Source organism: Nocardia sp. NPDC055165 (assembly GCF_053606985.1).
This window is the reverse complement of the sequence record NZ_JBSGSS010000009.1, coordinates 57,672-171,566: the sequence shown is the minus strand read 5'-3', so window position 1 is coordinate 171,566 and position 113,895 is coordinate 57,672. Positions and strand designations below refer to the sequence as shown.

General features: G+C 68.1%; 110 protein-coding genes (2 of these 110 running past the window's edge). 72 read left to right on the top strand and 38 right to left on the bottom strand.

Translation table 11 applies throughout. The features are described from left to right. The 3 genes from ACWFRF_RS20140 to ACWFRF_RS20130 all read right to left on the bottom strand — a co-directional run. On the bottom strand, positions 1–1,158 hold the 5' portion of the coding sequence (locus ACWFRF_RS20140) for a hypothetical protein (protein ID WP_452451520.1). 114 nt of this gene lie to the left of the window's left edge; only the first 1,158 of its 1,272 coding nucleotides appear in the window; its start codon is at positions 1,156–1,158; its stop codon lies beyond the left edge, outside the window. Continuing rightward, positions 1,155–2,222: a polyprenyl synthetase family protein gene (locus tag ACWFRF_RS20135; RefSeq protein WP_452451519.1), complete on the bottom strand. Its 1,068-nt coding sequence runs from the start codon at positions 2,220–2,222 to the stop codon at positions 1,155–1,157. Before ACWFRF_RS20135 ends, ACWFRF_RS20140 begins: the two co-directional genes overlap by 4 nt. A 697-nt stretch (positions 2,223–2,919) precedes the next feature. Next, entirely contained in the window at positions 2,920–6,450 is a 3,531-nt protein-coding gene (locus ACWFRF_RS20130) for a CHAT domain-containing protein (protein ID WP_452451517.1), read from the bottom strand. A gap of 71 nt (positions 6,451–6,521) precedes the next feature. Here ACWFRF_RS20130 and ACWFRF_RS20125 point away from each other — a divergent pair, with 71 nt between their 5' ends. Beyond that, the gene (locus ACWFRF_RS20125; RefSeq protein ID WP_379313845.1) at positions 6,522–6,872 is read left to right on the top strand and encodes a hypothetical protein; all 351 of its coding nucleotides are present in this window, start codon (positions 6,522–6,524) and stop codon (positions 6,870–6,872) included. Beyond that, positions 6,869–7,744 (top strand): hypothetical protein, encoded by an 876-nt coding sequence (locus ACWFRF_RS20120; protein WP_452451515.1) that lies wholly within the window; start codon positions 6,869–6,871, stop codon positions 7,742–7,744. The genes ACWFRF_RS20125 and ACWFRF_RS20120 overlap by 4 nt, the downstream gene beginning before the upstream one ends. A gap of 38 nt (positions 7,745–7,782) precedes the next feature. Here the strand turns inward: ACWFRF_RS20120 and ACWFRF_RS20115 are convergent, their stop codons facing one another. Next, the gene (locus ACWFRF_RS20115; protein WP_452451513.1) at positions 7,783–8,217 is read right to left on the bottom strand and encodes an STAS domain-containing protein; all 435 of its coding nucleotides are present in this window, start codon (positions 8,215–8,217) and stop codon (positions 7,783–7,785) included. A 349-nt stretch (positions 8,218–8,566) separates the two neighbouring features. Between ACWFRF_RS20115 and ACWFRF_RS20110 the strand changes: the two genes are divergently transcribed. After that, complete coding sequence (locus ACWFRF_RS20110) at positions 8,567–9,511, top strand: AraC family transcriptional regulator (protein WP_379313848.1); 945 nt, start codon at positions 8,567–8,569, stop codon at positions 9,509–9,511. 72 nt (positions 9,512–9,583) lie between these two features. Here the strand turns inward: ACWFRF_RS20110 and ACWFRF_RS20105 are convergent, their stop codons facing one another. Further along, positions 9,584–9,964 carry an ATP-binding protein gene (locus tag ACWFRF_RS20105; protein WP_387445176.1) on the bottom strand — a complete coding sequence of 127 codons (381 nt, stop codon included), beginning with the start codon at positions 9,962–9,964 and terminating at the stop codon, positions 9,584–9,586. A gap of 320 nt (positions 9,965–10,284) precedes the next feature. On the opposite strand from ACWFRF_RS20105, the gene ACWFRF_RS20100 reads away from it, so the two are divergent. After that, the gene (locus tag ACWFRF_RS20100; protein ID WP_379313850.1) at positions 10,285–10,641 is read left to right on the top strand and encodes an STAS domain-containing protein; all 357 of its coding nucleotides are present in this window, start codon (positions 10,285–10,287) and stop codon (positions 10,639–10,641) included. On the opposite strand, the gene ACWFRF_RS20095 is transcribed toward ACWFRF_RS20100, so the two are convergent. The 4 genes from ACWFRF_RS20095 to ACWFRF_RS20080 form a co-directional block, all read right to left on the bottom strand. Next, entirely contained in the window at positions 10,638–11,099 is a 462-nt protein-coding gene (locus ACWFRF_RS20095; RefSeq protein ID WP_449962803.1) for a response regulator, read from the bottom strand. The two genes, ACWFRF_RS20100 and ACWFRF_RS20095, sit on opposite strands and share 4 nt — an antisense overlap. Continuing rightward, positions 11,096–12,718: a sensor histidine kinase gene (locus tag ACWFRF_RS20090; RefSeq protein ID WP_387444385.1), complete on the bottom strand. Its 1,623-nt coding sequence runs from the start codon at positions 12,716–12,718 to the stop codon at positions 11,096–11,098. Before ACWFRF_RS20090 ends, ACWFRF_RS20095 begins: the two co-directional genes overlap by 4 nt. Beyond that, positions 12,715–13,944: a PP2C family protein-serine/threonine phosphatase gene (locus ACWFRF_RS20085; RefSeq protein WP_452451510.1), complete on the bottom strand. Its 1,230-nt coding sequence runs from the start codon at positions 13,942–13,944 to the stop codon at positions 12,715–12,717. Before ACWFRF_RS20085 ends, ACWFRF_RS20090 begins: the two co-directional genes overlap by 4 nt. A gap of 453 nt (positions 13,945–14,397) precedes the next feature. Beyond that, positions 14,398–14,736 carry a hypothetical protein gene (locus tag ACWFRF_RS20080; RefSeq protein WP_378995999.1) on the bottom strand — a complete coding sequence of 113 codons (339 nt, stop codon included), beginning with the start codon at positions 14,734–14,736 and terminating at the stop codon, positions 14,398–14,400. Between the two features lie 1,150 nt (positions 14,737–15,886). On the opposite strand from ACWFRF_RS20080, the gene ACWFRF_RS20075 reads away from it, so the two are divergent. From ACWFRF_RS20075 to ACWFRF_RS20055, 5 genes are all read left to right on the top strand, one after another. Then, positions 15,887–16,378, top strand: coding sequence for a beta-class carbonic anhydrase (locus ACWFRF_RS20075; RefSeq protein ID WP_452451508.1), 492 nt, complete (start codon positions 15,887–15,889; stop codon positions 16,376–16,378). 67 nt (positions 16,379–16,445) lie between these two features. Further along, positions 16,446–17,219 carry an SDR family NAD(P)-dependent oxidoreductase gene (locus ACWFRF_RS20070; protein WP_452451506.1) on the top strand — a complete coding sequence of 258 codons (774 nt, stop codon included), beginning with the start codon at positions 16,446–16,448 and terminating at the stop codon, positions 17,217–17,219. Positions 17,220–17,391: 172 nt separating this feature from the next. Then, on the top strand, positions 17,392–17,898 hold the full coding sequence (locus ACWFRF_RS20065) for a pyridoxamine 5'-phosphate oxidase family protein (protein WP_379314496.1): 507 nt from the start codon (positions 17,392–17,394) through the stop codon (positions 17,896–17,898). A 119-nt stretch (positions 17,899–18,017) separates the two neighbouring features. Next, positions 18,018–19,628, top strand: coding sequence for a GMC family oxidoreductase (locus ACWFRF_RS20060; RefSeq protein WP_452451504.1), 1,611 nt, complete (start codon positions 18,018–18,020; stop codon positions 19,626–19,628). A gap of 139 nt (positions 19,629–19,767) precedes the next feature. Further along, on the top strand, positions 19,768–20,469 hold the full coding sequence (locus ACWFRF_RS20055; RefSeq protein WP_452451503.1) for a Crp/Fnr family transcriptional regulator: 702 nt from the start codon (positions 19,768–19,770) through the stop codon (positions 20,467–20,469). Here ACWFRF_RS20055 and ACWFRF_RS20050 read toward each other — a convergent pair. Beyond that, the gene (locus ACWFRF_RS20050; protein WP_452451501.1) at positions 20,457–20,996 is read right to left on the bottom strand and encodes a hypothetical protein; all 540 of its coding nucleotides are present in this window, start codon (positions 20,994–20,996) and stop codon (positions 20,457–20,459) included. The two genes, ACWFRF_RS20055 and ACWFRF_RS20050, sit on opposite strands and share 13 nt — an antisense overlap. On the opposite strand from ACWFRF_RS20050, the gene ACWFRF_RS20045 reads away from it, so the two are divergent. From ACWFRF_RS20045 to ACWFRF_RS20035, 3 genes are all read left to right on the top strand, one after another. Continuing rightward, positions 20,989–21,315 (top strand): hypothetical protein, encoded by a 327-nt coding sequence (locus ACWFRF_RS20045; RefSeq protein ID WP_378996014.1) that lies wholly within the window; start codon positions 20,989–20,991, stop codon positions 21,313–21,315. The two genes, ACWFRF_RS20050 and ACWFRF_RS20045, sit on opposite strands and share 8 nt — an antisense overlap. A 333-nt stretch (positions 21,316–21,648) precedes the next feature. Further along, complete coding sequence (locus ACWFRF_RS20040) at positions 21,649–21,777, top strand: hypothetical protein (protein ID WP_379314492.1); 129 nt, start codon at positions 21,649–21,651, stop codon at positions 21,775–21,777. Positions 21,778–21,811: 34 nt separating this feature from the next. Then, complete coding sequence (locus tag ACWFRF_RS20035; protein WP_378996018.1) at positions 21,812–22,318, top strand: MarR family winged helix-turn-helix transcriptional regulator; 507 nt, start codon at positions 21,812–21,814, stop codon at positions 22,316–22,318. 412 nt (positions 22,319–22,730) lie between these two features. Here the strand turns inward: ACWFRF_RS20035 and ACWFRF_RS20030 are convergent, their stop codons facing one another. Further along, positions 22,731–23,345, bottom strand: coding sequence for a hypothetical protein (locus tag ACWFRF_RS20030; protein WP_452451498.1), 615 nt, complete (start codon positions 23,343–23,345; stop codon positions 22,731–22,733). Between the two features lie 51 nt (positions 23,346–23,396). Here ACWFRF_RS20030 and ACWFRF_RS20025 point away from each other — a divergent pair, with 51 nt between their 5' ends. Beyond that, positions 23,397–23,861 (top strand): SRPBCC family protein, encoded by a 465-nt coding sequence (locus ACWFRF_RS20025; protein ID WP_378996022.1) that lies wholly within the window; start codon positions 23,397–23,399, stop codon positions 23,859–23,861. Between the two features lie 49 nt (positions 23,862–23,910). Here ACWFRF_RS20025 and ACWFRF_RS20020 read toward each other — a convergent pair whose 3' ends face one another. Next, complete coding sequence (locus ACWFRF_RS20020) at positions 23,911–24,741, bottom strand: SAM-dependent methyltransferase (protein WP_378996024.1); 831 nt, start codon at positions 24,739–24,741, stop codon at positions 23,911–23,913. A gap of 183 nt (positions 24,742–24,924) precedes the next feature. Between ACWFRF_RS20020 and ACWFRF_RS20015 the strand changes: the two genes are divergently transcribed. Genes ACWFRF_RS20015 through ACWFRF_RS20005 form a run of 3 tightly spaced genes read left to right on the top strand, consistent with a single transcriptional unit; the run spans position 24,925 to position 29,173 of the window. Continuing rightward, complete coding sequence (locus ACWFRF_RS20015) at positions 24,925–26,343, top strand: MFS transporter (protein WP_452451496.1); 1,419 nt, start codon at positions 24,925–24,927, stop codon at positions 26,341–26,343. 44 nt (positions 26,344–26,387) lie between these two features. After that, entirely contained in the window at positions 26,388–27,980 is a 1,593-nt protein-coding gene (locus tag ACWFRF_RS20010) for a protein kinase domain-containing protein (protein ID WP_452451494.1), read from the top strand. Then, the gene (locus ACWFRF_RS20005; protein WP_452451492.1) at positions 27,977–29,173 is read left to right on the top strand and encodes a DUF7373 family lipoprotein; all 1,197 of its coding nucleotides are present in this window, start codon (positions 27,977–27,979) and stop codon (positions 29,171–29,173) included. Before ACWFRF_RS20010 ends, ACWFRF_RS20005 begins: the two co-directional genes overlap by 4 nt. 17 nt (positions 29,174–29,190) lie before the next feature. Here ACWFRF_RS20005 and ACWFRF_RS20000 read toward each other — a convergent pair whose 3' ends face one another. Continuing rightward, entirely contained in the window at positions 29,191–29,682 is a 492-nt protein-coding gene (locus tag ACWFRF_RS20000; protein ID WP_378631375.1) for a glutathione peroxidase, read from the bottom strand. A gap of 181 nt (positions 29,683–29,863) precedes the next feature. On the opposite strand from ACWFRF_RS20000, the gene ACWFRF_RS19995 reads away from it, so the two are divergent. Continuing rightward, the gene (locus ACWFRF_RS19995; RefSeq protein ID WP_452451491.1) at positions 29,864–31,345 is read left to right on the top strand and encodes an FAD-dependent oxidoreductase; all 1,482 of its coding nucleotides are present in this window, start codon (positions 29,864–29,866) and stop codon (positions 31,343–31,345) included. 144 nt (positions 31,346–31,489) lie between these two features. Next, positions 31,490–33,079: a GMC family oxidoreductase gene (locus ACWFRF_RS19990; protein WP_452451489.1), complete on the top strand. Its 1,590-nt coding sequence runs from the start codon at positions 31,490–31,492 to the stop codon at positions 33,077–33,079. Between the two features lie 45 nt (positions 33,080–33,124). Here ACWFRF_RS19990 and ACWFRF_RS19985 read toward each other — a convergent pair whose 3' ends face one another. After that, complete coding sequence (locus ACWFRF_RS19985) at positions 33,125–33,469, bottom strand: DoxX family protein (RefSeq protein ID WP_378996034.1); 345 nt, start codon at positions 33,467–33,469, stop codon at positions 33,125–33,127. A gap of 117 nt (positions 33,470–33,586) precedes the next feature. Between ACWFRF_RS19985 and ACWFRF_RS19980 the strand changes: the two genes are divergently transcribed. Continuing rightward, positions 33,587–34,465 (top strand): sigma-70 family RNA polymerase sigma factor, encoded by an 879-nt coding sequence (locus tag ACWFRF_RS19980; RefSeq protein WP_379318386.1) that lies wholly within the window; start codon positions 33,587–33,589, stop codon positions 34,463–34,465. Positions 34,466–34,538: 73 nt separating this feature from the next. Here the strand turns inward: ACWFRF_RS19980 and ACWFRF_RS19975 are convergent, their stop codons facing one another. Further along, on the bottom strand, positions 34,539–35,015 hold the full coding sequence (locus ACWFRF_RS19975; protein ID WP_378631370.1) for an HAD-IIIC family phosphatase: 477 nt from the start codon (positions 35,013–35,015) through the stop codon (positions 34,539–34,541). A gap of 183 nt (positions 35,016–35,198) precedes the next feature. On the opposite strand from ACWFRF_RS19975, the gene ACWFRF_RS19970 reads away from it, so the two are divergent. Next, the gene (locus tag ACWFRF_RS19970; protein WP_378631369.1) at positions 35,199–36,425 is read left to right on the top strand and encodes a PucR family transcriptional regulator; all 1,227 of its coding nucleotides are present in this window, start codon (positions 35,199–35,201) and stop codon (positions 36,423–36,425) included. Between the two features lie 68 nt (positions 36,426–36,493). Here the strand turns inward: ACWFRF_RS19970 and ACWFRF_RS19965 are convergent, their stop codons facing one another. From ACWFRF_RS19965 to ACWFRF_RS19955, 3 genes are all read right to left on the bottom strand, one after another. After that, positions 36,494–37,675: an esterase/lipase family protein gene (locus ACWFRF_RS19965; protein ID WP_379314825.1), complete on the bottom strand. Its 1,182-nt coding sequence runs from the start codon at positions 37,673–37,675 to the stop codon at positions 36,494–36,496. A 184-nt stretch (positions 37,676–37,859) separates the two neighbouring features. Then, entirely contained in the window at positions 37,860–39,224 is a 1,365-nt protein-coding gene (locus tag ACWFRF_RS19960; protein ID WP_452451486.1) for a lipase family protein, read from the bottom strand. Positions 39,225–39,474: 250 nt separating this feature from the next. Next, a complete protein-coding gene (locus ACWFRF_RS19955) occupies positions 39,475–40,704 on the bottom strand; it encodes a lipase family protein (RefSeq protein WP_452451485.1) in 1,230 nt (409 codons plus the stop codon). A 274-nt stretch (positions 40,705–40,978) separates the two neighbouring features. Between ACWFRF_RS19955 and ACWFRF_RS19950 the strand changes: the two genes are divergently transcribed. The 4 genes from ACWFRF_RS19950 to ACWFRF_RS19935 all read left to right on the top strand — a co-directional run bounded on the left by ACWFRF_RS19950 (position 40,979) and on the right by ACWFRF_RS19935 (position 43,071). Further along, positions 40,979–41,230: a hypothetical protein gene (locus ACWFRF_RS19950; RefSeq protein WP_378631365.1), complete on the top strand. Its 252-nt coding sequence runs from the start codon at positions 40,979–40,981 to the stop codon at positions 41,228–41,230. Between the two features lie 80 nt (positions 41,231–41,310). Further along, entirely contained in the window at positions 41,311–41,796 is a 486-nt protein-coding gene (locus tag ACWFRF_RS19945; RefSeq protein WP_452451483.1) for a DUF2599 domain-containing protein, read from the top strand. Positions 41,797–41,808: 12 nt separating this feature from the next. Next, positions 41,809–42,462 (top strand): SDR family oxidoreductase, encoded by a 654-nt coding sequence (locus ACWFRF_RS19940; RefSeq protein ID WP_452451481.1) that lies wholly within the window; start codon positions 41,809–41,811, stop codon positions 42,460–42,462. A gap of 354 nt (positions 42,463–42,816) precedes the next feature. Then, complete coding sequence (locus tag ACWFRF_RS19935; RefSeq protein WP_378659728.1) at positions 42,817–43,071, top strand: hypothetical protein; 255 nt, start codon at positions 42,817–42,819, stop codon at positions 43,069–43,071. A gap of 103 nt (positions 43,072–43,174) precedes the next feature. Here ACWFRF_RS19935 and ACWFRF_RS19930 read toward each other — a convergent pair whose 3' ends face one another. Together ACWFRF_RS19930 and ACWFRF_RS19925 are read right to left on the bottom strand one after the other, a co-directional pair. Then, positions 43,175–44,059, bottom strand: coding sequence for a helix-turn-helix domain-containing protein (locus ACWFRF_RS19930; protein WP_452451479.1), 885 nt, complete (start codon positions 44,057–44,059; stop codon positions 43,175–43,177). A gap of 18 nt (positions 44,060–44,077) precedes the next feature. Next, on the bottom strand, positions 44,078–44,311 hold the full coding sequence (locus ACWFRF_RS19925) for a DUF397 domain-containing protein (protein ID WP_056817490.1): 234 nt from the start codon (positions 44,309–44,311) through the stop codon (positions 44,078–44,080). A gap of 352 nt (positions 44,312–44,663) precedes the next feature. Here ACWFRF_RS19925 and ACWFRF_RS19920 point away from each other — a divergent pair, with 352 nt between their 5' ends. From ACWFRF_RS19920 to ACWFRF_RS19895, 6 genes are all read left to right on the top strand, one after another. Beyond that, on the top strand, positions 44,664–44,852 hold the full coding sequence (locus ACWFRF_RS19920) for a hypothetical protein (protein WP_452451476.1): 189 nt from the start codon (positions 44,664–44,666) through the stop codon (positions 44,850–44,852). Between the two features lie 87 nt (positions 44,853–44,939). After that, entirely contained in the window at positions 44,940–45,374 is a 435-nt protein-coding gene (locus tag ACWFRF_RS19915) for a CBS domain-containing protein (RefSeq protein ID WP_378992030.1), read from the top strand. 86 nt (positions 45,375–45,460) lie between these two features. Then, positions 45,461–46,738, top strand: a complete 1,278-nt coding sequence (locus tag ACWFRF_RS19910) for an aminotransferase class V-fold PLP-dependent enzyme (protein ID WP_452451474.1) — start codon at positions 45,461–45,463, stop codon at positions 46,736–46,738. Positions 46,739–46,777: 39 nt separating this feature from the next. Beyond that, positions 46,778–48,031, top strand: a complete 1,254-nt coding sequence (locus tag ACWFRF_RS19905) for a heavy-metal-associated domain-containing protein (RefSeq protein WP_452451472.1) — start codon at positions 46,778–46,780, stop codon at positions 48,029–48,031. Then, positions 48,028–49,437 (top strand): decarboxylase, encoded by a 1,410-nt coding sequence (locus ACWFRF_RS19900; RefSeq protein ID WP_452451470.1) that lies wholly within the window; start codon positions 48,028–48,030, stop codon positions 49,435–49,437. Before ACWFRF_RS19905 ends, ACWFRF_RS19900 begins: the two co-directional genes overlap by 4 nt. After that, entirely contained in the window at positions 49,437–50,750 is a 1,314-nt protein-coding gene (locus ACWFRF_RS19895; RefSeq protein ID WP_452451468.1) for a pyridoxal-phosphate dependent enzyme, read from the top strand. Before ACWFRF_RS19900 ends, ACWFRF_RS19895 begins: the two co-directional genes overlap by 1 nt. Here ACWFRF_RS19895 and ACWFRF_RS19890 read toward each other — a convergent pair whose 3' ends face one another. Next, positions 50,751–52,142 carry a condensation domain-containing protein gene (locus tag ACWFRF_RS19890; RefSeq protein WP_452451466.1) on the bottom strand — a complete coding sequence of 464 codons (1,392 nt, stop codon included), beginning with the start codon at positions 52,140–52,142 and terminating at the stop codon, positions 50,751–50,753. 346 nt (positions 52,143–52,488) lie between these two features. Between ACWFRF_RS19890 and ACWFRF_RS19885 the strand changes: the two genes are divergently transcribed. From ACWFRF_RS19885 to ligD, 3 genes are all read left to right on the top strand, one after another. Further along, positions 52,489–52,872, top strand: a complete 384-nt coding sequence (locus tag ACWFRF_RS19885; RefSeq protein WP_378992022.1) for a cold shock domain-containing protein — start codon at positions 52,489–52,491, stop codon at positions 52,870–52,872. A 183-nt stretch (positions 52,873–53,055) separates the two neighbouring features. After that, positions 53,056–54,135, top strand: coding sequence for an ATP-dependent DNA ligase (locus tag ACWFRF_RS19880; protein WP_378992021.1), 1,080 nt, complete (start codon positions 53,056–53,058; stop codon positions 54,133–54,135). Beyond that, positions 54,132–55,130, top strand: coding sequence for a non-homologous end-joining DNA ligase (gene ligD, locus ACWFRF_RS19875; RefSeq protein ID WP_387444329.1), 999 nt, complete (start codon positions 54,132–54,134; stop codon positions 55,128–55,130). Before ACWFRF_RS19880 ends, ligD begins: the two co-directional genes overlap by 4 nt. Positions 55,131–55,134: 4 nt before the next feature. Here the strand turns inward: ligD and ACWFRF_RS19870 are convergent, their stop codons facing one another. After that, entirely contained in the window at positions 55,135–55,848 is a 714-nt protein-coding gene (locus tag ACWFRF_RS19870; RefSeq protein WP_449962885.1) for a hypothetical protein, read from the bottom strand. A 257-nt stretch (positions 55,849–56,105) separates the two neighbouring features. Here ACWFRF_RS19870 and ACWFRF_RS19865 point away from each other — a divergent pair, with 257 nt between their 5' ends. Then, positions 56,106–56,459 (top strand): hypothetical protein, encoded by a 354-nt coding sequence (locus ACWFRF_RS19865; RefSeq protein WP_387444326.1) that lies wholly within the window; start codon positions 56,106–56,108, stop codon positions 56,457–56,459. Here ACWFRF_RS19865 and ACWFRF_RS19860 read toward each other — a convergent pair. Further along, on the bottom strand, positions 56,456–57,121 hold the full coding sequence (locus ACWFRF_RS19860) for a TetR/AcrR family transcriptional regulator (RefSeq protein WP_452451791.1): 666 nt from the start codon (positions 57,119–57,121) through the stop codon (positions 56,456–56,458). The genes ACWFRF_RS19865 and ACWFRF_RS19860 overlap by 4 nt on opposite strands. Before the next feature lie 139 nt (positions 57,122–57,260). On the opposite strand from ACWFRF_RS19860, the gene ACWFRF_RS19855 reads away from it, so the two are divergent. Together ACWFRF_RS19855 and ACWFRF_RS19850 are read left to right on the top strand one after the other, a co-directional pair. Next, positions 57,261–58,691 (top strand): SDR family NAD(P)-dependent oxidoreductase, encoded by a 1,431-nt coding sequence (locus ACWFRF_RS19855; protein ID WP_378992014.1) that lies wholly within the window; start codon positions 57,261–57,263, stop codon positions 58,689–58,691. A 69-nt stretch (positions 58,692–58,760) separates the two neighbouring features. Further along, complete coding sequence (locus ACWFRF_RS19850; RefSeq protein WP_378992013.1) at positions 58,761–59,135, top strand: DUF2784 domain-containing protein; 375 nt, start codon at positions 58,761–58,763, stop codon at positions 59,133–59,135. Here the strand turns inward: ACWFRF_RS19850 and ACWFRF_RS19845 are convergent. Beyond that, positions 59,116–59,862 carry a thioesterase II family protein gene (locus ACWFRF_RS19845; RefSeq protein WP_452451789.1) on the bottom strand — a complete coding sequence of 249 codons (747 nt, stop codon included), beginning with the start codon at positions 59,860–59,862 and terminating at the stop codon, positions 59,116–59,118. The genes ACWFRF_RS19850 and ACWFRF_RS19845 overlap by 20 nt on opposite strands. A gap of 48 nt (positions 59,863–59,910) precedes the next feature. Here ACWFRF_RS19845 and ACWFRF_RS19840 point away from each other — a divergent pair, with 48 nt between their 5' ends. Further along, positions 59,911–61,287, top strand: coding sequence for a CoA transferase (locus ACWFRF_RS19840; protein WP_452451463.1), 1,377 nt, complete (start codon positions 59,911–59,913; stop codon positions 61,285–61,287). A 9-nt stretch (positions 61,288–61,296) separates the two neighbouring features. On the opposite strand, the gene ACWFRF_RS19835 is transcribed toward ACWFRF_RS19840, so the two are convergent. Continuing rightward, positions 61,297–61,866, bottom strand: a complete 570-nt coding sequence (locus ACWFRF_RS19835; RefSeq protein WP_378631336.1) for a TetR family transcriptional regulator — start codon at positions 61,864–61,866, stop codon at positions 61,297–61,299. Between the two features lie 106 nt (positions 61,867–61,972). Here ACWFRF_RS19835 and ACWFRF_RS19830 point away from each other — a divergent pair, with 106 nt between their 5' ends. Genes ACWFRF_RS19830 through ACWFRF_RS19820 form a run of 3 tightly spaced genes read left to right on the top strand, consistent with a single transcriptional unit; the run spans position 61,973 to position 65,160 of the window. Beyond that, the gene (locus ACWFRF_RS19830; protein WP_387444316.1) at positions 61,973–63,187 is read left to right on the top strand and encodes an FAD-dependent monooxygenase; all 1,215 of its coding nucleotides are present in this window, start codon (positions 61,973–61,975) and stop codon (positions 63,185–63,187) included. Positions 63,188–63,241: 54 nt separating this feature from the next. Beyond that, positions 63,242–64,282: a nucleoside hydrolase gene (locus ACWFRF_RS19825; RefSeq protein ID WP_378992008.1), complete on the top strand. Its 1,041-nt coding sequence runs from the start codon at positions 63,242–63,244 to the stop codon at positions 64,280–64,282. Beyond that, on the top strand, positions 64,279–65,160 hold the full coding sequence (locus ACWFRF_RS19820; protein WP_452451460.1) for an amidohydrolase family protein: 882 nt from the start codon (positions 64,279–64,281) through the stop codon (positions 65,158–65,160). The genes ACWFRF_RS19825 and ACWFRF_RS19820 overlap by 4 nt, the downstream gene beginning before the upstream one ends. On the opposite strand, the gene ACWFRF_RS19815 is transcribed toward ACWFRF_RS19820, so the two are convergent. The 4 genes from ACWFRF_RS19815 to ACWFRF_RS19800 form a co-directional block, all read right to left on the bottom strand. Then, the gene (locus tag ACWFRF_RS19815; RefSeq protein ID WP_452451458.1) at positions 65,161–66,210 is read right to left on the bottom strand and encodes an alpha/beta hydrolase; all 1,050 of its coding nucleotides are present in this window, start codon (positions 66,208–66,210) and stop codon (positions 65,161–65,163) included. It lies immediately after the preceding gene. Positions 66,211–66,338: 128 nt separating this feature from the next. Then, positions 66,339–66,638 carry an NAD(P)-dependent oxidoreductase gene (locus tag ACWFRF_RS19810; RefSeq protein WP_452451456.1) on the bottom strand — a complete coding sequence of 100 codons (300 nt, stop codon included), beginning with the start codon at positions 66,636–66,638 and terminating at the stop codon, positions 66,339–66,341. Positions 66,639–66,759: 121 nt separating this feature from the next. Beyond that, complete coding sequence (locus ACWFRF_RS19805) at positions 66,760–67,392, bottom strand: response regulator (RefSeq protein WP_378992002.1); 633 nt, start codon at positions 67,390–67,392, stop codon at positions 66,760–66,762. Next, positions 67,389–68,549 carry a sensor histidine kinase gene (locus ACWFRF_RS19800; protein WP_452451454.1) on the bottom strand — a complete coding sequence of 387 codons (1,161 nt, stop codon included), beginning with the start codon at positions 68,547–68,549 and terminating at the stop codon, positions 67,389–67,391. The genes ACWFRF_RS19805 and ACWFRF_RS19800 overlap by 4 nt, the downstream gene beginning before the upstream one ends. A gap of 249 nt (positions 68,550–68,798) precedes the next feature. On the opposite strand from ACWFRF_RS19800, the gene ACWFRF_RS19795 reads away from it, so the two are divergent. Beyond that, positions 68,799–70,301, top strand: coding sequence for a multicopper oxidase family protein (locus ACWFRF_RS19795; protein ID WP_452451452.1), 1,503 nt, complete (start codon positions 68,799–68,801; stop codon positions 70,299–70,301). Between the two features lie 13 nt (positions 70,302–70,314). Then, a complete protein-coding gene (locus ACWFRF_RS19790) occupies positions 70,315–71,667 on the top strand; it encodes a TIGR01777 family oxidoreductase (RefSeq protein WP_379312658.1) in 1,353 nt (450 codons plus the stop codon). Between the two features lie 194 nt (positions 71,668–71,861). Here ACWFRF_RS19790 and ACWFRF_RS19785 read toward each other — a convergent pair whose 3' ends face one another. After that, positions 71,862–72,698, bottom strand: coding sequence for a MerR family transcriptional regulator (locus ACWFRF_RS19785; RefSeq protein WP_452451449.1), 837 nt, complete (start codon positions 72,696–72,698; stop codon positions 71,862–71,864). A 172-nt stretch (positions 72,699–72,870) separates the two neighbouring features. Between ACWFRF_RS19785 and ACWFRF_RS19780 the strand changes: the two genes are divergently transcribed. From ACWFRF_RS19780 to ACWFRF_RS19750, 7 genes are all read left to right on the top strand, one after another. After that, positions 72,871–73,464, top strand: coding sequence for a lipocalin family protein (locus ACWFRF_RS19780; RefSeq protein ID WP_387444293.1), 594 nt, complete (start codon positions 72,871–72,873; stop codon positions 73,462–73,464). Then, a complete protein-coding gene (locus ACWFRF_RS19775) occupies positions 73,461–74,771 on the top strand; it encodes a cryptochrome/photolyase family protein (RefSeq protein ID WP_452451448.1) in 1,311 nt (436 codons plus the stop codon). The genes ACWFRF_RS19780 and ACWFRF_RS19775 overlap by 4 nt, the downstream gene beginning before the upstream one ends. 61 nt (positions 74,772–74,832) lie before the next feature. Beyond that, positions 74,833–75,750 (top strand): alpha/beta fold hydrolase, encoded by a 918-nt coding sequence (locus ACWFRF_RS19770; RefSeq protein ID WP_452451446.1) that lies wholly within the window; start codon positions 74,833–74,835, stop codon positions 75,748–75,750. 120 nt (positions 75,751–75,870) lie between these two features. Then, positions 75,871–76,518 carry a fasciclin domain-containing protein gene (locus ACWFRF_RS19765; RefSeq protein WP_452451444.1) on the top strand — a complete coding sequence of 216 codons (648 nt, stop codon included), beginning with the start codon at positions 75,871–75,873 and terminating at the stop codon, positions 76,516–76,518. A gap of 113 nt (positions 76,519–76,631) precedes the next feature. Next, positions 76,632–77,279: an ECF RNA polymerase sigma factor SigK gene (sigK, locus tag ACWFRF_RS19760; protein ID WP_378991991.1), complete on the top strand. Its 648-nt coding sequence runs from the start codon at positions 76,632–76,634 to the stop codon at positions 77,277–77,279. Then, positions 77,276–78,007, top strand: a complete 732-nt coding sequence (locus tag ACWFRF_RS19755) for an anti-sigma factor (RefSeq protein WP_378991990.1) — start codon at positions 77,276–77,278, stop codon at positions 78,005–78,007. The genes sigK and ACWFRF_RS19755 overlap by 4 nt, the downstream gene beginning before the upstream one ends. Before the next feature lie 48 nt (positions 78,008–78,055). Next, the gene (locus tag ACWFRF_RS19750; protein ID WP_452451441.1) at positions 78,056–79,597 is read left to right on the top strand and encodes a molybdopterin-dependent oxidoreductase; all 1,542 of its coding nucleotides are present in this window, start codon (positions 78,056–78,058) and stop codon (positions 79,595–79,597) included. A 9-nt stretch (positions 79,598–79,606) separates the two neighbouring features. Here the strand turns inward: ACWFRF_RS19750 and ACWFRF_RS19745 are convergent, their stop codons facing one another. Then, positions 79,607–80,080, bottom strand: coding sequence for an SRPBCC domain-containing protein (locus ACWFRF_RS19745; protein ID WP_452451440.1), 474 nt, complete (start codon positions 80,078–80,080; stop codon positions 79,607–79,609). Beyond that, positions 80,077–80,442, bottom strand: coding sequence for an ArsR/SmtB family transcription factor (locus tag ACWFRF_RS19740; RefSeq protein WP_452451438.1), 366 nt, complete (start codon positions 80,440–80,442; stop codon positions 80,077–80,079). The genes ACWFRF_RS19745 and ACWFRF_RS19740 overlap by 4 nt, the downstream gene beginning before the upstream one ends. A 109-nt stretch (positions 80,443–80,551) precedes the next feature. Here ACWFRF_RS19740 and ACWFRF_RS19735 point away from each other — a divergent pair, with 109 nt between their 5' ends. After that, positions 80,552–81,679 (top strand): magnesium and cobalt transport protein CorA, encoded by a 1,128-nt coding sequence (locus ACWFRF_RS19735; RefSeq protein WP_378991984.1) that lies wholly within the window; start codon positions 80,552–80,554, stop codon positions 81,677–81,679. 13 nt (positions 81,680–81,692) lie between these two features. On the opposite strand, the gene ACWFRF_RS19730 is transcribed toward ACWFRF_RS19735, so the two are convergent. From ACWFRF_RS19730 to ACWFRF_RS19715, 4 genes are all read right to left on the bottom strand, one after another. Further along, positions 81,693–81,989, bottom strand: a complete 297-nt coding sequence (locus ACWFRF_RS19730; protein WP_452451436.1) for a hypothetical protein — start codon at positions 81,987–81,989, stop codon at positions 81,693–81,695. A 226-nt stretch (positions 81,990–82,215) separates the two neighbouring features. After that, a complete protein-coding gene (meaB, locus tag ACWFRF_RS19725; RefSeq protein WP_452451434.1) occupies positions 82,216–83,313 on the bottom strand; it encodes a methylmalonyl Co-A mutase-associated GTPase MeaB in 1,098 nt (365 codons plus the stop codon). Beyond that, positions 83,310–85,574, bottom strand: a complete 2,265-nt coding sequence (gene scpA, locus ACWFRF_RS19720; protein ID WP_387444273.1) for a methylmalonyl-CoA mutase — start codon at positions 85,572–85,574, stop codon at positions 83,310–83,312. Before scpA ends, meaB begins: the two co-directional genes overlap by 4 nt. Beyond that, on the bottom strand, positions 85,574–87,445 hold the full coding sequence (locus ACWFRF_RS19715) for a methylmalonyl-CoA mutase family protein (RefSeq protein WP_387444270.1): 1,872 nt from the start codon (positions 87,443–87,445) through the stop codon (positions 85,574–85,576). The genes scpA and ACWFRF_RS19715 overlap by 1 nt, the downstream gene beginning before the upstream one ends. A gap of 173 nt (positions 87,446–87,618) precedes the next feature. Between ACWFRF_RS19715 and ACWFRF_RS19710 the strand changes: the two genes are divergently transcribed. The 7 genes from ACWFRF_RS19710 to ACWFRF_RS19680 all read left to right on the top strand — a co-directional run bounded on the left by ACWFRF_RS19710 (position 87,619) and on the right by ACWFRF_RS19680 (position 95,401). Beyond that, a complete protein-coding gene (locus tag ACWFRF_RS19710; RefSeq protein ID WP_387444268.1) occupies positions 87,619–88,293 on the top strand; it encodes a TVP38/TMEM64 family protein in 675 nt (224 codons plus the stop codon). A 53-nt stretch (positions 88,294–88,346) separates the two neighbouring features. Continuing rightward, complete coding sequence (locus tag ACWFRF_RS19705; protein ID WP_452451432.1) at positions 88,347–89,285, top strand: hypothetical protein; 939 nt, start codon at positions 88,347–88,349, stop codon at positions 89,283–89,285. Between the two features lie 255 nt (positions 89,286–89,540). Continuing rightward, positions 89,541–90,959 (top strand): condensation domain-containing protein, encoded by a 1,419-nt coding sequence (locus ACWFRF_RS19700; RefSeq protein WP_378991977.1) that lies wholly within the window; start codon positions 89,541–89,543, stop codon positions 90,957–90,959. A gap of 2 nt (positions 90,960–90,961) precedes the next feature. After that, a complete protein-coding gene (locus ACWFRF_RS19695) occupies positions 90,962–92,218 on the top strand; it encodes a glycosyltransferase (RefSeq protein ID WP_452451431.1) in 1,257 nt (418 codons plus the stop codon). Beyond that, positions 92,215–93,168, top strand: a complete 954-nt coding sequence (locus tag ACWFRF_RS19690; RefSeq protein WP_452451429.1) for an ATP-binding cassette domain-containing protein — start codon at positions 92,215–92,217, stop codon at positions 93,166–93,168. The genes ACWFRF_RS19695 and ACWFRF_RS19690 overlap by 4 nt, the downstream gene beginning before the upstream one ends. A 29-nt stretch (positions 93,169–93,197) precedes the next feature. Further along, on the top strand, positions 93,198–94,013 hold the full coding sequence (locus ACWFRF_RS19685) for an ABC transporter permease (RefSeq protein ID WP_452451428.1): 816 nt from the start codon (positions 93,198–93,200) through the stop codon (positions 94,011–94,013). 11 nt (positions 94,014–94,024) lie between these two features. Beyond that, entirely contained in the window at positions 94,025–95,401 is a 1,377-nt protein-coding gene (locus ACWFRF_RS19680; protein WP_452451426.1) for a hypothetical protein, read from the top strand. 4 nt (positions 95,402–95,405) lie between these two features. On the opposite strand, the gene ACWFRF_RS19675 is transcribed toward ACWFRF_RS19680, so the two are convergent. Beyond that, a complete protein-coding gene (locus tag ACWFRF_RS19675; RefSeq protein ID WP_378991972.1) occupies positions 95,406–95,804 on the bottom strand; it encodes a DUF779 domain-containing protein in 399 nt (132 codons plus the stop codon). A 158-nt stretch (positions 95,805–95,962) separates the two neighbouring features. Between ACWFRF_RS19675 and ACWFRF_RS19670 the strand changes: the two genes are divergently transcribed. The 7 genes from ACWFRF_RS19670 to ACWFRF_RS19640 all read left to right on the top strand — a co-directional run bounded on the left by ACWFRF_RS19670 (position 95,963) and on the right by ACWFRF_RS19640 (position 103,487). Next, positions 95,963–96,958: an MsnO8 family LLM class oxidoreductase gene (locus tag ACWFRF_RS19670; RefSeq protein ID WP_452451424.1), complete on the top strand. Its 996-nt coding sequence runs from the start codon at positions 95,963–95,965 to the stop codon at positions 96,956–96,958. Between the two features lie 382 nt (positions 96,959–97,340). After that, positions 97,341–98,390: a 3-oxoacyl-ACP synthase III family protein gene (locus ACWFRF_RS19665; protein WP_378631287.1), complete on the top strand. Its 1,050-nt coding sequence runs from the start codon at positions 97,341–97,343 to the stop codon at positions 98,388–98,390. Positions 98,391–98,398: 8 nt separating this feature from the next. Next, complete coding sequence (locus ACWFRF_RS19660) at positions 98,399–99,298, top strand: hypothetical protein (RefSeq protein WP_452451423.1); 900 nt, start codon at positions 98,399–98,401, stop codon at positions 99,296–99,298. Beyond that, positions 99,295–100,953 carry a fatty acid CoA ligase family protein gene (locus ACWFRF_RS19655; protein ID WP_452451422.1) on the top strand — a complete coding sequence of 553 codons (1,659 nt, stop codon included), beginning with the start codon at positions 99,295–99,297 and terminating at the stop codon, positions 100,951–100,953. Before ACWFRF_RS19660 ends, ACWFRF_RS19655 begins: the two co-directional genes overlap by 4 nt. Continuing rightward, positions 100,950–101,993, top strand: coding sequence for an NAD-dependent epimerase/dehydratase family protein (locus tag ACWFRF_RS19650; RefSeq protein ID WP_452451421.1), 1,044 nt, complete (start codon positions 100,950–100,952; stop codon positions 101,991–101,993). Before ACWFRF_RS19655 ends, ACWFRF_RS19650 begins: the two co-directional genes overlap by 4 nt. A 77-nt stretch (positions 101,994–102,070) precedes the next feature. Further along, positions 102,071–103,273 carry a peptide synthetase gene (locus ACWFRF_RS19645; RefSeq protein ID WP_452451419.1) on the top strand — a complete coding sequence of 401 codons (1,203 nt, stop codon included), beginning with the start codon at positions 102,071–102,073 and terminating at the stop codon, positions 103,271–103,273. A 52-nt stretch (positions 103,274–103,325) separates the two neighbouring features. After that, positions 103,326–103,487 carry a hypothetical protein gene (locus ACWFRF_RS19640; RefSeq protein ID WP_452451418.1) on the top strand — a complete coding sequence of 54 codons (162 nt, stop codon included), beginning with the start codon at positions 103,326–103,328 and terminating at the stop codon, positions 103,485–103,487. A 437-nt stretch (positions 103,488–103,924) separates the two neighbouring features. Here ACWFRF_RS19640 and ACWFRF_RS19635 read toward each other — a convergent pair whose 3' ends face one another. Beyond that, on the bottom strand, positions 103,925–105,379 hold the full coding sequence (locus ACWFRF_RS19635) for a PLP-dependent cysteine synthase family protein (protein WP_452451416.1): 1,455 nt from the start codon (positions 105,377–105,379) through the stop codon (positions 103,925–103,927). A gap of 277 nt (positions 105,380–105,656) precedes the next feature. On the opposite strand from ACWFRF_RS19635, the gene ACWFRF_RS19630 reads away from it, so the two are divergent. From ACWFRF_RS19630 to ACWFRF_RS19595, 8 genes are all read left to right on the top strand, one after another. Next, on the top strand, positions 105,657–106,397 hold the full coding sequence (locus tag ACWFRF_RS19630) for an IclR family transcriptional regulator (RefSeq protein ID WP_378991964.1): 741 nt from the start codon (positions 105,657–105,659) through the stop codon (positions 106,395–106,397). A 323-nt stretch (positions 106,398–106,720) separates the two neighbouring features. Next, positions 106,721–107,803 (top strand): ABC transporter substrate-binding protein, encoded by a 1,083-nt coding sequence (locus tag ACWFRF_RS19625; RefSeq protein WP_452451414.1) that lies wholly within the window; start codon positions 106,721–106,723, stop codon positions 107,801–107,803. Then, the gene (locus ACWFRF_RS19620; RefSeq protein WP_452451412.1) at positions 107,800–108,663 is read left to right on the top strand and encodes an ABC transporter ATP-binding protein; all 864 of its coding nucleotides are present in this window, start codon (positions 107,800–107,802) and stop codon (positions 108,661–108,663) included. Before ACWFRF_RS19625 ends, ACWFRF_RS19620 begins: the two co-directional genes overlap by 4 nt. Further along, positions 108,656–109,552, top strand: a complete 897-nt coding sequence (locus tag ACWFRF_RS19615; RefSeq protein WP_378991959.1) for an ABC transporter permease — start codon at positions 108,656–108,658, stop codon at positions 109,550–109,552. The genes ACWFRF_RS19620 and ACWFRF_RS19615 overlap by 8 nt, the downstream gene beginning before the upstream one ends. Before the next feature lie 13 nt (positions 109,553–109,565). After that, a complete protein-coding gene (locus tag ACWFRF_RS19610) occupies positions 109,566–110,906 on the top strand; it encodes an LLM class flavin-dependent oxidoreductase (protein ID WP_378991958.1) in 1,341 nt (446 codons plus the stop codon). Positions 110,907–111,014: 108 nt separating this feature from the next. Then, positions 111,015–111,950 carry a TauD/TfdA dioxygenase family protein gene (locus ACWFRF_RS19605; RefSeq protein ID WP_378991957.1) on the top strand — a complete coding sequence of 312 codons (936 nt, stop codon included), beginning with the start codon at positions 111,015–111,017 and terminating at the stop codon, positions 111,948–111,950. 92 nt (positions 111,951–112,042) lie between these two features. After that, on the top strand, positions 112,043–113,635 hold the full coding sequence (locus ACWFRF_RS19600; RefSeq protein ID WP_452451409.1) for an FAD-binding protein: 1,593 nt from the start codon (positions 112,043–112,045) through the stop codon (positions 113,633–113,635). After that, a protein-coding gene (locus ACWFRF_RS19595; RefSeq protein ID WP_379315814.1) for a 4Fe-4S dicluster domain-containing protein crosses the window boundary here: on the top strand, positions 113,632–113,895 show its 5' portion. 75 nt of this gene lie beyond the right edge of the window; 264 of the gene's 339 nt are visible here — the first part of the coding sequence; its start codon is at positions 113,632–113,634; its stop codon lies off the right edge, out of view. Before ACWFRF_RS19600 ends, ACWFRF_RS19595 begins: the two co-directional genes overlap by 4 nt.

The window sequence follows — 113,895 nt, the reverse complement described above, 5'->3', positions numbered from 1 at the left end:
CAGGTGGTCGGCGATCAACATGGTGCGCACCTCGGCGTCGGTGAGCTCGCCGGTCAGGACACCTTCGGGCAGGGTCTGCACCATAGCGAAGGTGGTGTCGACGATCAGCGGCACCAGCGAAGTCGGCATCGACAGCGGGTCGCCCACAACGAGCGCCTCGGTCGCTGTGTTCGTCGCGTCGGCGAACTCCGGTGAGACGTCCAGCATTCGGTGGACCGCCACGTCGACACTTCGCCGCACCCGATCCAGCATCGTGGTCCAGCGCCTCGACGAGGACGCCGCAAGCAGCGCGGCGCCGACCTTGCGCCGAAAGGGCGGGGGCGCGTCGACGGTCCCGCACAGGAAAGCCGTCGTGGTGATGGTCATGTGCGCCATCGCCGCCCGCGCACCGAAACTCGGGGTGGCGGGACCGAGCCTGGCCAGGAGGGCGAAACCGCCCAGTGCCGGCACGAGGAGCTGGAGCATGACCTTCCGCTTCAGTTCCTCGCGGTCGGCGACGCCGTAGATCTGCAGCTCGTTGTCGCGCAGGTCGTTGGCGGACTGAGCGATGATAGCGAGACAGCCGGCCATTTCGCGCAGATCCGCCTCGGGCACAACGGCTTCGGAGGCGAGTTCACACGCGTAATAGGTGACCCGGCCGAGCACACCTTCGCTGTAGGCGACCCGCGACAGTGGCGAGTCGATGTTGCGGGCCATCACCACCGCGACATCGATGACCACCGCGCCGACACGCTTGCGCCCGGCCGGCGACAGCGCTCCGAGCAGAGCTCGGATGTCGCCGATACGTTCGGCCAGGAGCCGGTCGACCGCTTCGCTGTCGCGGGCTTCGGTGCTGACCGAAGGCAATGCAGCAGGCTTGGTGTCGGTGTTGCCGGTGAGGTAGTCCGCAGCGTCCAGAACGGACCAGCTCGCGATCGCGCGATCGCTGAGATCTTCGAAGGCGTCCAGAACTCGGCAGGCCAGCAGGGCGGCGGTGGCCTCTGCCTGCAGATGGGTGGGCAAGAAGCTCACCGCGATACCCAGGTTACGACCGGCTGGGATCAGTGCCAGCCGGGCCAGCTCCTCCGGTGAGGAGGCGGCCCGTAACGCGGCCAGGTCCGGTGCGCGGCGCAGGTGTCGAAATCCATGGGCGAGTGATCCGATTCTGGTCTGCCTCATCGGGTGATCACTTCCTGTAGCAGTGCATGGAGGTCGTCGCGGGCAGGCGATGGCGGGAAGATGTCCAGTGCGCCGCTCGCCTTCTGTGTGGCGTCGAGGGCAACCGCCCGCGCGGCGTCGGTGGCCCCGCTGTCGATCAGGTCGCTCTGCAGGATCGTGCTCGGGGTGTCCGCGGACAGCCACATCTCCCGCGCACCGGCGCGCATGTCGAGCCATTCGATCACCGGCCAGGTCGGAACCCGTCGTTCCAGGTCACCCCCTGCGTCCTTGCCCAGCTCGGGACCGCCCTCGACGTCGCGGACGTCGTCCATGATCTGGAACGCGAGTGCGAGCTCGTCGGCGTATGTCATCAGCGCTCGCAGGCGATCGTGATCGGCACCGCCCGCGGTGCCGCCGTAGGAGCACGACAATCGGAACAAGGTGCCGGTCTTGGCGCCCGCGACGAGTCGGTAATGACGGCGCAGCGCGGTGGCATCGACCGCGGGCGGCAGCATCTCGATGAGCTGACCGAAGGACAGATCCGACAGCCCGTCGGAATACGTCACACCGGGCGCCTCCCCCAGGCAAGCAGACATTCCCGGGTTGTCGGCAAGCACCTCGGCGATCACCTGCACTGCGGCACCTGCCATGTGGAACCCCGCTCGGGCCGCGATGCGCACGCCGAATGCGGCGGGTACCGACGTCGCGCCGCGGCGTAGCAACGAGCCGTCACAGATATCGTCGTGCACCAGCGAGGACTCGTGCAGCATCTCCATCGCGCAGGCCAGATCGAGGGCGGCGCGACTGGGTTCGGACCCGACGGGCGCAAGCAGGCCTGCACTCGCGAGAACCAGACGTGCGCGCACACGCTTGCCAGGAGCGGCGAGGACGTGCCTGCCGATGTAGTCGAAATCCCCACCGCTGATGAGGATTTCGTATAGGCGCGCGTTGACCAGCGTGAGAAGTTCGTGCTGAGTCCCACTCGGATGTCTGAGCATCAGCGCGACCGGTTCGCCCTGGTGCTGCGGGTTACCTGCCGGACGAGCGTCGTTACGGCGGACTTCGGGTAGCGCGGGATTGTCCATAACGCTGAATTCCTTTGGTGCGGCCATATGGCGGTGAGATCCCCTGATGGTTCACGGGGGCTGACACGATTCAGACGGAGCCGTCCTGCCACAGCTACTGTTCTGCCGCAACGACAGACAGATAGGTAGCGTCGTGGCACGTAGGCATACGGTGAGCTGGTATTGCGCTGAAACAGTGAGGTTCGGACGTCACGATCCGTGGACGGTCACCTCGACGGGACCGGGACGATGTGGGTACGGTCGGCAAACACCTGCACTCGGACCGTTCACGAAAACGCCATTGTCCGGCGATCGGTCGTCGAAGGGAGCGACGTCGCTCTGCCGGCAATTCTACGGCGTGGATCACGTTGCTGCACAGGAGATTCGGCGCTTCGTGAGACTCCACGGCCCCGATCTCCGATATTGTGGGTTCCCGCCCAGTTTCCCGGCCATGACCGAACCGAGTCCTCGTTCCAGAGGGCACCCTCGACGTCCCACACCCACGCGGACCCTTGGATGCTGACGCGAATAGCGTTGTGCCACAGTGACTTATCCGGTCCGGGTCGCACCGGCCGCGGTCAGAGGTCAACGGCGAGGATGCGCGGGACGGTGCCGACGATTCAGCACGCTCCCCGCGCGAGTCGGCTTCCCTGGGTTTCGCCGCCGTCGGTCGATCGAGTCACCGAGATCATCGAGGTGTCGCACCACTGCGGGTAGCTCAGTCACCGACATGGACGTGTGCGGCCCACCTGGTCGGCACGGCCGGATAGGCGTTGCGCATGGTGCGCAACGCCTCGGTGAGCGCGGTGGCCGCCTCGGCCGTGTCGGGCGCCCGGGTGCCGTGCGCGGTGAGCGCCGCGTAGACCGCCTCGGCGGTCTGGGAGCTGTCCGCGGTGTGCCACAGCGTGCCGATGACACCGCGGAAGCCCGCGAGATGGAAGGCCGACGCCAAGTTCAGCGGCTCGTCGAGCAGAGCCGGGTCCGGGCTCGCGGTGTCGCAGGCGGACAGGAACGCCAGCTGTGCCCGCGTGGTGCGCAGGTCGTGCACGAACGAGGGCACGAACATCCCGTCGCTGAGCACCAGTCCCCCCTGGTCGGGATGCTTTGCCGAGCTGACCGCCCGGCCGTGGCAGGCGAAATGGGCGATCGCGTGCTCGTGCAGCCCCTGCTTGATGGCATCGAAGTCGGCGGCGGCGTCGATGAGCACAGTAGAGCCGGGCACCAGTCCCGCCACCGCCTCAGCCTCGGCACGGGCGCTCGGCAGCACCGAGACGCCGTTACGCTCGCCGACACCGACGATGAGCGCGGTGTGACGGGCATGGCGCGGCCGGGGTGTGCTCAACGTGTCGGCGAGCGCGGTCAGCGACGGTGTGTACGAGGAGACCGCCCGGTCGAACACAGTCTGCCCCGCGTGATCGCGATGTCTGCCCGCCGCGTGCAAGGGCAACTGGGCCATGATTCCGATCGGGCACCACCACAGCCGCGGCGTCGTGACCTTCTCCAGCACCGGCCGGGCCGTGGTGGTCCACAGCCATTCCAGCACCGCGTGCACCTCCAGCTGGGCCTGCTCACGCCGGTCGAACGAGCACGCCGGGTCCTTCACATCGGCCAGTGCTGCTCGCAACCGCCGGACCTGGGCGCGGGCGGTGGTCTCGGTGATCTGCGGCAGCGACACAGCCTCGACGGGCTCCCGACAGTCGGCGGGAACCACGAGCGCGCTGCCCTGAGCGCTGACGATCACCACGGTGTGCCCGGCCGTGCGCGTGCGCAGGACTTCGAGATTCGGCGGCACCAGCAGATCCTCGAACCCCGGCAACGTGCGCGCTCGCGCGAGCAGCCGGTCCCGCCGCATCGAGAGCTGCCGGATCTGCTCGACGGCCTGTGGTCGCGGGTCCCAGTCCCGGGAGGAGATCCGGCCGTTGAACTCCACTTCGATGTGAAACGTCAGGTCGGCGTATCCGTCGGCCTCAGCCAGCTCGCGCTCGACCTCGCTGAGCTCCTCGGCCAGCGACGGTTGCGTCTCGCCGAGTCGTGCCCAGCCGCGGCGGATACCCCACGCGTCGCCGAACAGCACGCCGCGGCACCGTTCGACCAGTTCCAGAGCTCGGTCGAGCTGGCCCGACCGCACACCGGCATCCACCACCCGGTCGGCGAGGCCGTGCAGCTGCCGCGCCGCCTCCACCCTGCGGACCCAGGACAACGCTCGGCTGACCGTGGCGGGGATGGCGGTGATCACCCGTTCCTGCGCGTCCAGCCATGTTGCCGGGTTCGCCTCGGCGAACATCGCGGCCTGGGCCTGTTCGCAGATCATCCGATGCTGCGTGCTGGTGGCCGGGTGGCTGGAAACTGACCGGTAATAGGTGATCGCGAGCTCGCGCAACCGGTCGGCTCCCGACCCGCCGAAGGCGGCGAGCGCACGGGCCGAGCGCGCGAGCGCGAACGCACGCAACGGCCACCAATGGTGGTCTCCAGGGGTCTGACCGACGGCTTTCTCCGCGAGCGCGAGCGAGTCCTCCAGCGCGCCGAGATCACCGCACTGCCGGTACCGGTGATACAACACGTCGGCGATGGTGCTCTCGATGCGCGGCACGTCGGGGTGATCGGGACCCACGAGCGCGAGCGCGGCCCGGTAGGCGCGTTCGGCCTCGTGAAACGGTTCCGCATGCGTGACATCGGTGCTGACCGCCCGGGCCTGCACGGCACCGGCATAGTTGTAGAGCATGCCGACCCGGCGCACATCGTCTGTCGCCATGGTGGACACCGCCGATGCCGCCGCGTCGACCGCTGTGGTGAACATGGCGTGATCACCGGCCTCGGCCACCTCCTCGGCCGCCCTGGACAGGGACGACCAGCGCAGCGGGAGGTTCGGGTCATCGGGTGGGGTCAGCGCGAGGGCCTGCTCCGCGACGGTGACAGCCTCGCGGCCCGCCGCGGGGCTGGAGCCGACTCGGCATTGCGTGATCAGCGCGGACGCGAGTGCGGAGAGCCGGAGTGCGCGCTGGTCATCGTCGGCGGCCGGTAAGTTCAGCGCGGCGCGGGCGGCGTCGACCGCCAGCTTCGCTTCGTCGCGAGAGCCGGTCGCCATCGCGACGGTGCTCGCGCAGTGGGCGAGTGCTTTCAGCAGCTGCGCCCGCAGCGCGTGGCTCGGTGTGGTGGCGAGCAGCGCTTCGGTCACCGCGTCGTAGGCGAGGGTGATCGCCTCGGTGTCGCCGCCGATATCCCAGAGGTCGTTGTGCGCGTAGTAGAGATCCAGCAGCGCGGCAGGCCGCTCAGCGTGGTCCAGCGGCAGTCCGACGGCCAGCACCCACGCCTGGTCACGTCGTCGCACCAGCACATCGCCGGTGACCGGCTGCCGCCGCAGGCTCGCGACCAGGTCGTACTGCGCCTGCAGAGCGCGCGGATCGCGATGGCAGGTCATCAGGAATCGCGCGATATCGGAACCGATCTCCCTGCTCGCCTCTTGCTCGAGCTGCGCGAGTGCGGGCACCCGCGCTGTGTCGCCGTAGTCGCGCTTCAACGCGTCGGCGAGATCACGACATGCGACCAGCGCACCGGCCAGGTGGATGGGCGCTGCACCGTCGGTGTAGAGATCGAACTCGTACTGGGCGAGCTCGAGCACGACGTCGCGCCACACCGGGCGTTCCCGCAACGCCAGTTGGGCCGCGGCCCGGTAGTCGGCGACGATCTTGCCCGGCGACAGGCCCGCGTTGTCCTGCGCTCGGGCGCGATCGACCAGCCTGCGGGCGCGTTGCGGATCGTCGCGAGGTGTGTGCGCGATCGTCCAGTTCAGCCCGTTGACGACGGTCTCGCGGTAGGTGTCGGAACCGTCGTGCTCGTCGAGCAGGAGCAGCAATGTGGCGTGATCGGCGGTGAGCGCGGCTTTCATCCGCTCGTCGTCCAGTGCGTTCATCACCGTCGTACAGGCGTTCGCGAACAGCACCAGCGAGTCACGGTCCTGGTAGACCTGGAACTGCTCGCGTGCCTGGTTCAACGCCCGGTATTGCGGCATGGCGACGACGCTCGCGACCGCGAGATCACCTGATGTGCCCGCGATGGCGGCCGCGATCTCCCGGTCGACCAGCCCGGCGAACCCGCTCTGCGCCTGGAACCGGTGCCAGTGCGCTCGGGCCAGGTGCGGCAACAGATTCGCGGGGCACTGCTGCGGTGGCGGCAGGCCCGCGGCCAGCAGTGCACCGATGTCACCGGTGTCGGCGAAGTTCTCGACCACCAACCGAATGTCGTCGTACACGCGCGGCCCCCGATCCCGTTCGGTCCACGGTAGCGTGATCCGAATCACCAAGCAGGAGGTTCGAATTCGGCATGACATCAACGAGCGGTCCGCGAGTCGAGGTTCTCTGCGAGCAGGCCGGAGCGGCGCTGGCCGAACGCGCTTCCCGCTACGGTGTCGCGGACGTACTGGCCAGAATCGTCACGGCGGCACAGCAGGGCGAGGTGTCCGAAGCTGACCTCGACCTGCTCGACAGTGCCTTCGCCCAACACGGCATCGACAACCTGACGCGGGCGCACCGCGGCTTCGAGCCGTGGAAGGGACCGCGCGACATCGTCGTCACGGCATGGGTGTGCCCGACGAGTGCGTGCACCAGGGCGAGGATCGACGAAGGTGCGCGGTGCGAGCTCACCGGGCAACCGTTGCGCAGGATCGAGCTGTGAACGCGTTCCTCACCGAGCTCGGCAAGAACCTTGCTACCCGCTGGGCTGCCGCGCTCGCGCTGCCCGCCGCGGTGTTCGTGGCCGTGGTGGTCGTGGCGGTCGCGCTCGGACCCTCGCACGCACTCGACTTCAAGCTGTTGTGGACCCGGGTGACGACGGTGTCGACCGGTCCCGCGCTGGTGTGGGCCGCTGCGGCGTTCCTCGCCGCGACCGCGATGGTGGGGTTGGCGGTTACCGCGCTCGGCGGCACCGTGATCGCCGCGTGGGCAGCCACCGGCACCGGTGCAGGCAGACCGTTCGTCGCGCTGCGCCACCGCCGTTGGCGGCGTGCGACGGCCAAGGCGGACGCCGCGGTCAAGGCGGTGCTGGCCGACCGATCGGACCGCCGGGCCAAGAGCACTGCGCAGCGAGCTGTGCTGCGGCGCAACGCGATCGCCGAGATCGAACCGGCATGCCCCACGTGGGCAGGCGACCGACTGCGGAGCGTGGACGAGCGCGTCAGCCGCGGCACAGGACTCGACCTGACCACGACGTGGCCGCGATTGTGGCTGGTGCTGCCCGACGCGGCGCGCACCGAGGTGACGACGGTCCAGGAACGGTGTGGCTCCGCCGCCCGCACCCCGGTGTGGGGCTTGGCCTATCTGGCAGTCGGTGTGTACTGGTGGCCGGCGCTCGTGCCGGGAGTGTGGGCATTGCTGGTGTCGCGCCGTCGGATCCGCCGTGCGGTGGGGGTCTACGCGGACCTCGTGGAAGCCTCGATCGACCTGTACGCCCGAGATGTCGCCAACCAGCTCGGGTTCGAACTGACGGGCAGGTTGACACCGGCGATCGGCGAGCAACTGACCGAGGTGCTGCGGAAACAGCCCGGGTAGCTGTGTGGCCATTTCTCGCGCGATCCGACCGGCCGGCGTCAGCCGTCGGAGCGCGGACCGGCCGTAGCGGCCAGAGCCGTGGCGAGGTCCCGGTGGATCGAAATCCACTCGGTCATCCCGGCGAGGTCGATCACGCGCGCGATGCTCGTAGGGGCCAGCCCGCCGGCGAGATGCATCCCGATGCCGCGGCGGTCCAGCTGCTGCGCCAGGTCGGCGACGACCATGATGGCACGGACCGACAGGAACGTGATCTCGGCCAGATCGACGACGAGATGACCACCACCGGCGGACGCGGGGACAGCCGACTCGAGCAGGCCCCGCCAGCGCGGGAGGGTGTAGGCGTCGATCTCCCCACGAGCATGCAGCACGATGACCTGTCCTGCGGATTCCGCGACGGCACCCAAGCGGCGGCAGAGATCGGCAGCCGGGTCGCCGGCTGCGGGCGAGCGGGTTTCGTCGGGACGATTGTTCAACGGACTCAATTCTTCAGCACCGGAGAGCAGTGCGCTGCCAACTGTCCTGTGTGCTCAAGATCGGGCCGGCAATCCTATTCCAGCACGCGGCCAGGCAACAGCCTTGCCCCGTCGCTGCCCTGGCGCCCAGTTGTTCGCTATCGGTCCTGATTCGCAGTAACCGGCCTTCGCATTTCGTCCCTGCGGACGGGCGCCGCAGGGACGACACGCGGTGCACCGAGGGCGAGACAACGGGTGCGTCGCCTGTTGCCGAGCCGGTAAAATGGCGCCGGGAAACCATACGGGCGCGGTCGTCCGGCGCCCGCCTACACCGGCGTGCCCTTCATCGCGTGTCCACGGAGGGAGCGTCGTGCAGAGTCTGAATTTCGAGAGCGACGACCTCGCCGCGACCGAGGAGTTCCTCAACAACGCCTACACCCGGGTGCAGATCGGCAACCACGGCCCGCACCAGGTGCGTTCCAGGATTCGTCGCGAGGTGCTCGGTTCGATCAACTTCGACCAGCTCGAGATGGGTTTCGACATGGCCTACGATGCCGACCCGCTCGGCCGGGTCTGCCTGGTCACCGTGCACAGCGGTCGGATCGAGGAGAACTATCACGGTAGCGGTACCGACACCTTCACGCCCGGGCAGACCGGTCTGCTCACCCCCCACGACCTGCCCTACTCGGGGGTCATCCGAACCAGCCGCTACGACATCACCATGTTCGATCCTGCGATCCTGAACCGAATGGCCACCGCCGCGGGCGGAGACCGCGTGCGCGTAGACGGGCACCGACCTGTCACTGTGGCGGCCGGACAGCGGCTGCGGCGGGTGATCATCCACCTGCAGCAGATCGCCGCGGACCCCGATGCAGCGAGCAGCCCGCTCACCGTCACGACGGCCTCGGACTATCTCGCCGCGACTGTGCTGGCCACCATGCCGACGACCGCCGAGCACGAGCCCACCGCCACCGATCGTCACGATGCTCACCCGCACACCGTGCGCCGTGCCATCGCCTACCTGGAGTCGCATCTGAGTGACAAGATCGCGATCAGCGACGTCGCAGCGGCAACCTTTGTCACGCCGCGCGCCTTGCAGCTCGCCTTTCGCCGCCATCTGGACACAACACCGCTCGAGTACCTGCAGCGACTGCGCCTTGCCGCGGCGCACGAGCAACTCGGCGCCGCGCTGCCCGGTGACGGTCAGACTGTCGCGACCATCGCCTACCGATGGGGCTTCCCCCATCCGGGCCGCTTCGCCACGGCCTACCGCCGACGCTACGGTCGGCCACCGAGCCAGACCCTGCGCGAATGAGCGCTGCCGTATCGCGGCGCGAACGCGGTCCGAGCCCACCGCGCCGGCGCGACCGAGGGGGTCAGGGCCGTCTCACGCCCGAGCGAACCGCATGTCCACCACCGTGCCTGCCGCCGATGTGCTGACCTCGAATTCACTGCTGAGAGCGCGCATGATGCCCATCCCGCGCCCACGTGACCGATCGATGTCCGGATCGGGGGTCGACCAGCGTCCCTCGTCGGTCACGACGGTATGGACGTGAGTCTCGGTGAGCGCCGCAGTGACGCGTACTGTGCCGCCGTCGCCACGGTGACCGTGCTCGACGGCGTTGGTACACGCCTCACCGACGGCGAGCACTATGTCGTACGCCTGGTTCGGGTCGACCGGTACCTCGGCCAGCCAGGCCTGTAGCGCGTGGCGCACTTCGGCCAACCGCGCGGCCTCTGCCGAGAAGTCGATCTCGAACGGTTTCACGGCGCTGTCCTGCCGAGACGGGTGCGTCGTCACCTGATGCCTCCCTCTCCATCTCGACGTCCAACGAATCCGCGAGAACACCCGCGCCATTGGCAGTACCCCTGCAGTATCCGGATATGCCACGTCCGGGCGTGACAAAACCCTCTCGCGGCAGCCCTGCGGATACGTCCGAGCCAGGGTACCCCGGTGCGGCGCAACGGTTTGCGGCCCGAGCGGATGGGGTAGGTTGCTCGAGCAAGAATCGCTCGCACATTCGCCGACCCGGCGAAGCTAGAGGCAAGAGGTAGAAAAGTGGCGAATCGCAACCGAGGAGACCTTCGGTGAGTGTAGAAGGCGGCTTCCGCGACCTCGACGTGCAGACACGAGCACAAGACGACTTCGAAATCCTCTCCGTGCGCGGTGAAGTCGACATGGCCTCGGCGCCCCAGTTGCAGGCGGCGCTGGAGAAGGCACAGCAGAGCGGCAAGACACTGGTCGTCGATATGACCCAGGTCGGCTTCCTCGGCTCGGCCGGGCTCAGCGCGTTGCTGGTCGTGTCCAAGGCAGCGCCCTACCAGCTGCGCGTGGTCGCCTCCCATGAGGTGGCTCGACCGATCGAATTGACCGGACTGGACAAGCTGCTCGCTGTCTACGCCACCCTGGAGGCGGCAATCGCCGCGGAGCCGAACGCGCACTAGGTCCGCAGTCGCGGCTCCCGCACTCGCGGGAGCCGCACGACCTGCACGAAGAACTCATCGATCTGCCTGATCGCAGCGATGAACTGGTCGAGATCCACCGGCTTGGTGACGTAGGCGTTCGCGTGCAGTTTGTAACTGCGCAGAATGTCTTCCTCGGCCGCCGATGTGGTGAGCACGACCACGGGGATGTGGGACAGCTCCGGGTCGGCCTTGATCTTCTCCAGCACCTGCCTGCCGTCGTACTTGGGCAGGTTCAGATCCAGCAGGATCAGATCCGGCCGTGGGGCGTCGACGTGCGCGCCGGTGCGATAGATGAAGTCCAGCGCTTCCTGACCGTCCCTGACCACGTGCAGCGTGTTGCCGATCTTGTTGTCCTCGAAGGCTTCCCGCGTCATCAGTTCGTCGCCGGGGTCGTCTTCGACGAGCAGGATGTCGACCGGCTGGGCGGGATCGGTCATGCGAATACCTCGTTCTCGATGGATGCGGCGGTGGTCGCGGGCGCTGCCGCCCGCAGGGTGAAGCACAGGCGGGTGCCGTCACGGTAGTCGGTGTCGAGCCAGATCCGGCCGCCGTGGAACTCCACGATCTTCTTGCACACGGCCAGTCCGATCCCGGTGCCGCCGTACGCATCTCGCGGGTGTAGACGCTGGAAGATGACGAAGACCTTCTCCGCGAATTCGGCCGCGACGCCGATTCCGTTGTCCGACACCGAGAACTCCCATTCCTCGGCGTCGTCGACGTTGGACGCGCACGCCACCCGGACCACAGGGGTCAGGCCGGGCGTGCGGAATTTGATCGCGTTGCCGATGAGGTTCTGCCACAGCATGATCAACAGGGTCGGTTCCCCGAGGAGCTCCGGCAACGCCGCCGGGCGCTCGATCACGGCCTCGGATTCCTCGATGGTCGCCGACAAGGCGGCCATCGCCTCGTCCAGGGTCTGATCCAGGCCCACCGGCTCGGTGCCCTCCGACATCCGGCCGACGCGGGAGAAGGTGAGCAGGTCGTTGATCAGCACCTGCATGCGCTTGGCGCCGTCGACGGCGAAGTCGATGTACTGCTTGCCGCGCTCGTCGAGCTGGTCGCCGTAGCGCTTCTCGAGCAACTGGCAGAACGAGGCCACCTTGCGCAGCGGCTCCTGCAGGTCATGGGAGGCGACGTAGGCGAACTGCTCCAACTCGGTGTTGGATCTGCGCAGTTCCTCGGCCTGGATGTCGAGATCCTGCTTCTGGCGCAGCAGTGCCGCTTCCTGGATGCGCGTGGAATCGAGCTCGGCGACGATGTGATGGCGCATGTTCTCCACCGCCTCGCAGACCAGCGCGATATCGGAAGGACCGACAGCCTCGATCTGCGCGTCGAACTCCCCCGCGGCTACCCGCCGCGACGACTCGGTGAGATAGCCCAACGGCCGTACCACCAGTCGCCGTACCAGCACGGTGAGCAGCACCCCGGTCAGCAGGAAGACCGCGACGATGCCCCACAGCACGATGTTGCGGGTGGTGCGTGCGCTTGCCAGCTCGGCGGAATCGCTGTCGACGACCGCGACGAGATGGTCGTTCTGCACCGCGAAGGTATCGCGCACGGCGTCGAAGAGCGCCTTTCGACGCACCGCTCCGGTGGCGGCGTCGAGACCGATGCCCGTGCGAGACGACACGGCCCCGGTCGCCGGATCGGTGAAGTCGGCCCGCCACTGCTGGGCGGCGAGGTCGACAGCGGCGAGGTCGGCGAGCAATCCGGGGTGGCCGACGAGCAGCTCCCGTAAGCGGTCCGCGGCGCGTGTCTGCTCCTGGCGCCCTCGGTCGTAGGGCTCGAGGAACTGCGGGTCCCCGGTGATGGCGTAGCCGCGGATGCCGGTCTCCTGATTCAGCAGCGCACCCTGCAGCCGATGGGCTTCGGTGGACGCGGGCAGAGTTTCGGCGAGCAGACGATCGGTGACCCGGCTGGTGTGCGCGATGACCTGCGCACCCGCCGCCGCACCGACGACCACCACCAGGATCATCAGCGCGAACACGAGCTGAAACCAGCCCTGTGCCGTCAGCTGACGGATCGACCCCGACCGAGCTGGTGCACTACTCGTCACGTCATCCGCCTCGTCACATCACTCCACCGCAAATACAGGATGGCCACATCGTCATCCAAACCGCCTGCCGCCGAGGAAAGCTCCGCCACCTGCCCGATCAGCGCGTCGACGAAGGACTCGGGCTGCCCGACGGGCAGTGTCTGTGCCAGTGCGAACAATCCGTCCTCGCCGAGGCGGGTGCTGCCGTCGCCGACGCGCCCTTCGAACAGTCCATCGGTGAACAGCATCAGCCCCGCCTCATCCGCCAGCGCCACCTCGTGCGCGGGCCACTGCGCGTAGCCCGGCACGAAACCCAGGGCCGGTCCGCCCGGCACCTCCACCCAGCTCAGTCCGGCACGGGTGCACGACAGCATGCCGGGGTGACCCGCGCGGCGTACCGACACCTGCCGGGTCGCCGGGTCGAGTACCAAGCTGGTAGCGGTGGCGAAGGTTTGCTGGTCGGCGCGTTCGGCGAGCAGCACTTCCTCGAGCAGGCTCAGTTGCCTGGCACCGGTGACACCGCTGAGCACCAGCGTGCGCCACGCCAGCCGCAATGCGACCCCGGTCGCCGCGGCGTCGGGACCGTGGCCGGAGACATCACCGATGATGGCGTGCACGATGCCGGTCGGGTCCTGGACCACGTCGTAGAAGTCGCCGCCGAGCAGTGAGTGGTCGCGGCCGGGCCGATACCGCGACACCACCTCCACTGCGGGGTCGGCACCCAACAGCGGGGTCGGCAACAGTCCGCGTTCGAGTCGGGAGTTCTCCTGTGCCCGCATCTGACTGGCCTGCAGGGCCGCGCTGGTGAGTTCGGCCTGCTTGCGCTGGATCGCGTAACGCACTGCGCGCCCGAACAATTCCGGGTCCACCCGGCCCTTGACCAGGTAGTCCTGCGCGCCGGAGGCCAACGCGAACAGCCCGGTGCGCTCTTGGTCGAGCCCGGTCATCACCACGACGGGGACCTGATCGTTGCGGTCGCGGATCCCGGCCAGCGCCTCTAGTCCGTGCGCATCGGGCAGATGCAGATCGAGCAGCACGCAATCGGGGACGTCGGCGCGTAGGCGCTCGCCGGCCTCGGTCAGGGTGCGTACCCAATCCAGGTGCGGGCGCGGAGACAGATCGGCGACCATCTCTTCCACCAGCAAGGCGTCGCCGGGGTCGTCCTCGACCAGCAGTATGCGGAGTTGACGTTGCGATCTGGGCCCGGCCGCGATGAGATCGGCGTTCAACGCGTCACTGCGCACCACGACCACCGCCGGCGCAGCCGAGAGTCGCCTGCTCGCGCCACATCAGACCTCCCCCTCCCCACCTGGACAGCACAAAACCCAGGGTGTGCACGAAAGCCTCCGATCACAAGCGCCCACGACGCGAACTGACTCCGCCGGCCGGTTGCTGGACCGAAAGGTAGTACCGGGGATGCTATCCGATTGCGCCGACACCCATGCCCACGCAGGATTTCGGCGTGGGCATGGGCACCTTCGCCTATCGCACTACGTGCCCGGACTTGCGTGTCCGCGAGGTCGACCATCCTATCGAAGGCCACTCCGCCCCCGAGCTCATCGCCGGCTACCTCCACGGATCCGAAGGATTCGAGAGCGAATCGCCCGGCGTACTGCGCTACCCGCATACTGCGCGCGAGCCGCTGAGGCTTGCCCGCCACGTCCGACTTGCACAACACCGGCCGCCGACGGGCCTCGTTGTCACATATGTGGTGGCTGGAGGTGGTCCTTCGCGAACACCGCCGTCACGTAATCGACGAGGTGAAGACGGAGGGCGGAAGGCCAGTCTGCCGAGAGATCGTCGAGGTCCACACCGAGTGCCTTTTCGACTTCCTTCAACACGAAGGGAAGCGGGATGCTCTCGCGCGAACAAACCTGTACCGCGTACTCCAATTGATCCACGACATCGTGGAGATGAGCGGTCTCGCTGTCATAAGATTCAGCGCCATGAGCCGCAAAGCGGTATTCAAGATTTCGTGAAACCCGATCGCCGCCTGCGTCATCGCGCGATAGCGGGGTACCACTGATGTTCTCGTCCATCGATCCCCCTGTCGAAGTAGTTCCCCGTCAATGGTCGACCGTACCCGAATATTCGCAGAAAATGGAGGGCCAAACCGGACATCTTATAGCTAATTAGTAGCTAACATAAGTGGGTTTGTGAGCCGTACCAAAGAGCATGTGATCTGCGCGAGATCGGCAGCCGGGCGCGAGGGCGGCCGTCTATCCGCGTGGTGCAGGGCGCTTCGGGCGGCCGTCACGACGCTTCCCACCTCGGCAAACGCCCAGTCTCGTCCCGGATACAGCACTGCCGACAGGAACGTCGGCGAGATGCCGAGGCCGCGAGGTCAGCCCAGGTGAACCAGTGAGCCGATACGGCGCAGATATCCCGACCGGCCGACCGGAACCGTGTTGCGCTCGGCTTCGAGGAAGGCTGGCATCATTATCGCGGCCAGTTCTACAGCGTCCTTACGGTCGTGGCCGCTGTCGCAGTGTCGAAGCATTCCCCTGGAAACTCCGCAGCTTCGCAGTGTTGGTGTTGAGAATTTTCTGTCAAACACCGGAAAGCACCGGAATACTACGCCTGAACGGCCGGTCCGGGCGGTCGAAAATTCTTCGTCCCCTGCCGCCGATGACCATACTGTCGACACTGCATCCAACTGTGAATTGACCTGCGGCACAGAACAACCCGATTACTCCGTCTCGAATATTCATACTGCGATACCCGCGCCCGGCAAATAGCTGGCTCGACATTTGACTACGGATGCGACAGGAATCTCTTACACATGTCATCCATGAACCCGGCACCGGTCCACATGCAGTGCTGACGCACAGGGCTCGGCGGTTACACCTCTGCCCTCACGACGGATCATGTTCACGACCGGATTCGATTCACAGCTCACGCGAATCCTGATTTCATAGGAGCTCTCGCAATAGATGAATCAGGTTGCCCCTGACGACACACCGCCCCGCACAGGTGCGGACCACAGAGGCGTCCGGTCGCGGTCGATCAGGCTTCTCTCCCGGCCCGACGCGGGCACCGTGGCATCGACACGGGCGGCGTCTACTCGTTCGCACCGCTGCGAACGACCCTTCGCCTCGATCTGCGCGAATCTCTGGCCGCCCTCCGAACCAGCACCAACCATGAAGGCGGAGATTCGTTGTCGCGACCCATCAACCCTAGGACGCCGCCATGACCGTCACAGACGAATACCTCAGCAACAACGCCACGTACGCAGCGCAGTTCAGCGGCCCGCTCCCGCTGCCGCCCACCAAGCACGTCGCGGTGGTGGCGTGCATGGACGCCCGCCTCGATGTCTACCGCATCCTGGGCCTGCACGACGGTGAAGCGCACGTCATCCGCAACGCGGGCGGCGTGGTCACCGACGACGAGATCCGCTCGCTGGCCATCAGCCAGCGACTGCTCGGCACCACGGAGATCATCCTGATCCACCACACCGACTGCGGCATGCTCACCTTCACCGACGACGATTTCAAACGGGCGATCCAGGACGAGATCGGCATCAAGCCCACCTGGTCCGCCGAGGCCTTCGGCGATCTCGACGAGGACATCCGCAACTCGCTGCGCCGCATCGAACGCAGCCCCTTCATCACGCGCACCACCTCTCTGCGCGGATTCGTCTTCGACGTCGCGACCGGAAAACTGAACGAAGTACTCGACTGATCATCGGTGTGACTGCCCGAGTGGCCGAGATCAGATCCGCTGCTCGGGCTCCGATACAAGGCCCCAGATGAGCGAGCCCTCCCCCGCCGACGCGCGTCGCGTCGCGATCGTGACCGGCGCCGCGTCCGGGATCGGCCGCGCCACTGTCGAGTTGTTCGCCGAACGCGGGCACGACGTGGTCGCGGTGGATCTCTCCGAGCACGGCCTGACCGGATTCGGCGACGGCATCGTGACCCTGGCCGGCGACGTGTCCTCCGACGCGGTGAACCAGGCCGCGGTCGACGCCGCGCTGAGCCGTTTCGGCCGACTCGACACCATCGTCCTCAATGCCGGTACCGGCGGCACCCCGCCGCTCGAGGCCGCCGATGCGGTGCGCACAGCCGACCGCATCCTCGGCGTGAACCTGCTCGGGCCGATTCGCGGGCTGCGAGCGGCGATTCCGGCATTGCGTCGGTCCGGGGGCTGCGCGGTGTTGACCGCATCGGTGGCCGGTTTGCGTGGCGATGCGGGAAACTGGGCCTACAACGCGTCCAAAGGCGCGTTGATCAACCTGGTCCGCGCGGTCGCGATCGACTATGCCGCGCAGGGGATTCGGATCAACGCCATCGCACCAGGGCTCACCCGCACCGGCATCACCGCCGGCGTACACCAGGACCTCGCACTGCTCGCCGCGATCGAACGCCGGATCCCACTCGGACGGTTCGCGGAACCACGTGAACAGGCGGAGGCGATCTGGTTCCTCGCCTCGCCCGCCGCCGGCTACATCACCGGCACCACCCTCGTCGTCGACGGTGGCCTCGACGCCAACCTGGGCATTGTGCCGCTGCCCGGCCAGTTCTGAACCAGCAGCGCCCATCCGAAGTTCTGTCGACTGCTGCGATTCACCCTGTGGGACGCGCCATTCCAGCAGGCGACAACCACATGGGCCGCTGACCAGCGGAATAGTCGCGTTCGGGATCGCCGATCGCGGTTGCTCGATAGGGTCGGCGCAACGATCGAGCTGGAAGGTGAACGTGGGAATCAAACAGCGGGCCACGGTGCAGATGAGCGCGGACGAGATCGCGCAGTTCCTCGACCGCAGCAGGGTGCTCACCTTGGCCACCCTCGATGCCGAGGGGAAACCGCATCTGACAGCGATGTGGTTCGGGCACCTCGACGGCAAGATCTACTTCGAGACCAAGGCGAAGTCGCAGAAGGCCGCCAACCTGCGCCGTAACCCGACCCTCACCTGTATGGCCGAGGCGGGAGACACCTACGACCAATTGCGCGGCGTGTCGATCGAAGGAACAGCGCATCTGATCGAGGACCCCGCCGATGAGGAGTACTGGAACGCCGGAATCGACGTCTTCCGCCGCTACGTCGGTCCCTACACCGAGCAGGCTCGTCCGCTGGTCGAGTCCATGATGCACAAACGCATCGTCGTTCGGGTCGAGCCGACGCGGATCCGCTCGTGGGACCATCGCAAACTCGGTCTGCCCGCCATGCCGCTCGGCGGCAGCACAGCCGGCGTTCAACCCTGATCTGAGCCCTTCGGACGAGCACAATGAAGGGGTCCACTCTCGACCGCATCCTGGAAGTCGTCTCCGGCAGGGTGATCGTCGCCGTACCGGAAGAACGGTAATCGAACGGAGAAACGCCGATGACCGACGCCGATTACATCGTGGTTGGAGCCGGTAGCGCCGGTTGCGCGGTAGCTCGCCGACTCGCGGAAAGTGGCGCGTCTGTCGTGCTGATCGAGGCTGGGCGCGCCGACGACAAAGGCATCGCCAAGATGCTCTTCCAGATTCCCGGCGCTATCAACGTCATGCACTCCACGCCGCAGTTGAAGAAGCTGTTCGACTGGGGTTCCAAGTCGACGCCGCAGCGCTGTGCGCTCGACCGCACGATCCCCATGACGCGCGGCCGGGTCCTGGGTGGTTCGAGTTCGGTCAACGGCATGCTCTTCGTCCGCGGCAACAAGAAGAACTTCGACGACTGGGCGGCCGAGGGCTGCGAGGGCTGGGACTACGCCGGTGTCCTTCCGTACTTCAAACGACTCGAAGATTGGGAGGGCGGCGCCAGCGAGCTCCGTGGTGGTGGTGGCCCGATCAAGGTCACCCGGAAGAGCGATCTCACCGAGGCGGCCCGCGCGTTCATGGCAGCGGCGACCGAGCGCCTGGGTGTGCCTGCCATCGACGACTACAACGCGGAAAGTCAGGAAGGCGTCGCGGTCTTTCAGCAGAGCGCCGCGAAGGGGTTGCGTTACTCCACAGCGCAGGGCTACATCCATGCGGATCCGCTCCCGAACCTGCTGGTTCTCACCGAGACGACGGTCATCAGGATCGTCATCAACGGCTCGCGGGCCACCGGCGTCGAGATCTCGGTCGAGGGCGGCAAGCAGATTGTGCACGCCTCGCGCGAGGTGATCCTCTCGGCGGGAGCGTTCGGGTCGCCGCAGATCCTCCAACTGTCCGGAATCGGTCCCGCCGAACACCTCGCGCAGCACGGTATCGCGGTGCACGCGGATCTGCCGGTCGGCGACAACCTGCACGACCACCTCTTCGTCCCGCTCTCGTACAACATGAAATCGGCCGTGCGTCGACCGACTCCGTCGTACTTCCTGCGCGGACTCCTCGCGGAGAAGCGCCGGCCAGGGAGCTCGTGGGCGGCCGGATCATCGTTCGAGTCCGTCGCGTTCGTGCGCACGTCGTTCGCCCAGGACATTCCCGACCTGCAACTGCTCAGTCTCTACTGGGTCTACCCCTCGCCCAACCAGGACTCCGACAGGCGGGTCGTACCGCCGACGAAGAAGCCGGGGCAGAGTGTCTTCCCGACGCTGATCTACCCGGAGAGCCGGGGCACCGTCAGGCTCTCCTCGGCGGATCCGACTGCGGCTCCACTCATCGACCCCGGGTATCTGAGCGTGCCCAAAGATGCGGAAGTGCTGCTCGAAGGCATCGCGATGGTGCGCGAGATCATGGCGGGAACCGGCGACAACGCAGGCGAGATCAACCCCGGGGCCGAGTTCGCCGACGACGCGTCGCTGCGCGCGGAGCTGCCGAACCGAATTCACACCGTGTACCACCCGGTGGGCTCGGTGCGGATGGGAGTCGACGAGCGTGCGGTCGTCGATCCGACGTTGCGGGTTTCGGGCATCGACGGTCTGCGCGTCGCGGACGCATCGATCATGCCGACCATCATCGGCGGGAACACCAACGCGCCCTCGATCATGATCGGCGAGAAGTGCGCGGACCTGATCCTTCGACCCTGAGCGGTTCCGCATCGGTATGCACGCGGTGGGCCTCTTGCCGAAGGGAGGACAATGGGCGGTGGGTTGACCAGTTCGTACGCACCTTCAGGAGCACGCGATGCTACACAGCCACCGAACGTTCTCCCACTTGCTGCACGATATGGGTGAGCAGTCTTTCGACGACCACCGAGTGCGTCATGCGGCCTGGGTCGCGCGATGGGTAGGCCACGGCGCCACCGCTCCCCTGCATCTCGACGACCTCACCGCCCTTGCCGACCGTCTCGAGTCCCAAGCCCTGCCCGCCGGATCGGTGATGTTCTCGGCGGACCAACCGCCGGACGGAGTCTGGATCGTGCGGCAGGGGCAGGTCGAACTGTCCGTCGAGTCGGGCACACAGCGTGCGGTGGTAGGCATGTTGGGTCCTGGCGACGTCGACGGCGATATCGCGCTGGTGCTGGGGGTGCCACTGGCATACACCGCGCGCACGCTCGCCGAGGCGGAGTGCCTGTTCCTGCCTCAGCGCAATTTCGACACAGTGCTCACCACCCACCCCGAGATCGCTCGGCGCTGGATATCCACTGTGGCGCAACGGGTTACGACGGTCCAGACCCGGCTGACCGACATGCTCGGCCGCCCGCTCCCGGTCCAGGTGGCTCAATTGCTTCTCGACGAAGCCGTCGACGGGTCGGTGCAGCTGAATCAGCGCACGCTCGCCGCCATGCTCGGTGTGCGGAGCCCGTCGTTCCACAAGGTCATCGAGGAATTCGAGCGACACCGCCTGATCACCATCGGCCCAGTAAGCATCGGCATCGATGACGGCGACGGATTGCGGCAGCTCACAGCAAAACTTCACAGCCACTGAGCAGCCGGCGGGTGATGACAGGCCGAGACAATACCGGTCTGCGAAAAAACCTTTCCGCAGTTAACTATTCCGGATAGATATCTAATTGCGGATAATGATATTTTTGACACGCTTGGATTTGCGATTTCAACAACAGAAAGATGCGAGCGGGTTATATTTTCTGAACACCCATTTTTTAGCGGTTCGAACTCCCGTCTTACCGCTGCTCGACATTCCCTGGAGATCGCCATGATATCGACCTCTTCCCTGTTTCGTGCGGGCTTTATTGCCCCGGTCGCCATCGCTACCGTCTTTTGTTTGGCCGCACCGGTAAATGCTGCGCCGGTCAGCGTGAACTGGAGCTGCCGGGGCACGGTCCTCGGTATCGGCCAAACCTCGAGCATGAACACCTCGGTCACCGGCACCGCGCCGAGCTCAGCGGCGTCGGGTTCCGCGGTGGCCATCACCATCACACCGGGCGCCTCGTCGGTGCCCACTTCGGCTTCCGGATTCACCGTGAACAACATCAGCAACCTGAAGATGACCATTCCGACTCCGGCGAATTCGACGGTGGTCTCGGCTACCGCCTCCGGGGGCACCGTGGCGGGCACCGTGGCCACATCGGGCGGGAATGTCGTACTGACCGTGCCGGGCCCGATCGCCGGCGGCACCAGCTTCACCCCGCCGGCGGTGACCATCAACGTCACCGCCGGCGCCGCCGGAACACCGATCACCAGCAAGTACGCGGGGACCAGCTACACCAGTCCCGGTATGACCATGACGACCAATGTCTCCTTTGTCGGCAATGTCGCGACCTCGTGCTACCCGAACCCGTCCCCGACCCTGACCACCACAGCTGTCGTCTGAGCTCACCCAACGAGTGCCGCCGGATGATGACCGGTGTCCGCGCCGGCGGCCTGTGGTGAAGGGGCCGGACCGGGTTGCCTCAGCAGCCCGGCCCGGCCCCACCGACCCGCACCCGACGGCAGCATCACCTGATAGTGGTTGCCCTGCTTACGGTTTGGAGACGAGAAGTCAGTTCGACCGAATTATCCGATGCGCAGTATCGCCTCGCCCGGTGTGTCGTACAGTGCATGTCCGGCACAGCCACGGCCGCTTCGATGACCGGAGCGGTGCCGCTTTCGTGATGTTCGTCAGCCGCGGTTCGGGCAGCCGGTCGATCGATGGACAGGAGCGCCCATGCCCACTTCGAGCACCTGGCCGCAATCCCCGCTGCCGCGCCCTGCGGCATCCATCGACTCCGCCGCGCGTCCCGGCTCCCCTGAACGGATCGCGGCGCTCAGCAACCGAGCAGGCCCTGATCGGTGACTCGTGCTGAGCGGTTCTCTGTTTCCAGTGATCGATGGGAAAGCCCGTGTGCCCGACAACAAGCGAACCCGCCCGGATCTCGGTCGAGCTCAAAAGGGCGCTGGAGTTCTACCACGGAAGCGTCGAGGACCTGGTCCGTGAATTGATCAGAGTGCTGGGCGTGAACGAGACCGATCGGCGTGCGCTGGAGATCGTCCTGCTCGAGGAGAAGTCCACGACGCCGGGCAGGCTGGCCGAGCGGCTCGGTCTCACCTCCGCCGGTGTCACGATCATGCTCAACCGGCTGGAGAAACAGGGCTACATCGCACGGTCGCTGCACCCGACCGATCGTCGTCGCGTCATTGTGATGGCCACCGAACTCGCGGCCGATCGCGTACAGGAACTCGTCGTTCCGATGATCGTCGAGAGCTACAAGATGTTGCTGAATTATTATGACGCCGCCGAACTGGAAATAATCGCCGACTTTCTCACCCGCGCGGGCGAACTGCAACGAATTCACCGGCAACGGCTGCGCGAGGTGGATCCCTACTCGCGCCCCTGAGAACAGCACGCCGGTCGGCGTATTTCGAGGGAGAAAGCAGGAATGCAATGCGCACCTTCGACAACAGCGAAGACCCGGTGGCCGAGCCTGTCACCGAGACCGAGCCTCGACCCCAGAATGTGCGACGGTGCGGCCACCCGTCCGCGCCGCGATCAACAGACCGGTTCCGGCGGCACATGTCGCGTGCCGGGGTGGCGGCCGCGTTGGCGATGACGGTTATCGGGACAACGCTCGTGGTGCGGGCAGATTCGAGCCCACCGGCGCGGGCGAACAGCGCGGGGCCGTTCGCGGGCCAACCCACCGCACGATTTTCCGACTACAGTGCCGGCCGAAGCCAGTCCATCGCGACGATCACGAGCACAACAGCCGACAACCCGAGCGAGGTCGCCGTACCGGTCGACGTCCCGGGCGGCTACCCCACTACCGATACCGAGTCCGCCCAACCGGGCGCCGATTCCCCGAGCACGACCACTGCGACGGAAACGACGACAACCATACCGACGGAAACCGCGACGGCGAACTCGACGGTTGTTTCGGTGAGCGCGAGTTTCTCTGCCACGGCAAGCCTTTCGGTCCAGGACACCTCCGATGTGCCGGGCCCAGCTGCCGTCACCCCGACCCCGACCTCCACGGTGACCGTCGCCATGACTCCGACTGACACGTCGACGATCACGGTGACGGCCGATCCGAGCACGGTGACGATGTCTGCTGATCCCTCGACCGTCACCATCACTTCCACCACAGTGCCGGGCACCACTACGACGGCACCGCCCAGCAGCACGACAACAACCGATCCGCCGAGTTCGACCACGACATCCCGGTCACCGGCGATATCCACGACACCGGCGGCGCCGACGACCACGTCGGCGCGGTCGACAACGACCACGTCGCCGACGACGACCATGCCCCCGCCCACGACGAAGCCGCCGCGTCCGACTCCATCGATCGCCCGCCCACCGGCCACCGCACCGAGGTGACGGCAGCAGGACGATCGGACCTGCCGCGCACGCGTAGCCGTCCGGTTCATCTGGCGTCAGTGGCGGATCGCATCGACGCCGAGTGTGCGAGGGTGGACGACATGACGGTAGAACGGTTCGAAGTGCAGCGGCAGGTCCCCGCGTCACCCTCGGAAATCTTCACACTGCTGTGTTCCCCCGAAGGGCACGTAGCGATCGACAGTTCGGGCATGCTGCAATCGGCGGAGGGCAAGCCCGTCACCGGCGTCGGCGACGAGTTCATCGTGCACATGGATCGTGAGTCCCTCAACGATTTCCCGATGGGCAAATACGACGTCACAGTGATCATCACCGAGTTCGAGCAGGACAAGCATCTCGAGTGGACGATCTCGGGCGCCATCCAACCGCCGATCGAGCACCTGTACGGATATCGCCTCGAGCCCAGCGACATCGGCACCCTGGTCACCTCGTACTACGACTGGAGCAGGATCGCGCCCCGCTACCGCGAAGCAGCTATCTTCCCGATCATTCCCGAGTCCGCGCTGCGGGCCACTCTCGGCATCCTCGCCCGCACCATCAAGAAATAACCCAGCGCCCCGAAAGGTAGCGCCGGGAACTCGGATCCGGATCGCGGCGCTAGGGTTTGCGGCCGACGCCGCCGACGATGCAGTTGCGGACATCGGAGAGGGGGGTGAGGTGGGGGCCGTCGGACCACCAGTCGTCGCAGCGGACGAGGCCGGGTTCGACCATGTCGAGGGTGCCGAACATGGCTTGGATTTCGTCGCGGGTGCGGAAGCGGCCGCTACCCATCGGGCTGTGGATGAACTTCTCTTCCATTTTCCGGGCCAGCTCACTGTATTCGGCGGTTTCCGGGTCGTGGAAGTGGGCGATCGCGACGAACGAGCCCGAGGGCAATGCGTCGATGTAGGTCTGCATGAGGGCGGGGCCGTCGTCGCCGAGATAGTGGTGCAGGGTGCCGATGTGGAACAGCGCCAGCGGGCGGGTGAAGTCGAGTTCGCGGCGGACCGTCTCGTTGCCGAGAACTTCCAGGGGGCGGAAGATGTCGGCTTCGGCGATGCGGGTGCGGCTGTTGCTGGCCAGTAATGCCTGCGCGTGGACGAGCACCGATGGGTCGTTGTCGACATAGACGACCTTGGACTGAGGGTTCACCCGCTGGACCACCTGGTGGGTGTTCTCCGCGGTGGGCAGACCCGATCCGAGGTCGAGGAACTGGTCGATGCCCGCCCTGGCCAGGAATCGGCAGGCGCGGATCAGGAAGTCACGGTTGGCCCAGGCCAGGTCGTTGACCTGCGGAGCGACGGTGCGGACCTGGTCCAGCACTGCGCGATCCACGTCGTAGTTGTCCTTGCCGTTGAGTGCGGCGTCGTAGACACGCGCGATACTCGCACGGGTGGTGTCCACCCCGACCGGAACAGCGCTGGGGTAGGCGGCAGAAGAATGCGACATCGGGAGCGCCTTTCGAGCATCGGAGCCAACTGGACGAATCAAGCCTAGAGCATCAGTTACTTTGGCAGACAAGCTATTCCGACTCCATCCGGGGCAGGCCGCGAGCGGGGTATCGGGAGTACCCGTATCGGTGGGCTCCTATTCATCCTGTGCCTCCGGTCCCAGGATCTGAGCATGATCCAGATGCTCAAACCAGCCCCGGTGCCCGATTCGGTGGTGGGCAGGCGGTCGATCGCCGTGCTCGTCGTCATCCTCACCGGCCAGTTCATGACGGTGCTCGACGGCTCCATCGTCAATGTCGCCATTCCGTCCATTCGGTCGAGCCTCGACACCGGTGGGGCCGCACTGCAATTGATCGTCGCCGGGTATGTGATCGCGTACGCGGTGTTGCTGATCGGCGGTGCGCGCCTGGGTGATCGGTTCACGCAGCGACGCACCTTCATCGCGGGGCTGGCGGGGTTCACCCTGGCTTCACTCGCGTGTGGACTGGCATGGAACGAGCTGTCGCTCATCGTGTTCCGGTTCGGTCAGGGCGTCGGGGCGGCCGCGATGGCGCCACAGGTGATGACGTTGATCCAGCGCACGTTCGCCGGGGCGGCGCGAGCCAGAGCCCTGAGTATCTATGCGGCGATCGTCTCCGGTGGCCTGCTGGCGGGCCAGATTCTCGGCGGATTGATCGTCGACGCCGATCTGGGCGGCACCGGTTGGCGTGGGGTGTTCCTGGTGAATGTGCCGATCGGCATCGCACTGCTGGTGCTGGCTCCACGTGTCCTCCCGGTCACCGTCGCCCGCACCGATCGAACGGTCGACGGGCTGGGCTTGGTGACGCTCACGGCCACCGTGTTGTTGCTGGTCGTGCCGCTGGTGCTCGGCCGGGAGCTCGGGTTTCCGCGGTGGTCGTGGCTGTGTCTCGGAGCGGGTGTGCTCGGGCTGGCGGTGTTCGTTGTGGTCGAGCGGGCGGTCGCCGGGCGCGGCCGCGATCCCCTGTTCGCGCCGCAGGCGCTCGGCGCGCCCGGTCTGCTCGCGACTGCCGCCACCCTGCTCATGGTGATGGGGACCTTCGGTGGCTGGCTGTTCGTGAGCGCCATCCACATGCAGAGCGACCTCGGCTACAGCGCGCTGCGGGCGGGCATGCAGTTCTTGCCGATGGGTGCGGCGTTCGCCGTGGCCGGACTGTCCTGGCAGCGCGTTCCGGCCACGCTGCACGCGAGGATGATTCCGTTCGGGCTGGTGATGAGCGCGGCCTCGCTGGGCTGGCTCGCGTGGCTGCTGGGCGACGGCGCGGGTATCGGTATCGCGGCGTCGATCGCGTTCGGGGTCTTCGGTCTCGGTAACGGGCTGGCGTTCAGCCCGTTGATGACACGGGCATTGGCCGCGGTACCGGTGACACTCGCCGCCGACGCCAGCGGCATTCTCGTCACCAGCGTGCAACTGGGGACCGTGGTCGGGATCGCGAGCATCGGGTCGGTGTTCTTCGAACTGGTGGGAGCGACCGCGTCATCGGCGGCCGACGCGGTCGCGGTCGTGCATCTGATCTGCGCGGCGATCACGCTCGTCGCCGCCGTCTCGGCGGCACTGGCTGTGCGCGGGATCCGCCGCTGAGCGTGCTGATCGCGGCGCCACCGGTCCTGAGCTAGCGTGACACCATGCACGAGCTCAGGGCCGGTGACCTTTTCGCCGGCTATCGGATCGAGCGGGTGCTCGGGGCGGGCGGGATGGGGAGTGTGTACGCCGCCCGGCACCCGCGGTTGCCGCGTCTGGTCGCGATGAAATTGCTGCACTCCTCGTATTCGGCGGATCCGGTGTTCCGGGGTCGATTCGAGCGCGAGGCCGATCTCGCGGGGCGCCTCGATCATCCGAATATCGTGGCGATCCACGACTGCGGAAACGAGGACGGACAGCTGTGGATCGCGATGCAGTACGTCGCGGGCAGCGACGCGGAAACGGCGCTCCGCACAGGGGCTGTGGCGCCGCGGCGGGCGTTGCACATCGCACGGTCGACGGCGGACGCGCTCGATTGCGCGCACACGGCCGGGCTCCTGCATCGCGATGTCAAACCCGCCAATATTCTGCTGAGCAAGAGCGCGGGCGGCAGCGGTGAGCGGGTGCTACTCACCGATTTCGGCATCGCGAAGGCAGTCGACGAGGGCGCAGCGCTGACCGAGACCGGGACGTTGGTGGCGACGCTGCGCTACGCGGCGCCCGAACAGCTCGACGGGCGCACCGCGGGCGCGCGGTCGGACCAGTATTCGTTGGCGTGCACGCTGTTTCACCTGCTCGCGGGGCGCCCACCGTTTACCGCGACCCATGCGGGGGCGTTGATCGGTGCGCATCTGATGCAGCCGGTGCCGCGGATCAGCGAGATCGCGGCGGGCATGCCCGCTGCGATGGACGCGGTGTTCGCGCGCGCCCTCGCCAAGGATCCCGATCATCGATTCGCCAGTTGTGCGGCGATGGTCGCGGCGGCGTCCACGGCCCTGACCACCGGAACCGCTCCAGCTCGTCCGATGACCGGCCCCGTCGGACCGGCTCAGCCGATCGACCACCTGGTGCGAGGGCCACAGGTCAGCAGGGTGGGCCCAGACGCGGTAGCTGGGACCGGCGTCGCGGGCAACCCGACGTTCGGTGCCGGCAATCGGGCCGAGCTCGACACCGCCAGTCGTGCTGGAGCGCGTCGCCGGAACGCCGGGTGGTGGGTAGCGGGCGCACTCGGGGCGGTCGCCATGATCGCGATCGGAACTGTGGTCCTGTCGATCCGAGATTCCGGGAGAACCGGCGCCGTTCCGACGAGCGCAACGGTCGCGCCGACCACCACCGTCGACGCGTGGGCGGCGGCGCGGCCCACGATCGCGATGTTCCCCGACCTGCTGCCCGCGAGTCCCGACAGTGCAGGGTATCGGGGACTGCGGTGCAGTTTCGCGACGAAGAGCGCGGAGGCGATGTGGGATACGGGGTTCGACTGCACCGACCGCGAAGGACTGCACGTGCAGGTGATGGCGCACAAGGATTCCGGGACCGTCGGACGGTTCGTCGCGTCCCTGCCCGCCGGGGCGACCCAGCAGCCGCGGTCGCGGTACGGCAGACCGCTGACCGTGCACAGTTTCAACGGCTCCACCGGACCATGGCTGCTGGTGCGATTCGACGCCGCGCCGTATTCGACTGTGCTGCTCCAGGTGTACTGGAAGGGCCACACCCATCAGGAGATGATCGACCAATGGTTGAGCACCGCACCTCTGTGACCGCACGACTGGCGCTGGGCTCGCTCGCCGTTCTGCTCGTCGGCTGCGGCGCCGTCGAGGGCACCGCGACGCCGGGTGAGATCGACGTCCGCTCCCTCGGCGTGGGTAGTTATACGACGGCGCCCGCCGATATCGAGGCGGGCCGAAAGTCCACGGACGGGCCGATTCTGGAAGGGCTGCGGATGGCGGGCGCGGTGGTGTTGCCGCACGAGGTCGATCCGGCGCTGACCCACAGCTGGGGCACCGATGTCCTGGACACCCCACGGCGGGCTTCGGACACCTCGGCGATCTCGAATGTGAATCTTCCCGTGCTGGAACGGCATCGGATGATCGTGGCGTTCGACGTCGCCGAGGGCAGCCAAGCCTTCGACAAGGCGAGACCGGCGATCGAGACCGACGCGCGGATCACCAGGGTGGTGCTGGCGCGGTTTCCCGGCGCGAAGACCGCCGAGGAGGCGGCGCGGGAACTCGAGGCGACCGATTTCCGGGTGAGTCCGGACAATCAGCCGGTGTCGATCCCCGGTTACGCTGCCGCACATGCGCATTGGCGGCCCGGCATCAAGACGATCGGTGCCACCTTCGCCCACGGCGAGATCGTGGTGAGTATGTTCCTCCAGCATCCCTCGCCCGACATCGACGCGCTGGCCACACGCGTCGCGGCCGTCCTCGATGCCCAGATCCCCCTGCTCGACAAGTTCACCCCGACCGCGCCCGACCGGATCGCCGAGCTGCCCCGCGATCCCGATGAGCTGTTGCGCCGCACCCTGATTCCCGGCCCGGCTAATCAGCAGATCGCCATCTCCTCGCGCGAGTTCGCGGCGTGGACCGGCCGTGCGGGACTGCACTACCGCCCCACCGAACCCGCCGAGCTCGGCGCGGCGTGGGATCGCGGTGGCGTGGACAGCGTGGCGAATTCCTACAGCACCACGCTGTTCCGGTTCCGTGACGAGGCCGCGGCCCTCGCCTTCGGCACGACATGGCAGAACACGCTCAGCGCGACAGCGCATCCGGTCGCGGCGCCCGAGGGCCTGCCGCAGGCGCGGTGCGCGGAGCGGCGGGCGGGGAGTGCGCCCGCACTGACCCGCTGCTATGTGAGTTACCGGCGCTACGGCGCGTTCGTCAGCGGCGCCGAACCCGCCGGAGTTCGCCAGCAGGCCGCGGCACAGTACGCGCTGCTGGCGAACGCTCAGTAGTTCGGAGCCGGCCTAGATCAGAGCTGGGCTTCGATCGCCTGCACGACCTCGGCGGCATCGGGGGTCGTGCGCGGGCGGAACCGGCCCGCGACCGTGCCGTCGCGACCGACGAGGAACTTCTCGAAGTTCCACTGCACGTCGCCCGCCGCGCCCTCGGCGTCGGCGGTCTCGACCAGCGCGGCGTAGAGCGGGTGCCGGTCGTCGCCGTTGACATCGGCCTTGGCGAGCAGCGGGAAATCGACGCCGTAGGTGACCGAGCAGAATTCCTGGATCTCCTCGGCGCTGCCGGGCTCCTGGCCCATGAACTGGTTGCTCGGGAAGCCGATCACGGTGAAACCGCGCTCGCCGTAGGTCTTCTGCAGTTCCACCAGGGCGCCGTACTGCGGGGTCAGGCCGCACTTGGAGGCCACGTTGACCAGCAGTACCGCCCGCTCGCCCGCCAGCTCGCCCAGTGTGGTGTCCTCGCCCGCCAGGGTCTGCACCGCAATGTCTCGAATGTTCGCGCTCATCACATCACCACCAGATCTCGTCTATGTCGGTTCGATCGCCACCGTACCGGAGCCCGATCGGCGCGCAAGTGTCCCGCTCGGCGAGAGAATCTGTAACACGTTCTTGTTTTGTGACGCGGTTCACGGCACCATTCCTATGGATGGGCGGTGATGCCCGCACCCTGAGCACCGGAGGAAGCCCGTGAGCGACCAGCCACATCGGATCGATACCGTCCGCCCGCTGCGCGCGAGCGAGGTGACGCAGTGGGATTTCGACGCCGATGTGGTGGTGGCCGGTTTCGGCATCGCCGGCGTGTGCGCGTCGATCGAAGCCGCGCGAGCGGGCGCGAAGGTGCTCATCCTGGAACGGACCGGCGGCTGGGGCGGCGCGGCGGCGCTGGCGGGCGGATTCGTCTACCTCGGTGGCGGCACACCGCTGCAGAAGGCGCTCGGATTCGACGACACCCCGGAGAACATGGCGGCGTTCCTCACCGCCGCGCTCGGACCCGGCGTCGACGAGGCGAAGATCAAGGACTACTGCGCGGGCAGCGTCGAGCACTACAACTGGCTCGTCGACTGCGGGGTGCCGTTCAAGGAGTCGTTCTGGGGCGAGCCCGGCTGGGAACCCCCGCACGACGAAGGCCTGATGTACTCCGGTGGCGAGAACTCCGCACCGTTCCTCGACATCGCCGAACCCGCTCCGCGCGGCCACGTTCCGGAGCTGGCGGGTAAGAAGATCGGCGAGCGCAGCGGCGGCTACATGCTGATGAAGCCACTGGCCGACACCGTGGCCGAGCTCGACATCGACGTCGAGTACGACACCCGCATCCGCCGGCTGGTCGTCGACGACGAGGACCGGGTGGTGGGCGTGCTGGCCACCACCTACGGCAAGCCCGTCACCGTGCGCGCCGCGCGTGGTGTCGTCCTGGCCACCGGCAGCTTCGCCTACGACACCGAGATGATCGACCGCTACACCCCGCGCCTGAGCGGCAGGCCCGGCGCGGCCATCGAAGAACACGACGGCATCGGCATCCGGCTGGCTCAAGCGCTCGGCGCCGAGCTGGCGCACATGGACGCCAGCGAGGTGGCCATCTTCGGCGATCCGCAGATGATGGCGCGTGGCATCCTCGTCAACGGACGCGGCCAGCGCTACGTCACCGAGGACACCTATCCCGGCCGCATCGGTCAGGCGACGCTGTTGCAGAACGACAACCAGGCGTTCTTGATTATCGACGAGACCTCGCTGGAAGAGGCGCTCGCGACCGAGAGCGCCACCCCGTTCTTCCGCTTCCAGCCCAAGTGGGTCGCCGAGACGGTCGCCGAGCTCGAGGCCGAGATGGGCCTGCCCGCACAGACATTGCAGACCACCGTCGCCACCTACAACCAGCACGCCGAGCACGGCACCGACCCGCTACTGGGCAAGAAACCCGAATGGGTGCGCCCGATCAAGGGGGCGCTGGCCTGTTTCGACCTGCGCGGGTTCACCGCCGGGTTCACCCTCGGCGGGCTGCGCACCGACCTGGATTCGCGGGTGCTGCACGTGAGCGGTGAGCCGATCGAGGGCCTGTTCGCGGCGGGTCGCTGCACGTCCGGCCTGTGCGCGTACGGCTACGTCAGCGGGGCCTCGCTCGGCGACGGCAGCTTCTACGGCCGTCGCGCGGGCAAAGCGGCGGCCGCGGGCTGAACCGCGGACGACCCACCGCACGGGTTCTGTCAGTACTCTGCTTGCAGCGTCACGCCCGACGACGAGTCCGGCTGGGCTCACGGTCTTTTCACGCCCGGGAGCAGGCGCGCCGAACGAAGACGCAATGCAGATCGGAGTTGGACAGTGCAAGCAGGTGGGACGTCCGCGGATTACGTGATCGTCGGCTCCGGATCCGCGGGGGCGGTGCTCGCGAATCGGCTCAGTGCCGACCCGGGCACCACGGTCGTGCTGTTGGAGGCAGGTCCGGCAGACGACGACAAGTTCGCCCACATCCCGGCCGCGTTCTCGAAACTGTTCCGCAGCGAGCGCGATTGGGACTATCTGACCGAGCCACAGCCCGAGCTCGGCGACCGGCAGATCTACTGGCCGCGCGGCAAGACCTTCGGTGGCTCGTCATCGATGAACGCGATGATGTGGGTCCGCGGCTTCCGCGCCGACTACGAGGAATGGGGGCTGCTGGCGGGCGAGAAATGGAATTTCGCCGCCGCGGTGGAGCAGTTCCGCAAGATCGAGAACGTCCAGGACGCACAGTTTCCCGACGAAGGTTCCAAGGGGCCCCAGCACGTACAGCGCCAGCGCAGCCCGCGCGCGTCGACGCACGCGTTCCTCGAGGCCGCGCGGCAGGCCGGCCACGAGCTCGAATCGGCGAACCGGCCCGCGCCCGAGGGCTTCACCCAGACCATGGTGACCCAGCGCGACGGCAGGCGCTGGAGCACCGCCGACGGGTACCTGCGTCCGGCGATGAAGCGGGCGAACCTGACCGTGCTGGCCGAATCGCTGGCCACCCGGGTGCTGTTCGAGGGCACCAAGGCTGTGGGCGTCGAATACCGCAGCGGCGGGCAGACCCTCACCGTGACCGCCGATCGTGAGGTCATCCTGTGCGGTGGCGCGGTGAACAGCCCCCAGCTGCTGCAGCTTTCGGGCATCGGCGATCAGGACGAGCTGAAAGAACACGGCGTCGAACTGGTCGCGCACTCCCCCGAGGTCGGCGCGAACCTGCAGGATCACCTCATCTCGGCGCTCGGCTACAGCGTGGACTCCGATTCGCTGTTCACCGCGGAGAAGCCCCTCGAACTGATCAACTACCTGGTCCGCCACCGCGGGATGCTCACCTCCAATGTCGGTGAGGCATACGGCTTCGTGCGCAGCGCGCCGGACCTCGAGCACCCCGACCTGGAGCTGATCTACGCTCCGGCGCCGTTCTACCACGAGGGTCTGGTCGAAGCCACCGAACACGGTGTGGTGCTCGGCGCGATCCTGCTCCGCCCGCGCAGTCGCGGCAAGATCAGCCTGGCCTCGGCCGATCCGACGGCCAAGCCGGTGATCGATCCCCGGTATCTGTCCGATGCCGAGGGCGCCGACCGGGCCGCGCTGACCGCCGGACTTCGGGTGTGTGCCGGGCTCGCCGCGCAGCCCGCGCTCAAGAGCGCGCTGGGCGCGCTGATCTACCCACCCGAGGCACCCGAGGATCTCGAGGCGGCCATCGCGCTGACCATCGAACAGTTCTCGCACACCCTCTACCACCCGATCGGCACCTGCCGGATGGGCACCGATGCCGCCAGTGTCGTCGCCCCGGACCTGAAGGTTCGCGGCGTCGAGGGTCTGCGCGTCGCCGACGCCTCGGTGATGCCGCTGATCATCCGCGGCCACACCAACGCCCCCGCCATCTTCATCGGCGAACAGGCCGCGGACTTCATCCTCGCCGAGGCCTGACCCAGGTGCTGGTGGCGCGCGGGCACGGGCGCGCCACCAGCTGCCTCATGCTCCCGCGAGACCCAGCGAAGCCGCCGCGAGCAGCAGGTACGGCAGCGGATAACCCAGATCCGCGTACTGGCGCGCCCGCAACACGGTGAATTCGGCGGCGACGAAATACAGCACGAGCCCGGCCGCGGCTGCCACCGCCAGCGGCCGATAGGCCAGACCGGCGAGCAGACCGAGTCCACCCGCCGCCTTGATCAGGGCCAGCGGCGTGAGCGTCCAGGGCGCGATGCCGTAGTGGCGCATGTTCTCGCGTACCCAGTCGGCGCGAACGACGTCGATCAGGGCAGCTGCCAAGGCGGCGACGGCCGCGAGCACGGTGACGACGAGATAGGTGGTGTGCATCGGATCAGATCCTCCGGTTTCGGTGATCGGCGCCTCTGTCATCGTGGAGACAGCCGCCGTGATGGGACAGCGAGTGCCGTCCTCGGATAGACGACTGGCGCGAGCGAAAGGTGACCGATGCGCACTGACCGGACCGAAGTGCCGGCGCGCGCGTTCGAACAACGGCGCGACCGCCTGCGTGGCGTGGCCTTTCGGATGCTGGGTTCGGGAGCCGAAGCCGAGGACGCGGTGCAGGAGGCGTGGTTGCGCTTGGCCGGGACCGATACCGAGATCGCCGATCTCGACGGCTGGCTCACCACGGTGGTATCGCGGATCTGCCTCGATATGCTGCGCGCCCGTACCCGTCGCGCCGAGATAGCGCCCCCCGAGACTTCCGTTCCGGTGGCGACGGGCGCGGGTGTGGATCCCGAAGCCGAAGCGGTGCGGGCGGATTCCGTCGGGCGGGCGCTGCTGGTCGTTCTCGACACGTTGGGCCCCGAGGAACGTGTCGCTTTCGTGCTGCACGATCTGTTCGCGGTGCCCTTCGCCGAGATCGCGCCGATGCTCGGGCGCACGCCGGCCACCACCAAGAAACTCGCGAGCCGGGCCCGGCTGCGTGTGCACGCGCCCGCCCGGGTCGAGCCGGCGGAACTACTCGCGCATCAGACCGCGGTGACGGCTTTTGTGCAGGCTGCTCGCGAGGGCGATCTCGGCGGACTGCTCGCGGTGCTCGCACCCGACGTGGTGCGAACCGCCGACCCGGCGGCGCTCTCGCCCGGAATGGCCCTGGTCGTGCGCGGCGCCCGTGCTGTGGCCGACGGCGCTCTCGCGTTGCGGCGGCGCTCGCGCGAGGCGGTGCTGGTGCTCGTCGACGGCAGGCCCGGCCTGGTGGTGCCGGGAGCCGACGGACCGGATTTCGTGGTGACGTTCCTCGTGCGCGGTGGGCGCATCGCGGCTTACGACGTGGTGGCCGCGCCAGCTCGGTTGGCCGCGCTCACCCTGTCGCTGCTGCCCTGATCAAAACCCGCGAACGCCCGGATTCCGCGTTTTGGCACTCGATGCAATGTTGCGGTCACTGCGTCGATCGCGGTCAGAGGGCGGGAACGCGGGCGAATCCCAACGGTGGAGTCGGCACGGGACCCGAACGGAGTTCGTGGCGGAAGTCCGGGAGCAACGGCAGCATGTCGACATTGCGGGCGGCGTAGCAGCGCACCATCGGCAGTGCTCGCGAGACCTCCGCGCGTTCGACCGGCTCGGCGTCCACGAACGCGAGGGAGTCCAGACCCAGGCCGAGGGTGCCTGCGATGCGGACGATCGAGGCGGACTTGCGCCCCCAGCCCACCTCGACCGCCGAGAACATCTCGTACAGACCGTGGCGGTACAGCGTGTGCATGGTTCTGGCTCGGTCACCGCGTGCGGCGACAGCATGGAGCACACCGCGCTCGCTCAGTTTCGTCAGCGTGCGCAGTGCCGGTGGGCGCGGCGTGGTGCCGGTCTCGTCGTGGACGACACCCTCCCACAGGGTCTCGTCCAGTTCCCAGACCAGACAACGGACGGCAGGTCGCATGGCGCTGAACTCTACAACCACTGATAGCTAAGAACCAGACTTGTGATCCGTCACTACGGCGACCGCCAGGGCTGGGCCCCCTACCCAGAACCTGACAATCCATTCCGGTTTCCTTTGTCGTTCGTTAGGGTGGGGTTCGCTGGACAGCGGGGGGTACAGCCGAAACTGGCGAAGGGAACACAGATGTCCGTCCACAATCCACCCCGACCGTCGCTGACCGTCTCGGGCAAGCCGATGTCGTTGCCACTCAAGGACGTTCGCGCACTCTCGCGGCAGATGGTCGGCCATTTCGTCGCTACCGTCGCACCCTGCGGGACGCTACCCGGTGACGCCATCTCCGGCGATGTCACCACGATCACCCGGATCTGCCTGGAATTCGCGGTCGGCATGCTCGACGGGCGTGATGTCCCGAGCCAGCTACAGCGCCTGCAGGACGCGGCCAGCGCGTGGGCCCGGGAGGGCGTACCTATCGACACGATCCACCACTCGATCGCCGAGGGCTTCAAAATCGGCCTCGACCTGGTGGTATCGAGCGCGTCGGGCAAGGATTTCGACAGCCTGGTCGGCGGCGTCAAGGTCGTGATGGAACTACTCGACACCATCACCGCCCAGATCTCGCTGGCCTACGTGCGCGAGCTGCGCGGCGTGGTGAGCGAGCACCACACCGCCGTGCACACCCTCACCTCCGCCCTGCTCGGCGGGCACAGCACCTCGACGATGGCCCGCGAATGCGGCATCACCATCGCCGAGACCTACGCGGTCTTCGCCCTGGCTATCCCCCAGCACCGCGAGGAAGCCAACCCGGCACTGGACTCGAAGGTCGTCGCCCGCCGCAAGTTGCGCCGGGTACAAGCCGAACTGGCCAAGCGCTGCGGCGACTCGGCGCTGTCGCTGCTCAGCGTCGACGGCGGGACGGTGCTGATCCCCGCCAACGCCTTCGACCGCGAGGGTTTGACCGCGCTCGTCGCCCAGCTCTCCCAGGCGGCCCAGGTCGGCATCACCGCCGCGATGGTCGAAACGAGCACTACCGGGGTTCCCGATGCCGCCGATCAGGCCCACGAGTTGCTGGACATGGTGCAGCGGCTCGAGGTGACCTCGGGTCTGTACCGCTTCGACGAGCTCGCCCTGGAATACCAGCTGACCCGTCCCGGGCCCGGCCGCGAATTCCTCGGCTCGCTGCTGGATCCGCTGGATCAGTACCCCGAGCTGCTCGAGACCCTGCAGCGTCACATCGCCAACAACCTCAACCGGCAGCGCACCGCTCGCGTGCTGCACGTGCACACCAATACGGTCGACTACCGGCTCAAGCGGATCGGCCAGCTCACCGGCTTCGATCCGACTCAGCCTTCGGGGCTGTGGTACCTGCGTTCCGCGCTCGTCGCGCGCAGTTACCGGTCCGTTCCGGCCTGATCCCCGACACGACGAAGGCGCTGCCCACCATGGTGGGCAGCGCCTTCGTCGTGCTCAGTGCGGGCGGGTCAGAGCGAGCCGCCGCCACCGACCAGCCACGGGTTGAACGCGCAGGTCAGCTGCGGGTTCTGCACCGGGTCGAGCGCGCGAAGCGCGATCGAGAGGGCGCGCGGTGAGTACATCATCGTCAGGTGATCGGAGATGTCCTGCTCGCAGCCGTCCTGCAGGGTGATGTTGTGGACCGTCGCCCCCGGGCCTGCCTTCATGAAGGTCAGTTCGTAGGGGTTGGTCACCTCGTCGTAGCGGGTGCCGACGATGGTGTAGTCGACACCGGCGACGGTGTCACCGCCGGCATTGAGGTTGTTGACGAAATCCGAGCCGATCGTCTGCTGGATACCCGCGTGCCCGACGAAGATCTCGATCGGACCCAGGATGTCGATGCCCAGGTTGTTGATCATGCGACCCAGGGCGCCGATGCCGTCGAGGCTGGTGCCGTGGTGGGTGGCGCCGAAGGTGATCAGCTTGTTGACCTTGGCCGCGCCGCCCTCGAACTTCGTGTAGTAGTTCGCCATCGACCCACCTTGGGAGTGCGCGATGATGTCGACCTCGTCGGAACCGGTCGCGGCGAGCACGCGATCGACGAACGCCGCGGTCTGCTTCGCCGAATCCTCGATGTAACCGGTGCCCATCACGCCGGGCAGGAACGAACCGAGGCCGCCACCCTCCATGATGTTGGAGCGACCGTAGTTGAACGTGAACGTGCAGTAGCCGGCGTCCTTGATGGGCTGGCCCATGTAGGCGTACCCGTTGTAGGCGTTCATCCAGGTGCCGTGCAGCAGCACGACCGGGCGAGGATGCTCGGCAGTCGGCTTGCAGTTCCAGTCGTTCGTCCCGGGCGCGGCCGCATCGGGGTTGCCGAGGCCGTAGGCGAACGCGGCGAGGAACGCCGTCGACTCCGGTCCGTACGCACCGGGATCGGAGGAATAACCGCCCGAGGAACCCGAGCTGGAACCCGAACCGCCGTAGCAGTCACCGGACCCGTTACCGGAGCCGGCGCCACTGCCGGAGGTGCACGCCGACCCGGAGCCGGCGACCTGCCGACCTTCGGAGATGATGCCGGCAAGATCCTGCTCGGTCGGCGCCGAGGCGGGAGCCGCGCTCGCCCCCGGCCCGGTGAACACCATGGAGAGAGCGCCGACTCCGGCGAATACCGCCGTGTGCAGCGTGCGCCTGCGACTGGGAGATTTCATGTGTTGACTTGTCTTCCTGTGCGATTCGAATATTCGTCGCCCTTTTCTTCCGGGAGAACGAATGGCTTGTCGAAACCGCCCAAAACATAAGCCGCAGAATTACTTACGAGACGATTGTCACGCGCGGTCTGGGCAGGTCACCACAGCCCCTCGAAAACTGCCATGACAGGGCACAGGAAAATATTCAGCACTCGCTACGTGCCGCGACTCCGAGAAGTCGCTCGTCGAGCCACAGCACCGCCTCCGGATAGCCGGTCGCCGCGCCGATGATGTGCTCACCGAGCACGCCGCGATACACCGCGTTCGCCCCGAGTTCGCACTGCTCATCGTAGAGATTGCGCGCGCCCTCGGCGGGAATCCACCACTCCTGGTCGCCGTTGTAGATGTAGAGCGGCGCCGACGACCGCATTCCTTGCATCCGGGTGATCTCGTAGATCTCGGTGGCCAGTTCCGAACGCAGCGGGTCGGCGATGTTGGCGCCCACATCGATCGGCAGTTGCAAGATTCCCGGCACCGCGAACACGCTGGCGCACGTATCTTTCATAATCGAGGTGGTGACCCAGCGCCCGAGATTGTTCATCGCGGCGAGGATTTCGGGTCGCTCCCGTCCGATTGCGAAGGTCGCGGCCATAAATATTCCGGATGCGAGGTTGGCATTCATACTGCGCGAGAGGATTTCGAAGTCGGCGGGCACCCCGCCCAGTGCCGCACCGACGATGACGTCGGCCAGTTCCGGTGCGTAGGAATCGATCAGCTTGGCCGCACCGTGGGTGGCGATGGCGCCACCGGAATAGCCGGTCATCGCGAATCGGCTGTCGCCGTAGGCCGCCGGGTCACCACCGCGCACCGCCCGGATCGCGTCGAGCACCGCGTGCCCGGCGACATACGGTTCGGCGTAGGCCATCCACGGGCCCTCGTGGTCGGGCACCAGGACCGCGTACCCGCGCAGGACCGCCAGCTGCGTCGTCGGCGGAATGAACTCTGTCGAGCTCGACTGCGATGTCAGGCCGTGCGCCAGCGAGTAGCCGGGAGTGCACTTGCGACCCAGCGCGTCGATGGGCAGGTTGTTCACCAGCACAGGGCGATCCCCCGGCCCGGTCCACTCGGTGGCGGGCACGATCAGGGTCGCAGTGGCATAGGACGGCCTGCCGTGGGCGTCGTCGGTGCGGAATTTCAGCAGCGTCGCCGAGCGGATGGGGACCAGGGTCAACCAGGCCGCGGTCGCGGTGACGTCGCGGGATTCGATCAGATCGCCGGGCGACAACTCGTCGAGCCCGGCCGGCCACTGGTCGAAGATCGGATCGCCGACCGCCGACGGGAGCACCGCCGCGTGTAGTGCCGCGAGTTCGGCCGCCGGATCGGCGGCGTTCGCCGGGATCGGCGAGGGAATCACCTGGTCGATCCAGCGCTGCAGATCGGGCAGGAAACCGGGTGTCCCCAGCTGCGGCACCGGGAATTCCTGGGTCGGCGGCGGCTCGGCGGCCGCGGTACCTGCCGCACAAGAGACGAGCAGCAGCACCGAACCGATAAGTACTCGAACAGATCTCATGGCACACACGCCTTCGGGTGGCAACGGATTCGTCGATGACGTGCCACTATGCGGTGCTCCGACCCCCACCGAAACTCCCCCACCGCGCCGTCGTCAGATCCTTCACGCTACGGGGCGCGGCGAACCGACTTCGGCGTTGTGCCCGAGTCGTGTGCGCAATGCCGCTGTATCGCAACAAGAATCGTCGATGGCGACGCGAATCGGCCCGGATCCGCTTCGGGGCGAGCGGATCCGGGCCGATCGAACCGGCTCAGCAGGTGCTGGGCGCCGGTTCCCCCTGCAGCCGGGCATCGAGCCAACTCAGCGCGGAAGGCAGTCCGAGCACAGCTGCGGTCAGATGGTCCGGGGTCGGCGTCTGCTGACTGACAACCTTGGCGCCCGCGGCACACCAGCGATGAGTGGTGGAGGTGATCGCCTCGACTGGGATGAGGCCGTCGATCGGCGAATGCCATTCGAAGACGGGCATTGTCGGCGCGCCGGGATACAGCTCGAGGCTGTTCTCCTCCACCACAGCGCGAGCTTCGGGATCCTCCACCAGTGAGGTGGTGGCCGCGAAGTCGAGGATGCCGCGCCCGGCTCCCGCCCCGAGGATGTCGTTGGTGCAGGCGTCACGGATCGACGCGCGGGCGGCCAAACCGCTGGCATTCATCTGATCGCTGATCGGGAACCGTTGGGGGTATTCCCGTTCGAGCCCGATCCCCGCGGCCAGCGCGAGACCGAACACGGGATGTGAACCGAAGCCGAGCCCCTCGAGCATCGACACCAGGTTCATCGGCACCCCGCCCATCGCCGCCCCCGCGATCTCGAGCTCGGGCGCGTACTCGGGCTGCAATGCCGCCGCCCACGCCGTCGCCATGCCGCCACCGGAGTACCCCGCCATCGCGACCCGGCTGCCACCGACCCGCAACTGCTCGACCTGGCGCACCGCGCGGATGCCGTCGAGGGTCACCTGGCCGCCCAATTTCGCTGCGCCGTAGGCGAAATTCGGTCCGAGGTGGTCGGGCACGGCCATCGTCCAGCCGCGCTTGAGCGCGTAGTTCCAGGCCACCGCCTCGCGCACCATCAGGTCCGGATCGTCGGTGTAGAGGACCTTGGAGACCGAGCAGCGCGTGCCGAGCCCGTTGATGATGTGCTGGTAGGACAGCACGGGGGCGTCGGTGCGGTGATTGTTCGGCTGCAGCACCGTCGTCGTCGCGGCGATCGGGTCGCCCGCGGAATTGGTGGAGCGGAACTGGATCAGGGTGATGGTGGTGTCGGGGAACATGGCCAGCGCCGGCATCTGCCGTACGCCGAGTACGTCGCCGGGCTTGTGCTCGGCCAGGTCGGCCGGCTGGCTGTAGAAGGGGTCGGGGTCGGCGGTCGGGTACAGCGGTGTGGTGTGGCCTGCCGCGGCGGGGACCACGGTGAGCACCGCTGCCGCCAGGCAGACCAATAGTGTTCGGCCCGGCCAACTGTGTCGTGCCGCGGCATCCCAGATCATGCGGCTGTCCCTCCCGTGTCGCTGCTGTCGGGACCGATCTTCGCCGGTACCGTGGCTCCTCGTCGACGGGTCGCCGCGAACATCGGCGGAGCTCACAACCTCATCTGTGTGTGGTTGTGACCGGAGGCAGCACGCCGATATGCGGGCGCACCGCCGCGGCGACAGGTGGATTGTGAGATCTCCAAGCGAAATCGGAACGTGTTCCTCTCGATGGTGCAAGACCTACCGTCGAGTAGGAAGGCGCTCACCAGTGCCGGGGCGAAAGGAGCACGCCATGATTCCCACCGACGAGAACATCGCCGCCACCCTCCACCGCATCGACCCGAACGAGATACCGACCCGGCGGATCACGGTCTACTTCGACGGCCCCACCCCCGAGGACGCACTGGTCCTGGAATACGCCGCGACCCAGGCCGAGGCGTGGGAGTTCACCTCGGCGGCCGTGCATTCCGGCCTGCTGGTGACCGTCGACGGCAATGTCGGCCCCGGCCTGCGCCGGCTGCCCTGCCGGTCGCTGTGGCACTGACGCTCGCGGCGCCGCACCGCCGGCCGCACTAGGCTGGCACGGCGGGCGCTGCTCGGCCCGCGGTGACAGAAAGGGCATTCGTGACACGGTGGCAGTTCCCGCTCGCACTGGCCGCGGCGGCCGTCCTCACCGGCTGCGGCTCGGCAGACACCACCGAGGTCGCCACCCCACCCAGCACCACCACCCCGACGACGACCACCACCAAGCGGGTGCCCGCCACCATCGCGCCGCCCACCACCACCGTCGACCCCTACGCGGGCCTACCCCTGATCGATCACGTGACCTGGACCGAGAACGTCGACGGCCACCGTCTGCTCGTCTTCCCCACCCAGGCGGGCCGCAAGACCGCCGCGCCCGGCACCGACGAACTCGCGTGGCAGGAAGTACGTGCCCTCGACGCCGACGCCGACGCGCCGGGGATGCGCGACCAGTTCGTCTGCCACTGGGTTTGGGCCAGGATGGTAGCGCCCGACAAGCCGAGCTGGAATCTCGAACCGTGGCGCCCCGACGTCGGATATCAGGCCACGGTGGCGGCGAACTGCAATCCCGGCGGCCCCGAACGCTGATAGGAGCATCCCATGCGCATCGTCATCGCCGGTGGACACGGCAAAATCGCTCTTCTGCTCGCCCAGGTACTGACCCGGCGCGGCGATCACGTCCACGCCCTCATCCGTGAACCCGGCCAAGCCGCCGATATCGCCGCGACCGGCGGCGTGCCGGTCATCTACGACATGGAACGCGACACCCCCGCCGACCTCGCGGCCGCGGTCGCCGGTTCGGACGCGGTGGTGTTCGCAGCGGGTGCGGGCGCGGGTAGCGGTGCCGCGCGCAAATACACGGTCGACCTCAACGGTTCGGTACAACTGGCCGACGCCGCCGAGCACACGGGCGTCACGCGGTTCGTGCAGATCTCCACGATGGGCGCGGGCAGCCCGCCCGCGCCGGGGACCGATGAGGTGTGGGCCGCCTATATCGACGCCAAGACCCGCGCCGAGCAGGACCTGCGGACTCGCGAGCTGGAGTGGACGATCCTGCGACCGGGCCGGCTCACCGACACCGAAGGCAACGGTCTGATCACGCTCGGACCGCCGCCGATTCCGCGCGATTCGGTGCCACGCGCCGATGTCGCCGCGACACTCGCGTCGATCTTGTTCGCGGACAACACTTTTCGACGCACACTGGAGCTGGTCTCCGGATCGGAGACGATCGAGTCAGCCGTCGCGGCCATTTGATAGCCACAAATTAACTATCACAACATATTTCGCCCGTTGAACGCCATTGTCGTCAACTCGCGCCACATTGTCGTCACCTGATGAACACGGCCAGCCGCCGGTCACGCCGATATTCGAGCGCCACATATGACGGAGATGGTGGCGCTACCCTGGATTCGCCGCTCAGAAGCCGGGAAATGCACCGCATCGAGACGGAATCGATCGTGCAGATGTGCTTGCATCTGAAAGTCTCCCCGTCCTAAACTCAGGGCCGCAACACAATTCAGGGGACAGTCAGGGGAGGCCGCGAGCGGCACACCCGGGGCCAGGATTGCCTTGGGTTTGCCACTGCCTGAGAAGCACAGGGGCATTCACATGAACAACACCACGGGCCGTTTCGGCCTCGCCGATCGCGCGGCGGCCGATCACCCAGGCTCCGCTCGATGGTCCAGGGAAAGCGCGGTCGCCTTCGTCATCGATGCCGTGGAATCCACCGGCGCGGCGACCCGCAACGATTTCGATATCGACCGAATCGTGACCACTGCGCACGAACTGGCCGATGACTGGGATCTGCAAACGCTGACTCCCGATACTTTCTGGCGTATCGCCGCCGGCTGTATCCGGTACTGACCACGAATCGGTACCCACGGATCGACTGTCCCGCCCCTCGCGCGCAGTCCGATCAGCTCTCCGTGTGTTCGATTCCGCCCGACCGATCAGCTCCGCTCGGCTGTCAGTCCCGCTCGGAGTAGGACAGCAGTATCTCGCGTGAGCGATCCGGCCGTTCGGCTTGGACGCTGAGCTGATCCATCACCGATAGATACATCGCGAGGTCCTGGCGGCGCTCGAGGTAGAGCGCGCTGGTGAGTTGCTCGAGGTAGACGATATCGGGCAGTTCCGGCTCGCCGAAGCGCAGAATGCTGAACGAACTACCCGCCGCCGCGTGCCCGCCCGCCGAGTACGGCAGCACCTGCACCGTCACGTTCGGCAGTTCCGAGAGCTCGGCCAGGTAGCGAAGCTGGGCCCGGTGCACGTCACGTCCGCCGATCGGACGATGCAGCACGGCCTCGTCGATCACCGCCCACACCACCGGCGGGTCGACCCGGCGCAGGACATCCTGGCGTAACTGCCGAACCTGGACCCGGCGGTCGGTTTCGGCGTCGTTGAAACCGAGGGTGACGATCGCCCTGGTGTACTCCGGCGTCTGTAGCAGGCCGGGTACCAGCTGTGCTTCGTAGGTGCGGATCTGGCTGGCCGCCTGCTCGAGGCCGAGGTAGGTGCTGAACCACGACGGCAGCAGGTCGCTGTAGCGATGCCACCAGCCGGGTTCGCTTGCCTGCCTGGCCAACTCGAAGAACGAGGTGCGTTCCACCGGGTCGTGCACGCCGTAGAGCGTGAGCAGATCCCGGATGTCACGTTCCTTGAAACCGGTGCGGCCCAGCTCGAGTCGGCTGATCTTGGCGTGCGAGCCGCGGATCGCGTCGCCCGCGGCCTCGCGGGTGATGCCTTTGCCCTCGCGTAGCTTGCGCAACTGGCCGCCGAGCGCGATACGCAACACGGTGGGGCCACGGTCGACAACAGGTTGTACGCGACCGATCTCGTCGGGTTCAGCCGTCATGGACCCAGATCCTACCGATTACCCGGTGAGGTAGTCGAACTCTCCGGCCTTCGCGCCGCGGATGAATGCGTCGATCTCGGGCCGGGTGTAGAAGATCACCGACCCCTGCGGGTCGCGCGAGTTGCGTACGGCGACCGAGCCGTCGGCGGCTTCGGCGACCTCGACACAGTTGCCGCTGGGGTTGCTGTAGGTGCTTTTGCGCCACGCACCGTCTCCCGGGCGTTCACGCTGATCATGCTGCATTCCGGACATACCGCACTCCTCGTTGTCGAATGATGCCCACCGGTACGAAAATTGCAGATGCACGCACAAACGTTCTTGCATCTGCCTTGCGCGATGGGGACATTAACACGCGAAACGCCACCGCGCACCGGTCGGTACTTACCCGGCGTCATGACCGCGGCCAGGCGCCGACCGTCTCGTCCAGCCCCCTGAATTCGTAAGCGCCGCAACCCCATCGCGAGCCGACACGGCCGCAACGAGCGTGCAGATGTGCTTGCATTCGAAAACGAACCGCCCGTAGACTCAGGCCGCAAGATCACCGGGAGGTACCGCGGCTCCACCAGCCGGGCGGGCCTCCCGTCGCCGAATGGGAGGGGACTCGATGAGCAGTCCGTTTCAGCGACACCTCGGTGCCGCAGGCGCACCGCCCATGGCGTGTAGCGACGAGCCGAACGGGCTCACCTACCGGCAGGCGCGCGAGATGCTGAGCCAACACGACATCCATGGTCCGCAGTGCCGTCAGTGGCTGGCCGCTGCCGCGTACCTGTCCGCGGGACTGGACGACGAATAGTGCGGTCGTAACGTCTTCGTGCTGGTCAGACCGGTTCCGACAGGTCATGCTGGTGGGCGACGATCGATCCGGACAGGTGGTGCGCGTATGCGGATAGCGGAGATCCTGCGCAACAAGGGCAGGGCGGTCACGACCGTGCCGCCGCAGACCACCGTGCGCGACCTGCTCGCGGCGCTGGCCGACCACAATATCGGCGCGGTGGTCGTTTCCCCCGATGGTGCCGTGATCACGGGCATCGTCTCCGAACGCGATGTGGTGCGTCATCTGCACGCCCACGGCGCCGCGCTGCTGGATCGGCCGGTCACCGACATCATGACCGCCCGGGTTCGCACCTGCGGGCCCGATGAGGATGTGTCCTCGCTGCGCGACGTGATGACCGAGCACCGGATCCGGCACATGCCGGTGGTGAAGTCCGACCGGCTCATCGGCATCGTCAGCATCGGTGACGTGGTGAAGAGCGAGATCACCGAACTGGCCGCCGAACGTGAACACCTCGTCGAATATTTGCAGGGCAACTACTGAGCCCGGCACCGACCGGCGACACCGAAAAGCCTTGCGCCTGAGAATTCTTCGCGAGCTGTACCAGAAACGTGCGTATCGTTGAGCGGGTGCACCCCGTCCGGCCCGAGCTCGCCGCCGCCTCGGCGATCCGGCACGCGCCCACCCCGGTGCCCGCCTCGATTCGCACGCGGTTTCCGGCCCTGGCCGATCCCGCGGTGGTCTATCTCGACAGTGCCGCGACGACGCAGAAGCCCGATACCGTCATCGCGGCCGTCACCGACTACCACCGCGAGCACACCGCCAACGCGGGCCGCGGCACCTACGGCTGGGCCACCGCGCTGTCGGCGCGGATCGCCGCCGTCCGTACCCGGGCGGCCGGTTTCCTCGGCGCGCACCACAGCGACGAGATGGTGTTCACCAGCGGAGCCACCGCCGCACTCGGCGCGATCGCGCACAGTTGGGGCCTGGCCGAGCTCGACGACGGCGACGAGATCCTCTACAACCCGGCCGATCACGCCGCCAATGTGCTGCCGTGGCACCACCTGCGCGACACCCTCGCCAGGTTCGGGCGCCGAATAGTGTTGCGGCCCTATCGCAGCACCGCTACCGGCGAAGCCGACATCGACGACATCCTCGCGCGGGTCGGTCCGCGCACCCGCCTGATCACCACCAGCCATCTCCATCACGTGTACGGCGGGCTCACCACCCTCGAGGAATTGCACGGCCGGATCGACCCCGAGATCCTGCTGTGCTTCGACTGCTCGCAGAGCGGAGGGCACCTGCCGGTCGACGTCACCGCGCTGCGAGCCGATTTCGCGGTCTTCGCGGGACACAAGATGTTCGGTACGCCCGGGATCGGCCTGCTGTACTGCCACCGCCGGGTGCACGCCAGGCTGCGCCCCTTCCTGCCCGGCGGGAACACCGGGGTCAGGATCACCGAAGACGGTCTCGTCACCACCGGAATGCCCGAGCTGCTCGAAGGCGGTACCCACAACATCCCCGGGATCCTCTCCCTCGCACCGGCTTTCGACCTGCTCGACGAGCTCGACCGATTCGCTGTCGCCGAGCACAACCGGGTGCTCACCCTGCGGCTCATCGACGGCCTGCGCGAGGTCCCCGGGCTCGACTTCCTCCCCGGGCCGGCACACGCCACCTGCGCCGTCGGCTATGGGATCGTCTCGTTCACCCTCGACGCCATCAGCGCCGCCGACCTCGGGTTCGTCCTGGCCGATGCCGGATTCCTGGTGCGAACCGGAGCGCATTGCATGCCCTCGGCCGACGCCGGGGCCGGTTCGGTGCGGGTGAGTACCCACCTCTACAACACCCTCGACGAGATCGACCGATTCGTCGCCTGCGTGGCCGGCCTCGCCGGTGACGGGCGCTGAACAACCTGTCCTTCAAGCCCCCGACGCCGAGGAGGAACGATGGGCTCGCCCACCGTGCAGCACTACGATCGTCGCGCCGCGTCCCGGGTACTGGCCCGCCTGGCCGCTCCCGGACTGTTCGCCGCCACCGAACCGCCTCCTCCGGCCCGAATCACCTACCGTGCCACGGCATTACAGTCTGAATCGGGTGCCGCGCTGACACAGTCCCAGCGGATGTACCTGGAACGGTTCATGCGCCCGTGCCGCCCGGATCAGGTGACCAGCGCGACCCATCGCCTCACGTGGACCGACAGCGCGGGAATTCCCAACACCGGGTACTTCCACACCGCGGGCGCGGGCCCCGAACTCGCGGTGCTCGCGCGGGAAACAGTCCTCGCGCTGTGGCATTCGCTGGCGGCATCCGAACTCCCGGCGCGCGCTGCGGCCCTGTCCGCCCACGATCACGGCGTTCTTTCCGCGACCACCACCGATCACGATCCGCACGAGATCTTCCGGGTCGGTATTGAGGCAACGGGTCGCGCACTGGTCCAGCACGGCCTGATCGCCGCCGACACCCCCTATCGCGGGCTCGTCGAATTCGCCACCGGCATGCGTGATTGCGGCATCTTCACCGCCGTCGCCACCCGCTGGTTCTGGGAACTGCAGGCCTCGACCTTCCGGCGCGGGATGATCCCGGTGCGCTTTGCCAGCCAGCCCGACGGGTCCGTGCGCTACACCGCCGACTCGATCGCCATCCTGCGTGCGATGAAAGACGCCACCATCGCCGACGCGCACGCGGTGATGCTGCGCGCGACCGGCGAGGAGGGCCTCGAGACCGAAGCGGCCGTCGCGAAATACCACGACGACCTCGACCTGATCTCACGGCAATACGCGCTGCTGCCCGCCGACACGCGACCCACCTGTCTCGCGGCGACCCAACACGACATCGACGGCGCCGATGTGCACGTCCTCGCCACGGTCGTCGATCGGTTCGTCGAGACGTTCGCCGCGCTGACAGGCTCGGTGGAAGTGCTCGAGGACCTGACCGAGGAACAGCCGGGTACCGCCCCCACCGGCGACGACGGCGTCTTCTACGTCCCCGATATGAGCTGCCGGCATTGCGTCCGCACGATCACCGCCCTGCTCGAGTCGATGGAGATCCCGGTCGTCGAGATCGATCTGGAGTCCAAGCGGGTGATCGCCCGGATCCGCAGTCCGCGCAACAGATTCCGTGTCTTCGAGGCACTGCGCGATGGCGGCTACAACCCGGTCGACGACGTGCCGGCACAGGTGCCCGGCGCGTCGGTGGGATGATCCCGCCCGCCGTTCCCGCCGCGCTGCATCCGCTCGTCGCCGCGTTCCTCGCCGATCGCGACGGCGTGCGCGCCGCCCTGCGCCGCTACGGCTCCCCCGTGCATCTGGTGTTCCCGCAGATCTTCACCGCCAACCTCGCCGCACTGCGCGCCGTGCTCGACGCGGGAGCGGTCCGGCATCGAATCTGCTATGCGCACAAAGTGAATCGCTCCGCGGCGTTCGCCCACACGGCCGCGCACGCGGGAATCGCCGTCGACGTGGCGTCCACGGGGGAACTGCGTTCCGCGCTGTCCGCCGGATTCCCCGCCGATCGCATCGAGGTGACCGGCCCCAAGGGCGCCACGATGCTGCGGGCCGCGGTGACGGCCACGGCGACGATCAATGTCGACAACCTCTGGGAACTCGCGACCCTGGCCGAGCTGGCGTCACCGGCGGCGGCTGTCCCGGTATTGCTACGCATTTCGGGTTTCTCCGGCAGCTCACCGAGCCGGTTCGGGATCGATCTCGCCGACGTGGCCACGGCGCTGGAGCTGCTGGTACGTCACCGCGACCGGCTGCGGCTGCTGGGATTCGCCTTTCACCTCGATACTGCTGCCACCGCGGAACGGGTCAACGCCGTGGGCGACTGTCTGGAACTGATCGAACGGGCCTACGCGCACGGCCTGACGCCGACGGTGCTCGATATCGGCGGCGGCCTGCGCCAGGTCTTCACCGCCGATGCCGGGGGGTACGACGCCTACGACCACGCACTGCGGGCGGGCCTGCTCGGGCGTGGCCCCGCGATGCACTGGGGCAACAACACTTTCGGCTATCACGTGGCCGAGGGAATGGTGCACGGCGCACCGGTGTTCCACAAGTACGCCAATACCGAACCCGCCGCCGGCATCCTCGCCGAACTGCTCGCCGCTCCGCTGCCCGGGCACGGTGGACGGGCGCTGGCGGCGGTCCTCACCGACAATCTCCTCGACCTGTGGCTCGAACCGGGCAAAGCGCTGGTCGACCAGGCAGGCATCACCGTGGCCCAGGTCGAGTTCGTCAAACAGGCAGGCAACGGCGCGACGCTGGTCCATCTGGATCTCAGCCGCGACACCGTCACCGCCGCCGACCAGGAGGTGCTCATCGATCCGATCGTGCTGACCGACGTAGCCGAGTCACGGCCTGCCGGGGTGTATTTCGCCGGGCACCTGTGTCTCGAGCGCGACCTGATCACCCAGCGGCAGGTGCGAGTCGCGCAGCTGCCGTCCCCCGGCGATCCGGTGGTGTTCCCCAATACCGCCGCTTACCACACGGACCTGTCGGCCGCGCAGGCCGGCATGCACCCGACACCCGCGAAAGTCGCTGTGCTGCACCGAGAAGGACAGTTCGTTCTGTGCCCTGATGCCGACTATCGGCCCGGGGGCCAGTGATGGTCTACACCCACATCACCGAGCTGATCGGCAACACTCCCCTGCTGCGCCTGGACCCCGCCGTCCACGGGCTGACCGAGGTCGAGCTGTACGCGAAACTGGAGTCGCACAACCCCTTCGGTTCGGTGAAGGACCGCGTTGCCTGGGCGATGATCCGCGACGATCTCGAGCGCGTCCGCGCAGGCGGGCAGTCGTTCATCGAGGCGTCGAGCGGGAACACCGCCAAAGCGCTTCGGGTACTCGGCGCGCTGCACGGCATCCCGTTGCGCGCGGTCACCAATCGGATCCGGGTGAGCGAGGTCCGCCAATTGCTGCAACTGCTCGGGACCGAGATCGTGGAACTTCCCGGCCTGTCCGAATGCCCTGATCCCCATGCCGCCGATGATGTTTCGGCGGTCATCGAGCAGACCATCGGCCAGGCGCCCGACCACTGGTATCACCCCTCGCAATACACGAACGAGCGCAATATCGCCGCCCATCACGACGGCACCGGCACCGAGATCGCCACCGACCTCGCGGACGCGGGCATCGACCACCTGGATTACCTGATCGGCGGACTCGGCACCACCGGCTCCACTCGGGGCACCGCGACCGCCCTGCTCGCCCACCATCCGGACCTGCGCACCGTCGGGGTGGTGTCGGACCGCTTCGATTTCATCCCCGGTATCCGCTCCGAGCGCGAGATGTGGGACGTCGGGCTGTTCCGGCCCGATTTCTACGACGAGATCGTCACCGTCGACTCCGCCGCGGCCATCGAGTCGACCCTCGACCTGATGCGCGGCTACGGCGTACTCGCCGGACCCACCAGCGGCGCGGGCTATTGCGCCGCCCTTCGCACCCTGGCCGCGGCACCGCGCCCCGAGGGCAGAGCACTGGTGGCTGTGCTGATCGTGTGCGACCGGATCGAACCGTATCTGTCCTATCTGGCCAAACGCAGGCCGCAGCTGTTCGGCAAGCCCACCGGGCCCGCACCCCCGAGCCCCGACGACACCGCGCCGACGCTGTCTCCCGCTGAGCTGGCCGAACTCGACCGCACCGCCAGACCCACCGTCGTCGATACCCGCGGCGCGATGGCCTACCGCGTCGGGCATGTCCCCGGCGCGCTCAACATCCGCGACGACCAGCTCGACGAGATGCTCACCCAGGGCGTGCCGTTTCCGCGGTCACGGCCGGTGGTGTTCGTGTGCCCGGTCGGGGAAACCTCACTGCGTTTCGCCGCGGTGGCCCACCGCGCGGGCTACGAGGCATACAGCCTCGCGGGCGGCATCGTCGCGTGGCGCGACGCCGGATACGCGATGGAGCGCGGCGGCTGATCAGACGAGCACCCTGGTGGCGCGGCGCGCGGTGCTCAATCCACGACCGCGACCGGTGGTCGCCAGCAGCGCCGTGAGCGGTCCGCGATACCCATCGGCGAGCAGCCCGACGACCGCGCGGAAGCGCGCCACGAACTGCTGCGCGGTCGCCTCGTCGAGCCGGGCGATCGGGTAGATGAACGACCCGTCGACCCCGGCGGGCGCGCCGAGTGGATTGTAGTGGTCGGTGAGCCCGAACTCGAGGTCGTGCTTGGCCCTGACCACCCCGGTCGGCAACTCGGTGATCGAAAGCCCCTGCGCAGGAGGGTGTTCGACGGCGGTGCGTGGGGCCCCGGCTCGCTGCAGGATGAGTGTGGCCTGGAACAGCGGCAGCGCCGCGTCCTGCGGCAGGCAGCGCTTGAGGCGTGGGTTGGGGGTGTCGGGGTGGGCGTACGCGGCGAGCGCGACCCGGCGCACCTGCTCGAGAAGTTCGCCGACATCGGCGGCACGGTCGAGGCGCACCCGCATCAGCACATCAGCGGAGAAGTTGCCGACGAGATCGTCGAGCAGGCGGTGATCGCGACCCGAAACCGCTGTGGCGACTGTGACATCGGCGCTGCGCGCGAACGCGCCGACGGTGAGCGCGAACGCGGTCTGCAACACCATGAACAGGCTCGCCCGCCCCTCCTGCGCCATCCGCAGCAGCCCGGCATGGGTCTCGGCGTCGAACGAAATCGGCAGCAGCGCACCGGCAACCGGGTCGATCGGGGCCGCGGGGAGCTCACGCGCGGGTAGGTCCAGCAGGGCCGGGCGGCCGGCCAGCGCATTGGCCCAGTACCGCAGCTGATGGGTGGCCCGGCTCCACTCGTCGGTGAACTCGCCGAGCTGCTCGTGCTTCCACAGGGTGTAGTCGATGTAGCTGATCGGCAGCGGCGGCCAGTGCGGGGTGGTGCCGGCGCGACAGGCCAGATAGGCGGTGACGAGGTCGCGGATCAGCGGGCCCATCGAGCGACCGTCGACCGAGATGTGGTGCACGACAAGGGCGAGCACCACATCGTCGGGCCCGAGCACGAACAGCCGCGCCCGCACCGGCAGATCGCGGGCGAGGTCGAAGGGCTGCCCGGCCAGCGCGGCGACGGCGGGGGCGAGGTCGGCTTCGCCGACGCCGCATTCGGCCACATCGAGGACGGCATCGTCGGGGTCGACGACGCACTGAGCCGGACCCAGCTCGGTCGCCGGAAACCGGGTCCGCAGCGGAACATGGCGACCGACAAGAAGTTTCAGCGCCGCTCGCAGTGCTGCCACGTCGACCGACGCGCCACGCAAGCGCATCGCCCGCGCGACATTCCAATCCGCCGACCGGCCGAGTCGCGCCGCATGCCACATCCGCTCCTGCGCGGGCGCCAGGGGCACATGCGACGGACACGGTCGCGGGCCGAGCACCGGTGACGCGGCGGGCCGCGCACAGACCGGGTCGCTCCCGGTGCGCGCCGTCGCCGGCAAAACGCCACTGCCGGCGCCGTATCCCCCCGATCTCCGCCCCACACCGGGGTCCGACACGCGTCTACAACCTCCACACCGTTTCGACAGGTGAGCAACGCTAACGAGCCGATGTGAACACACAGTTACCGGATCGTGACCATGCTCGGTCAGCCCGCCCGCATCGCGAATCCCAAGATTTCGCCGACTATCCACTTTCCGGGCGAAATCGCCCAAAAGCCGCGTTAGAGTAGCGACGGGAAGCGGAGCGAGGAGTTGGTTGGTGTCCATCGGGAAATTGGTGTCGTTCGACGGTTCACGGGGTTTCGGTTTCATCCGGCCCGATGACGGCGGGCCCGATGTATTCGTCCACGTCAACGACATCGGACTCGACGAGGACGAGTTGCGCCAGGGTCGCCTGTTCGAATTCGATGTGACCGAAGGCGATCGGGGTCCCAAGGCGATCAACCTGACCGGGGTCGGACAGCCCCCCGCCGCTCCGAAGACGCGCAAGGGCGGCGACCGGCTCGGTCCCGACGAACTGCGTCAGCAGATCACCGAATTGCTGCTGGAGGCGTCCCCCGCGCTCACCGCGGCCGAGATCATCACCATCCGCGACCGGTTCACCACCTTCGCCGACGAGCACGGCTGGCTCGACAGCTGATCTCGCGCCAGGGCGGTTGTCGCGCCCGCCGATGAACTCCGGCGCGGACTCGGCGAGCGCGACAGGCACGCACTCGATGTCCGCGCACGTGTCGGTCCCCCGTCCTACGATCGCCTCACACACCGATGAATCGGGCGTGCTCGCATCGTCGACACGGGTGAACACACCCGCGAGGAGGATCGGATGGATCTACCGGTGATGCCGCCAGTGCGCCCCATGCTGGCCAAGTCGACGCCGTCGCTACCGCGCGAGCCAGGACTCAGCTATGAGCCGAAGTGGGACGGCTTCCGCTGCGTCGTGTTCCGCGACGGTGACGAGATCGAACTCGGCTCCCGCAACGACCGCCCGCTCACCCGGTACTTCCCCGAGCTGGCCGAGCTGCTGAAGGAGGCGCTGCCGCAACGCTGCGTCATCGACGGGGAGATCGTGGTCGTCACCGATCACGGCCTCGATTTCGACACCTTGCAGCAGCGGTTGCACCCGGCCGCGTCGCGGGTCACCAAACTCGCGGCGCAGACACCGGCCAGTTTCGTCGCCTTCGACCTGCTCGCCCTCGGCGATCGCGATCTCACTACCGCACCGTTCGCGCAGCGGCGCCGCGAACTCGAGTCGTTGCTCGACGCCGCGCCCGGCCGGATCCATCTCACACCGATCACCCAGGATCCCGACGTGGCTCAGGACTGGTTCACCCGCTTCGAAGGCGCGGGCTTCGACGGCGTGATGGCCAAGTCCGACGAGCTGGCCTACCTGCAGGACAAGCGAGTGATGCTCAAGATCAAGCACGAGCGCACCGCCGACTGCGTGGTCGCCGGTTACCGGATGCACAAGGACGGCGAAGGCGTCGGTTCGCTGCTGCTCGGCCTGTTCGACGACGAGGGCAATCTGCACCATGTCGGGGTGGCGTCGAGTTTCACCGCGGCCCGGCGCCGCGAATTGCTCGGCGAGCTGGCGCCGTTGCGCGAGAACGCGCTCGACGACCATCCGTGGCGCACCTGGGCCGACGCCGCCGCGCAGGCGAACGCCGACGGCAAGATGCCCGGCGGGCAGAGCCGCTGGAGCGGGGGCAAGGATCTGTCGTGGGAGCCGCTGCGGCCCGAGCTGGTCGCCGAAGTGCGCTACGAGCACGTGCAGTCGGGACGGTTCCGCCACGGCGGGCGGCTGGCGCGGTTCCGCGCCGACCGAACCCCCGATTCGTGCACGTACGCCCAGCTCGATGAAGTGGCGCCCGCCGAGCTCGACGCGATCTTCGGAGTCGGCCGATGAGCGCCGCGGTAGAACTCGACATCGACGGCCGGGCGCTCACCATCAGCAATCCCGACAAGGTCTACTTCACCAAACGCGGCGAGACCAAGCTCGATCTGGTCAACTACTACCGCGCTGTCGCCGAACCGCTGCTCGGTGTGATCGGTGGTCGCCCGCTACTGCTGGAACGCTATCCCGACGGCGCGTCGGGCAAATCGTGGTTCCAGAAGCGGGTGCCGAAGTCCGCGCCGGACTGGTTGCAGACCGTGGAGGTGTCCACCCCCAACGGCACCACCAGCGACGCGCTGGTGGCCCACGATCTCGCGCACATCCTGTGGGCGGTGAATCAGGGCTGTCTCGGTTTTCACGTGTGGCCCAATCATGTTCCGGATCTGCGGATCGCCGACGAACTACGCATCGATCTCGATCCCTCGCCCGGCATCGGTTTCGATGATCTGCGCCGGGCCGCGGTGCTCACCCGCGAACTGCTGGCCGAACTCGGCGTCGACTCGTCCATCAAGACCTCGGGCTCACGTGGCCTGCACATCTACGCGGCGCTGGAACCGCGCTGGGACGGCTACGAGGTGCGGGCCGCCGCGGTGGCGCTGGCCAGGGAGCTCGAGCGCAGGCATCCCGAGGAGATCACCGCGCAGTGGTGGAAAGAGGAACGCGGCTCGCGGGTGTTCATCGACTTCAATCAGAACGCCCCGCACAAGACCGTGTTCGGCGCCTGGTCGGTGCGGCCGAAGGTCGGCGGTCAGGTGTCGACACCGATCACCTGGGCCGAACTCGACACCGTCGTCCCCGATGAGCTCACGCTGGCCACCGTGCCCGCCCGCCTCGCCGAGTCGGGTGATCCCTGGGCGAACCGGGCACCGCAATCGATCGAACCGCTGCTGACGATGTCGGAGCGCGATATGGCAGCGGGGCTGATGGACGCACCGTGGCCACCGCAGTATCCGAAGATGCCCAACGAGCCGCCGCGCGTGCAACCGAGCCGGGCCAAGAAGGAGTGAGAACCTATTCGGAGGTCCACAGCGACCAGACCGCGGCGCTGCCCTTGCCCTCGCACACAAGCGCGTGGTTGTCGGAGGTACGGCCCGATTTGTCCACCGAGGGATCGCATTTCGCCCCCGCGGTGTAGTAGGACCCCGATACCTTGAACGGCCCCGACCAGGTATGACCACTCGGTCCGCGCAGACACAGCAATGTCGCACCGTCTGCCGCGACGCCGAGCAGACCGGCCTTCTCCGCGGTGCACTCCGTGCCCTTCTCGACCACGCCGCTCTTCTCGCCGCCGCCCGCGGGGCTCGTCACCGGGACGGCCTCGGTCACCGTCGGTGCCGTGTGCGAGGTCACCGACACCGGCGTCGGCGTCGTGGTCGCCGCCGACTGGGCGAGTGCCGGCATCGACACGTCCAACCCGCCGAAAACGGCGAGCCCGATCGCTGCCGCGACCGCCACCTCGGAGATACCGAGCAGCAGTGCCAGCACCGCGATCCCCCGCCCGCGTGGATGCCCGAACGACAGCAGCCCGAACACGATCGCGATCGGGAACAGCAGCACCAGCGCGGCGGCCAGTGCCACCATCGAGTACGGATTCACGCGCGGTTGGTCACCGCGGCGACCGCCGGTCGCACTGTCCGCGCTCACCTGCGGCCAGCGCTGGCCGTCCCAACGCCGATCGTCGGACTCCTGCTCGGGGTCGTCATCCCATTCCTCGTACCGTGCCATCAACCCCGGGTCCCTCTCCGATCTCCCCGGGCGCACAACGAAACAGGTGCGGCGCCGGGTTACGCGACGAGAATAAGGACTCACAGCCCGGTAGCACAGCTCAAACGCGAAATAGGGTCACAGTGACATAACGTGTCAACTCGCGCGAGCGCCCTGGTAACGAACCGGCTAACACCCTTACCCCGGCGGACGGAACAGGTTCATGCTGGTCATCAAGTGCAGCGTTGCGCGCACCCCTGAGCTCGCGAGGAGGACTCATGTCCGACAGCACGCCGTCGGCAGACCGCGCCTGGCATGCCCAAGCCGGTGATCTGCTGGCCGACGATTACAACGTTCCCGGCATCATCATGTGCGCGATCGGGGTGGTGGGGCTCGCGTGCACCCTCGTCGCGGCTGGTACCGAGCACACCGGATGGGCCGTGCTGGCCGGGATCATGACGTTACTTTTCCTCGGCGGCGGTGTCGGTGCGCTGATGTTCGAGCATCACCGGGAGAAGAAGATCGAGCAGATGCTCGGCCGCACCGGGCACGCGCCCGGCCATGCCGGACCCCAGCGCTACAGTGCCGCCGCGATCGCGATGCGGCGCTCGAATCGCGCGCTCGATTCCTAGCGCTCGCCCGATTCCACGGTCGGTTCCGGCTCGGTGATCAGCACGCTGGGAATCGTCACGGTGATCATCGTGAGCAGGGTGTCGGCCAGCAGTTGATGCACCTGCGCCCTGGTGAGGGTGCCGCGGGTGATCCATTCGCGTCCGGCGACTTTCACCAGTCCCGCGTAGGCGAGGACCAGCGCGCGCAAACGTGCACTGTCTGCCAGATCGGCGCGCCCGATCATCACCAGCATGCGTTCGGCGGCGGCATCGTCGGCCTGATCGAGGATCTGCTGCACCTCGGGGTCGTCGCCGACGCCCTCGTGGCTGGTCACCTTCACCCAGGTGGTGCCGTGCTCGGCGATGGTGTCGAGCAGCCAGCCCACGATCGCGTCGACCCGCTCACCCGGTGTGCCGTCGGGAATGGATACCTTGTCCTGACGCGGCAGAGTCACCATGCGGCGCACCACCGCCAGATACAGGTCGCGCTTGTTGCCGAAGTAGTGGTTGATCAGGCCACGGGCCACCCCCGCGCGCTGGGCCAGTTCCGCGGTCGAGACCGCCGCGTAGGGCCGCTCACCGAACATATCGATGGCACACGCCAGGATCTGCGCTCGTCGCTCGTCGGGTTCGAGCCTGCGCCTGCGCGGCGCGTCTGCGGTGTCGGTGTCCAGCGGGGAAATCGCGGTTCTCCGTCGAGTTCGATAGCCGTCGCGCGGTCGCGACGACGGCCCATCACGATACCCAGCGGGTCGCTCGCGCGGCCAATGCGACAATAGATGTCGTCCACCGCTCCCGCACGAAGGAATGTCGCACTCCCCGATGACCGAGAACATGATCGATCCGGACGAGTTGGCGACCTGTCTGCGGGTACTGGAACGCGCCGGGCAGCTGGAGAAGGAACATCCCGACTCCATCGCCGTGCAGCGCGCCGTCGGGCACATGTTCAAAAAGCTCAAGCACCGCCGTCGCATCGAGGCCAGGGAGCAGATCTCCTCGAACGACCGCGCCGTCATCGCCGCGACCGCGACGGGCTCCCCGCAGCGCATCGACGACGAGACCGCGGGCATCCCGATCAGCTCGTCCACCACGGGCGCCAGCGCGGGCACCCTGCTCAAGGCGCGTCCCTGCTACATCTGCAAGCAGAAGTACACCCAAGTCGACGCGTTCTACCACCAGCTGTGCCCTGAGTGCGCGGTAGCGAGCCACACCAAGCGCGACGCGCGCACCGACCTGTCCGGCAAACGCGCCCTGCTCACCGGCGGTCGCGCCAAGATCGGCATGTACATCGCGTTGCGGCTGCTGCGCGACGGTGCGCACACCACCATCACCACTCGCTTCCCCAACGACGCGATCCGTCGCTTCGCCGCCATGGAGGACAGCGCCGACTGGCTGCACCGGCTGCGCATCATCGGCATCGATCTGCGTGACCCCGCGCAGGTCGTGGCGCTGGCCGATGACGTCGCCGCCCAGGGCCCCCTCGACATCCTGATCAACAACGCGGCCCAGACGGTGCGCCGATCGGCCGGCGCCTACAGCGCGCTGGTCGACGCCGAGACCGCGCCGCTGCCCGCGGGCGTCCTGCCGGAGATGGTCACGTTCGGCAAGACCATGCAGGCCCACCCGACCGCACTCACCGCCTCCCTCACGCCGTCGCTGTCGGCCACCGATGTCGCCGAACTCGCGCTGGTCGCCGGTTCGGCCACCCCGGAGCGGATCGCGGCGGGCGTGGCCATCGACGCCGGTGGTCTTGTCCCCGACCTCGCGCACACCAACAGCTGGGTGCAGACCGTCGGCGAGGTGGAGGCCACCGAGCTGCTCGAGGTGCAGCTGTGCAACTCGGTCGCGCCGTTCATCCTGGTGTCACGGTTGCGCCCTGCCCTGGCCGCCGCGGCAGGCCGGCGCAAGTACGTGGTCAACGTCTCGGCGATGGAAGGCCAGTTCGGCCGCGGCTACAAGGGCCCGGGGCACCCGCACACGAACATGGCCAAGGCCGCGCTCAACATGCTCACCCGCACCAGCGCCCTCGAGATGTTCGAGGCCGACTCGATCCTGATGACCGCGGTCGACACCGGCTGGATCACCGACGAACGCCCGCACTTCACCAAGGTCCGCCTCGCCGAGGAGGGCTTCCACGCACCGCTCGATCTCGTCGACGGCGCCGCCCGCGTCTACGACCCGATCGTGCAGGGCGAGGACGGCGTGGACCTCTACGGCTGCTTCCTCAAGGACTACCGGCCTTCACCCTGGTGACGCAAGCGATGCCGAACCGGAATGATGATCATGATGCCGCCCGGGGAGCACGGTACATATCCTGAATAGGTGCCGTTCCGGGTGCTGGCCGACGTTCTCGCCGTCACCCACGTCGCGTTCATCGCGTACGTGGTCGCCGGCGGCTTCCTGGCGTGGCGATGGCCCCGCACGATCGGCCTGCACGTACTGGCCGTGGCGTGGGGCTTCGGCACCATCCTGATCGGCTTCGACTGCCCGCTCACCTACGCCGAGAACTGGGCGCGCAGGCAAGCGGGGGTGGGTGAGTTGCCCGCCGCCGGCTTCATCGACCACTACCTCACCGGGGTGATCTACCCCGACAGCGCGCTCGGCTTGGTGCGGGCACTGGCGGCGCTGGCGGTACTCGTGTCGTGGCTGGGCTACGCGCGCCTGCACCAGCGCCGGCTCAGTTCACGTGCCGTGTGATCTCCTGCGCCACCGCGGCGTGCTGTTCGTCGAGGTAGAAGTGCCCGCCACCGAACGTGCGCAGGTTGAACGGCCCGTCGGTGACCGCACGCCACTGTTCGGCCTGGGCCACCGTGGTCGTCGGATCCTCGGTACTCACCAAGGCGACGACCGGGCAGCTCAGCTGTGCTCCCGGCCGGCGCCGATAGGTCTCGACCGCCTGGTAGTCGGCCCGCACGGCGGGCAGCACGAGATCGGCCAGGCCCGGTTCGGTGCGCAGCAGTCGCACCGGTGCGGGATCGTTCGCCAGCCGCTCCAGCTCGTCGATGAGCGCGGTGTCCGATCCTCTGTGTAGCTGTCCGGTTTCGACGAATTCCGGTGCGGGACGACCGGAGACGATGAGGACGCGGGGCGGTTGCCCGGCGGCGGCGAGTCGTAGTGCGGTCTCGTAGGCCACGGTCGCGCCCATGCTGTGCCCGAACAGCGCACGGGCCGGTCCCGGCTGCCGCGCGATGTCCGCGGCGATCCGGTCGGCGAGCAGATGCAGGTCGGTGATCGTCGGATCGCCGAGCCGGTCCTGCCTGCCGGGATATTGCACCGCCGTCACTTCGACACCGGCGCCGATGTGTCGCGCCAACTCCCGATAGAAGGTCGCCGATCCCCCGCCGGGCGGAAAACACGTCACCCGACCGCGGGCCGCCGCCTCCGATCGCAGGATCCGAACCCACTCCGTCGCAGCCGTATTCACGCCCACATCACACTCCTCACCCTCTCCACCGCAACTAGGCTGGTCGATGTGACCACCGCGCAGCAGCTCGTCCACGCCTACGAGACGGGACTGGGACTCCCGCCGTCGAGCGATGCCGACGTGCCGGATCCCGGTGCGCGGTTGGCGGCCACCCTACCGGTGTGGGCGCTCGCGGCGGGTTCGGTCGCGGCAGTGAGCGCGGCCGCCAACCGGGTCAGAGTCGCACGCGGCCTGCCCGCGCGCCCCGTTCGCCTCGATGCCGACCGGGTGACCGCGGCGTTCAGCAGTGAACGGTTGTTCCGGCGGGGCGGTAGCGCGCCCGCGTTCTTCGCCGAGCTGTCCGGCTTCTTTCCCACCGCCGACGGATGGGTGCGCACCCACGCGAACTACCCACATCACCGCCAGCGCTTGCTGCGCGCGCTCGACCTCCCGGCAGCCGGAGACGCCGCCCAGCTCACCGCCCGGTTTTCCGCGATGAAGGGCGCCGAGATCGAAGATGCCGCCGCGGCTGTGGGCGCCATCGCGGCACGAGTCCGCACCGAGGGCGAATGGGCGGAAAGCCCGATGGGCCGCGCGGCCGCTCTCGGAGCATTGGTCGCCGTCGACGCACGCGACGCACGCACATCCACCACATCGTGGCCAGGTGCGGGCGAGCGCGCCGCTACCGTCGAGCGACCGCTGACCGGCCTTCGCGTGCTCGACCTCACCCGCGTCCTCGCGGGCCCGGTGGCCACCCGAACGCTGGCCTTGCTCGGCGCCGACGTGCTGCGGATCGACCCACCGCACCTGCCCGAAATCGACTGGCAGTTCTCCGACAACTGCCAGGGCAAGCGCTCGACCTTGCTCGACCTGCGCACCGATCTGGCGACCTTCGAGATCCTCCTCGACGAGGCCGATGTACTGGTCACCGGCTACCGCCCGGGTGCCCTCGCCGCGGCCGGTGTCCGCGCTGCCGGACATCCCGGCTTGATCGAGGCCACGGTCTCGGCCTGGGGTACGAGCGGGCCGTGGGGCGAGCGACGGGGCTTCGACAGCATCGTCCAGGCGGTGTCCGGCATTTCGTTGCTCGAGGGAGCGCCCGATCGGCCCGGCGCACTGCCCGCCCAGGCACTCGACCACGGGTCGGGCTACCTGCTGGCCGCCGCCGTCATGGATGCCCTGCTGGCTCGCGCCGACGACGGGTTCGGCCGCAACGTCCGAGTTTCCCTGGCACGCACCGCATCCTGGCTCCTGACCGCGGACGACCGCTGCCCCGGCCACCCCGCGCCGACACCGCCGGACCCGGCGTCGACCGTCACGCACAGCGAACTGGTCACGGCCGCACCGGCATTCGCCGACTACGACGACTACCGCTGGCCCGCACCACCCTACGGATCAGCGCAGCCGTTCTGGGTCGAAGCACCCGATCACTACCACCGCCCGTGACCAGCCGGGTCACTTCCCCGCGAGCGCCCGGATCGCCACAGTGAGCTGATCACCATCGACAGCCACCTCACCCGGGTCCAGCAGCCACAGCATCCCGAGCCCCTGGGCGATCACGAAATACATCCGCCCGATCGCCGCGGCCTGTGCCGCGTCGAGCTCGGGGTGGGCCGCCTGCACATGGGCACCGAGGTCGGCGAACGCCCCGGACAGCTGGTCGCCCAGCTGCGCTCGTGCGTCGTCGGAGCGCACGATCCGCACGATGTTCTCCAGGCTGGCCAGCATCGCCTCGTGATTGCCCGCGAACACCTCGGGCATCCCGTTCCACAGCAGCGCGAGCCCCTCCAGCGGTGACTTGCCGGTGCCCGCGGCGATCAGCTCGTCCATCGCATCGCCCATCCCGGTGCCGAGCGCCTCGCTCAACGCCTCGGTGACGAGGCGATCCTTCGACCCGAAGTGGTAGCCGATCGCGGCCAGGCTCACCCCCGCCGCGGCGGCGATATCACGCGCGGTCGCCTTCGCGACGCCGCGCTCGAGAATCACTTTGCGCGCCCCCGCCAGTAGGTCTTCTCTGTTTCCCATACTCAGCAGCCTACCCGACCGTCTAAGACATTTGTTCTAGACATACGTGCCAATCTCTGTTAGACATATGTCTAAGACATTCGTACATCAGACGGGAACCACCATCATGAGCATCACCAGCACCCTCCACGTTCTCGTCTCCGGCGGCGGCATCGCCGGCAACGCGGTCGCACTCCAGTTGCTGCGCACCGGCATTCGCACCACCGTGGTCGAGCGCGCCGCGGCCCCCCGCCCCGGCGGCCAGGCCGTCGACCTGCGGGGCCCGAGCAAGGAAGCCGCTGAGCGGATGGGCCTGATGGAAGGCATCGCCAAGTACCAGCTCGACGAGCGCGGCATGTCCTACATCGACGGCGACGGCAAGATCTACGCCAGGATGGCGATGGAGGACTTCGACGGGCAGGGCGCCGTCGCCGAAATCGAGATCACCCGGGGCGACCTCAATCAAGTGCTCCTCGACGCGCTGGCCACCGCCGACAACGGTCAGCTGGACTACCGCTACGGCGAGTGGATCGACCAGGTCGTCCAGGACGACACCGGCGTGGACGTCACGTTCGCCTCCGGGGCCACCGAGCGGTTCGACCTGGTGATCGGCGCCGACGGCATCCACTCGGCGACGCGGCGACTGGTCTTCGGGCCCGAGGAGAAGTTCAGCACCAACCTCGGCGGCTACGGTGCCTTCTTCACCATGCCCAAGCCCGCCGATGTGGAGCCCGGCTGGTTCAGCATGCGCCTGGTACCCGGCGCCATGCTCGGCATCCGTCCCGACGCCGACCCGAGCACCGCCAAGGCGATCATCACCATGCGCACCGAGCCGGACCCGGCGCTGCGCCGCGACGTCGACGCCCAGCGCGCGCTGATCAGGAAGACGATCGGCGACGCGGGCTGGCATGCTCCCGCCGTCCTCGCTGCGATGGAATCCACCCCCGACTTCTACTTCGACGAAGTCGCCCGCGTCGACGTTCCCGAATTGTCCGTCGGCCGCGTGACACTGATCGGCGATGCGGGCTACTGCGGCTCACCGCTGACCGGCATGGGCACCGCGATGGCCATCGTGGGCGCCTACATCCTGGCCGCCGAGATCGCGGCCACCCCGGACGATCTGGCCGCCGCGCAGCAGCGCTACCAGGACAAGATCTCGCCGTTCCTCGACAAGGCCAAGGAGATCCCCGGTGGCGGCATGGCGATGATGATCCCGAAGTCCCCGCTGTTGACGCGGCTCGCCAAGACGAACGTGCGGCTGATGATGTCGCGCCCGATGCGTCCGCTCACCAAGAAGATCTTCTTCGGCCACACCGAGGAATTCGCCCTCCCGACCTACTGACCCACCCGCAGACTGGCCGCGGACCTCGACAGGTCCGCGGCTACTCTCGATGACGTGCCGCAGAAGATCATCCTCGACGTCGATACCGGAATCGACGACTCCCTGGCCATCCTCTACCTGCTGGCCTGCGACGACGCCGAGATCATCGGCATCGCGGCCACCGCGGGCAACGTGGACGGCGCCCAGGTCGCGGCGAACACCCTGGCGATGCTCGATCTGGGCCGGGCACCCGAGATCGAGGTGGCGCTCGGTGCCCCCGAACCGCTCGCCGTGCCCTTGCGCACCACCGAGGACACCCACGGTCCGCAGGGACTCGGCTACGCCGTGCTGCCTGTGTCCTCGCGTGCGCTGTCGCCTCGATCGGCGGCCCAGCTCTGGGTGGACCTGGTTCGCGCCGCGCCGGGCGAGGTGATCGGCCTGTGTACCGGTCCGCTGACCAATCTCGCACTGGCCCTGCGCATCGAACCCGAGCTGCCGCGCCTGCTGAACCGTCTCGTCATCATGGGCGGCGCGTTCAACCACCCCGGCAATACGACGCCGACCAACGAGTGGAACATCCACGTCGACCCCGAAGCGGCCAAGGAAGTGTTCGACGCCTTCTCGGCGGCGCCACCGGAGCGCAGGCCGCTGGTGTGCGCGCTGGACATCACCGAGTCCATCGAGATGCTGCCCGAACACCTCGCCCTGCTCGCACAGGCGGCACGCAGCGCACCGATCGAGCATGTCGGAGCGGGTGATCCCCCCGAATTCCGTTCGGCGGCCAGCAATCCGATCATCCGCTATCTCACCGACGCGGTGCGGTTCTATTTCGACTTCCACCACCAGTACGACCTGGGATATCTGGCCCACATGCACGACCCGTTCGCGGCGGCGGTCGCGCTCGACCCGACCTCGGTGACCACCCGCCCGGCCACCGTCGACGTGGAGCTGGCCGGCACCATCACCCGTGCCACCACGGTCGCCGACTGGGCGGGCATGTGGGGCCGAGAACCCAACGCCGACATCGTGATCGGCACCGACCCCGCCGTCTTCTTCGAACGCCTCGTCACCCGCGTCGGCGCCCTGGCCCGCCGCCTCTACCCGGAGCAGTCATGACCGTAGACACTGTCGCCTACCTCGCCGACTTCCGCGCGCGCTACCAACTGCCCGCGATCATCGACGTCCACACCCACTTCATGCCCGACCAGGTGATGCGCAAGGTCTGGGCCTACTTCGACACCGCGGGGCCACTGACGGGCCGACCGTGGCCGATCACCTATCGCGACGACGAACAGGTGCGCCTGAAGACCCTGCGCGACTTCGGCATCCGGGCGTTCACCTCCCTGGTGTACCCGCACAAACCCGAGATGGGCGCCTGGCTCAACGACTGGACCGCCGAGTTCGCGGCACGCACCCCCGATTGCCTGCACACCGCCACCTTCTACCCCGAGCCGGACGCGCCACGCTACGTCCGCGAAGCTATCGACCGTGGCGCGCGAGTGTTCAAGGTGCACATCCAGGTCGGCGCGTTCTCGCCCTTGGATCCGCTGCTCGACCCGGTGTGGGCGATCCTGGCCGAAACCGGCACGCCCGTTCTGATCCACTGTGGATCGGGCCCCGCCCCCGGCGAATTCACCGGGCCCGCGCCCATCGCCGAACTCCTGCGGCGCTTCCCGACCCTGCGCTTGATCATCGCGCACATGGGAACCCCCGAGTACAGCGAGTTCCTCGATCTGGGCGAGCAATACCCGCGGCTCTACCTCGACACCACCATGGTGTGGACCGAATTCAGCGAAGGCGATGCACCTTTCCCGCCCGCCGAACGAGAACGCCTGCGCCGCTTCGCCGATCGCATTCTGTTCGGCAGCGACTTCCCCAATATCCCGTATCCCTACGCCGAGTCCGTCGCCGCGCTGGAACGCCTCGACCTCGGTGCGGAGTGGCTGCGCAAGGTCTGTCACGACAATGCGGCCCGGTTGTTCGAGCTCGACTGATCAGGCGGGGATCTCCATCCCCTCGGCCAGCAGCGGCCAGGAATTCTTGAATGCCTTCTGCCAGTAGCCCCACGAGTGGGTACCCTGGGTCGACAGGTCGAAGGTCGCCGGAATGTCCAGTTCTTCCAGGCGATTCTGCAGGTTCTTGGTGCACCAGCGGGTCGTGGCCTCGATGACGCCGCCGACGACGATCTGGTTGGCCAACCCGACCGGGCCCCAGGTCACCAGGTGCGAGTCACCGAGCTTGTCGAACTCGCCGGGTAGTCCGTTGCCGTTCGAGACGTAGAGCTTGGTCCCGCGCAGGCCCTCGGCGTTGACGACGGGATCGTTGGCCGCCCAGGCCGGATCGCCGGGCGGTCCGTACATGTTCGACGCGTCGCCGCCGCCGGTTCCGACCACGACATTGACGAACTGCCTGCCCACCGGGTCGCTGATCTGGGCGCAGCCGCTGTAGGCGGCTACGGAGCGGAACAGGCCCGGCTTCGCGATCGCGAGCTGTAACACGGAGGTGGCCGTCATCGAGTTCGCCGCGATCGCGTTGCGCCCCGTCGTGGCGAACATCGTGTCGACGAGCGTGGGCAGTTCGTCGAGGAAGAAGGTCCGCCATTTGTTCACGCCCAGCATCGGATCCGGCTCGCGCCAGTCGGTGTAGTAACTCCACGCGCCACCGATCGGCATGACGACGTTGACGTCCTTGCCCGCCAAGAAGTCGACGACATCGGTGTTCTGTTCCCAGGTGGCAGTGTCTTCGCCGCCACCAGCGCCGTTCACCAGATACAGCGACGGCCGCGGCACCGACGTGTCGGCGGGGCGCTGAACCTTCACCGAGACCTCGCGTCCCATGGCGGCCGAGTGGATCCGCACGGTCACCTGCCGACCGTCGATCGAGGTCACCTCGGCCCGCGAACCATCGATTGTGACGGTCTGATTCACCACCGCGACAATCGGTTCCGGCTCTTGCGCGTGCGCCCCGCTGACGCCCGTCATCGAGCCCACCACGACGAGCACCGCCGAAACCGCGCTGCGGCACCTCACCGATCCAACCTCCATGCGAAAACCGACCGCTCAGTGCGGCTCGTCACAATATCGGGCCGGATCACACTGTCGTTACCGGTTTCTTACCGATTTGTCACCGAACACAACGCCGATTCGGTGAATCATCGTGCCGCGACGGTGAATCAGGCCCGTCGATGAGCGGGCCGCTCCGCCTCGTCGAGCAATGCCACCGCGAAGTCCTCCATGGAGATCGCCGAGACGCCGTCCGCGTCGACCAGCAGTTCGTCGGCACCGACCCGGTAGTCACCGGTGCGCTCCCCCGGAATCAGATCAGCGGGCGGGCTCAGAAAGGTCCAGTCCGCCGCTGCGTCCGATCGGCACGCGGCGAGCTGATCGGCGCACGCCTGTGCGATCGCCGCGAGTTCGGCCGGGAACTCCGGGGTTCGGCTCAGCGGCGACGACCCGACTGCCGACGGCCCCACCAGCTCCGAACACCGCGATCCGCATGACCAATCCTCCTGCACGACAATCCGACTGCCTGACAGAGGGAAATATATATTAATGTTGACTTAGTTAATGATGACTTATCTCACTCTCGAGATATCAGCGGCCGATGACCTCTGCCGCGTAGACGGCGAGGCGAACACGGTTGTCGGTGCCGGTCTTGCCGAGCAGGTTGGCGATGTGGGTCTTGACGGTGCTGACGCCCAGGTGGAGCTGGTCAGCGATCTCCTGGTTGCCGTACCCCTGGGCCACGAGACGAAGGACGTCGAGCTCCCGTGGCGTCAGATCAGGAGTGCGGACCAGCGCCGACGGCGCCGCGAGCGCCCGATCGACCAGGCGGCGCAGCAGCGCGGGCGAGAACATCAGATCGCCCTCCACCGTGCGCCGGATCGCATCGAGCAGCACGGCGGGCTCGGTGTCCTTGACGAAATAGCCCGCAGCCCCGGCCGACAGCGCGGGAAACAGGTGTTCGTCATCGTCGAAAGTGGTCAGCACCAGCACTTTCGCGCGTGGTGACGCGGCCAGGATCTGCCGGGTCGCCGCGACACCGTCGAGTCCTGGCATCCGCAGGTCCATCACGACCAGGTCGGGCGCGAGCTCGGCGTAGAGCCGCACCGCCGCGACACCGTCGGCCGCCTCCCCGACGACGGCGAGGTCGGTGGTGTCCTCGATGAGCATCCGCAGGCCCGCGCGCACAAGGCGCTGATCGTCGACCAGCAAGACCGTGATCACGACAGCCCCATTCCCCTCGTGGTGTCCGGCAGCCGAGCGCGCACGGTCCACGTCGCGTCGCCGTTCGCGACCGTACCGACGGTGAGAGTGCCTCCGGCGAGTTCGGCGCGCTCGCGCATCCCGACGATTCCGTGTCCAGGAGGCGCCGTCGCCCCGTCGCGTCCGCCGTTGACGACTTCGATGGTGACCCCGCCTTCGCACCGGAGAATTGCGAACCGTACCGGCACATCACGAGCCGCGTGTTTCATCACGTTGGTCAGCGATTCCTGGACCAGACGCAACAGCGTGAGCCTGCTGATCGCGTCGAGTCCGCCGAGGTCGGTGTCGATTTCGGTCACGACAGTGAACCCGGCAGCACGAGCCCGAGCGAGCGCGGCCTCGACCTCGGTCGTGACCGCGTCGGAGTCGACCAGTGCGACCGTGCCGAGGGTCGGATCGCGCAGGGCGGCGAGCAAGCGGCGAATGTCGGCGAGCGCATCGGCCGCGGTGTCGCGCACATCGTCGAGCACCGCGACCACCCGCGGATCGGCTTCGCGCACAACATGTCCCGCCACCGAGGTCCGCAGCACGATCGAGGCCATGTGGTGAGCGACCACATCGTGGAGTTCCCGCGCCAGCGCGGCGCGCTCGTCGAGGCGGGTACGCGCTTGCGCCTCCTCGGCGCGCACGCGCAGATTCTGCGCCAGGTCACGCTGCCCCCGCAGGTACAACCCGAGCAGCAACGGAAGTCCCACGTATGCCGCGGCCTCGACGAGGGTCGACGCCCGCCCGATCGAGTTGTCGTGGAGGCCGACCCGCCCGAGCGTCACAGCCGCGGCCCAGCCCGCGGTCGACACCGCGACCGTCGACCACCGGTGGGTGCGAGCCACCACATCGACCAGGGCCACCGCGCCGAGGTACGGCGCCAGCCCGGACACTCCCCAGGCATCGGTGCGCAGCATCGGCACGGCCAGCGCCGACAGCGCGAGCGACACTGCGAGCGGCCACCGAGCGCCGGCCAGAAACACCACGGCCGCGGTCATCGCCAGCAGCCAGTAGTGCGGTGGCACGCGGTACTGGCCCGGGTAGGTGCTGGCCAGCAGCAACACCGGGATCAGCGCCAGCGGCAGCCACCGCAGCAGCCCTCGCCAGTCGCGGTGGGCGCGGATGTCGATCACGCCCCCACGGTAAGCGACCGAGTGGTTCGGACCGCGCGAGTAGGCGGTCGGCGCGCCCGTGCGAGAGCGGGCGCGATCCGCGAGGGGGCTCGATCGGCGAGCCGTTCTGGATCGGCTCGGGTACCAGGCGAACCGCGTGCGCGCAAGGGCCGCGCGGGTGGAATCCGGCGGACCGAGTCGGGCCGTTCGGCGGAGTCCCCGCCGCCGCACCCGAACGAAGCTGGAGGTTCCCGCACAGAAGGAGCACACGTGGTCTCGCGACGAGGATTTCTCACCGGGCTCGCCCTCGCACCGGTGGCGTACGCGGCCGGGTGTTCGATCCGCCCCTCGGCACCTGATTCGGCACCCGGGTCGACGCGACCGTTGCCGATCCCACCGCTGGCAGCATCCACCACCGGCGCGGACGGCGTCCGCCGATTCACGCTGCGGGCCCAGCCGGGCACGACCGAGATGATCCGGGGCAAGCAGACCCCGACATGGGGGTACAGCGGTTCGGTCCTCGGACCCACCGTGCGGGCTCGACGCGGCGAGAAGGTGGCCTTCACCATCACCAACGACCTGCCCGAACCCACGTCGGTGCACTGGCACGGCATGCACCTGCCCGCGAAGTTCGATGGTGGCCCCCATCAGATGATCGCGCCGGGTGCCCAGTGGGCGCCGCAATGGACCGTGCAGCAGCAGGCCGCGACACTCTGGTACCACCCACATCCGCACGGCGCGACCGAAAAGCATGTCCAGCGCGGCCTTTCCGGCTTCTTCCTGATCGACGACGACGCGTCGGACGCCCTGGATCTGCCGAAAGACTATGGCGTCGACGACATTCCGCTGGTGATCCAGGACCGCCGGTTCACCGCCGACGGCGCCCTCGACGATTCCGACGCCACCGATGTCGGCCTGCTCGGCGACACGATCGTCACCAACGGCATCGCGAACGCCCACCTGCCCGTCACCACCGACCGGGTCCGGTTGCGGATCCTCAACGGCTCGTCGGGCCGGCTCTACCAGCTCGCCTTCAGCGACGGCAGAACGTTCCAGCTCATCGCCACCGACGGCGGTCTGCTCTCCGAACCCGTTGCGCTGAAGCGGATTCAGGTCAGCCCCGGCGAGCGTGTCGAGCTGGTGGTCGCCCTGGATCCGGGCGAGAACGTCACGTTACGGTCGCTGCCGATCACCGAGCGCGCGGGTATCGACCGCGCGGGCGAGTTCGGTTTCGACGACACCTTCGACATCCTGACACTGCGTGCCGGCGCCACTGTGCGACCCTCCGCCGCACTACCGGCGACGCTGATCCCGATGCCCGCCCTCGCCGCCGCGACCACCCCACCGACCCGTTCGTTCGACCTCCAATGGTTCATGATCAACAATCGCCGCATGGACATGAATCGCATCGACATGACCATTCCCGTCGACACCACCGAAGTCTGGACGGTCCGCAACAAGGACAACTGGCCCCACAACTTCCACGTCCACGACGTCCAATTCCAGATCGTCGCCGTCGACGGAACACCGCCTCCCCCAGCTCTTTCCGGCTGGAAGGACACCGTCTACACGACCCCGGGCGCCACCTACACCCTGGCCATGCACTTCGCCGACCACACCGACCCCACCTATCCGTACATGTACCACTGCCACCTGCTCCACCACGAAGACCAGGGCATGATGGGCCAGTTCCTGGTGCTGGCCCCCGGGCAGCAACCCGCACCTGCGCTGATGGACATGGACATGGGAGCCATGGATCACGGCGGATCGTGACTACAGTCGAGGGATGGGCATCGAGTGTTCTGACATCGTTGCAACACCCCGATCCGACGTTTTCGCCTGGTTCGCCCGTCGCGGTGCGTTCACGCGATTGGCGCCACCGTGGCAGCCGGTCACCCTGATCTCCGAAGCCGATTCGCTGGCCACCGGGCGAGCGGTGCTCGGCCTGCCCGGCGGGCTGCGCTGGATCGCTCAACACGACCCCGAGCAGTATCGGCCGCCCGAGCGGTTCGCCGATGCCGTCGCGGCGGGCGGACCGGCCTCGTTGCCGGTCTCCCGGCTGTTGCCGTGGCAGCATATCCACGAGTTCGCCGAGGTCGACGCCACGCACACCCGTGTCATCGATCGGGTGCGGACGCCGATTCCGGAGTCGGTGTTGCGGCCGATGTTCGAGTACCGCTATCGCCAGCTCACCGACGATCTGGCGAGCCACCGCCGTGCGGCGCAGGCCGGCCTGCCGACCACGACGATCGCGATGACCGGCGCGTCAGGGTTGGTCGGCTCCGCGCTGAGCGCCTTCCTCAGCACCGGCGGCCACCGCGTGGTGCGGTTGGTCCGCCATCGCGCACAGCATCCCGACGAACGACAGTGGGACCCCGACGCGCCCGCCGCCGACCTGCTCGCCGACATCGATGCCGTGGTGCATCTGGCCGGGGCGTCGATCGCGGGCCGATTCACCGCCGCGCACCGGCGTGTGGTGGCTGACAGCCGCATCGAGCCGACCCGGCGGCTCGCCGAGCTGGCCGCGGCCTCGGGCGTCGAAACCTTCGTCAGCGCCTCCGCCATCGGTTATTACGGCTATGACCGTGGCGAGCAGGCGCTGACCGAGAAGTCCGAGCGCGGTGACGGATTCCTGGCCGATGTGGTCGAACAGTGGGAGGACGCGTGCGAGCCCGCCGCGGTGGGCGGAGTCCGGGTCGTGCGGGTGCGTACCGGCATCGTGCAGTCTCCGCGTGGGGGCACCCTGCGGTTGCTGCGGCCGTTGTTCGGCGCCGGTCTCGGCGGTCGGATCGGGGACGGCCGGCAGTGGTTGTCATGGATCGGTATCGACGATCTCGTCGATGTCTACCACCGCGCCCTCTGGGACGACACGCTGGCCGGTCCGGTCAATGCCGTTGCGCCACAGCCGGTTCGCAACAGCGAGTACACCCGCGTCCTGGCGCGAGTGCTGCATCGCCCGGCGTTGCTGCCGGTCCCGAGCTTCGGCCCGGCGGTACTGCTGGGCAAGCAGGGCGCGCGCGAACTCGCCGAGGCCAGTCAGCGGGTGACGCCGACCCAGCTGACGAAGGCCGGGCACCTCTTCCGGAGCGAGGATTTGGAGCAGACGCTGCGGCACCTGCTGGGGCGGACGGCGGGCTGACACGGTCCGGCACCGGTCCTCGCGAGCGGACGATGCGTGTCAGCGCGTACGCCGACGTGGGAGTCGACTAGTTCCTGTATCGCATCGCCTGCGCATCGTTCGATGGTCGCCAGGTCAGATCGCGCGGCTGTGTCCAGCCGGGAGCGCGGTTGATCGGCGACACCGAGGCGCAAACATGATGTCCCCGAACGCATTCAGCGCAGCGCGTCGACCGCGGCCGTCAGGCTACCGATCCGCTCGACCGTGTCGGGCAGCAGCACGGCGTCCCAGCCCGGCCCGCCGACGAGCACCCGGGCGCCGGACCCCGCGCAGGCGAGCACCGCCGAGGTCAACGCGGTCGACTCACGTTGCGACCACAGCAGCACCGAGGCCTCGTTCGAATGCCGGGCGAGCGCATCGGACAACGCGACCGTCGGCACGTCAGCGCCCAGCATGCGCGCACCTACCCCGGCCTGCGCCAAAGCGGCACGCAGCACATCGAGCGGGAGCGAATGCGTTTCGCCGCTGGTGCACGCGAGCAGCACGGGCGCGCTGCTGCGCGCCGGTCTCACCTGCTGCATGACCGCCGCGATGGACCACGACAGCAGGTGTTCGACGTCGATGCAGCCCTCACCGCCGCCCTGGCGCGCGACGATATCGGTGAACGCGGGGCGGCACAGAGCCTCCCAGGTCTGTACGACGCCATGAGCCCGCACATGGGCGTCCAGATGGGCACAGACGGTGGTGGTGTCCAGCGCGAACGCCGCGTCGAGCAGGCCGGCACGGTCACCGAGGGCAGGCGCGGGTCCACGGGCCGCCGCCGCGGCCCCGGCGGGACTCGCGCCCCCGCCGATCAGCTCGAGCATGTGCTCGAGCACAGCGATATCGGTGTCGGTGTAGAGCCGATGGCGGCCGGGCCGATCCTGGGCGGGACCGATGCCGTACCGGCGATTCCAGCTGCGCAGGGTCGCGGTCGGGATGCCGAGACGGTCGGCCACCGCGCGAACCGTGAAACCGGCCGCGGCGGAGGCAGGAGCAGAACCGGCGGGCATCGCCTCATTCTGCCCGGAACGCCTCGGCAGGCGTGTCACGGCCCGGCCTCCGCGCGTCGGCGCCGGGTCTCGCCCGTCGAGCCGACAACCCGCTGAACCGTCCACATCATGCATCAATAATGCATCAATTACTGTTAGCATGGAAGAACACCGACTACGCGAGGAGTTTCCTGTGCGCACCCGATTCGGCCCGTGGACCACCGCCTTGCTGATCGCCGCCGGCCTCACCGTGGCAGGCTCCGGCTCCGCGGCCGCCGAGCCACCCGCACCGGTGCCGAGCCTGGACCTCGACCGCTATCTCGGCGATTGGCATCAGCTCGCGGCAGTACCGCAGGTGTTCAACCTCAATTGCGCACGCGACACCTCCGCGAACTACAGCCTCGACGCGCGCGGCGACATCGCCGTCCACAATCGCTGCCACACCTGGAGTGGCGGCGTCGACGAGATCCGCGGTACCGCGACCGTGAACGACCCGGTCACGAACGCGCAACTGCACGTGAGCTTTCCGGGTGTCATCGGCCAGGATGGGCGCGAGGGACCGACCAACTACCTGGTGACCGCACTCGGCCCGGACTACTCGTGGGCCCTGGTCACCTCGCCGAGCAGACTGTCGGGTTTCGTCCTCTCCCGCACCCCGGCCCTGGACGAGAGCACCTGGCAGCGGATCGACGAGGCGATCAGAATCGCGGGCCAGGACCCGTGCGTCTACCTCACCTCACCCACGACCGGCGGCCGCGAGGGTGTGCTGCCCCTCTGCGCACGATGAGCGTCGCGATCGCTCTGTTCACCCGCGACCTGCGCGTTCACGACAATCCGGTACTCACCGCGGCCGTTCGCGAAGCCGACCGGGTGGTACCGCTGTTCGTCGTCGACGAGGTACTGGTGCCCGATCGCTGCCCGCCCAACCGCGCGCACTTCCTCGCCGCCGCACTCGCCGAACTCGACAAGGAGCTGCGCTCGCTCGGCGGACCGCTCGTCGTGCGCCGCGGCATGGTGGCCGATGTCCTCGACCACGTGATCGAGGAGACCGGCGCCACGAGCGTGCACCTGGCCGAGGATGTCAGCCGCTACAGCAGGCAGCGCGAGCAGGCACTGCGCCGCAACCCCGACATCGTCGTGCACTGCCATTCCGGTTCCGTCACAGCCACCTCCGCCGAACTCGTCCCGTCGACCGGACGCGATCACTTCGCCGTCTTCACCCCCTATTTCCGGCGCTGGAGCGCGGCCCACCGCCGCACCCCGCTGCCCGCGCCCCGCTCGCTGTCGGTGCCGCCGATCCACAGCGAGCCGCTGCCGGAGCCGACGGATCTCGGTTCCGGGCAACCGTCGCCGCAATTGCGGGTCGGCGGGGAATCCACCGGACGTTCGCTGCTGCACGACTGGCTCGACGGCCCGATCACCGGCTATGCCCGCGACAACGACGATCTCGCCGCCGACGCCACCTCCCGGCTCTCGCCGTACCTCCACTTCGGGTGCGTGTCCCCCACCGAGGTGGTGCGCCGGGTCGATACGGCGACCGACGGCGGACTCGCCTTCGTCCGGCAACTGGCCTGGCGCGATTTCCACCATCAGGTGCTCGCCGCCCGCCCCGATGCCGCCTGGTCGGACTACCGCACGCGGGTGGCCGCGGGCCCCGACGACGAACAGGCCGTCGCGGCCTGGCGAGACGGGCGCACCGGCTACCCGATCGTCGACGCGGGTATGCGGCAGCTCCGTGCCGAAGGCTGGATGCCGGGGCGAGCACGGCTGATCGCGGCGAGCTTTCTCGCCAAATCACTGCGCCAGGACTGGCGGGTCGGCGCGGCCCACTTCCTGCGCTGGCTCGTCGACGCCGACCTCGCCAACAATCAGCTCAACTGGCAGTGGGTCGCGGGCACGGGCACCGACACCCGGCCCAACCGGGTCCTCAATCCGCTGCGCCAGGCCGAGCGCTACGACCCCGACGGCGTCTATGTGCGGCGGTGGCTGCCCGAACTGGCGCATCTGCCCGGTGCGAGCATTCACCGACCGTGGCGCGCGGCCATCGACCCGGCGGACTATCCCGCGCCGATCATCGACTGCGTGGGCAGCTAGACCGATGAATTCCGGCTGCGGAGATCGTCTTTTCCACAGACGCAACCGCAGAGGAGTCGCCATGCCGCTTCATGGTCAGGGATCGCCCGAGCACACGGTCGCCGTCGGTGACGTCGACCTGTGTGTGAGCACCTTCGGGCACCGGCGCCATCCACCGGCGCTGCTGCCGAACACGTCGAGACTGTTCTGGGAGGACCGGTTCTGCGACCGGCTCGCCGACGCGGGCCGGTTCGTGCTGCGCTACGACATTCGCGATACCGGCCGGTCGACCGCCTCCGCGCCGGGCGCTCCCGGCTACAGCCTCCGGGATCTGGTGGCGGATCTCGTCGGGCTGATGGATGTCTTCGAACTTCCGCGAGCCCACCTGGTGGGTTTCTCGGTGGCCGGATGGATCTGTCAGCTCGCTGCCCTCGACCACCCCGATCGGGTATCCGCCCTGACGCTGATCAACACCCGTCCGACCGCCCCCGGCCCGGCGGACCCGGATCTGCCCGAGCACTCGGACCGGATCATGGCGTTCTTCACCGAGAGACCCCACCCGGACTGGTCCGACCGGGCGGCGGTGATCGACTACGGCGTGGAACAGGCCCGGGTACGCGCGGGCACACACGGATTCGACGAACTGCAGGCCCGCCGGCACGCGACCCACATGGTCGACCGCACCACCGACATGGCCTCCAGTGTGCTCAACCTGGCATATGTCGAGGCCGGCGACCGGTGGCGGGAACGTCTGGGCGAGATCGCCGTGCCGACCCTGGTCGCGCACGGCACCGATGACCCGTTCTTTCCGTACGGCAACGGAGAGGCCATGGCTCGCGAGATCCCCGGCGCCGATCTCCTCCCGCTGACCGGCATCGGCCACGAACTTCCCGACGTCACGTGGGATCGACTGCTCGCCGCCGTGCTGGTGCTCCACCCGGAATCGGTGGCCGAGGACGCCGTCGGACGAGGGTCGTCCGGTTCGACGCCCGGGCGCTAGCACCGTGTCGGGAATATCGACGGCCATGGTCGGCAATCCGAACCGCCGAGCCAGCCGAACTCCGTTGCATCCAACATCTACGCGGCACCTCGCCGCCTCGACGGAAGTGACGGAACCACCATGCGATCCTTGCCAAAAGCCCTCGTTGCGGCGATGCTCCTCGGCTCGGCACTCGGCCTCTCTGCCTGTTCCGACGACGACTCGAGCACCACGTCCGCGACCTCCTCCGCGCCGATGACGTCGGCACCGATGACCACCGGCGCGTCCGCGGCCGCCGACCTCGTCGGGCCCGGTTGCGCGGCATATGCCGCCCAGGTTCCCAGTGGTCCCGGCTCGGTCAGCGGGATGGCCCAAGAGCCGGTCGCCGTCGCCGCGTCCAACAACCCGATGCTCACCACGTTGACCTCGGCGGTCTCGGGCAAACTCAATCCCGACGTCAATCTCGTCGACACCCTCAACGGTGGCCAGTTCACCGTCTTCGCGCCCGTCGACTCGGCGTTCGCGAAGATCGATCCGGCTACGATCGACTCGTTGAAGACCGACTCGGCTACGCTCACCTCGATCCTCACCTATCACGTGGTGCCGGGCCAGATCGCGCCGCAGAGCATCGCGGGCACGCACAAAACTGTCCAGGGCGCCGACGTGACGGTCAGCGGCTCGGGTGACACGTTGAAGGTCGGCGACGCGAACGTGATCTGCGGTGGCGTGCGCACCGCGAACGCCACCGTGTACATGATCGACAGCGTGCTCATGCCGCCCGCGGCGTGATGACGGCGACGGCGCTTTTCCCGGCGTCGCCGCGGAAATTTCCCGGCGGCGCCCATCCGAACCCGAAGGCAGGCCGAAATCCCTCTCATGCTGATGCAAGCAGGGACCCTCCGATGACGGCCCGGCGCGGCTCCGCACCGATCAACCTGCGATCGGTCACCGAGCCCGCTCCGGCCTGCCCGACGGGCGACCGCCGCGACCATGCCGTCCAAGAGCAGCTGGTCGACCTGCTCGACGATGTCGCGGCAGGCGATCGGGCGGCGTTCGCCGAGTTCTACCGCGCCACGAGCCCGCGGGTGTTCGGGCTCGCGCTCCGCGTGGTGCGCAACCACGGCGCCGCCGAGGACATCGCTCAGGAGGTGTTCCTCCAGGTCTGGTCGCTGGCCGGACAGTACGACGCGACCAAGGCCAGCCCGATCGGCTGGCTGATGATGCTGACCCACCGGCGCGCGGTCGACCGGGTACGGGCCGAGCAGTCGGCCACCCGCCGCGACATCGTGTTCGGCCACGCCCACCTCGGCCGCGACCACGACGTCGTGGCCGAGGAGGTCACCCAGCGTCTCGACGAGCAGTCGGTGCTGGACTGTCTGCAGACCATGACCGAACTCCAACGCCAAGCGGTGGCGCTGGCGTACTACGGCGGGCGCACCTACCTCGAGGTTTCCGAGACCTTGGCGGTGCCGTTGCCGACGGTGAAGAGCCGCATCAAAGACGGCCTGAAAAGGCTGGAGAACTGTTTGACCGGAGGGAATACCCGATGAGCGAGACCGATCGGCGGACCCCTTGGTCGTGGCTGGACGAGGCCTACCCCTATGCCATCGACGCGCTGGATCCACCACAGCGACAGGCGCTCGAGGAGTGGCTCGACGCCGCAGGCCCCGACCGGGTGGCCGAGTTCCAGGCCGCCGTTCGCCGCATCCAGGAGACGATGGCGGACCTGACCGTGTTCGACTCGGTCCCGCCACCGGCACGCCTCGAAACCGCGCTGATGCGAGCGCTGGACCGGTACGACACACAGCCGTCTCCGCTCGCGCGGCGCGGCGCGACCGGCAGGCGCTGGCACCTTCGATGGTTGACCGTCGCCGCGGCGGCGATCGTGGCGGTCGGTGCCGGTGCCGGTATCGGGGTGGTGATCGAACGCGCGAACGACGGGACGGGTGCGGTCACCGCGCAGCAGGTGCTCGACCAGCCCGACAGCCGGGAGTCCTCGGTGGCGGTCACCGGTGGCGGCGCGATGACGGTGTACGAGTCGAAGTCGCTGGGCGCGGCCGCGGTGTCGTTCCAGGACATGCCCGCGCTGCCTGCCGACCGCGCGTATCAGCTGTGGCTGATCCGCGCGGGCACACCGACATCGGTGGCGGTGATGGACGGTCCGGCCTCGGTCGTGACCACGGTCGACGTCGCCGACACGCTCGCGGTGACGGTCGAACCCGCCGGTGGTTCACCCGGGCCGACCACCTCCCCGATCGTCAGCATGACAGTCGGCTGACCCGCTGCGGCGGGCCGTGCCGACACTCGAAACCCCAGGAGTGACAGCATGGTCCGCCGTTTCAGCTTCACCCGTCGCCATCCGGGCCGACTCGCGGCGGCAGTCGCGGCCGCGGCCGCCGCCGCGCTGGTCCTCGGGGTCGGACACCTCGTCGCCGTGTTCATCGACCCGGTGTCCTCCCCCTTCTTCGTCCTCGGTGCCACCGTGGTCGATCACACGCCGAAGTGGTTGAAGGACAGCGCGATCCGCTGGTTCGGCACCAACGACAAACTGGCACTGGCCGTCACTATGGCCGCGGTCATGGCCGTGGCTGCCGCGATGATCGGCTTGGTGGCCCGCCGCAGCCCGGCGTGGGCGGCCGGTCTGCTCGGCGCTCTCGGTATCGCCGTGAGCGGCTTGGCGCTGCTCCGCCCTACCGCCACACCACTGTTCGCCGTTCCGGCGGTGATCGGTGCACTGACGGGGATGGCGGCGCTGTGCGCGCTGTTCCTCGTGCCCGCCGAGGCCGACCGGGGGGCCGGGCCGACGCGGCGCGGGTTCCTGCTCGCTCTGACGGCAGTGACGGCCGGCGCAGTGGCGGCCGGGGCGGCGGGCCGAGTCATCGGTAGCCGTCTGCGCGATATCGCCGCCGACCGGGCGGCTTTCGTACTCCCCCGGGTCGCGGCGCCGGTGCCACCGGTCACCCCCGAGATGGACCGAGTCGTGCCCGGGCTCACCCGATTCATCACTCCCGCACCGGATTTCTATCGCGTCGACACCGCACTGCAGCTTCCGTCGTTGACTCGCGCGCAGTGGCGATTGCGCATCCACGGGATGGTGGAGCGCGAGATCCGGCTCGACTTCGACGAATTGAGCGCCCGGCGCGCGGTCGAGTCACTCATCACGCTCACCTGTGTCTCGAACGAAGTCGGCGGAGACCTCGCCGGAACCGCGCTGTGGACCGGTTACCGCCTGGCCGATCTCCTGGCCGAGGCGGGGCCCTCCCCCGATGCCGACATGATCCTGTCGCGCAGCGTCGACGGATTCACCGCGAGCACGCCATCGGCCGCTGTGCTGGGCAACCCCGACGCCCTGCTCGCCGTCGCGATGAACGGCGAGCCACTGCCTGTCGCTCACGGCTACCCGGCGCGGATGATCGTGCCCGGTCTCTATGGCTACGTTTCGGCCACCAAGTGGGTTGTCGATCTGGAACTCACGAGATTCGACCGCGCACAGGCGTACTGGACGCAACGCGGCTGGGCGACTCGGGCACCGATCAAAACCGCATCCCGGATCGACGTCCCGGCGGCGTTCGCGCACCTGGACGCCGGACCGGTGATCGTGGCAGGCGTGGCGTGGGCCCAGGGGCGCGGAATCGATGCCGTGGAAGTCCAGGTCGACGACGGACCGTGGCAACCGACCACACTCGCCGCCGCCTACTCCCTCGATACCTGGCGCCAGTGGACCTGGACGTGGGATGCCTCGCCCGGCACGCATTCGCTTCGCGTGCGCGCGGTCGACGCCACTGGATCGGTGCAGACCGACGCCAGGGCGACCCCGTTCCCCGACGGCGCGACGGGCAGGCACTCGCGCGTGGTCATGGTGCGGTGAGCGATTCGCTCAGGCTTGACCGGCGAGATAGGTCACCAGGGCGTCGACGAGACCGAGGGTGCCTTCCTCGCGTTGGTCACCGGTGTCGAAACCGTCCAGGTGGGCGCCGAATTCGACGAGGGTGAGCTTGGTGCCGGTGGTGGTGGGTTCGAATTCCCAGGTGGCCACCGAGGTGGAGATGTGGGAGCCGTTGAGCCACATGTCGTAGGTGTAGACGAGGCGTTCGTTGTCGATGATGTCGGTGTAGGTGGCAACGAAGCGGGAGGTCATCGTCTGCTGGAAAGTGCCTTCGTTGATCTCGCGGCCGCCGACCTGGAAGTCGATCGAGGACTCGCCCTGCTCCCAGCCTTCCTCGCCGCCGAACCACTTCGCCTTGATGGCGGGGTCGGCGAAGGCCTGGAAGACGACGGCGGGCGCGACGGGCACCTCGCGTTCGATGGTGAACTGGGCGTGGTTGATGGAGCGGGTCGCCGTGTCGGTCATTGTTGTTCTCCCTCTGAGTTTCTGGTTGATTCCACGAGTAGTGCCGTGAGCCGGTCCACCTGCCGTTGCGCCGGTGGACGGTGGCCGTGCAGCCAGTCGATCGCCGTTGCGAAGGCGTCCGGCACCAGTTGGTAGGTGCGCACACGGCCGATCTTCGCCGAGCTGACGAGCCGACCGGCTTCGAGCGCTTTCAAGTGCTGCACGATCGTCGGGAGCGCGACCTCGAACGGTGCGGCGAGATCCGATACCGATGCGGGCCCGCGCGCCAGCCGTTCGACGATCGCGCGACGAGTCGGATCGGCCAACGCCCGAAAGACACTGTCGAGTCCTCCGTCCGGATCGCCGCTCGAATACTTAGGCACATACCTAAGTATTCACAGTTGGATCGATCTGCGCAACCCCCCGCTTCGGTTGCGTCCGCATCGGCCGCCGTGGGATGCTGCGGCACGATCGAAGAGAGCGAGGTGAACGATGGTCGACGGCCCTCGCATCACACCCGCTCCCACCGCGACCCGGCGCGGTATCGGAGCCCGGGTGGCGGATTCCCCGTTCCTGTCGCGCAGCCGACGGCGAGTGGAAGTCGTCCACAAACCCTCGGTACCGACCGCGCGCGCCATCATCGACTGCGCCGCCTATGTCGACGGCAAACGTCTGCCCGGCCGCTTCACCCCCGAGACCGCGCTGACCGAAATCCGCAGGCGTGGCACAGGTTTCGTGTGGATCGGCCTGTTCGAACCGGACCTGCACCAGATGGGCGAGATCGCTACGACGTTCGGGCTGCACGAACTCGCCGTCGAGGACGCCGTCACCGGCAGACAGCGCCCGAAGTTCGAACGCTACGACGACACCATGGTCACCGTGATGCGGACCGTCGCCTACGTCGAGCACGATATGCACACCGTCAGCGAGATCGTGCAGACCGGCGAGATCATGGTCTTCCTCGGCGCCGATTTCGTGGTCGCGGTCCGCCACGGCGAACACAACGAACTCACCGCCGTGCGGCACCGGCTCGAAGACGAACCCGATCGCCTCGCGCTCGGCCCCGGCGTCGTGCTGCACGCGATCGCCGACCACGTCGTCGACACCTACATCGACGTCACCCAGGCGACGGAGTTCGACGTCGAGTCGATGGAGGAAGAGCTCTTCAGCCCGCGGAGCAAGATCCCGATCGAGGCCATCTACCAGCTCAAACGCGAGATCGTCGAGCTACGCCGCGCCGTTCGCCCGCTCGCGGGCCCGCTGCAAACCCTCACCGCGCCGCGTACTCCCCTGCCCAAGGAGGTGCGCCGCTACCTGCGCGACGTCGCCGACCATCACAGCGGCGTCGCCGAACGCATCAACGACCTGGACGAAACCCTCACCACTCTCGTGGGCGCCGCGGTGGCCAAGATCGCCGTCCAGCAGAACACGGACATGCGTAAGATCTCCGCCTACATCGCGATCCTGGCGGTTCCCACCATGATCGCCGGCATCTACGGCATGAACTTCGATCACATGCCCGAACTCCGGCAGACCTGGGGTTACCCCGCCACTCTGATCGTCATGGCCACCATCTGCGCCACCCTGATCGTCGCCTTCCGACGTATCCGCTGGTTGTGATAATCCGGCCCGGTCAGACAAGTCGACCCCATCGGGTCGCCACGAACCCGCAGAGCGCGATGGCGGTGCTCATCCGCTTCCAGAGTCGCACCATCGCGAGCTCGAGAATGATGCCGATGCGGTCGGCACAGGTGGTGGCCTCCGCCAGCGCCATCCGGTCATAGACCAGGGCCGGATCACTGAGGATCTCGTCCAGCCTCAGTCCTGATATCGCCTGATCGGACGTCAGGCCGAGTTCTGGCAGCCAGGTGAGCCGCCAGCGACCGTCGCCCCCGAGAATCGCCCGCTCGGGCGTCCTGTCGCTGCTCATGGTCCGATTCGTGCGGAAGATCGTCATCACTACCTCCTCGGCCGTCAGCTCTCGACGTCCACTTCCGAGGATCCTCGGAAATCGGCACAGGCAACAGCTGGCAAAGGAGACGGGATCGGAATATCATCCACAAACCCCGACGTGAAAGCCGAAAATCCTCGGCGATCACCCTGGATACGACTCACTGACGACGCCATCAGCTACCGGTGGGCACCGTGCAGGTGTCTCAACTCCGGTCGAAGGCCGTGAGGATCTGTTCGGCGGCGAGGGCGGGAGTGAGCGTTCCGGCGCGGACAGCCGATTCCACCTGCGCGCGAACATCTTTCACGTTCGGATTGTCGGCCAGGCGGCGCAGGATCTGGTCGTGCACCATGGTCCAGGTCCAGTCGACCTGCTGGCGGCGGCGCTTCTCGGCGAATTCGCCTGCCTCGGTGAGGACCTGACGGTGGTCGAGGACGGTACCCCAGAACTTGTCGAGGCCGACACCTTCCAGACCGCTCATGGTGAGTACCGGCGGTTTCCACAGGGCGTCGTGCGGGTGGATCAGGCGCAGGGCGCCCGCCAGTTCGCGCGCGGCGCCCTTGGCTTCGATCTCGTGTTTTCCGTCGGCTTTGTTGACCGCCACCAGCTCGGCGAGTTCCAGCACGCCTTTCTTGATGCCCTGCAACTGGTCTCCGGTGCGGGCCAGCGTGAGGAAGCAGAACACATCGACCATGTTGGCGACGGTCACCTCGGACTGGCCGACGCCGACGGTCTCCACGAGAATCACGTCATACCCGGCGGCTTCCAGGAGCACGATCGTCTCCCGGGTCGCCTTGGCCACGCCGCCGAGGGTGCCCGCCGTCGGGGACGGCCGGATGAACGCGTCCGCCTCGAGCGACAACCGCGCCATCCGTGTCTTGTCACCGAGGATCGAGCCACCGGTGCGGGTCGAGGACGGGTCGACCGCGAGGACCGCGACCCGATGTCCCTTGGCCAGCAAGTACATCCCGAGCGCGTCGATGAACGTGGACTTGCCAACGCCCGGAACACCGGTGATGCCGACCCGGTTCGAGACGACGCTGCCCGGTTCCGCCGCCACCCGCAGCAGCAGCTGCTGCGCGAGTTCCCGGTGATCGGAGCGGGTGGATTCGACCAACGTGATCGCACGGGCCAGCGCCGAACGCTGCCCTGCCTTGACCTGCTCGGCGAGCGCGTCGACATCGATCGTCCGGCGAACGCCCACGGCGGTGCGCCCCTCGTTGCGTGGCGAGCCGACGCCCGCGGTGGTCCCGAGCCGAGGGTGCGCGTCGGCACCCCCGGCCACCTGTGCGCCGTCGCTCATTCGGCTGTGCCGCCACCGATCTCGTGCCCGAGTGCCGCGCCCAGTTTCTTCAGCAGGTCGATGGCCGCGTCGGCGATGACGGTGCCGGGCGGGAAGATCGCTGCCGCACCGGCCTCGTAGAGCTCGTCGAAGTCGCCGGGCGGGATCACACCGCCCACGATGACCATGATGTCGGGCCGACCCACGTCGGCAAGCGCCTGCCGCAGCGCGGGCACCAGCGTGAGGTGACCGGCGGCCAGCGAGGACACACCAACAATGTGCACGTCGTTGTCGGCCGCCTGGCGAGCCACCTCTTCGGGCGTCTGGAACAGCGGGCCCACGTCGACGTCCATGCCGAGGTCGGCGAACGCGGTCGCGATCACCTTCTGGCCGCGATCGTGTCCGTCCTGGCCCATCTTGGCGACCAGAATGCGCGGACGGCGTCCCTCGGCCTCGCCGAATTCCTCGACCAGCGCGATGGCGGCGCCGATGTTGGATGCCTTGCCTGCTTCGTCACGGTACACACCGGACAGGGTACGGATTTCGGCCTGATGACGGCCGTACACCTTCTCCAGCGCGTCGGAGATCTCACCGACCGTGGCCTTGGCACGCGCGGCGTCGATGGCGAGCGCGAGGAGGTTGTTCTCCATACCGCCTTCGGAAGACGCTGCCGCACGGGTCAATTCGGACAGCGCCTGCTCCACCGCGACCGAATCACGGTCGGCGCGCAGCCGTTCCAGCTTCTCGATCTGCTCGGCCCGCACCCGCGAGTTCTCGACCTTGAGAACTTCGACGGCGTGGTCCTCTTCGACCTGGTACTTGTTGACGCCGATCACCGGCTGCTGGCCGGTGTCGATGCGCGCCTGGGTCCGCGCGGCGGCCTCTTCGATGCGCAGCTTCGGAATACCCTCCGAAATCGCCTGTGCCATACCGCCGTGCGCCTCGACCTCGGCGATGTGGGCGCGCGCCCGCTCGGCGAGCTGGTGAGTGAGCCACTCGACGTAGTACGAGCCGCCCCACGGGTCGATCGGGCGGGTGGTGTTGGACTCCTGCTGGATGAGCAGCTGGGTGTTGCGGGCGATGCGGGCGGAGAAGTCCGTCGGCAGGGCCAGGGCCTCGTCGAGCGCGTTGGTGTGCAGCGACTGGGTGTGTCCCTGGGTCGCGGCCATCGCCTCGATGCAGGTGCGCGCCACATTGTTGTAGGCGTCCTGCGCGGTCAGCGACCAGCCCGAGGTCTGCGAATGTGTCCGCAGCGACAGCGATTTCGCGCTCTTGGGTTCGAACTTCGACACCAGCTCGCTCCACAGCAGCCGCCCCGCGCGCAGCTTGGCGACCTCCATGAAGAAATTCATGCCGATGGCCCAGAAGAACGACAGACGCGGCGCGAACTTGTCGACATCCATGCCCGCGGCGATGCCGGCGCGGATGTACTCCACACCGTCGGCGAGGGTGTAGGCCAGCTCCAGATCGGCTGTCGCACCGGCCTCTTGGATGTGGTATCCGGAGATGGAGATCGAGTTGAACTTCGGCATCTTCGCACTGGTGAAGGCGAAGATGTCGGAGATGATCCGCATCGAGGGCTTGGGCGGGTAGATGTAGGTGTTGCGGACCATGAACTCTTTCAGAATGTCGTTCTGAATGGTTCCGGCCAGCTGCTCGGGCGTCACGCCCTGCTCTTCGGCGGCGACGACGTAGAGCGCCAGGATCGGCAGCACCGCGCCGTTCATGGTCATCGACACCGACACCTGGTCCAGGGGGATCTGGTCGAAGAGCTGGCGCATGTCCAGGATCGAGTCGATCGCGACACCGGCCATACCGACGTCACCCTGGACGCGGGGGTGGTCGGAGTCGTAGCCACGGTGGGTGGCGAGGTCGAAGGCGACCGAGAGCCCCTTCTGGCCCGCCTGCAGGTTGCGGCGGTAGAAGGCGTTCGAATCGGCGGCGGTGGAGAAGCCCGCGTACTGGCGGATGGTCCACGGCTGATTCACGTACATGGTCGGGTACGGGCCACGCAGGAACGGCGCGACGCCGGGCACGGTGTCGAGCGGATAGCCCTGCGCGACCACAGCATCCCGATCGGCCTTGGTGAACACCGGCGGAACGTCGATGCCCTCCGGGGTCGACCAGACCAGCTGTTCGGGCGTGGTGTGGTTCGCCGTCGCCGCGTCGGCCACGAACGCGCGGACCTGCTCGGCGTCGACGTCGGCCGGCGCGGACGCGTGATCGGTCAGCGGCACCTCGGCGAAACTGCCGATGACGTGCTCGATATCGGACGTGGTCATCAGGCTCCCACCTTCTCCAGCAGCTGCGACAGAACCGCGACCGCGTCGATACGCAGGGCCAGGTACCCGTCGGGACGCTGCGTCCCGCTGAATTGCTCGACCGCCTTCTCCGGTCCGGCCAGCAGCACGGTCTCGATTCCGGCGGCGCGCAGGGCGTCGGTGGCGGCTCCCGCCTGCTCGCCGTAGCGCTTGTCCGCACCGCACAGAACCGCGATGCGCGCACCGGATTCGGTGGCGGCGGCAGTGATCGCGTCGACCGTGAGCGGACCGGGGTTGACCGACTCGATGCCGCCCGAGGCGAGCACGTTCGCGGTGAAGATGGTGCGCGCGTTGTGCTCGGCGACCAGGCCGAGCGGCACGATCAGCGCCTTCGGACGGGCACCGTTGGCGGCCAGGTAGGCATCGGAGCGGTTGCGCAGCGCTTCGAAGGCAGCGCCGTAGCGCGCATTCGGGCCCGGCTCGCGAGCCTGCTCCGAGAGCGGGGTCTCGGCGAGGTTGGGGAACTCGTTGACGCCGGTGACCGCGGTGCGGCGATGGGCGACGTCGGCAGCGCGCGCGGCGGCGGTCTCGGCGATCCGGGCCGCGAGCACACCGGTGTCGAGCGCGGCGAGGTAGCCGCCCGCCGACTCGAGCTCCTGCATGAACTCCCATGCCTTGGCGGCGAGTTCGTCGGTCAGCTTGTCGACGTACCAGGAACCGGCGGCCGGGTCCTGCACGTGCCCGAGACGGGATTCCTCGAGCAGCAGCAGCTGGGTGTTGCGCGCCAGGCGCTGGGAGAACGTCGTGGATACGCCGAGTTCGCCTGCGGGCAGGGCCGCGTCGAAGGGCAGTACGGTCACCGAATCGGCACCGCCGACGCCGGCGCCGAACGCGGCGAGCGTGGTGCGCAACAGGTTCACCCAGGGATCGCGCTGAGTCATCATGGCGGCCGAGGTGATCGCGTGCTGCGGGGCGGCGCCGAAGGCGGGCGCACCGGAGACCTGGGCCACTCGGGCCCACAGGCGCCGGGCCGCCCGGAATTTCACGATGGTGGCGAATTGGTCGTCGGTCGCCGCGAAGCGGAACTCGAGCTGACCGAACGCGTCGGCGATGTCGACCCCGGCACCGGTGAGCAGGCGCAGGTAGGCCAGACCGGCCGCGACGGCGGCGCCCACTTCCTGTGCGTCGGCGGCACCGGCGTTGTGGAAGGCGATGCCGTCCACCGTGATCGCGCGGACCGTCTCGGGCCGGGCGATCGCGCGCACGGCCAGCGCCACGGTCTCGGCGTGGTCGAGGTCTTCGGCACCGGCGAAGGCGCTGGTCAGCGGGGCCGCGCCGAGGCCGACCCGGATCTGCGTGCGATCGGCGATCGAGTACCCGTCGAGGACGTCGAACACCCGCTCGGCGGCCGTGCCGGTCGCCGCACCGGCCACCAGCGTCAGCGGTGCCAGCTCGAACAGCAGCCCACGCAGGGCAAGGGGGATGTCGTCGACGGCGACGCCGTAGGTGCCCACTCCGAGCGCGATCGCGCTCACGCCGTTCTCCAGACCGGTCAGAATCGCCCGGTTGGTGGCCTCGGCATCGTCCTCACCGGCGAACGCGCCGACGAACCAGCCGCGCTGCGGGTCGCGCGCGGCGTCGCCACCGCGCACGTAGGGGAAGGCGCCGGGCAGCGGCTGCTCGGGCAGCTCGTCGCGGCGGGTGTAGAGCGGGGCGATCGTGAGCCCGTCATAGGTGGTCTCGTCGAGCAGATGTTCCGGTTCGGCGGGGAGCTCGGAAGCCTCGACCCGTCGCGCTTTCGCCAGCACACCCGCCACGCCCTTGCGCCACGCGGCGTACTCGGGCACCGGATCCGGTGCGAGCCCCGCCCCGGACTCTGAACCAATCGGCATAGCTGCTGTTCTCTCTTCCATTCGACGACCGCACCCCGGTGTGCTGCCGGTCCGTGAAATCCCACAAACGGGCCCACAGCGAACCAGGATGTATCCGGTTCCCTGATGATGCTATCTGTGACAGGGTGTCCGACCACCCGGGCTATCCCCTACCGGCCGGTACGCTTACCCGGGTGTCTCGACTGATCCGCTCCCCGCGCCTGCTCATCGCCCTGGCCGGGCTCGCCGCGCTGTTCGTGGTGGCGATGATGGTTCCGTTGCCGGGCCCGCAGCAGATCCGGGACTGGGCCGGCGACGCCGGGCCGCTGTTGCCGCTGCTGTTCTTCCTCTTCTACGCGGTGGCTGCCGTCGCCCCCGTTCCGCGCACCGTGCTCACCGTGACCAGCGGTGTGCTGTTCGGTCCGATCCTCGGTTCGGTCATCGCCCTGGCCGCCACGGCGGTGAGCGCGACCGTGGCACTGCTCGGGGTACGCAGGCTGGGCCGCGACCGGGTCGCCGAACACCTCACGCACCCGGCGGTGCGGGCAGTCGACGACCGGCTGGCCCGCCGTGGCTGGCTCGCGGTGGCCGCGCTGCGGCTGATCCCCGTCGTCCCCTTCTCGATCCTCAATTACTGCTGCGGCCTGTCGTCGGTCCGCCTTGCCCCGTATCTCGCTGCGACAGTGGCCGGTTCGGCCCCCGGCACGATCTCGACGGTGGTGCTGGCCGGTTCCCTGGCAGGCGACAGCCACCCGATCGCGATCACCGTGTCGGCCATCTGCCTGTCGGTCGGGCTGATCGGGCTGATCGTCGACCTGCGGCTACCGGTCGACCCGGCAGCGCCGGAGCCGGAACCCGCCACCTCCTGACCGACGGCGCGCCTACCCCGAGCCGTCGCGATCCGCGCGGATAATCCCAGGTCATGGCGATCACGGTGGGACGCAGATTCGCACTCGCACTTCTGGCGGGACTCCCACTCCTGGCAGCGGGCACGGCCCGCGCGCAATCCTCGCTCGGCCCCGGGGTGGGCATCGACGCCCACCGCACCCCGGTCCGGTACACGATGACGGCCTTCCGTGCCGACAGTGATACCACTCTCGCGGTCTACGAGTCCGCGGACGGCACCGATTTCACCCCGGTCAGCGAGCACGCGTACGTGCCGCCGACCGGCCTGGTCCGCGATCCGAGCGTGCTGCTGCACACCGACGGGAACTACTACCTCACGTACACGATCGCCGGTGACGCCACCGCGATCGGCTTGGCCCGCAGCCGCGACCGGATCACCTGGACGTTTCTCACCAACGTGCCGATGCTGGTGGCGGGCAGGCTCGAAGGCGCGTGGGCGCCGGAGTGGTACGCCGACGCGGCGGGGCGAGTCGGCATCATCGTGTCGCTGACCTGGGGGCACGGCTTCACCCCGCACCTGCTCATCCCGCTCGATGCCGGGCTCACCGTCTGGGCGCCGCCGGTGCCGATGCTCGGGCTCGGCCCTGCCGGGCCCGGCTCACTCGGCCATATCGACACCACCTTGGTCCGCCTGGACGGACGTCTGTTCGCGTTCGTGAAGAACGAGGACTCCAAGCTGATCGAACTCGCCGTCGCCGACCGCCCGCTCGGGCCGTACAGCTTCGTCGCCACCGGCGACTGGGCGGGGTGGGGCGGGCCACGGGAGGGACAGTCGATCGTCCGGCTTCCCGACGGTGGGCACCGCATCTACCTGGACGCCTACACCGAGGGCCGGTACCTCTTCAGCGACAGTGTCGACGGCTTCCGCACGTGGTCGCCACCGGTCGAACTGCCAGGTCTGTCGGGTCTCGTCCGGCACGGCACGGTGCTGACCGAGTTCAGCCCGGTGATCTGAACTAAAACCCCATTACTCCAGGGGCACCTGATCTAGGTTGTGATTCGGAACAAATATGAAAGTGAGCTTCTTCACACTGCCCAGTTGTGAAGAAGTAATATTTCAGAAAACTCTCAGAGTTATAGACTCCGAATAGCCCAGGGTTCGCCAGCTACGTCCGGTGCGGGATCCAGAGCAACATCCGGTGACGCGCCCGCGATCACCGAATCCCCGTCGCGCCGTTCTCGGCTTGCACTCCCCATGAGGTGACCCGCCATGGAATACACCCATCTCTCCGAATTCCGGATCCGCTCCGGCGACCTGGTGATCTGGACCCCCGAACTCACCTCCCCCGACGCCTGGCGCGACGACGAACGCCCCCTCGCCAGCGTCCACGAGCAGTACCTCGGGTTCCTCGACCCCGAAGACGCCCGCCCCGGCCGCGGCCGCTGGATCGGCACGATCTTCGAGATGGACGCCCCACTCGACGCCGACGCCTGGGCCACGACCCTGCGGCTGTGGCACGACCGCCATGAGGGCTTCCGCACCACCGTCGCCCCCACCGGCGACGGCGGCTACCACCGTGTGACCACCGCCCCCGGCACCGTTCGGGTCACCGGCGCCCCGGTCGCCGATCTCTCCGACGGCGACGAGATCAACGAATACCTGTGCGACGCATTGGAATTGCGTCTGTCGGCACTGGTGTGGCCGCATCTGCTGGTGGCCACGGTGGCCCACGACACCGACGACTTCACCGTCCTGGTCGGCGCCGACCACTCGGTGCTCGACGCCTACTCCCAGGCCGTGCTCATCCTCGAGCTGCGCACCCTCTACACCGCGGTCACCACCGGCGGCGAGATCCGCGACTCGGCCACCTTCGGCAGCCCGGCCGACTACGCCGTCATCGAGCGCGCCGCCGCTGAGGAACTCGATCCCGACTCCCCCGCCGTCGCGGTGTGGCGCGAGTTCCTCGGCACGCCGGGCTCGCCCATGCCCCGCTTCGCCGCGGATCAGGTCGCCGTCCTCGACGGTGAACACGCCCAGCCCAGCGTCTCGCGCACCCTGCTCAGCATCGAGCAGCTCGAGGAGGTCGAGGCGGCTCTCGATCGGCTCAAGCACCGGCTGTCGGTGACCGTGTTCGCCGCCCTGGCGATGGCCTCTCGGGAAACCTTCGGCGACGACCGGTTCCGCACCGTGATGCCGATCGCGACCAGGCCCGACCTCACCTGGCTCGAGTCGATGGGCTGGTTCGTCAATGTCGTTCCGGTCGACGTGACGCTGCCGCCGGGCGCGGACATGACCGTCGCGCTGGAGGCCACCCGCGCCTCGCTCAAACGCGCCCACCTCTGCAACGACGCGTCCTGGGGCCGTTCCCTGGCGATGGTCGGCGCCGTGGAAGGTCCGACCTACGGCGCGTCCTTCCTCGACATCCGCATGCTTCCGGATTACGAATTGGTCGCCGACCTGCGCGGACGCACCCTGCGGGCGGTGTCGTACTCCACCGACGAGGTGTACTTCTGGGTCGTGCGCGGCCCCGACGGGCTCTATGTCTCCACCCGCCACCCCGCGGGCCTGCCCGGCGAGGTCATGGAACGCTTCCTCGCCGAGTTCGCCAGGGCCATGTACGCGGTGACCATGGTGGCGCCCGCTCCCGCACCGGTCACCGATGCCGCGGCAGCGCTGAGCGCGGGCTGAGAATGCGTGCACTGCTGGCCTTCACCGGGAGCCGGGGCGACGCCCAGCCCGGCATTCTTCTCGCTCGCGAGCTGCTGGCTCGCGGGCACTCGGTGACGCTCGCACTCTCGCCCAATCTCGTCGACTTCGCCACCGCGCACGGCGTCGCCGCCGTCGGTTTCGGCCGCGACAGCGCCGAACTGCTGCGCACCCAGCACGACGATCACCGCTTTCGCAGCCCGAATCCGCGACAGCGGGTGCGCGCGGTGCTGGATCTGCAACGGCGCGGAGTCGTCGAAGCGGTGCGCGATCTGCTCGTGCTCGCCCCCGGTCACGACGTGCTCGTGACCGGGATGGCGGGCGAGGAGGCGGCCGAGAAGGCCGCGCGACGCGTCGGGTTGCCGCTGGCCGCGGTGCACTTCTTTCCGATCCATCCGAATCGATCGGTCCCCGTGGTCCCCACCGCGTGGGGCGCCCGCATTCCGAAGGCGCTCAACCGGCGGATCTGGTCGGCGCTGCGCTGGGCACGCGACGCCGCGCTGGAACAGCCGCTGTCGGAGTTCGGGATCGTCGAACATCAACTGCCCGATCGGGTGTCGATCCAGGCCTATGACGTCGACCTGTTTCCCGGGCTGGCCGCCGAGCTGCCGGATCGACACCCGGTGACCGGCTTCGCCGTCGATGCCGACGGATTCCTCAGCGCTGCGGCCGATCCCGCGCTGACCGCGTGGCTCGACGCCGGTTCGGCGCCGATCTATGTCGGCTTCGGCTCGATGGCGGTCGACGACCCGGCCGCGCTGGTGGCGATGTTGCGCGCGGTCTGCGCCCGTCGTGGTCGCAGGCTGCTGCTGGCCGCGGGGTGGGCGGGCATCGCACCTGTCCTGTCGCCCGAGATGGCCGTCGTCGAGCAGGTCGATCACGCGTCGGTGTTCGCGCGCTGTATCGCCGCGGTACACCACGGCGGCGCGGGCACCACCGCCGCCGCACTGAGAGCCGGTGTCCCGCAAGTGATCTGCGCGATCCAGGCCGATCAGCCCTATTGGGGCCGGGCACTGGAACGGCTCGAGATGGCGGGTACCGTGCGTGCCGCCGAGCTCACCGAGGACGGGCTCACCGCCCTGCTCGATCGCGTCGCGGACCCGGACGTGGTCTCGCGAGCGGCCGCGTACGCCGGCCGGTTCACGAGCACCGGGGTGGCACGCGCTGCCGACGAGGTGGAATCCCTTGTTCCCCTGCCGTTCCCGAGTAGTTTTTCCATCCACGCCGGGAGGCCGCAGTGAGCACCGATATCGCCGTCCGCACCCGCGGTCTCGGTAAGTCCTACGGCGACTTCACCGCCGTCGGCAGCGTCGACCTCAGCATCGCGGCCGGATCGGTCTTCGCGATGCTCGGTCCCAACGGCGCGGGCAAGACCACCACCGTCCGCATGCTCGCCACGTTGCTGCGACCCGACCGGGGCAGCGCCGAGGTATTCGGCTACGACGTGGTGCGCGAGGCGACCGCGGTGCGCTCGATGATCGGGCTCACCGGCCAATACGCCTCCGTCGACGAAACCCTCACCGCCGGTGAGAATTTGCGATTGTTCGGACGGCTGCTCGGCCTGTCGCGGCGCGCTGCCGCCGACCGGGCCGAGCAACTTCTCGAGGAATTCGAGCTCTCGGCCGTCGCGCGCCGCAGCGTCAGCGCGTTCTCCGGCGGCATGCGACGTCGACTCGATCTGGCCGCGACGCTGATCACGGTGCCACCGCTGATCTTCCTCGACGAGCCGACCACCGGCCTCGACCCGCACACCCGCGACCGCATGTGGGGCATCGTGCGCGGACTGGTCGCCCGCGGGACCACCGTGTTGCTCACCACGCAGTATCTGGAGGAGGCCGACGCACTCGCCGACCGGATCGCGGTCATCGACCGTGGCACGCTCGTCGCCGACGGCACTCCCGCCGAACTCAAGTCCTCGATCGGTGAGCAGGTGCTGCGCCTGGACATCCCCGACACCGCCGACCTGCGCCGGGCCGAGGCGCTGATCCAGGAGATCACCGGCGACGTCCCGGAAGGGTCGTCGACGGGGACGTTGACCGTGGCACTGCACGACGTCACGCGCGGCGCCGATATCGTCGCCGCCTGCCGCGCCGAGGGCATCACCCTGCGAGGTTTCGCGGTGGACCGGCCCGATCTCAACGAGGTGTTCCTGTCGCTGACCGGGCACGCGCGCACCGTGGACGCGGCATGAGCACCCTTCGCGAAAGTTCGAGGACCACCATGACCCACACGGTCGACAAGCCGCTCCAGGTGGTGCGCGCGCCGCGCGTGACCCGTGTCGGTCCGCTTGCCGCCCTGCGGCATTCGCTGATGATGGCCTGGCGCGGACTGCTCACCTTCCGGCACAGCCCGCAGCTGCTCTACGACGCCATTCTGCTGCCGATCGTCGGTCCGGTGCTGTTCGGCAGCATCTTCGGCACCGCCATCGCCGGCAGCATGGCGGCGTATCTGCCGATCATGATCCCCGGCGTGCTGGTCCAGATCGTGCTCACCTCCTCGGTCGCCACCGGCGTGCAATTGTCCGAGGACATCCACTCCGGTGTCTTCGACCGTTTCGTCGCCATGCCGATCGCCCGGTCCGCTCCGGTTGCCGGGGCATTGCTGGCCGGGGCCGTGCGCTACCTGATCGCCGCGACCACTGTGGTGATCGTCGGCTTCTGCATGGGCTACCACCCCGCGCACACCGCCGGATTCCTGGCGGGCGCGGTGCTGGTCGTGTTCGCCACCACCGCCATCAGCTGGTTGTTCGCGTTCATCGGTGCCACCATCGCCCGCCCCGCCGCCGTGCAGGGCATGTCCATGCTGGTGCTCACCTTTCTCGGCTTCGCCTCCAATGCGCTGGTCCCCGAGGAATCGATGCCGAGCTGGATGCGGCACGTCTCGGACCTGAATCCGGTGTCCTACCTGGTCTCTGCCGTACGCACCCTCGCCGCGGAGGGCACCGTCGGCGCCGATGCCTGGTGGTCGCTGGTCGCCTCGGTGCTCGTGGTCGCTGTTTTCGCGCCGCTGACCGTGCGCACTCTCCGTTCCCGCTAAGGAGCCATTCGATGACTGTCATCGCCCCCGCTGTCACGGTGTCCACCGACCTCAACCGGATCACCGCCGACGACGATCTGTTCTTCAAACTGCACAGCCTCTACCCGAACGCCCTGGTCAACCAGCTGGCGTACCGCTTCGACAGCGCGTTGAGCCGGGATCTGCTCGCCGACTGGCACGCGCACCTGGCGACCGGGTTCATCGCGCGTCGGGTCCGCACCACGCGCTTCCCGATCGCGCGTGCGCACTGGGAGCCCGCCACCGAATCACTGCCGCTGCGCTGGTCGGACACCCCGATTCCCGAGGAGCGGGTCCTCGACTGGTTCCTCGAGCAGGCCGCCGTCGAGTTCGACCCCGAGCGCGGGCTCGTGTGGCAGCTCGCGGGCGCGCCGCTCGCATCCGGTGGCACCGTGGTCACCTTGGTCGCCTCGCACGTGGCGTGCGACGGCGGCGCCATGATGCACGCGATCGTCGATTCCCTGGACCGGCTCAACCGCGGCGAGACACCCGACCGCCACACCAGCGCGGGCAGGCTCGTCGGTCCGGTCGCGGGCGCGGGCCGCTTCGCCGCCGATCTCGCCGATGCGCGTAGCCAACTCGGTGCCGTCGCCCGTGGCGTCCGGGCGGCACGCCGCGCCCGCGGTGTCAGCGAACCCGCCCGCAATCCGCGCCCGGCGGCGCCACGGTTGCCCCATGCCGACACCTGGCAGGCGGCCGAGGCCATCGTCCAGCTCGATCTCGCCGAATGGGACGCCGTGGCCACCGCGCACGGCGGCACCACCAACGGCCTGCTGATCGGTGTCGCGGTCGGGCTGCTCGGTCGCAGTGGCCGCGTCGCCGACGGCGCCGAGGTGCGCGTCGACATTCCGCATTCGATGCGCGAGGCCGACGACCCACGCGCCAATGCCACCACCGGGCTGCCGATCAGCGTCGGGTACCGGGCGGGCGAACGCGCCGATCTGCCCGTGATCCGCGCCGCGCTCAAGGCGGCGGGCCTTGCCTATCGCGATCCGGCGACCATCCCACCCATCCAGCACCTGCAACCGGTGCAGATGTTGTTGCCCAAGGTGGTGCTGCACAAGTTCGCGCGCACCGCCAAGGCGCCGGAATGCCTGTGCACCAACATGGGTCGCACCGCGCAGAACATCGCGGTCCTCGGATCACACCGCGCACGCGATGTGATCATGCGCCCGGTGGTCAATCCCGGTCCGGTCGAGTTGTTCCGCCAGGTAGAGGTCGGTGTCAATCTCGCGTTCTCCTGCGATGACGACACGGTGACACTCGTGGTGACCGGCGGCGACCCCGATCGTTTCCCCACCCGCGCGGCACTGCGCGAGCTACTGGCCGCCGAATTCGCGGATTGGGGACTGACGCCGCGGTTCTGGTGACGGGCTAGGAGGCTTCCTCGACGAAGTCGACGGCCGCCTCTGCCTTGTCGATCCGCAGCGCGAACCGGAATCCGCATGCCGTCTCGAGTGAGGCGGAGCCCGGCTGCGGACGGTTGCGTACCTCGATGCTGACATCGAGGTCGTCGAACCCGACGTGGAACCGGTCGGCCATCCACAGTTGGGTGTGCCACGCCGTCTGCCCGGCGAGGACATCGCCGGGCGCGGGCCGGAAGTCCCGCAGCCGCACACAGACCGGCGTGTACCCGTCGGTGTCGGGCGCGAGGTACAGCACCACCGGGCCGTGCATCTCGAGCAGCAGCCGCAGCACACGCAGCGCATCATCGCTGGCCTCGACCGCACGGTGGCGATGATCTACCTTGCGGCCGTTGGGATGTCGAACCATAGTGCGCTCCTCGCAGTTTTCTCGCCGGTGATCGTGCTCGGGGCACACTATCGTTGCGAAAGGTTGGTCCAGGGTTGGTACCGGCCCAAACCTGCGAAGATCACCCGCGCGTGTCACCGCCACGGAATCACCTCGTGTCTGCGACGTTGACTACTGATATGGCACTCGAATCGGTTCGCTTCTCGATCCTGGACCGCTCACGCGTGCGGCGCGGGCAGGACCACGCCGACGCCCTGCGCGAGACGGTCGCGTTCGCGGTCCTCGCCGAGCAGTGGGGCTACCACCGGTTCTGGGTCGCCGAGCATCACAGCGTTCCCGGTGTCGCCGGAACCGCGCCGACCGTGCTGGCGGCGGCGGTCGCGGCGGCCACCACGCGCATCCGCGTCGGCACCGGTGGGGTGATGCTGCCCAATCATCAGCCACTCGTGGTCGCCGAGCAGTTCGGCGTGCTCGGGTCGCTGTTCCCCGGACGAATCGACATGGGCCTCGGGCGTTCGGTCGGATTCACCGACGGCGTCCGCCGCGCGCTCGGCCACGGCCTCGACGACGCCGACGATATCGACGCACGCCTCACCGAGGTTCTCGACTACTTCGCGGTGGGCAGGCAGGGTGTGCACGCCGGCTCCGCGGAGGGCGCGGACGTCCCGGCGTTCCTGCTCGCCACCGGCTCCGGGGCCGAGCGCGCCGCACGATTCGGGCTGCCCCTGGTGATCGCCCCGATCGCGGGCACGCAGGCGATGGTGGACGCGATCGAGCGGTACCGCACCCTGTTCCAGCCCTCGGCTCGAGTCCCCCGCCCGTACGTCGTCGTCTCCGCGACGGCGATGATCGCCGACTCGACCGAGCAGGCGCACCGACTGCTGCTCCCGGAGGCCTGGTCGAGCGCCTACTCGCGCACGCACGGCGAGTTTCCCGCACTGATCCCACCCGAGGAGATCGACCCGGCGACGATGACCGACCGCCAGCGCCACCTGTTCGAGCAGGCGCTCGGCCACCAGATCCACGGCACCGAGGATCAGGTGGCCGAAGCATTGGAAAAGCTGGTGAGCCGCACCGGGGCCGATGAAATCCTGGTCCACACCAGCACTTTCGATCGAGCGGCGCGTCTGGAATCACATCGGCGGTTGGCCCGCGTCGTGGGCCTGGGCGGCTAGTTCTCGCCGACAAAATTCGCGAGACCACTTGTACTCCGAAAACAAACCCGCCCGGCTCGCAATTTATTCGACGGTGTAAACAATCGTGAAGTGACTCACTGCGCGAGCACCGTTCTGCAGGACCACATCACCGCGGCAAGGCAGATCGGCCCGATAGCCGTACCATTGCCCACAGCCACACAAATGCCCTGGTCCAGGCGATCTGTGAGACTCGAGTGGATTGCCGAAGTTTCCGCAACACCGTGTCGCACAAACGATCTCGCACCGGCCAGTGCGCTGGATCACTGCACCCGATGCCGGCCGATGACCGGTATGGTTCGAGTCCACCGGCGCTCGAGATTCGTCCGGTAAACCATTCTTTCGACCGCATCCGGGAGCTCACGTGTCACAATCGCGTTTCGAATCCATCGGGGCATATCTTCCGTCGAACATCTTGTCCACCACCGAATTGATCTCCCGGTTGAAAACGCCACCGTCGTTCGATCTGGAGCGCATCACCGGCGTGAAAGAACGCCGTGTGCGCGACACCCGCCCGGAGTCGGTCGAGGACTCGTTCACCCTCGCCGTGAACGCCGCGCGCGACTGCCTGTCGCGGTCGAGCTACGCGCCGGGCGAGCTGGACGTGATCATCTCGTGTTCGATCACCCGCAGCAACGACGGCACCCGCATGTACATGGAGCCCTCGTTCGCGTCGACGATCGCCAAGACCCTCGGCGCCGAACGCGCCATCACCTTCGACGTCTCCAACGCCTGTGCCGGAATGCTCACCGGCACCTACATTCTGGACCGGATGATCCGCTCGGGCGTGGTGCGCAACGGCATGGTGGTCAGCGGCGAGGCGATCACCCCCATCGCCGAGACCGCGGTGAACGAGATCACCGAGAAATACGATCTGCAGTTCGCCTCGCTGTCGGTGGGCGACTCCGGGTGCGCGGTCGTGCTGGACCGCGCGGTCGACGACGCCGACAAGATCCACTACATCGAATTGCTCACCGCCGCAGAACATTCACACCTGTGCCTCGGTATGCCCAGCGACAAGTCGTCGGGCGTCGCGCTCTACACCGACAACCGCAAGATGCACAACGAAGCGCGGTTCCTGCTCTGGCCCGACGCCCAGGGCAGTTTCCTCGAACAGCAGGGCCGCGACTTCGCCGGCGAGCAGTTCGACTACATCATCCATCACCAGTTCGGTGCTGCCGCAGTGCCCTACATCAACGCGGTCGCCGCGCGTGAGTTCGGCGCCGAGATGCCGCCGGACCTCAATGTGATCGAGAAGTACGGAAATACTTCGACCACATCACATTTCATCGTTCTGCACGATCAGCTCGCCGACGACAACATCGCGGCGGGATCGAAACTGCTCATGGTGCCCGCCGCGTCCGGTGTCGTCGCGGGATTCCTGTCCGCCACCATCTCCTCCCTGAAGGTCTGAGGTCAACAATGGGCATTCGCATCCGAGCCACGGGCACGAGCAGGTCGACCGACACCCACAGCGTCGTCACCCACAGCGGGCGGGCCGCCGCACAATGTCTGGAGCAGGCCGGCGTCCGCCCCGAGCAGGTCGGCGTGCTGATCAATACCGGCGTGTTCCGCGACTCGAACACCGTGGAACCGGCGGTGGCCGCGCTGATCCAGAAAGCGGCGGGTATCGGGCTCGACTACACCAGGACCGATCCGCGGACCTTCTCCTTCGACCTGATGAACGGCGCGGTCGGCGTCGTCAACGCCGTACAGGTGGCGGGCTCGGTCTTGGCGACGGGCAGCACCGAGCACGTTCTGATCGTCGCGGGCGACACGCACCCGTCGATGACCCGGTCGAGCGCCGATGCCGACTTCCCTTACGCCACCTCCGGTGCCGCGCTGCTACTCGAGCAGGTCGACGACCCCGAGGGCTTCGGCCCGGTGTACACCGCGACCGCACCCGGCACCGCCGCGGGACAGGCCTACGTCGACACGGCCGCCATGGGCACCGTCGGGCGAACGCTGATGACGATCGAACGCGAACCCGACTTCGAGGACCGCATCCTCGCGGTGGCCACCGAAGTCGCGCACTCCGCGCTCGCCGACTTCGAGGGCGCCTTCGTCGCGTTGATCGCCTCCACTCCGAGCCCGCGCTTTCCCGGGCGCCTGGCCGAGGAGCTCGGCATCGACCAGGACGCGGTACGGGTGCCCGACCTGTCCGACGGCGACCCGCACACCGCCGCACTGCCGCTGGCCTACGCCCGCGCGAGCGCCGAGGGTACGCTCGCCGGCTACACCCACGTGCTGTTCGTCGCCGCGGGCGCGGGCCCGTCCGCCGCCGCGACGCTGTACCGGCTCCCCGCGGAGACCACCGCGTGACGACGGCGACTTACTGGGCCACGATCGACCGCTTCCGCACGCTCGCCCGCGAGGAGCCCGACCGCGAGGCGGTCATCTATCCCGACGGCACGACCGCCGACGGGCTACCCGACTACCGCGACATCACCTATCGCGACCTCGATCGCTGGTCCGACGCCATCGCCGAACATCTCACCGATTCCGGGGTGGGCAGCGGCACCCGCACGATCGTGCTCGTGCTGCCGAGCCCGGAGCTGTACGCGATCCTGTTCGCGCTGTTGAAGATCGGCGCCGTTCCGGTCGTCATCGATCCGGGCATGGGTGTGCGCCGCATGGTGCACTGTCTGCGCGCGGTCGAAGCGCAGGCGTTCATCGGGATCCCGCAGGCGCATGCCCTGCGGGTGCTGTTCCCGCGCAGTTTCCGGGGTGTGCGCACCACGCTCACCGTGGGGCGCCGCTGGTTCTGGGGTGGGCCGACGCTGGATTCGTGGACTCGCACCCCCTCCGGTACGCCGCCCGAGCGCGTACCCGCCGATCCCGACGAGTTGCTGATCATCGGATTCACCACGGGCAGTACCGGTCCCGCCAAAGCCGTCGAGCTGACGCACGGCAATCTCGCGGCGATGGTGGAGCAGGTGCACGCCGCCCGCGGGCACACGCCACCCGGCACTTCCCTGGTGACACTGCCGCTGGTGGGCGTCCTCGATCTGCTGCTCGGGTCGCGGTGTGTGTTGCCACCGCTGATTCCGAGCAAGGTCGGCTCGACCGATCCGGCGCACGTGGTCGACGCGATCGGGCGTTTCGGCGTGCGCACGATGTTCGCCTCGCCCGCGGTCCTCATCCCGCTGCTGGAACGGTTGCGCGCGCATCCGGTCGACCTACCGTCGCTGGCCAGTATCTTCTCCGGTGGCGCCCCTGTTCCGCACTGGTGCGTCGCCGGGTTGCGCGAGGTCTTGCGCCCCGATGTCGAGATCTACGCCGGATACGGCTCGACCGAGGCGCTGCCCATGTCGACGATCGAATCGCGGGAATTGCTCGCCGGTCTGGTCGAGCGCGCCAAGAGCGGCGAGGGCACCTGCATCGGCCTGCCCACCGATCGAGTGCGTGTCCGGCTGCTCGCCATCACCGATGATCCCGTCGCGACCTGGGACGACACCGAAGAACTCGGCGCACGCGAGGTCGGCGAGATCGTGGTCGCGGGCCCGAATGTGAGTACGCGCTACTACTGGCCCGCGCAGGCCAACACCGCGGGCAAGATCAGCGATGGCGAGCAGATCTGGCACCGCACCGGTGATCTGGGATGGCTCGACGAGCAGGGCCGGATCTGGTTCTGCGGGCGCAAGAGTCAACGGATCACGACCGCGCGTGGTCCGATGTTCACCGTGCAGGTCGAACAGGTCTTCAACGCGGTCGCCGGAGTTACGCGCACGGCGCTGGTCGGTGTCGGCGCCCCCGGCGCCCAGCGTCCGGTCCTGTGCGTGGAGCTCGAACCCGGCGCGGACGCGGCGGCCGCACTCACGCGATTGCGGACGCGCGCCACCGAATTCGACACTCTCGCTCCGATCGCCGAATTCCTCGTACATCCGCGCTTCCCGGTAGATATCCGGCACAACGCCAAGATCGGCCGCGAACAACTCGCCCGCTGGGCCACGAAGAAACTGGACTCGCGACGATGAAGATCCTGGTCACCGGCGCGTCCGGATTCCTCGGCGGCGCCATCGTGCGGGCGCTGGTCGCGCAGGGCTCCCACGATGTCTCGATCCTGGCGCGGCGCAGCAGTATTCTCGACGATCTCGGTCCAGCCGTGGAGCACGTCACACTCGTCTACGGGGACCTGGCCGACGCGGCGTCGCTGAGCCGGGCCACCAGCGGCATGGACGCGGTGATCCACAGCGCCGCGCGGGTCGACGAACGCGGCACCAGGGACCGCTTCTGGACCGAGAACGTGCGGGCCACCGAGCTGCTCCTGGATGCGGCGCGGCGCGGCGGCGCGGGCCGGTTCGTTTTCATCTCGAGTCCGAGTGCCCTGATGGAGCGAGACGGCGGCGATCAAGTCGACGTCGACGAGTCGCTGCCGTATCCGAGCCGCTACCTCAATCACTACTCCGAAACCAAGGCTGCGGCCGAACGCGCCGTACTCGCCGCGGACACAGCGGAATTCACGACCGTGGCGCTGCGACCGCGAGCGATCTGGGGCGCCGGAGACCGATCGGGGCCGATCGTTCGATTGCTCGATCGCACCGCCGCGGGCTCGCTGCCGGACCTGTCCTACGGTCGCACCGTCGAGGCCTCGCTGTGCCACGTGGACAACATCGTGCACGCCTGCCTCCTGGCGGTGCGCTCGGACACGGTGGGCGGCAAGGCGTATTTCATCGCCGATGCCGAGAAGACCGATGTCTGGGGGTTCCTCGGTGAGGTCGCCACGCGACTGGGCTTCCAGGCCCCGGCGCGCCGACCGAACCCGCGGGTGCTCGCCGCCGTCGTCGCGACCATCGAAACGATCTGGCGGATACCGGCGGTGGCCGATCGCTGGTCGCCTCCGCTGTCGCGCTACGCCGTCGCGCTGATGACACGCACCGCCACCTACGACACCGGTGCGGCTCGCCGCGATCTCGGCTACGTGCCTGTGGTGGATCGCGATACCGGTCTGGCCGGATTCCTGGCGTGGCTCGACGAGCAGGGCGGCATCGAGGTGCTCGCCGAGAACCTTCGATAGTTCGCGGCCACCGTCACACCCGCCACGACACCTTCGGCACGGCCCGCGCGGCACCGACGACGCCCCAGGAGGCAATCATGAACGGCAGCAAGGTTTTCCGTCGTCCGGTGACGACCACCGAGCGGATGTATTTCCCCATGCGCGAGCTGGCCCCGCCCTTCCTCATGCAACTGGTGGTTCCCGGTGAGGGCAACATCGACCCGGATGCATTGCGCACAGCGGTAACCACCGCCGCGGCGGCCACCCCCGGTGCGCGACTGCGGCGGCGCGGCAACGAGTGGGTCGACAGTGCCATCGCCCCGGCCGTGCGCGTTCTCGACCACCGGCTGAGCTACCCCGCCCTCGAGACCGATCCGGTCCTCACGGGCGCGATCGGACCGACCCCTGATGCCACCGTCGAGGTGCTGCTGCTCGCCGGCGCGCCGACCACGCTGATCTTCCGTGTCTTCCACGGCGTGATGGACGGCATCGGCATGGTGGCGTGGGTGACGAATGTGCTGCGCGCACTACGCGGTGAAGACCCGGTTCCCCAGCCCGATCCGATCGCCGACCAGGAACTCGTCGCGAGAATCGGCGCTCCCGGCAGGCCGACTCCGATGGTTCCGCGCTACCGCACCGCCGTCGGCCGAGGCCGGCAGCGCCGCGATCTCGCGCCGCATCTGCTGCGTCATCGCCGGATCGCGGCCGCTGGTTCCGGCGCGTTGGCCCGCGTCTGTGCCCTGCTGGCCGCCGAGACTCCCGGCGCCTCGCGCATCATGATGCCCGTGGACCTGCGCCGCCACGACCCGGCGCTGCGCTCCACCGCCAACCTCGCGCTACCGCTGTTCCTCGATATCGAGCCCGGACGCGACTGGATCTCGATCAAAGACCAGATCAAGGCCGGTTTGCACGAACGGCGCGAGCTGAATCAGCTGGCCAGCACCCGCATCACCCTGGTCCCCGACCCGATCAACCGCGGCGTGCTGCGCACCACGAACTGGCTCGGCGCCCGCCTCGGCCGAAACCTCGCCTCGGCCACCGTCTCCCATATGGGCCGCTTCACCGCCGACGAACTCGCCGTCCCCGGCTTCCGCCCGACCGGACTGTTCGTCCTGCCCCAGCACAGCATCGCCATGCCCCTGCTGTTCGGGCTGACCGAGTTCGACGGCCACACCGACCTGACCGTGTCGGCACGCAACGGCGCGGGCATCGAGTCCCGCCTCGAAGCCCTGCTCGATCGCATCGTCGCCATGCTCGAAGCCGACCTTCCCGCACCGAGCCCGGCAGACCGGCAGCGGTAGCCACCCGCCCGACTCCAGCGACCAGGTCGCTACCGCGACTATCCTGGACACCGTGGGCATCATCGGTGAACTCTTTCCAGGCAAGAAGCTGCAGAACGAGGGCAGCGGCGACTCCAACGGTCAACCCCACCTCGACTTGGACCTCGAAGCAGGCGTCATCCGGGTCTCCGGCGCCACCACCGCGCCCCCGACCGACGACGAACCCGCCGCCTGACCTGCCACCGTCGGTCCGCGTGACCGGCTCGGCAGTGCGCTGTCGTTCGCGGGCCGCTCGATCGACGCAACCGTTCTGACATGCCGTCTCTGGGCCGAGCCGGCGCTCGCATGCGCCGCGGTCGCCTCGCGCGTCACTAACCACCGAGGAAGGCCGTCCAAGCGAGCATCGAAGCGGCGAGCGCGTTCTCCCATTCCGGTTCCCGCTCCCGTGGTTCGTCGCGCGATCCCGAAGGCGGAATCGCCGGCCGATTCGGTGTCGAGGCGGCGACCGGATCCCTCCACCGGCGCCCACCCCAGCGGGGGTGTTCGCCGCCCATCGCTACCGTCGCCATCACTGCGCCGAGGAAGCGGCGGCGGCCGGATGCGCGCGTCGGCCATGGACGGGTGCCACTGTGGACACACCGAGCGCCCCCAGCGCGGCCCCTGTCGTGCGTCTCATGACGCCTCCGCGCGCACGAGTGCGGCGACGAACGCAGCAGCGTCGACCCCACCGACCACGCGGCCCTCGTGCACGATCAGCACCTCACCGTGATAGTCGGCGAGCCGTGTCACCGCGGCTCCCACCGGCTCGGTGGTGCCGGCGAAGGCCGGCGGCGGATCCAGGTGCGCGCCGATCGGATCCTCGTCCGGAGCGCCGACGAGGCGCGCCTGCGTTGCGGTACCCAGCACCTCGGCGACTACCACCGGCCCCGCGGTCTGCCGGGCGAGGACGACCGGAAGAGATCGTCGCGAAGCCAGTTCTCGGCGGACCGACGCCACGGTCGTTGTCGATGGGAGCAACCGCGCCTCGGCGAGCACCGACGAACCCGCCCCGACCGACCGGGCTCCCTCGACCACACCGAGCGCCGAACCGACCGTCAGCTCACCATGGGCCGCGAGCAACGGAAATCCGTACTGCCCGAGCCAACCGTCGTCGAAGTACTTCGACAGGTATCCGCGTCCCGAGTCGGGCGCGATCACCACCACCACATCCTCGGGCCCGAGCGCGCGGGCCACCCGCAGCGCCGCGGCGATCGACGTGCCGGAGGAACCACCGAGCAGCAGACCTTCCTCCTTGGCCAGCCGGTGCAGCACTCGGAGCGATTCCCCATCGGAGATCCGCTCGACACGGTCGATCACCTCGGTGTGGTAGGACTGCGGCCATTCGTCGAGCTCGGTGTCGGGATGCCGGTAGTGGCCCACCGACTCGACATACCAGGCACGACCGTCACCGCCGCCGTACACCGATGTCTCGGGATCGGCGCCGACGACCTGGACCCGGCCGCCCGAGACCTGCTTCAGGAATTCCCCTGTGCCACTGACGGTTCCGCCGGTGCCGATGCCCGCGACAAAGTGGGTGACGCCGCCGCCGGTCTGCGCCCAGATCTCGGGACCGGTGGTTTCACGATGAGCGGTGGGGTTGGCCGGGTTGTCGTACTGGCCCGCGAACCAGGCACCCGGGATTTCCTCCGCGAGCCGCAGCGCGACACTGCGCAGGTGCTCGGGGTGCCCGACCGGACGGCCGCCGGGTGTCACATGCACCTCGGCGCCATAGGCCCGCAGCAGCGCGATCTTGTCGCGGCTCGACTTGTCCGGCACGACCACCACCGTGCGATAGCCGCGCGCCGCCGCGATGGCGGCCAAGCCGATGCCGGTGTTGCCGGAAGTCGCCTCCACCACGACTCCACCGGGCCGCAACTCCCCCGCGGCCTCGGCCGCGTCGAGCATGAACAGCGCCGCCCGATCCTTCACGCTCCCCGCGGGATTGAGATATTCGAGCTTCACATACACCGTGGCGGCGATGTCGTCGGTGATCCGGTTCAACCGGACCAGCGGGGTGTGCCCGATGGCCTGGTCGATGGAATCGAACACCGTGGCGGTGCGCACGGTGTGATCGATGTCGATGGTCATGCGTCCGAACTTCCTGTTTCGCCGAGCGACCGCGGCACTGCACACCGCCGTCGCAGATAGTCGGGGTCGAAACCGCTTTCTCCGAGCACAATTCAGCGCGGACCCTCGGCCGCGCGTGCACATTCCAGATTCCTCGCCACCGCGCCGCGTCGACAGGTTTGTTCTCACCCGGATTCGATCGGCGCCTCGTGAATTACTCGCACCGGTGCGCCGAATCATTGCGCCTGGACAGCGTGGTGGCGATAGTTCTCGGCACGTCGTCGACCAGGAGGCCGCCATGACCGCGACCGAACCACCCCGCTCCGGCGCACAAGCCGTCGACCGTGCCGTGTACGTGTTGAACTGCTTTCAGGGCGGGGACCCCGAATTGTCGCTGAGCGAATTGGCGCAGCGGGCCGGGCTCCCGGTGAGCACCACCTTCCGGCTGGCGCAGGCGCTGGTGCGCGGCAGGCTGCTGGAGCAGGACCCGGCAACCGACCGCTACCGGATCGGGCACGGACTGGCGTGCCTGGCCCGTCCCGCGCTGTCACGGCTCGGGCTCGACGACGCGGCGCCGCACCTGTACGCGCTGGCCGCCGGCATCAAGATCACCGTCAGTCTCAGTGTCGCCGATGCCGACGAAGCCCTCACGGTGTTCCAGGCCAGGCCACCGATCCACTTCTGCCACAACCAGATTCCGCAGGAGCGGCGACCGTTGAGCACCAGCGCGGTCGGTCACGCGCTGCTCGCGCATGCCTCGGTGGGACTCGACCGCGGCAACGGCGAACTCTTCGACACCATTCGTCGTCGTGGGTTCGCCATCGAGGAGATCGACAGCGACGAACCGATCCGCGCGATCGCCGTCCCGGTCCTCGGTCCGGATCGGCAGGTGTGGGGTGCGATCGGTGTGCAGGCGCGCGCGGTACGTCTGGATCGCGATCTCGTTCGTGCCGTACTGCCCGCCATGCACCAGATCGCGGTACGTATCGGTCCGTATTTCCATACCGCGGCCGCAGGTGAGGGATTCGACGCACCATGATTTTCACGATGTGGAAACAGTATTGCCGAGCCGTTATCTGTTGACGCACTATTGAATACAGGCGGCGTCCCCTACGCCGATCCCGCTCACGAAAGTCTCATCATGATCGAATCCCCCGCGCTCGTCCGCCGTCGTACGGTGGACTTGATGCGCCTGTCCCCCGGATTCTGTCGCAGCTGAAACAGCGGCGGCATTCCTCCGTCGCCGATCTCCACTTTCTCTCATACCCCGTTGATCCGCCCTTCGTGTGCGGATCGTCGCGGCGTGCGCCCCTGGTGGCCCGCCGCGTGGTCCTCCCACGCCGTAGAAAGAATTCGCGAACCATGTTGTCCAATACCTTCCGACGACGTCCGCTGCGTGCGCTCGCCGCCGCGCTCGTCGCACCCGCCGTCCTCGCGGTCGTCACCGCATGCGGCGGCACCGATGCGGTGACGACCGCCGACGGCAAGACCGTGCTGCGCTACCAGGGACAGACCGGACAGGTCACACCGTACGAGCTCGCCGACAACCTGGGCTACTTCACCAAGATCAGCTTTCAGTGGGAGGGCGACACCACCAGTGGCCCGGCCAACATCCAGGCGGCCGCCACCAAGCAGGTCGAATTCGGCAGCGCGTTCAACGGCGCGGTGGTCAAGCTCGCCGCGGGCGGCGCGCCGGTGCAGGCCGTGCTCAGCTCCTACGGCTCCGATGCCAAGTCGTTCACCGGTTACTTCGTGCGCGACAACGCCGGCATCACCAACGCCCGTGACCTGATCGGCAAGAAGGTCGGCGTCAACACCCTCGGCGCGCACCACGAGTTCGTCACCCGCGAATGGCTGCACCAGCAGGGCCTGAGCGAGGCCGAGATCAAGCAGGTCCAGCTGATCGTGGTGCCGCCGGTCAACACCGAGGAGGCGCTGCGCAGCGGTCAGATCGACGTCGGCGCGCTCGGCAGCGTATTCCGGGAGACTGCCGTCGAGCGCGGCGGCCTGCATCCGCTGTTCACCGACAAGGACATTTTCGGCGAATTCGATTATGGCACCTACGTTTTCCGCAAGGACTACATCGCGCAGAACCCCGAGGCCGTCAAGGACTTCGTGCAGGGCACCGCGCGTGCCACCCGCTGGCTGCAGCTCACCCCGCGTGATCAGGTGGTCGCCAAGTTCACCGAGATCATCAACAAGCGCGGCCGCAACGAGAACCTCAAGCTGCTCGACTACTGGCGCAGCCCCGGCCTGCCGGTGCCCGGAGCGGTGATCGCGGACAAGGAGATCCAGATCTGGATCGACTGGCTCGAGCGCAACGGCGAACTGCCCAAGGGCAAGATCACCGCCAAGGACCTGTTCACCAACAAGGACAACCCTTACGCCAACGGCACCTACCAGCCGACGAGCGGCCCGACCGGAGAGGTGGTGGCCGCGAAATGACCGGCACCCCAGCAAAACTCGCGTTGCGATCGGTGGGCAAACAGTTCGCCGTGCGCGGCACCGACGAGAAGTTCACCGCGATCGACGATATCTCCATCGAGGTCGAAGCAGGCGAATTCCTCGTCCTGGTCGGGCCCAGCGGCTCCGGCAAATCCACGCTGCTCGATCTGCTCGGCGGGCTGAGCAAGCCCAGCTCCGGGCAGATCCTCCTGGACGGAGCCCCGATCACCGGTCCCGGCCTCGACCGCGGTGTGGTGTTCCAGCAGTACGCGCTGCTGCCGTGGCGCACCGCCCGCGCCAACATCCAGTTCGGCCTCGAAGCCAAGGGCATCGCTCGCAAGGACCGCAAGGCGATCGCCGAGCACTACCTGGAACTGGTCGGCCTGGCCGGCTTCGGTGACCGGTATCCGCACGAATTGTCCGGCGGGATGAAGCAACGAGTGGCGATCGCGCGCAGCCTGGCCTTCGATCCGGAAGTGCTGCTGATGGATGAACCATTCGCCGCGCTCGACGCGCAGACCAGAGAGTCGCTGCAGGACGAACTGCTGCGGATCTGGCGCACGACCGGCAAGACGATCCTGTTCATCACCCACGGCATCGACGAGGCGGTGTACCTGGGCCAGCGCGTCGCGGTACTCACCTCGCGTCCCGGCCGGGTGAAGGCCGTGATCGATATCGACATCGACCGCAGTGGCGATATCGATGTCCGCTCCAGCGAACAGTTCCGCGACTACCGCCATCGGATCTGGACGGAACTGCAAAGCGAGGTGAGCCGGGCCCAGCGCCTCGAACTCGCCGCCGACGACAGCACGGCCGCCGCGGCGGTCGCGTCCACCGACAGGAGTCCCGCCCATGTCTAGCGCCGTCCCCCTGCTCGTCCGCCCCGTCGAAGTCGCCGCCGCCGAACCGGCCGCATCGCCGGTTACCCCCATCGCGGCACCCGCTGCCCGCTCCACGCTCACCCGGGCGGCGGGCTCGGCGGGCAGCGCGGTGCTCCGCATCGCCAAACCACTGCTCGCCTTCGCGTTGCTGCTCGGGGCGTGGGAGTTGGCGCCCCGGTTCGGCCTGGTCGACGAGGTATTCCTCCCGCCGTTCTCCACGGTGGTGCAGGCCTTCTTCGAGTTGGCGGGCAACGGCCAGCTGGCCGAACACACCTCGGCGAGCCTCACCCGCTCGGTCACCGGCTTCTCCTTCGCCCTGGTGATCGCCGTCCCGGTCGGCATCGCCATCGCCTGGTACAAGCCGGTATCGGATTTCCTCAATCCGGTGCTCGAACTGTTCCGCAACACCGCCGCGCTCGCGCTGCTGCCGGTGTTCGTGCTGATCCTCGGCATCGGCGAGACCTCGAAGATCGCGCTGATCGGCTACGCCACGTTCTTCCCGATCCTGCTCAACACCATCACCGGCGTGCGCACCGTCGACCCGCTGCTCGTGAAATCGGCGGTCTCACTGGGCTTCTCGCCACTGCGGTTGTTCCAGAAGGTGATTCTGCCCGCGGCGATCCCGTCCATCTTCACCGGCATCCGGATGGCCGCGGCGGGCTCGATCCTGGTCCTCATCGCTGCCGAGATGATCGGCGCGCGAGCCGGTTTGGGCTATCTCATCACCGCCGCGCAGCAGAACTTCCAGATTCCGCAGATGTACGCGGGGATCGTCGCGATCTCGCTGATCGGTCTCGGTTTCAACTTCGCCCTCGTCGCGCTGGAACGCCGGCTCTCGCGCTGGCGCACCTCACCGACCAACGCCTGATCAGGAGATCACCATGGCTCGCAAGACTTTCCACCTGAACGCCTTCCTGATGGGCGTCGGCCACCACGAGGCCGCGTGGCGCCATCCCCGCACCGACGAACAGCGCGTACTCGATGTGCGCCACTTCCAGGAGCTGGCCCGCATCGCCGAGCGCGGCAAGCTCGACTCGGTGTTCTTCGCCGACACTCTCGCCGTGGGACCGCGGATCGAACGCAACACCCTCACCGTGTTCGAGCCGATCACCCTGCTGTCGGCGATCGCCGCGGTCACCGAGCGGATCGGCCTGATCGCCACGGCGTCCACCAGTTACAACGAACCGTTCAATCTCGCACGCAAGTTCGCCTCGCTCGACCACATCAGCGCGGGCCGGGCCGGATGGAACATCGTCACCTCCGGCAATGTCGACGAGGCCTACAACTTCGGGCTCGACGCGATACCCGAGCATGCCCGCCGCTACGAACGCGCCGAGGAATTCGTCGACGTGGCGCTGGCACTGTGGGACAGCTGGGAAGCCGAGGCGATCGTGCTCGACACCGAGACCGGTGTCTTCGCCGACCCGAGCCGGGTGCACACCCTCGACTACGCGGGCGAACGGTTCCGTGTGCGCGGGCCACTGAACTCCCCCCGTGGACCGCAGGGTCGTCCGCTGCTGGTGCAGGCCGGGTCCTCGGAATCGGGCAAGGAGTTCGCCGCTCATCGTGCCGAAGCCGTGTTCACCGCCCAGCGCACCCTCGACGAGGGCGTGCAGTTCTACCGCGATCTCAAGTCGCGCCTGGCGAAATACGGTCGCGCCCACGACGACTTGAAGGTGCTGCCGGGCCTGGTGCCGTTCATCGCCGACACTGTCGAGGAGGCCAGGGCGCTCGAGCAGGAGTTCACCGACCTGATCTCGCCCGATTACGCACTGCGCCAACTGTCCTCGATGCTCGGCGTCGACCTCACCGCGCACGCGCTGGACGCACCGTTGCCGCCGCTGCCCGCCGAGAGCGAGATCGAGGGCGGCAAGAGCCGGTTCACGCTGGTCAAGCAACTCGCCGAGACCGAGGACCTCACGGTGCGTCAGCTCATCGGCAAGCTGGGCGGCGGCCGCGGTCACCGCACCTTCGCCGGCACCCCCGAACAGGTCGCCGATGAGCTGCAGAGCTGGTTCGACGCGGGCGCGGCCGACGGGTTCAACATCATGGCGCCCTACCTGCCCGGCGGCCTGGCGGACTTCGTGGACCGCGTGGTGCCGATCCTGCAGGAACGCGGACTGTTCCGCACCGATTACGAATCCACCACCCTGCGCGGCCATTACGGGCTCGCTCCGGTGGAAAGCCAGTTCGCCGAGCAGGACGCACGGGTGAGCGCCTGATGCGCGCCCGCCGACTCGATATCGAGTTCATGCGGGTGGTGAGCAGTTCCTGTCGGGAGTGAGGACTCCCGCACCCCCGCAACAGACTTCCCACGAAGGACCACCGACATGACCACCATCGAAAACCCCAGCGTCGTCACCGCTCTCGAGATCACCCCGGTCGCGGGCCACATCGGCGCCGAGGTGACCGGCGTCGACCTGCGCGAGCAACTCGCCGACTCCCAGGTCGACGAGCTCACCGCGGCGCTGCACCGGCACAAGGTGCTGTTCTTCCGCGACCAGCAGATCGGGCACACCGAACAGATCGCGTTCTCGCGCCGCTTCGGCGCGGTCACCCCGTCACACCCCTACGACGACGACGCGCCCACCGAGCACCCCGAGATCCTGGCTGTCGACAGTCGCCTCTACGAGAAGAAGTTCGGCCGCAAGAAGTTCAGCTACACCAACCAGTGGCACACCGACGTCTCGCCGCTGATCAACCCGCCCGCGGCCTCGATCCTGCGCGCCGAGATCGCGCCGGAGACCGGCGGCGACACCCAGTGGACCAACCTCGCCGCGGCCTACGCCGGGCTGCCGGAATCGCTGCGCACCTTCCTGGACGGGCTGCGCGCCGAGCACCGCTTCGGCGGCCGGATCCCGCCGTGGGAGGCGGGCAGCGAGTACGCCCGCAAGATCGCCGCCGCGCCGCTGGTGACCGAACACCCCGTCGTCCGCGTCCACCCGGTGACCGGTGAGCGCGTGCTGTTCGTCAACCCCGGCTTCACCACCAGGATCCTGGGGCTGACTCCGCCACAGAGCGATGCCCTGTTGCAGCTGCTGTTCGACGAGATCTCACATCCCTCCTACACCGTCCGCTTCCGCTGGAGCAAGGGCTCCATCGCGTTCTGGGACAACCGCGCCACCGCGCATCTGGCCCCCAGCGACCTCGACCACCTCGACGTCACCCGGGTCCTCTACCGCACCACCCTCGAGGGCGACATCCCGGTCGGCGTCGACGGCCGGTCGTCCACCCCGATCGCCGGCGCGAAGTTCACCGGCGCCTGAGAACCGTTGCGGTGCCCGCGTCCTCGATGCGGGCACCGCATTCTCGGCCCTCGGTGGCCACCACCTCCCCGCGCGACACACAGGAGCACACTATGACCGAACCATGGCACACCAGGACCGATGTGCTCGTCATCGGCGGCGGTCCCGCGGCATCCTGGGCCGCGATCCACGCCCGCGAGGCAGGCGCCGAGGTGATCCTGGTCGACAAGGGCTACTGCGGAACCAGCGGCGCCACAGCACCTTCGGGCACCGGTGTCTGGTACGTCGCGCCCGAGGCCGAGGCCCGCGCCAACGCGAAAGCGAGCAGGGAAGCCCTCGGCGGCTACCTCGCCGACCACTACTGGATGGATCGCGTCCTCGATCAGACCTACGTCAACATGAACCGGCTCGCCGTCGAGGGCCGCTACCCGTTCCCGGTCGACCCGGCCACCGGTGCGCAGTTGCGCACGGGCGTCCAGGGGCCGGAGTACATGCGCCGGATGCGCGCGTGGCTCACCCGGCTCGGCGTCCAGGTCCACGATCACTCCCCCGCGCTGGAACTGCTGGTCGACGAAGCGGGCGCGGTGCGCGGCGCGGCGGGTTACCAGCGTCAACTCGACCGGGACTACCGGATCACCGCGGGAGCGGTGGTACTCGCGACCGGTGGTTGTGCGTTCCTCTCGCGTGCCCTCGGCACCAACGTCGACACCGGTGACGGCGCGCTGATGGCGGCCGAGGCCGGCGCGCGATTCTCCGGTATGGAGTTCTCCAACGCCTACGCCATCGTGCCCAAGGGTTCCACCATCACCAAGACCGCCTACTACGGCTACGCCACCTTCTTCGGCGAGGACGGCAGGGTGCTCGAGAAGGCGGGGTCGACGAAGGGCCGCTCGGTGATCGCCCGAACCCTCCTGCAGGAGAAGGTGTTCGCCCAGCTGGATCGCGCGGACGAGAGCGTGCAGGCGCAGATGCGGGTCGGTCAGCCGAACTTCTTCCTGCAGTTCGACCGGCGCGGCATCGATCCGTTCACCGACCGATTCGAGATCGACCTGCTCGCCGAGGGCACGGTGCGCGGCACCGGCGGCATCGACGTGGTCGACGACGACTGCGCGACAACGGTTCCCGGGCTCTACGTCGCGGGGGACGCGGCCACCCGCGAACGCATCTGCGGTGGTTTCACCGGAGGCGGGAGCCACAACGCCGCGTGGGCGATGTCGTCGGGAAGCTGGGCAGGCACGGGCGCCGCCGAACATGCTGTGACAGCGGCCCGATCCACCGGTGCGGTGCACGGCATCGGCGGGGTCGGCCTGCGCCCCGGCGACGCACCGTCGGTGACCGCGGCGGAAGTCGTCGCCGCCGCGCAGGACGAGCTGATCCCCTTCGAGAAGAACTACCTGCGCCACGGTGACCGGATGCGCCCCGCACTGGCTCGCCTCGACGAACTGTGGGACGTCGCGGCAGCCGGTCTCGGCGGCGGAACCGGCGACGAGCGCGTCAGGGCCCGGCAAGCGGCGGCGATCACCGCGGTCGGACGTCTCGTGTACCGATCCGCGTTGGCGCGCACCGAGACTCGCGGCATGAGCAAGCGCGCCGATCATCCCGACCTCGACGCGGCACAGCATCACCACCTGCACTCGGGCGGTCTCGACCGGCCGTGGGTCGATCCGTCGGACGCGCACAACTCGGGTCTGGCGGTGGCGTCGTGATCGAACTACTGCGCGCGCAGGACTGCATCGGCTGCGACAAGTGCGTGAGCGCCTGCCCCACCAACGTCTTCGACCGCGTCGACGGCGGGATCCCGGTTATCGCACGGCAATCCGATTGCCAGACCTGCTTCATGTGCGAGGCGTACTGCCCCACCGACGCGCTCTACGTCGCGCCCGAGGTGACCCCGCTGCCGCCGGACGCGCCGGTCCCCACCGAGCACATCGGTCGATATCGGGAGAAGCTCGGGTGGGGACACGGG

Excerpts from the sequence above, each read along its gene's own strand:
- ACWFRF_RS19775 (WP_452451448.1), top strand. The coding sequence starts at position 73,461 with ATGAGCGTCGCGATCGCTCTGTTCACCCGCGACCTGCGCGTTCACGAC.
- ACWFRF_RS20095 (WP_449962803.1), bottom strand. The coding sequence starts at position 11,099 with ATGACCGATCCCGCCCAGCCGGTCGACATCCTGCTCGTCGAAGACGAC.
- ACWFRF_RS20035 (WP_378996018.1), top strand. The coding sequence starts at position 21,812 with ATGGGAAAGCCCGTGTGCCCGACAACAAGCGAACCCGCCCGGATCTCG.
- ACWFRF_RS19670 (WP_452451424.1), top strand. The coding sequence starts at position 95,963 with ATGGCACTCGAATCGGTTCGCTTCTCGATCCTGGACCGCTCACGCGTG.
- ACWFRF_RS19610 (WP_378991958.1), top strand. The coding sequence starts at position 109,566 with ATGGCTCGCAAGACTTTCCACCTGAACGCCTTCCTGATGGGCGTCGGC.
- ACWFRF_RS19615 (WP_378991959.1), top strand. The coding sequence starts at position 108,656 with ATGTCTAGCGCCGTCCCCCTGCTCGTCCGCCCCGTCGAAGTCGCCGCC.
- ACWFRF_RS19930 (WP_452451479.1), bottom strand. The coding sequence starts at position 44,059 with ATGACGGCTGAACCCGACGAGATCGGTCGCGTACAACCTGTTGTCGAC.
- ACWFRF_RS20125 (WP_379313845.1), top strand. The coding sequence starts at position 6,522 with ATGACATCAACGAGCGGTCCGCGAGTCGAGGTTCTCTGCGAGCAGGCC.
- ACWFRF_RS19695 (WP_452451431.1), top strand. The coding sequence starts at position 90,962 with ATGCGTGCACTGCTGGCCTTCACCGGGAGCCGGGGCGACGCCCAGCCC.
- ACWFRF_RS19770 (WP_452451446.1), top strand. The coding sequence starts at position 74,833 with ATGCCGCTTCATGGTCAGGGATCGCCCGAGCACACGGTCGCCGTCGGT.
- ACWFRF_RS19960 (WP_452451486.1), bottom strand. The coding sequence starts at position 39,224 with ATGAGATCTGTTCGAGTACTTATCGGTTCGGTGCTGCTGCTCGTCTCT.
- ACWFRF_RS20025 (WP_378996022.1), top strand. The coding sequence starts at position 23,397 with ATGACGGTAGAACGGTTCGAAGTGCAGCGGCAGGTCCCCGCGTCACCC.
- ACWFRF_RS19965 (WP_379314825.1), bottom strand. The coding sequence starts at position 37,675 with ATGAAATCTCCCAGTCGCAGGCGCACGCTGCACACGGCGGTATTCGCC.
- scpA (WP_387444273.1), bottom strand. The coding sequence starts at position 85,574 with ATGACCACGTCCGATATCGAGCACGTCATCGGCAGTTTCGCCGAGGTG.
- ACWFRF_RS19895 (WP_452451468.1), top strand. The coding sequence starts at position 49,437 with ATGGTCTACACCCACATCACCGAGCTGATCGGCAACACTCCCCTGCTG.
- ACWFRF_RS19705 (WP_452451432.1), top strand. The coding sequence starts at position 88,347 with ATGGCGATCACGGTGGGACGCAGATTCGCACTCGCACTTCTGGCGGGA.
- ACWFRF_RS19605 (WP_378991957.1), top strand. The coding sequence starts at position 111,015 with ATGACCACCATCGAAAACCCCAGCGTCGTCACCGCTCTCGAGATCACC.
- ACWFRF_RS20075 (WP_452451508.1), top strand. The coding sequence starts at position 15,887 with ATGACCGTCACAGACGAATACCTCAGCAACAACGCCACGTACGCAGCG.
- ACWFRF_RS20050 (WP_452451501.1), bottom strand. The coding sequence starts at position 20,996 with ATGGTCATCTTCAGGTTGCTGATGTTGTTCACGGTGAATCCGGAAGCC.
- ligD (WP_387444329.1), top strand. The coding sequence starts at position 54,132 with ATGAGCGCCGCGGTAGAACTCGACATCGACGGCCGGGCGCTCACCATC.
- ACWFRF_RS19905 (WP_452451472.1), top strand. The coding sequence starts at position 46,778 with ATGGGCTCGCCCACCGTGCAGCACTACGATCGTCGCGCCGCGTCCCGG.
- ACWFRF_RS19865 (WP_387444326.1), top strand. The coding sequence starts at position 56,106 with ATGTCCGACAGCACGCCGTCGGCAGACCGCGCCTGGCATGCCCAAGCC.
- ACWFRF_RS20080 (WP_378995999.1), bottom strand. The coding sequence starts at position 14,736 with ATGGACGAGAACATCAGTGGTACCCCGCTATCGCGCGATGACGCAGGC.
- sigK (WP_378991991.1), top strand. The coding sequence starts at position 76,632 with ATGACGGCCCGGCGCGGCTCCGCACCGATCAACCTGCGATCGGTCACC.
- ACWFRF_RS20135 (WP_452451519.1), bottom strand. The coding sequence starts at position 2,222 with ATGGACAATCCCGCGCTACCCGAAGTCCGCCGTAACGACGCTCGTCCG.
- ACWFRF_RS19790 (WP_379312658.1), top strand. The coding sequence starts at position 70,315 with ATGGGCATCGAGTGTTCTGACATCGTTGCAACACCCCGATCCGACGTT.
- ACWFRF_RS19940 (WP_452451481.1), top strand. The coding sequence starts at position 41,809 with ATGCGCATCGTCATCGCCGGTGGACACGGCAAAATCGCTCTTCTGCTC.
- ACWFRF_RS19625 (WP_452451414.1), top strand. The coding sequence starts at position 106,721 with ATGTTGTCCAATACCTTCCGACGACGTCCGCTGCGTGCGCTCGCCGCC.
- ACWFRF_RS20010 (WP_452451494.1), top strand. The coding sequence starts at position 26,388 with ATGCACGAGCTCAGGGCCGGTGACCTTTTCGCCGGCTATCGGATCGAG.
- ACWFRF_RS19980 (WP_379318386.1), top strand. The coding sequence starts at position 33,587 with ATGCGCACTGACCGGACCGAAGTGCCGGCGCGCGCGTTCGAACAACGG.
- ACWFRF_RS19975 (WP_378631370.1), bottom strand. The coding sequence starts at position 35,015 with ATGCGACCTGCCGTCCGTTGTCTGGTCTGGGAACTGGACGAGACCCTG.
- ACWFRF_RS19650 (WP_452451421.1), top strand. The coding sequence starts at position 100,950 with ATGAAGATCCTGGTCACCGGCGCGTCCGGATTCCTCGGCGGCGCCATC.
- ACWFRF_RS20015 (WP_452451496.1), top strand. The coding sequence starts at position 24,925 with ATGCTCAAACCAGCCCCGGTGCCCGATTCGGTGGTGGGCAGGCGGTCG.
- ACWFRF_RS19970 (WP_378631369.1), top strand. The coding sequence starts at position 35,199 with ATGTCCGTCCACAATCCACCCCGACCGTCGCTGACCGTCTCGGGCAAG.
- ACWFRF_RS19630 (WP_378991964.1), top strand. The coding sequence starts at position 105,657 with ATGACCGCGACCGAACCACCCCGCTCCGGCGCACAAGCCGTCGACCGT.
- ACWFRF_RS19620 (WP_452451412.1), top strand. The coding sequence starts at position 107,800 with ATGACCGGCACCCCAGCAAAACTCGCGTTGCGATCGGTGGGCAAACAG.
- ACWFRF_RS19700 (WP_378991977.1), top strand. The coding sequence starts at position 89,541 with ATGGAATACACCCATCTCTCCGAATTCCGGATCCGCTCCGGCGACCTG.
- ACWFRF_RS20040 (WP_379314492.1), top strand. The coding sequence starts at position 21,649 with ATGCCCACTTCGAGCACCTGGCCGCAATCCCCGCTGCCGCGCCCTGCG.
- ACWFRF_RS19645 (WP_452451419.1), top strand. The coding sequence starts at position 102,071 with ATGAACGGCAGCAAGGTTTTCCGTCGTCCGGTGACGACCACCGAGCGG.
- ACWFRF_RS20070 (WP_452451506.1), top strand. The coding sequence starts at position 16,446 with ATGAGCGAGCCCTCCCCCGCCGACGCGCGTCGCGTCGCGATCGTGACC.
- ACWFRF_RS19855 (WP_378992014.1), top strand. The coding sequence starts at position 57,261 with ATGACCGAGAACATGATCGATCCGGACGAGTTGGCGACCTGTCTGCGG.
- ACWFRF_RS19820 (WP_452451460.1), top strand. The coding sequence starts at position 64,279 with ATGACCGTAGACACTGTCGCCTACCTCGCCGACTTCCGCGCGCGCTAC.
- ACWFRF_RS19660 (WP_452451423.1), top strand. The coding sequence starts at position 98,399 with ATGGGCATTCGCATCCGAGCCACGGGCACGAGCAGGTCGACCGACACC.
- ACWFRF_RS20000 (WP_378631375.1), bottom strand. The coding sequence starts at position 29,682 with ATGAGCGCGAACATTCGAGACATTGCGGTGCAGACCCTGGCGGGCGAG.
- ACWFRF_RS20045 (WP_378996014.1), top strand. The coding sequence starts at position 20,989 with ATGACCATTCCGACTCCGGCGAATTCGACGGTGGTCTCGGCTACCGCC.
- ACWFRF_RS19765 (WP_452451444.1), top strand. The coding sequence starts at position 75,871 with ATGCGATCCTTGCCAAAAGCCCTCGTTGCGGCGATGCTCCTCGGCTCG.
- ACWFRF_RS19870 (WP_449962885.1), bottom strand. The coding sequence starts at position 55,848 with ATGGCACGGTACGAGGAATGGGATGACGACCCCGAGCAGGAGTCCGAC.
- ACWFRF_RS19920 (WP_452451476.1), top strand. The coding sequence starts at position 44,664 with ATGAGCAGTCCGTTTCAGCGACACCTCGGTGCCGCAGGCGCACCGCCC.
- ACWFRF_RS19880 (WP_378992021.1), top strand. The coding sequence starts at position 53,056 with ATGGATCTACCGGTGATGCCGCCAGTGCGCCCCATGCTGGCCAAGTCG.
- ACWFRF_RS19935 (WP_378659728.1), top strand. The coding sequence starts at position 42,817 with ATGAACAACACCACGGGCCGTTTCGGCCTCGCCGATCGCGCGGCGGCC.
- ACWFRF_RS19745 (WP_452451440.1), bottom strand. The coding sequence starts at position 80,080 with ATGACCGACACGGCGACCCGCTCCATCAACCACGCCCAGTTCACCATC.
- ACWFRF_RS19715 (WP_387444270.1), bottom strand. The coding sequence starts at position 87,445 with ATGCCGATTGGTTCAGAGTCCGGGGCGGGGCTCGCACCGGATCCGGTG.
- ACWFRF_RS20030 (WP_452451498.1), bottom strand. The coding sequence starts at position 23,345 with ATGAACCGGACGGCTACGCGTGCGCGGCAGGTCCGATCGTCCTGCTGC.
- ACWFRF_RS19830 (WP_387444316.1), top strand. The coding sequence starts at position 61,973 with ATGAGCATCACCAGCACCCTCCACGTTCTCGTCTCCGGCGGCGGCATC.
- ACWFRF_RS19685 (WP_452451428.1), top strand. The coding sequence starts at position 93,198 with ATGACCCACACGGTCGACAAGCCGCTCCAGGTGGTGCGCGCGCCGCGC.
- ACWFRF_RS19900 (WP_452451470.1), top strand. The coding sequence starts at position 48,028 with ATGATCCCGCCCGCCGTTCCCGCCGCGCTGCATCCGCTCGTCGCCGCG.
- ACWFRF_RS19985 (WP_378996034.1), bottom strand. The coding sequence starts at position 33,469 with ATGCACACCACCTATCTCGTCGTCACCGTGCTCGCGGCCGTCGCCGCC.
- ACWFRF_RS19915 (WP_378992030.1), top strand. The coding sequence starts at position 44,940 with ATGCGGATAGCGGAGATCCTGCGCAACAAGGGCAGGGCGGTCACGACC.
- ACWFRF_RS19675 (WP_378991972.1), bottom strand. The coding sequence starts at position 95,804 with ATGGTTCGACATCCCAACGGCCGCAAGGTAGATCATCGCCACCGTGCG.
- ACWFRF_RS19755 (WP_378991990.1), top strand. The coding sequence starts at position 77,276 with ATGAGCGAGACCGATCGGCGGACCCCTTGGTCGTGGCTGGACGAGGCC.
- ACWFRF_RS20020 (WP_378996024.1), bottom strand. The coding sequence starts at position 24,741 with ATGTCGCATTCTTCTGCCGCCTACCCCAGCGCTGTTCCGGTCGGGGTG.
- ACWFRF_RS19835 (WP_378631336.1), bottom strand. The coding sequence starts at position 61,866 with ATGGGAAACAGAGAAGACCTACTGGCGGGGGCGCGCAAAGTGATTCTC.
- ACWFRF_RS20055 (WP_452451503.1), top strand. The coding sequence starts at position 19,768 with ATGGGTGAGCAGTCTTTCGACGACCACCGAGTGCGTCATGCGGCCTGG.
- ACWFRF_RS19750 (WP_452451441.1), top strand. The coding sequence starts at position 78,056 with ATGGTCCGCCGTTTCAGCTTCACCCGTCGCCATCCGGGCCGACTCGCG.
- ACWFRF_RS19815 (WP_452451458.1), bottom strand. The coding sequence starts at position 66,210 with ATGGAGGTTGGATCGGTGAGGTGCCGCAGCGCGGTTTCGGCGGTGCTC.
- ACWFRF_RS19735 (WP_378991984.1), top strand. The coding sequence starts at position 80,552 with ATGGTCGACGGCCCTCGCATCACACCCGCTCCCACCGCGACCCGGCGC.
- ACWFRF_RS19730 (WP_452451436.1), bottom strand. The coding sequence starts at position 81,989 with ATGAGCAGCGACAGGACGCCCGAGCGGGCGATTCTCGGGGGCGACGGT.
- ACWFRF_RS19785 (WP_452451449.1), bottom strand. The coding sequence starts at position 72,698 with ATGCCCGCCGGTTCTGCTCCTGCCTCCGCCGCGGCCGGTTTCACGGTT.
- ACWFRF_RS19925 (WP_056817490.1), bottom strand. The coding sequence starts at position 44,311 with ATGTCCGGAATGCAGCATGATCAGCGTGAACGCCCGGGAGACGGTGCG.
- meaB (WP_452451434.1), bottom strand. The coding sequence starts at position 83,313 with ATGAGCGACGGCGCACAGGTGGCCGGGGGTGCCGACGCGCACCCTCGG.
- ACWFRF_RS19950 (WP_378631365.1), top strand. The coding sequence starts at position 40,979 with ATGATTCCCACCGACGAGAACATCGCCGCCACCCTCCACCGCATCGAC.
- ACWFRF_RS19635 (WP_452451416.1), bottom strand. The coding sequence starts at position 105,379 with ATGACCATCGACATCGATCACACCGTGCGCACCGCCACGGTGTTCGAT.
- ACWFRF_RS19600 (WP_452451409.1), top strand. The coding sequence starts at position 112,043 with ATGACCGAACCATGGCACACCAGGACCGATGTGCTCGTCATCGGCGGC.
- ACWFRF_RS19955 (WP_452451485.1), bottom strand. The coding sequence starts at position 40,704 with ATGATCTGGGATGCCGCGGCACGACACAGTTGGCCGGGCCGAACACTA.
- ACWFRF_RS19680 (WP_452451426.1), top strand. The coding sequence starts at position 94,025 with ATGACTGTCATCGCCCCCGCTGTCACGGTGTCCACCGACCTCAACCGG.
- ACWFRF_RS20060 (WP_452451504.1), top strand. The coding sequence starts at position 18,018 with ATGACCGACGCCGATTACATCGTGGTTGGAGCCGGTAGCGCCGGTTGC.